We start from the raw sequence: 115,343 nt of genomic DNA, 5'->3' as shown, positions 1-115,343 counted from the left end.
GCACCTTCGAGTTTAATGTTTACAATTTTTAATTTGCGGGTAGTTTCATTATTCTGAACATACTGCATTACTTTATTTAATATAGCTACATCATCGCCTTTAGTAAAAAATACAAATTCCTGAGAAGTAATTTTTGAGTTCAATTTGATTAAATAACGATTACTGAAAATAACTAATTTACGTAATGGATTATAAAAATATTCTAAGGCTTCAATAAGAACCAAAATTAAAAAAGAGCGGTTTAACATGATGGCAATAAATATAAGTGCCGGAACTAAATATTGTAAAAAAGTATAAAAGGAATCTACATTTAACTCAATATTGCCAATAAAAGCTGTTATTACTAAACTTACGGCCAGTACGACAGCAAAACCTCTTGCTTTTTCCGGACGGGGTAGTTTTTTACGTTTGAATTTTAATAATAAATTACCAATACCAAATAAGCCCATCACGGCTAAAAAAGAGAATGTATAAACACCTGCCAGTACAATAATATTGCCTTCAGTGACCACTAATACAGATACGCAAAGCAGCAGGAAACTGATTATAATTCTGTAATTTGATCCTCTTTTATTTTGTTTTAAAAAATAATTAGGTAAAATACGGTCTAATGTCATACGATTTAATAATCCTGAAACACCTACAAATGAAGTCAGAACAGCTCCGCAAAGTACTAAAACGGCATCGATAGAAATCAGATAAGCTAACCAGGAACCTCCTGTTGTATGTCCTAAAAAAGCTAACAGTGACTCTTTGTGTTCGCCTACTTCGGTTAAAGGGATGATACAAATAATTAAAAAAGCCAATGCCGGATTAAAAAAACTAACAATCCCCCACATATTTCGTAATGTTTTCGGGAAAACACCCTGTTGTTGCTCTTCGACAAAATTAGCGGAACTTTCAAACCCTGAAATTCCTAACATAGCCGCTGCAAAACCAAGAAAAAGTGCATGGGGAATACCTTCTGAGGTGAGGGGAAGACTCCAGTTAAAATGTAGTGTATCCAGACCATGATTGATTATAAACCAAGCTGAGGCAAAAACCAGCAAACTTAATGTTACTAAGTGAATTATAAAAATGATTACTGCTACAAATGCCGATTCGCCTATTCCTAAAATAGCCAGATAAGTAAAGGCCAGTAATATGACAATTGTGGCTATGGGTACATTAATAAGTGAAAAAATTCCATGAAGATAATGCATGCCTTCAGAAGCAGAGATAACAGCTGTGGCCATATATGACAAGACTGTTAAAGTAGCGGCAAGAGAGGCCATTTTTTTAGAAGAAGTATTTAAAAGAACATTGTAAGCCCCTCCGTTAAGCGGAATAGCACCAACTACTTCCCCGTATATTTTTCTGAATAAAAAAAGCACTACCGCAACAATTAACAATGAAATCCAGGCGTATTGACCGGCATACATAATTGTTAAAGCCGAAACATATAGACAGGAAGAACTGATATCATTTCCGCAAATAGCAGTTGCTTGTAACTCATTTAACTTTTTGTGAATTGTTTCTTTCATTTTAATGTCGTTTATTCTAGATTTTCTAAAGATAGACATTTGATACAAACAGCCCAATAAAAGTACTCAATCCTTAATCATTGTTTTTTAACATAGGACTGTTAAAAAAATATTTAAGAATTAATTTTAAATGAAGTTTCGTTAAAAGTACTAAGCGAAGACTGTGCTTTCATTTGAATTTTTCGTTGCATGTATCCGGTCCATCCAAAAAGAAATCCTGAAAGCCCAAAAGCCTGCCGGGTCCATTTCCAAATGTTAAAATCATCATTTTGCTTAATAATAAGTCCGTCTTTAAAATGAAATACAGAATGAATATTATTTATTATTTTTCGTTTCTTTTTACCAAAAATATAAACTGCTTTCCATTTTACTTCAGCCGTATGCTCATTGATTTTAATGATTTTATACTCAATGTCCGGCTTTTCATAGCTTTTCTGTATGAGCATTTTCCACATTTTTGGAACTTTGTTTGCTGTTAACTTTCCAAATACCGGATCGTGAAATTTTACAGCAGCCGAATAACACCGATCTATTGCAGAGAGATTTCCCTGAGCAATGGAAGTATACAACTGATGTATTGTTTTTTCTGATGAAATCATTTTTTCCCAACTTATAAAACCTTTAAAGGGGTTTTAAATTCGGTATAAATGTAAGAATATATTTCTTTATATTAATTATCTTAATTAAAAAAAATGAAATTATTCTCTCAGGTATTTAAATATATAATTGGGCAATCTCTTTAAATGTTTCAAATGTATTTCGACTGCCTGACTGAGCTGTAGTGAAGTAGGATTGTTTATTAATGGCGGTAAAATTTCCGGTTTGGCTGCTAAAGCTATTAGAATTTCCTTTGATATTAAAGCGTATCGATTCAATATTTGATTTTTTTAATCTGTTCATTTCGGCAGCTGTAAAGATAAAATAGGAATTAAGAGTATTTACGCTATTTTCAAAAAGACCTTTGTCGGTACAACTTATAAAACTGTTATCACTCAGGTAAACATATACTGTTCCGGAAAGTATAAAATCAGTGTTGGTTGTAGCTGCTGAGAGTTTTAAAATACCGCCGTTCTCTGTTCTGGCTATTTGTACCTGAATTTTATTACTTAAGGCATAATTAGGTGTGATAAAACTCCAAGCGGTAGTAGCTTTATAGTTTTTGGATTTAAGTGTCATTATTTCCTGACTTTCAACTACAAAAGAAATAAATAAAAACAGTAACAGTATTTTTAATCTCATGATATTTTTATTTGTTGTAGGTAAAAGTATCGGTCCAATCAGAGGTTTTTATGGCAGAAACAAGATTGTTGTCATTCATAAAAACTCGTAATTCTTTGTTGGCTACTTTTTTAGTGTATAAAGCTTTAAATCGATAAACAGTAGTTTGGTCATCGGTGTTTTGATATACTTCTGCTAATTGTAAATCTTTAAAAGTACCATACCACTGTCTGAATTTAGTACAGGTTTTAGAAAGTTTTTCAATAGTAATGTTGTTAATGACAGACTGCGTGGCTTCACTGTTGTTAAAGGGTTTGAATTTAGAAGTATTACAAGTCATTAAAACACGTTTTCCTAACTCATAAGCTTTGTTTTTTTGACTGCTGTTAATTTGGGTAGTGGTTAATTTTACAGTTTCAACTTTTTGATGCGCTTTTTTTGATTTACATCCTACTACTGCAATTAGGCTTAAGATTACGATCAGTTTTTTCATTTTAGTTTTTAATTTTTAATAATAAATTTGGGTTTGGGCAATTTTCCATATAAAAATTCAGATCCGATTTACTGCAAACACCAGGATAATCTCCTTTATAAGTTTCCATATTTTTAATAATCTGAAAATGTAAATGGGGAGCATAATCACCATTTTCTGAAGAATTCCCAAGGTTTCCCAGCAGTTCTCCTTTTTTGAACAACATTCCGGTTTTTAAATTTTTTATACTTTCTAACGATAAATGCCCATATAAAGTATAAAAAGTATGATTTTCTAACTTATGTTTTAAGATTATTGTGGGACCATAATCTCCAATGGAATCATTATTTTTAAAACTGTGAACCCAGCCGTCTATTGGGCAAATTACTGCTGTCTCTGCCTGAGTCCATAAATCGACACCAATATGAATGTTGCGCTCTTCAATGGATTCATTTTTAAAATGCTGACTTCTCTGGTATAAGTTCCGCTCTTCAAGATAACCGCCATATGCCACTTTGGAGTTCTGAAGTCTGGCTTGTTGTGCAATGTAATCTTCAACAGCAGCGGCATCGGTTAGATTTACTGCGGCTAAATCAGAATTTGAAACTGATAAATCCAGTAAAAAATAATCTTCTTGTGAATGTACATTGTGTAACAAATGAATGGATTCAATATTTTTTAAAAGATTTTCGATAATGGCTGTTTTTTTTGAAGCTTAAATTAAATAAAAAAAAATCAGCTTAAAAAATTTCAAAGAGATTTATAACTTTTAATTAGGAAAAATGAATGATATTTTTGAAAATTATTCCAAATTTAACTGTAAGGCAAAACAGTTTTTATCTTCTTTGGTAATACTGAAAACAATAACATTATCAGCTACATTTTCATGAATCATTACTTCATCTCGCAGCGAAAGCTCTTTCATGAAATTCATCTCAAAGCTTTTTATTTTTTGTTTTAAGATGATATTTTCATCTACTAAGTCCATACACCATTCCAGATATTTGACATGATTAACATGGTTAACAATGTCTAAATCTGATAAAATAACAGTTTTGCTAAACACCTCTTCTTTTTCAGGATTAATGTCGATTTTAGAAAAACCTTCCTGAGTGGCTTTTACATCTGGAAATAATTCAAAATGGTCGTGTTCGAGAGTAAGTAATTCAGGGCGGCGTTTCTGAGTATTGAAAACAGCCCAGAAAGTCTCACAACCCACTAGTTTTTTACCATTTACATATATTTCTAATGCACGTACAGAACGTGAATTTTCTAAGCTGTTAATCCACGTTTTTACTGTTACCGTATCTTTCCATTTTGGCAAAGCGCTAATTTCTACACGCATTCTGCTCAAAACCCAGGCCTGGTCAAATTCCTGCATATCTGTAAAACTAATCCCTCCAATTTCAGAATGGGTAGCTGCTGTGAGCTGCAATAAATTACATAATTCAGTATATTTTAAGTACCCATTAGGCAAACATTGTGTGAAATTGATTTCATAGTCTTTGCTTAATATAGAAGTAAAATCAGGTGCTATTGGCATGAAAATTATAATTTCAGATTAACGGTTTAATTTAAGATTTTGTTTGAGTTTCAATATAATCAATTACCTGGTGAACCGGTGTTTCAAAATGGAACCATTTTGTATCGTTGTCTCTTTTAAACCAGGTCAGTTGGCGTTTTGCAAAACGTCGGGTATTTTTCTTGATTTCTTCGACGGCAGACTCCAATGAAAATTCTTTGTCAAAATAAGCAAATAACTCCCGATAGCCTACTGTTTGCAGTGCATTTAATTCTTTGTTGGGATACAGTTCTTTGGCTTCTTTTAATAAACCTTCTTGCATCATGAGGTTAACCCGCTGGTTGATACGGTTGTACATCACATTTCTTTCGGCTTCCAGACCAATAAGAACTGGGGTGAAGTTTCTTTTGTTTTTTTTCTGATTTAAGAAAGAAGAATATGGCTTTGATGTACCTATACAAACTTCAACAAAACGCATCATTCGTTGCGGATTGAGTAAGGTTTGCGGATTTTCCAGATTAATTTTTTCAAAATAATCGGCATCATGTTTTTTTAATTGCTGTTGTAAATAAGTGATTCCTAATTTCTCATAATTAGCATTTACTTGCAGGCGTATATCCGGATTGATTTCAGGAAAGTCATCAAAACCTTGTAAAACAGCATTAACATACAAACCGGAACCTCCAACAAGGATTACATAATCGTTGGTTTTAAATAATTCTTCAATAGTAGCAATGGCTTCTTTTTCAAAATCACCAACGGTATAATGTTCAAAAATGCTTTTATTCTGAATAAAATGATGTTTGGCAGCTGCTAATTCTTTTGAATTCGGTACAGCAGTTCCAATGGTCATTTCCTTAAAAAACTGACGGCTGTCACAGGAAACAATTTCGCACTTGTAATAATTAGCTAATTGAATGCTTAAAGCTGTTTTTCCTATAGCTGTTGGTCCTGTTATGGTAATTAGTTTTTTCATTATTTGTTGTCTAAAGCATGTCCGCATTTTGGACAAAAGTTAGCGTCTTTTGGATATTCTTCATTACCACAATCAGGGCAGGGATTTTGATAAACAGTATCATTATTTTCATAATTGTGTCTGGCAATTTCAGCTGTTACAATTCCTGTGGGAACGGCAATAATTCCATATCCCAGAATCATAACTAAAGAAGCCATAAATTGTCCCAAAGGTGTTTGTGGAGAAATATCGCCATAACCTACTGTTGTTAAGGTAACTATTGTCCAGTAGATACTTACCGGGATACTGGTAAAACCACTTTCTTTACCTTCAATCAGATACATAATTGAACCAATGAGAATGGTACTTATCAAAACAAAATAGATGAAAATTACTATTTTATTTCTACTGGCAATAAGTGCTTTTTTTAATTTTATAGATTGGGTGTTGAACTGGGGATTATTTAAAATTTTAAACAATCGCAAAAGCCTTAAAGCTCTGATTACGGTTAAAATATTAGTTCCTACCAGAAAAAGAGATACATACATTGGTAAAATAGCCAGCAAATCAATAATGCCGTAAAAACTAAAAATATAACGAATGGGTCTTTTTATAGAAAAAATCCGAAGCGCATATTCAATTGTGAATAAAATGGTAATAATCCATTCTAAAGTAATCAGGTAAGAATGGTATTTTAAATTGAATCCGGAAACGGTTTCCATCATGACCAGAAATACACTAAACAAAATCAGTCCCAGTAGTATCAAATCAAATAAACGTCCCGCTTTAGTATCGGTCTGGTATATAATTACATAGACTTTTCTTCTGAAAGATGTATATATTGAATTTGTCATTTGATTAAAGTTTAAAAATGGATAATCTTTAAAGCTTTGTTTTTTCGGATATAAGTTTGAATAATACGCTGTATATCGCGGCTGCTTTGCATCGGGATGAGAATGTTTTTTAAAATTTCCGGATTATTAATCTGATAGTTTAAGTCGTAATAGGCATATCCTTTATAAACACCATTTTCCACCAGTACAGCACTTCTTTCATTAACATTTCTGCCTCTGTCGACAATAATCATATTTTTATTGTCAAAACTATTTTTATCAATAAAATTTTGTACTCTCAGATTATAGTCTGAAGGAGAAATTTTACCGGTACAGGCACCATCACATTCATTAGTCGTCACCTGAAAACAATTGGTTTTACTTTCGTATAAACCGGTTAGTTTTTGGCACAACTGATAATTTTCAGTAATGCTGTGTAAGGCATTTTTACCATCAGCAGCATTTAGATAGGAAAGAATTTCTTTTTTTCTGCCATCTGTTTTCTGAAGTTTCAAACGCAAATAACCCGCACTGTCTTTTTCAGAATAAATAGCCCAGGAAAAATGATTTTTGCGGGACATACGATTATAAACCGGTTTATTTATTTTGATTTCCTGTGCTTCTTTTATCAGTGCTATGAGTTCGTTTCCTGTTTCTTCGAAAGTTACCGTGTAAACTTCAGACTGTATTTTTTTTGCGCTTCGGGTGATTCCTGTAAAATGCTGATTGACTCTTTTTTTTATGTTTCGGCTTTTACCAATAAAAATAATTTTACCTTGCTCATTATGAATGTAGTAAACCCCTGTTTTTGAAGGTAAACTTTCTATAATATCTAATAATTTAGGAGCTATCCCTTTTTGGATTTCCGACTTGATTAATCCGGTAATAATTTCTTTTTCTACATCTTTGTCCAAAAGCATTTTAAAGAGCTTAACAGTAGCCATGGCGTCTCCGCTGGCACGGTGTCTGTCGGCCATTGGAATTCCTAATGCACGAACTAATTTTCCTAAGCTGTGGGAAGTTTGTTCCGGCAATAGTTTTTTAGACAATTCAACTGTACAAAGTGTTTTGGTATTGAAATCATAACCCAGACGACGAAATTCAGTTCGAAGGATACGATAGTCAAAATCAGCGTTATGAGCCACTAAAACACAATCCGTTGTGATTTCCACGATTCGTTTGGCAACTTCATGAAATTTTGGAGCCGAACGAAGCATTGCATTGTTAATTCCGGTTAGTTTTACCACAAAAGGCTGGATAGGAATTTCGGGATTGACCAGGCTGATAAATTGATCAACTATTTGATGACCGTCAAATTTATAGATAGCAATTTCAGTAATCCCTTCTTCATTAAACTGTCCTCCGGTAGTTTCTATGTCTAATATTGCGTACAAAATAAGTATTCAGTTTACAGTTTTTAGTATTCAGTTTTAAATCTGAATTCTCAAATGGTTAATCATTAATCAATAATCAATAATCAATTTCTCTCTCCAAATATACTACTTCCTACCCGAATCATCGTACTGCCACAATCGATAGCTAGTTTATAATCGTCGGACATTCCCATTGATAGTACTGAAAGTTTTAACGTGGGAACTGACTGCATTTGAATAGTATCAAATATAGCTTTGAGGTGAATAAATTCCTGTTTTATTTGATCCTGATTATTTGTAAATGTTGCCATTCCCATTAATCCCAAAATACGAATATTTTTCATTTCCTGAAATTCAGTTGAATTTAAAAGAACTTCAAGTTCCTGTTCGTCAAAGCCAAATTTGGTTTCTTCTTCAGCAATGTGTATTTGCAATAAACAATCAATTATGCGATCATTTTTCTGAGCTTGTTTATTGATTTCCTGTAATAATTTCAAGCTATCTACACCATGAATCAGACTTACATATTCTGCCATAAATTTTACTTTATTGGTCTGAACATGGCCTATCATGTGCCATTGAATGTCTTTGGGCATTTGTTCCCATTTTTCAGTCATTTCCTGAACCTTGTTTTCACCAAAAATTCTTTGACCGGCATTATAAGCTTCCATTAAATCCGATACGGGTTTGGTTTTAGAAACGGCTACCAGAGTTACATTTTCTGGTAAAGATGATTTTATTTTTTGCAAATTAGAAGGTATAGACATTTTAAACTTTTTATTTAGTTAAAATTATTAAAGGAACTGTTTAGCAACTTTTTCGGCTTTTTTATTTTCTGAATAATCGTAAAAACCTTCTCCCGATTTCACGCCTAATTTTTTAGCATTAACCATATTGACTAAAAGTGGGCTGGGAGCGTATTTAGGGTTTTTAAAACCTTCGAATATAACATTCATTATTGAAAGACAAACATCAAGACCAATGAAATCTGCCAATTGTAAAGGTCCCATGGGGTGTCCCATGCCTAATTTCATCACTGTGTCAATTTCAGTTACACCTGCTACATTAGTATGTAAAGTTTCGATGGCCTCATTGATCATCGGCATTAAAACCCTGTTGGCAACAAATCCCGGAGCATCATTTATTTCTACCGGATTTTTACCAAGTTTTTGGGCTAAAGTCATCGTGATTTTAGTTACTTCATCACTGGTTTTATTTCCACGAATTACTTCAACTAATGGCATTAAAGGCACAGGGTTCATAAAATGCATCCCAATTACCCGTTCGGGATGTGCTACTTCTGCAGCAATTCGGGTAATTGAAATAGAAGAAGTATTGGTTGCGAAAATGGTGTTATGCGAGCATAATTCATTTAGTTTTCTGAAAACACGAAGTTTTAAATCCAGATTTTCGGTTGCAGCTTCAATGACTAAATCGGCGCCAACTACACCATCTTCAATATCAGTATAGCAAATAATATTGGTAATGGTTTTCATTTTATCTTCGGCAGTAATACTTCCTTTGGAAAGCATTCTGTCTAAATTAGTAAAAATAGTAGTCATTCCTTTTTCCAAAGCAGCTTCGGAAACATCAATTAATTTTACCGTAAAACCATTTTGCGCAAAAGTATGAGCAATTCCGTTGCCCATCGTTCCTGCACCTATTACTGCTACTATTTTCATATTGTAAAAAATGCTGTTTATATTTTAGCCACGAAATCACTAATTAACTTTGTGATTTCGTGGCTAACTTATTATTTTATCTGAAATTATTTCTTAAAACAAGCTATAATTTGATATGCCACTCTCAAAGCTTCTGTTGCCTGATCCAAAGTTACAATTGGGGTAGTGTTATTGTTAATGGCATCCGCAAACGTTTCTAATTCATCTAAGATAGCATTATTTTGCTGTACTTCAGGGTTTGAAAAGTAAATTTGTTTTTTCACGCCTTCAGCATTTTGCAAAATCATATCAAAATCGCCAGGAACTTCGGGAGCATCTTTCATTTTTACCACTTCGCATTTCTTTTCTAAAAAGTCAACCGAGATATAAGCATCTTTTTGGAAAAAACGTGTTTTTCGCATGTTTTTCATCGAAATTCTACTCGAAGTTAAATTAGCAACACAGCCGTTTTCAAATTCGATTCGTGCATTAGCTATATCCGGCGTATCACTGATTACAGAAACCCCACTGGCACTAATATTTTTCACTTTGGATTTTACGACACTTAAAATCACATCAATATCGTGAATCATTAGGTCTAAAACCACTGGAACATCGGTACCACGCGGATTGAATTCAGCCAGACGGTGTGTTTCTATAAACATGGGATTTTCGACCATGCTTTTGGTCGCTATGAAAGCAGGATTAAAGCGTTCTACATGACCTACTTGTCCTTTTACATTATATTCATTTGCTAAAGCAATAATTTCCTCAGCTTCTTCAATAGTATTCGAAATAGGTTTTTCTATAAAAACGTGCTTACCTGATTTTATAGCAGTTCTGGCACATTTGTAATGGGAAAGAGTGGGGGTTACAATATCAATTACATCTACAGCATGAATCAATTTGGCAATAGTATTGAAATTTTTGTATCCAAATTCTTTTGAAATTTTTTGAGCGTATTCCTGATTTTCATCATAAAAACCAACTAATTCGTATTTTTCAGATTGTTGTAATAAACGCAAATGAATTTTTCCCAGATGCCCGGCACCTAAAACTCCAACTTTTAGCATGATAATGTATTTTTAACAAAAGTAGGAAATTCAAATTAAAAATATAGAATAATTGATTTGGATTTTGGGTTTTGGATTTTGGAATTTTTACTGTTATTTTTACCAAAAAATAAACTCCACGCATTGAAAGATACAGCCAAACATCAAGGACTTCGCAATCAGTTAGTAAGCACTTTACAGCACAAAGGAATTACTGATTTAAGAGTACTCGATGCGATAAAAAAAATCCCGAGACACCTTTTTTTGAATTCAAGTTTTGAGGATTATGCCTATCAGGATAAAGCATTTCCCATTGGTGCCGGACAAACCATTTCCCAGCCTTATACCGTAGCTTTTCAGTCGCAGTTACTGGAAATTAAAAAAGAACATAAAATATTAGAAATAGGCACCGGTTCCGGATATCAGACGGCTGTTTTATGCATGATGGGAGCAAAAGTGTATAGTATAGAGAGGCAAAATGAGTTGTTTAAACAAACATCAGCATTGTTGCCGAAGTTAGGAATAAGACCTAAACACCTCACTTTTGGCGATGGGTATAAAGGCTTGCCTACTTATGGTCCTTTTGACGGAATTATTGTGACAGCCGGAGCACCATTTATTCCTAAACCTTTAATGGCTCAGTTAAAAATAGGAGGCAGGTTAGTAATCCCTTTAGGAGAAGAGGTGCAGATTATGACATTGCTGATCCGGAAAAACGAAACTCAGTTTGAAAAACACGAGTTAGGAGAGTTTCGGTTTGTTCCTTTGTTAGAAGATAAAAATTAAGCTTTTAAAATTAATTAAAAGCTTTTTTTATTCTGTCCAGATCACGTTTGGTATCCTGTTCTTTCAAAGATTCGCGTTTGTCATAGTTTTTCTTACCCTTACAAAGTCCGATTTCGAGTTTTGCAAGCCCTTTTTCATTTGTAAACAAACGTAACGGGATAATCGTTAATCCTTTGGCCTGTACACTTCGGGCAAGATTTTTTAATTCCCGTTTATTTAAAAGTAACTTTCGTTCACTTCTTGACTTATGGTTAAATTGGTTTCCGAAAGAATATTCTTCTATGTAAGTATTGATAGCAAAAAGTTCGGTACCGCTAAATTCACAAAAACTTTCTGTAATATTGGCTTTTCCCAAACGTATCGATTTGATTTCAGTTCCTGCCAGAACAATTCCGGCAGTGAATTTTTCGATTATTTCATAATCAAATCGCGCTCTTTTATTAAGTATGTTGACAGTTTTTAGCATAGGATTGCAAATGTAGAACAATTACTAAAATTCCACAATTTTTTAATCAAATTGATATAAATTTGCTTTATGGAAAAACAAACATCAAATGATCCGCTTCACGGGGTTACTTTAAAAACAGTAATGGAAAAATTAGTTGCTTTTTATGGTTTTGATACCTTAGGGGAATTGATAAAAATTAAATGTTTTACGGATAATCCAAGTATAAAATCAAGTCTGACTTTTTTAAGAAAAACCGATTGGGCCAGAAAAAAAGTAGAAGAATTATATATTAAATCATTGCCTAAATTTGATTAAATTGTAATTACAACTTGTAGGAAATCATAACGCCGCCTCTGTAAGGAAGCCATTCACCACTTTTATTATACTTGGTAGCTGATTCATATCTTCCGGGTTGATCGGTGTAATATCCTTTATAAAATCCCTGATGCCAACCGCCGCCAATAAAAGCATCTAAGGTTAATTTATCGCTTAATTTTTTTTGATAACCAATTGTGGCGCCTATACGGTAACCCAAACCTTTTTCATATTTATTAGTTCCCCAGTAATTCCATTTTTGTAATTTATAAGCATCAGGTCCGGTATGGGCACCTAGATACAAGCCCTTATATTTTTCTTTAAAGTAATAGCGGTATTCAGGTGTTAACATAATTGCCTGCATGGGTTTTCCATCAAAAGATTTCCAGAATGACGCAAAAATATCAATACTCAGGGTAGATTTAGCTCCAATGCTGGTTTCAATTCCTACTTGTGGTACTCCCACTAAAGCGGATAATCCGTTAAATTTGATATAAGTCTGACTTTGTATTGTAATCGAAAATAAAAAAATAAAAAGAGAGAAGCTGAGTTTTTTCATAGGTATATTTACCGCCATTTTTTGATGTAAAATGGCGGGTAAGCTGGCAAAAGTATGTTTTTTACTGTAAAGTATTTACTATAATTATGTTAATTTTGATGGGAATACTAAGTAACCGGAACTACAAATATTAATTTTAAAACAGTGTAATACTGAATTTTGAATCGAAAACTTCATTAGCTTCTATTATTTGGATACCTTCTTTTTCAAAAATATTTCCTGTAGTATCGTTTGTATCTGAATAACCATACCAGGGTTCGATACAAATAAACGGAGCGTCTTGCTTAGTCCAGATTCCTAAATGCGGAAATCCATTATAAGCCACTTCAAGTAAAGGATTTTTGTTTTTTAATATAGTTAAACTGCTTGATTTCAGGTTTTTAAATATAAGAGCATCATTTTCGAATAAAGTATAATTTAATGCTACTAAATCATCCTGTTTTTCGATTGTTTCCGTTTTGTCTGAAATTAAATCATTCTCTAAAAGATTATAAACCAAAGCTTCGTCTTTTTCGAAAGCAATGGCATAATTTTCGAAATTTCCTTCTAAAGCAAAAGCCGGGTGTGCACCGATAGAAAAAGGCATTTTAGATTTACTTAGGTTAATTACTTTGTATTCAATATTAAGGCTTTTATTTTCAAGGGTGTAAATAATTCGCAATTCAAATTTAAAAGGATAGACTTTCAATGTTTCAGCTGTTTCCTGAATGGAAAAAACAGCGCGATTTTCTTTCTGTTCAGTTAATTCAAACACTAAATCTCTTGCGAAACCATGTCTGGGTAAATTATATTCAGAATTATCTATTTTAAAAGAATTGTTTTTAAGTGTTCCCACGATAGGAAATAATACGGGTGAATGTTTTCCCCAAAATTCAGGGTTTCCTTCCCAGATGTATTGTTTACTGGTTTCATTAGATTGTAAGGAACATAATTCCGCTCCTTTATGATTTATTTTTGCGGTAAGACCGGCATTAGAAATTGTTGTAATCAAAGCGTATTTTTTTAAAAAATTAAGTTCGTATAAAGATATTTCATAAATTTTAATTAAACCTTAAATTATATTAAAGTAATCTGTAATTTTTTTTATTAATTTGTTTCAAATTGAAAAAAGATGAAAAACATTCGATTGGGAGTTATTTTTCAAATAGCTCTTTTTTTAGGGGGAAGCGCTCTAACAGCCCAGGAAACTACTGCTTTAAAACAAAAATCTAACTATGATTACCACGATGCTTTTGCTCCGTTTTTTTATACTAAAAATGGGACAGCTACACGTTCAGCAAGTGGAAAACCGGGAGTTGCGTATTGGCAAAACCGTGCCGATTATCAATTAACTGCCAGTTTAAATGAAAGTACAAATGAAATTACAGCTACTGATATTATTACGTATACCAATAACAGTACGGACGAAATGTCTTTTTTGTGGCTAAATTTAGATCAGAATTTATTTAAAGAAGATTCCCGCGGTGAGGCAATTGTGCCTGTAACCGGAAGCAGAAACGGAAAACAGGGACAAATTTTTGACGGAGGTCATAAAATTAAATCGGTTAAAATTATTAAAATTGATAACAAGAAGGTAAAGGATTTAGAAGCGAAATATCTTATTACTGATACGCGCATGCAGATTTTTTTACCGGAAACTTTGAAATCAAAAGGAGGGAAAGTTGAGTTCAAAATAGAGTTTTCTTATATTTCTCCAAACGAAGGATCAGACAGAACTGGAGTTCTGGAAACTAAAAACGGAAAAATATTTACTATTGCACAATGGTATCCGCGTATGTGCGTGTATGATGATATTAGAGGCTGGAATACAAATCCTTATCTGGGTGCATCAGAGTTTTATTTAGAATATGGTGATTTTGATATTTCTCTTACCGTTCCTTCAAACCATATTGTGGTTTGTTCCGGAGAATTATTAAATCCAAAAGAAGTGTATTCATCTGAAGGATTCAAACGATTCAATCAGGCTAAAGAAAGTGATCAGACAGTAATGATTCATTCTGTTGAAGATGTAGTAGCGGCTAAAACTCCGGTTTCAACTACTAAAACCTGGCATTATAAATTAAATAATGCTCGTGATGTTTCATGGGCATCTTCGGCAGCTTTTATTTTAGACGGAGCCAAAATTAATTTGCCAAGCGGAAAAAAAGCATTAGCCTTATCTGCTTATCCGGAAGAAAGTGCCGGAAACGAAGCCTGGGGACGTTCTACTGAATATGTCAAACATTCGATAGAGAATTATTCTAAAAGATGGCTGGAATATACTTATCCTGTAGCGACAAATGTAGCCGGAAATGAAGGAGGAATGGAATATCCGGGAATTGTTTTTTGCGGATGGAAAGCGAAAGGGAAAAGCCTGTGGGGCGTTACGGATCATGAGTTTGGACATAACTGGTTTCCAATGGTTGTGGGATCTAATGAGCGTTTATTTGCCTGGATGGATGAAGGATTTAACTCTTTTATTAATACATTAAGTGATGTTGATTTTAATAATGGTGAATATAAAGGCGAAAAAGAAGACATGCATGAACACGCCTCTACCTATACAAGAGCCGATTTAGAAACCATGATGAGTTCACCGGATAATATGAAGGAAGCAAACATAGGTACTTTATGTTATTCAAAACCTAGTGCCGGATTAGTAATGTTAAGAGAGCAAATTTTAGGGGAAGACCGATTTGACAGGGCTTTTAGAACGTATGTAGAACGATGGGCTTTTAAACATCCTACACCGGATGATTTTTTCAGAACAATGGAAAATGTAGGCGGTGAAGATTTAGGCTGGTTCTGGAGAGGATGGTTTCAGTACAACTGGCAATTTGATCAGGGCGTTAATGCTATCAAATACATAAAAAATGATCCTAAAAAAGGTGTTTTAATTACGATTGAGAATTTCGAAAAAATGCCAATGCCGGTTATTATGGACATCAAAACAAAAAGCGGAAAAACAGAGCGTGTTAAACTACCTGTAGAGGTTTGGCAAAAAAATGTCCAATGGACTTTTAAACACCCTTCGACTGAAGAAATAGAAAGCATAACACTGGATCCGGATCATGTATTTCCTGATATTAATGAAACCAATAATAGCTGGACTGCTGATAAGGGAATAATTGAAAAGGATATTATTTTAGATCCTTATTTAGGAAGTTATTCTAATTCCAGAATGCCTATTAAGATTGTAATTACTGAAAAAAATACTCTTTTGAATGTAGAAATTACTGATTATCCGGAATTTTCACTAAGTCCTATTGGTAAAGATTTTTTTGAGTCTAAACGTGCCGGTTTGAAATTTCAGTTTAATGAAGATAAAACAGGATTTGACATGATTGTAAGTGAAACCAGAAAAATTCCTTTTACAAAAGATAAATAATTGTAATCTAATTGTTAACGCTGAACGGCTATTGAAAATACTCAATAGCCGTTTTTGTTTTTTCAAAATTATATCGCCGTAATCTTTGTTTGTAAAGGGTAAAAAAATGTACTTTTATTGTTTTTATTTATTTAATAATCTCAAGAACTTCATTTTGGATAAAAAAATTATAATTGCAATTGACGGGTTTTCTTCCACAGGAAAAAGTACATTAGCAAAACAACTGGCAAAACATTTAGGATATGTATTTATAGACACGGGTGCTATGTACCGTGCAATTGCTTTCTTTTCTATGCAAAAAGGATACATTAATGATGAATTTTTTGATAAAGAAGCTTTAATAAAGAGTTTACCGGCTATTCGTTTGCAGTTTAAATTTAATAGCGGATTAGGTTTTGCCGAAATGCATCTGAATGGTGAAAATGTAGAAAAACAAATCCGAAGCTTTGAAGTTTCCGGTTTTGTGAGCAAAGTAGCTGAGATTACAGAAGTACGAAAAAAACTGGTGGAACAGCAGCAGGAAATGGGTAAGGACAAAGGCATTGTGATGGATGGAAGGGATATAGGAACAGTTGTCTTTCCTGAGGCAGAACTTAAAATATTCATGATGGCAAGTGCCCAAACCCGTGCTCAAAGGCGGTATGATGAACTGATACAAAAAGGAGATTTGGTTACTTTTGAAGAAGTCTTTAATAATGTAGTAGAGCGTGATTATATTGATACACACCGAAATAATTCGCCATTGACAAAAGCAGACGATGCGGTTGAAATTGATAATTCTAACCTAAGCCGTGAAGATCAGTTTGATCTGGTTTTAGAGGTGGTAAATAAGATTATGAAAAAGAAATAATTCTTTAAAATGCGGTTTAAATTTTGAAGTTTATTAAATCAACAGAATTTATTTGCTGGAGGCAGGATGTGCATTTAATTATAAATAACTTTAAGTACAACTACTTTTTTTAAAGAATTTAGTACTTTATCTAATGTAGAATTTTTTTCTGTTTTTTTGGTCGCCACCAGATTAAAAATCCTGTAATGGGGGCGCTGGCAGCAAAAAGACATACTAAAAAAGCAATTATTTTAGTAGGTAAACCATAAATACTTCCCGTATGTACAGGATAAATAATGCGTCTTAATTTGTCTCCTTTTGTAAAGGTTTCATAAGGTTTTGTTTGGATATTTTTAGCTGTATATCTATCAAAATAGGCAATGCTGGATTGATTAGGAATACTTTTTTCTGTATTTTCTTTGGTTACTAAAATACTACTAACCGTGTCGTTTGGCATTCTTATCTGAACGTTCCCCTGGTAAGGATAAATTTCATTTGTTTGATCTATAATGCTTTGATAGAAAAATGTTTTTTGAGACAGTAACTCTGTTTTAGGAGGATTGGTTACTTTTATAGATGGTTTTACAGCAATGCCATCCGTTAGATAATAAAGACTGTTTTCAAACCATTTAAATGACCAGGTTAACCCTGTAAGCGCTATAATGAATAAAAACAGGAAACTATAGAAACCAAGAACAGAGTGAAAATCCCAATTAACTCTCTTGAATGAAGCATTCCATTTGATAGTTAGCCGTTGTTTTAAATTCTTGAGTTTTTTGGGCCACCATAAAAACAAACCACTCAATAGTATAATGATAAAAATTAAGCAGGAACAACCGGTGATGAATTTTCCGGTTTTTCCAAGTAAAAGACTGCGATGTAATTTATTGACAATAGAAAAGAAATGTTTCTTTTGCTCTATACTACTGACAATTTTTCCGGTATAAGGATTTACAGCAAAAAAGATAGTGTTACCCTTGGTATTTTTGCCCATGACAAGAACGGTACGTTCAGGATCATTAAAAGTATAAATACGGTTGATTGTGTCAATAGCGTATTCTTTTTTTAATGTATTTATGGAATAATCTATTGGCTTTTTAAATTTTCCAACAGTTTCCACTTTGTAAAATTCAGGGTGAATGAACGTATCAATTTCTTCTTCAAAAACCAAAATACTTCCTGATAAGGCTACAATAAATACAATAAGCCCGGACGCAAGTCCGAGCCATAAATGTATTTTTCCGATACTTTTCTTGATTCTTTTATTCATTTCAACCTTATTGAATAAGTGTTTTTTTGTACAAATAAAAGAGAATTAAAACGAATAACCTAAGGTTAATAACCAGTTTTTAGGTGCTCCCGGGAATACCCGGATGTAATCGTATCCGCCAACCCAATACGTTTTATTCGCAATATTATTCGCATTCAACTGGATTTTGAATTTATTAATAGTGTAATACAAAGCAGCATTCATCACAGTATAACCCGGAATCGTCTGAGTTGCACTAATACTCAGGTTACGTTGGGTAACAAAATTAGAACCAAAAGCCAGTCCAAAATCTTTCAATGCTCCTTCGGTAAAATTATATCTTGTCCAAATATTTCCCTGGTGTTTAGGTGTGTTCGGTTTTTGTCTGCCAATTTCACTGGCTACCGGACTATCGGTAATACTGGACTCATTGAAAGAGTAAGCTGCCGAAATGCTCCATTGATTAGTAATTCGCCCATTAAGATCAATTTCAATTCCTTTGGATTCCTGTTCACCGATAGCTCTCATTAAATCAATATTGCTGGAATCATTGGCATTGTACAAGCTATTTTTTTCTTTGATTTTATAAAAAGCTAAGGTTACATACAAACTTTCGTTAAACCATGATGATTTTCCACCAAATTCAATCATATTGCTTTCTAAGGGATCAAATGGACCTCCCGCATTTGGATTAGAAATTATCGATGCCGTTTGCGGATTGTATCCTTTTACATAAGTACTGTATAAATTAACATTAGGTGTCAAAGTATAGGTAAGTCCCAGACGTGGTAAAAAAGAATGTTGTTTTACTTTCTTTTCATTGTCTTTAGTATAGTTTTCCCTATCAATATATTCGTCATAGCGTACACCCAATAATGCTTTCAGCGGACCTAGTTTTATCTGATCCTGCAAATAGATTCCATACGTAGAGTAAAAAGTAGGGTCATAAGCTCTGGTGGTGTAAAAATATTTACTCATGTCTTTTAATTGCTGAGAATTGTATGGATTTGATAAATCAAAATGTGCCACATTGGGAACAGGATTTCCATTTGCATCTAGTAAATAAGCACTTTGGTTATTAGGATTATAGGTGTTAATGGCACCTGTATTGGCTGCGTTTCTATAACCTTTTGCTTCTAACTGAGAACCTCCCGCAGGAAGTTTTTCCTGAGCATAATCATAACCTAAAACTAAGTTGTGATCCAGTATTCCGGTTTTAGTTTTATAAACAAAAAAGTTAGAAATATTATCGATATATCGTTTTCTTTTTCTCATAAAAACCTGCATTTCAATTGCGGTTGGGATGGAAACTCCGTCGCCGTCAACTGCATATTTATTAGCTCCGCGATGTTCTAATAAATCTTCGTTGTATCCTGTACGGATATAAGATGCCGAAAAAGAAAGATTGTCACTTAATTGATGGTTTAATGAAGTGGTAAGAATATACGTTTCTTCGTTTAGGTAATCATTTGTAGCGTTTAGCGATTGTCTGATATTGGTAGAGTACAAATCATTTTCATAAGTAGATTGTCCCCGGTCTAAAATACTTTTGGAATTGTTGTAAATTAAATCAAAGTTCACACGCGTTTTGTCATTAGGCAGGAATGAAAAGGAAGGAGCAATAACGATGTTTTTGTCAAATTGTAGGTCTCTGAATGAATTAGCATTTTCGTAACCAATATTCAGACGATACAAAAGCGTTTTGTCTTCATTAAGCGGTCCCGTAAAATCACCTAAAGCTCTTAGGGTGTTAAAACTTCCGGTTGAAAAACTGATGCTATTAGCAGCCTGATCCAATGGTTTTTTGGTAACTCTGTTCACCACACCACCCGGAGAAGCGTTCCCGAAAAGGGCAGAAGAAGGCCCTTTTAAAACCTCTACACGTTCAAGGTAATTGGTTAAGGGCTGTTTCCAGAAACCCGTAGAAGTTCGTAATCCGTTTAATAATTGGGTGTTACTTTGTCCGTTAATTCTAAATCCTCTGATGGAAATATCATCGTAAAAGGTGAATTGTGTTACGCCACTAAAGTTTTTTACCAGTTCTCCCACACGCATCGTTCCCTGATCGGCAATTAATTCTTTTGTAGCATAAGAAACGGATTGTGGCAGGTCTTTTAATGCAATTTCGGTTTTTGCACCAATAAAAGAGCGGGTATTTTTATATGACTTTTCTTTTCTACCGATAATTTCCACCGTTTGTAAAGCATTTATGTTTTCTTTTAAAGTAACATTAATAATTGTATTTTCATTCTCGCTTAAGGTTACTTTTTTTTCCTGACTAATGTATCCTAAAGCTGTAAAAAGTAAGGTATAGGTTCCGGAATTTAAATTTTTAAGTTCGTAATTTCCATTTTTATCAGCATCTGCCTGACGATTGTTTTCTTTAATAATAACAGTCGAATATAAATAATCCGGAGTGTTTTCAGTGTATATTTTTCCTTTTACAGAACCGCTTTGAGCTCTTAATATTGCGGACAGCCCGAATAACAATATGATGCAAATTTTTCTCATGATAAATACGTTAATTTTTTGCAAATTTATTTTTATTTAGAACAAGTACAAATAAAAATAACTGTTATTTTTTATATTTATATTAAAGAGCTGTTATATAGGGCATTGTGATTTTGTTTTTTAGTTGACTTCAGGAAGTGTAAAAAAAAACTGCTAAAAGACTGCTAGCTGAATTCCTGTTTGCTAATTCGTTCTCCATCTTTGATTTCGTTGTTTAGTTTTTTTCTGATGAAACGGTTAATAAATCATTTCAAAAGCATCATTGAAAAATCTGTCAAATAGATCAGGCAGGCTGGGAAAGAACTTTCCCGATAACCCGTTAAAGTGTTTTTAGAGCAAACTTGCTAAGAAGATAGAGAGTTGTTCTGTTTTCAATAGTTTTATATACTAAAAAAGACAGCACTTTAATTTAAAAGGACTGTCTTTTCTAATTTATATGTTAATGTTTTTTTAATAATTATTGTACATGGACCAGTTCCCATGATTTTATATTACAATAACGACCAGCTGCAGATTGAGTTGTAAGTTCTCCAAAAGATACCTCAGAGGCTTGATTCACAGTGAATTCTACAGAATAAACTTTTACGGTTTCAATTCTTTCGTATCCTAAAACTCCGGTTGCTGTATTCAGGTCTTCAACATCGGGAAGTCCATTTCCACTGGAGATAACAAAATATGCACCACCTTCATCTGCAAGGGAATGATTTGTAGCTGTTACAGTAACTTTTAACTGATAAGTTGCCGGCTCTAAACTAATAGTTTGATATATTTTTCCATTAACAATTTCAGGAGCTCCCCAACCGGATTCGAGATTAAAAATATTGCCGTTTTTCTGATCCCATCCACCATATCCGTCGTGGTTTTTTGCTGCATCATTGGTAATCCATGGAGATCCTAAATTACCCCATCTTGAACCGGCTTCTTCTGCTATATAAGGTACTGCAGCATTTTGTAAAATAGGTAAAACAAATGGTTTATGATTAGTGTAGTCCGTGTAAATGGTGTCCAGTGCTAGTGGTGAGTATTTAAAAGCGGTGCGGTATTTTAAGGTTGTACCACTTTTGAAATCAGATATAGCAATTTTAATATTGTTAGTTTTGTTGAAAATCTCAATTTCCTCATCCTGATCATTGGTATAGATTATTTCAGTACCTAAAATTCCGGTAATAAGAGCTATTGGGCTAAACGTAAAATTTAATTGACTGTGTTTTAATTCTGAAGTAACAATTTCTCTGTTTTCAATAGAACTCAGATAAGTATCACCATAAACTTTGGCTCCTCCGCTGGCAAGCTCAGTGTTATTTCCTTCACTGTCAATGGACAGAATTTCGAATATGTGAAGTTTTTCATCAAGATTATTGATTTCTGTTGCAAATAAGTTTTCTTCACCTTCATGTGTTACTGGTACTGTAACAGATTGAGATTTATTGTCCCAATATATTTTTACTTCAGACATATTGGCATCATCAACTTTTCCTTCAATAGAAACCATATTTATTCCCGGTCTTATTTCAAAAGAGGAAATTTCAGTTGCTGTATTTGAACCATTATTTGAAGAATACATAGAGTATTCATCATCACAGGATAAAATGGTTAAAAATAAGCTCAAAATAATTAATTTAATCGCATAACGGTGTTTGAAATTCATAATAATTTGGTTTGGTTAATAATCGGTTAGTTTTGATAAAATTCCCTCATTAATGTGTGTTTTTAATCAAAATTTCAGCAATAAAAGAGGTGTTTTTTTTGAAGTTATAAAATGCAAGTATTGTCAGTATCCTGTTGTGTCCTGTATTAAATACTGTTTATTATCGCTATTTAAATTAATTCATAGCCAGTATTTTAATTTTTTTTTAGCAGGAAATACGCAGTTAAAAAACGGTGTTAGCAGTAGTTTTTATAGTAGTTCGTCTTTACGTAAATTTTTGAAATAGGAATGCCGGTTTATTAAAAAAAGACCATTATTTTTCAGTGTTGATTTTTTGTGATAAAAAATCGTTTTTTATTGATTTTTTTTGCTGAATTAGTATTTTTCTTAAAAAAAATGATTAAAAAATAGAGATAAAGCAAAATTCTTACAAATGAAAAAAACTTTTTTAAAAAGCAGATAAGTTTTTTTTGTAAGAATTAATGTAAATCGAATAAAGTAATTTTTAATATTTAATCGAATTTAAATTTTTATTCTTCGGTGGTTCTTTGAGTGATGATAAGATTGAAATATAAATAGGTACAATTTGTACTAACTTTTAGTCACAAATTTTTCATACTGACAAAGGAAGCTTTGTATTAAGTGGATTAAAATATTTGAATGTGGCTTGCTTGTTTATTGTTGCAGGCTCGGAAAGAACTTTTTCGCTATCGTGTTAAAGTATTTTTAGCTACAAGATTGTCATTTCGAGGGACGAAGCAATCTCATTTAGTAACTCGACAAAGTTGCTCATCGTTGAGGGTAAATTAAGCCTTATTTTCGGATTTGCCAAAACATCCCAAATACAAAACCATTTTTCAATTAAGCCAAATGCCCAAATCTCTTGTAGCAAGTGTTGGTAGCTGGCTTTTTATTTAGTTTTCAGATTAGCATTTTTAACTTTTCTTGCGTAATTTTTCAAACCAGATATTTGTTCTGGAGTTTTATGTTCTAAATTCATAAGTTTCTCTTTGAATTTTTCGGTCAAAAAAAGATAATTATTTGTAACAACAACACCAGTAACTGTTGGTCTATAAGTTTTATAAAAAGTTTTTTGATGACTTATAATAAAATTGTCATTTATGATAATTTCTATAATTTGAGGAATTATATTTTTAAAGTCATCTTTTGAAGAAAAAGTTAAGTCGTCTATAAATGAAGAAAAAGTTAGATTATTTTTTTCTGCTAAAGCTTGTAATTTCATACCAGTTTTAACAAATACAAGATTAGAAATTGTTGGTGAAGTTGGTGCGCCTTGTGGCAATCTTCCTTGATATGTAGTAAGTTTTGTTAAAATCCTTGAGACGGTAGGTGAAAAGTTGTTGTAAATGAACATTTCATATACTTGCTTATTAAATATCGATGGGAAATAATTTGACAAATCAGTTGTAAAATTATACTTTTTACCTCTATGAATTAGAGCATTTTGTACATTATCTTTCCCTTTAACAGCACCAAAAGCATATTCAGGAAGTTTAATTTTAGCAATTATATTTTTTTGAATTCTTGATTGAACTATTTTTAGTTCATTAATGCTTGGATTTAATGTTCTAAAAAGTTGCTTGCCTTTTTTAAATTTGGGATTCTTTTCTTTATCTAATTTAGGTTCGCTTTTTGTATAATAATAATTGTCAGCAGTATTTGACAAATGCAGTAATTCCTCAGCATTTAGCTTTAGAATGAATGCGAGATGTTTTACTGTTTTAATACTCATTTTGGAGAGAAAATAATTTAGGATGTCGGTTAGAATAGATTAAAATGGTCATTAAGTTTTTGGAAAATACGGAATAAATTATATAACCTGTTAGACAATACGAATATATCCGTTGGTTTTTCTTTTATTCTTTTAATCCAGTTAGCAACTAAACTACTAGTTTTAACTTTCTCCGAGAACGAACTACGGTTCTCATTTTGAACTTGATGTTTCACTTTACGCAAAACACTGCTTTTCTTCTTTTTTTTCATTGTAATGTAATTTTAATTAGGCACTATTGCCTGTTACATTTCAATGTACCCGTAATTAAAATTCTAGTCGTAGTTCATTTTCATCCCAAATAAATTCCTGTTACATAAAAAAATATAACTAATTAGCTTCTATACTATTCAGTACTTCACTAGATGTGAGGGTAGTTGAATAATCTCGGAACTGGACCTTAAAAGGTTGTGTAACTTAATACACTTTAAAAAACAATTCTAACAGGGTGTCAAAAAAGCATATCTCAAAGAACATAATAATGCAAATTTATTTTAAAAAAGTAAGAAAGTCAATAATAAAAAAGAGAAAGTTGTTAACAGTTTTTTCCACGTTTGCTGTAAGCTTGCTACCAACTAGTATATAAGCGAAATAAGACTTCGTTAATACACCTCATTTTGGGTAGATTGGCGAAGTTATGTTTCGTTTTATTTATTTCTCAAATATATCAAAATATCTTTACAAAAGTTATTATAAAAACAAAACGAACTAAATAGCCCTGATGGAAGTGGCATCCTCTTGTCTCGTCCTAAAAGACGAGACAAGAGATAGAACGGACAGCAGGAGGGAAGTGCTTATGGAAATCAATAGTTGTGCTTCTAAAACCTTCAAAATCAATATTAAAGTTATTATTTTACTTTTGTGATGATTATCAGCGGGATTTGTTTTGTAGTTTCGTAAAAAAGAATTAATTTTGCGCACCTTTTGGTGAATAAGAGTTTCCTTTAGGTATCAACTAATTATACAAACAACTTCTGTTGTTTGCTATCACATTAAGAAGCTCGAGCGAACACAGAATACAAATTTTTTATCAGAACATATGTCTGAACAAATTAAATCACAAGAAGAGTTTTTAGCAAATTTTAACTGGCACAACTTTGAAGAAGGTATTGATGCAGTAGATGAAAAAAACTTACAAGAGTTTGAAGAACTAGTATCTAAAACTTTCATTTCTACAGATCAGGAAGAAGTAGTTGAAGGAGTTGTAGTTAGAATTACAGATAGAGACGTTATCGTTGATATCAATGCTAAATCTGAAGGTGTTATTTCTTTAAATGAATTCCGTTACAATCCAAACTTAAAAGTAGGTGACAAGGTTGAAGTATTAATCGACATCCGTGAGGATAAAACAGGTCAATTAGTATTGTCTCACCGTAAAGCACGTACTATCAAGTCTTGGGATAGAGTTATTGCTGCTAATGAAACTGGAGAAATCGTTAATGGTTTCGTTAAATGTAGAACTAAAGGTGGTATGATCGTTGACGTTTTTGGAATTGAAGCGTTCTTACCAGGATCTCAAATTGACGTTAAGCCAATTAGAGACTACGATGTTTATGTAAATAAAACTATGGAATTCAAAGTGGTAAAAATCAACCACGAATTCAAAAATGTTGTTGTATCTCACAAAGCGCTTATCGAGGCTGATATTGAAGTACAGAAAAAAGAAATCATCGGTCAATTACAAAAAGGACAAGTATTAGAAGGTGTTGTTAAAAACATTACTTCTTACGGTGTGTTTATTGACTTAGGTGGTGTTGACGGATTAATCCACATTACTGACCTTTCTTGGTCAAGAATCAACCACCCATCTGAAGTTCTTGAATTAGACCAAAAATTAAATGTTGTAATCCTTGATTTCGATGATGAGAAAACAAGAATTCAATTAGGATTGAAACAATTAAACGCTCACCCATGGGATGCATTAGATGCTAACTTAACTGTAGGTGATAAAGTAAAAGGTAAAGTAGTTGTTATTGCTGATTACGGAGCATTTATCGAAGTTGCTGAAGGTGTTGAAGGTTTAATCCACGTTTCTGAAATGTCGTGGTCTACTCATTTACGTTCTGCTCAAGATTTCGTAAAAGTAGGTGATGTTGTTGAGGCTCAAATCTTAACTTTAGACAGAGACGATCGTAAGATGTCATTAGGTATCAAACAATTATCTCAAGATCCATGGACTGATATCACTTCTAAATACCCAGTAGGTTCTAAACATACAGGTATCGTTAGAAACTTTACAAACTTTGGTATTTTCGTAGAATTAGAAGAAGGAATTGATGGATTAATCTATATCTCTGACTTATCCTGGACTAAGAAAATCAAACACCCATCTGAATTTGTAAACGTTGGTGAAAAATTAGACGTAGTTGTATTAGAGTTAGATGTTGAAGGACGTAAATTATCTTTAGGTCACAAACAAACTACTGCTAATCCTTGGGATCAGTATGAGGATTCATTCGCTGTTGGAACTATCCACAACGGAGAAATCTCTGAAATCGTTGACAAAGGAGCTACTGTAGAATTTGGAGATGATATCGTTGCTTTCATTCCTACTCGTCACCTTGAAAAAGAAGACGGTAAGAAATTGAAAAAAGGAGAATCTGCAGATTTCAAAGTAATCGAATTCAACAAAGAATTCAAAAGAGTAGTTGCTTCTCACACAGCTATCTTCCGTGAAGAAGAAGAGAAAAACGTGAAAGCTGCAACTGAAAATACTTCAAATGCTTCTACTAATGCACCAGCTGCAACTTTAGGAGATAACAATGATGTATTAGCTGCTTTGAAAGCTAAAATGGAAAAATCTGAGAAAAAATAATTCTCAAACTTTTTTATAATTTAAAGGTCCCGCAAATTGCGGGACCTTTTTTTTTTTGAAATATTTTTTACTTAATTTTAAAAATATAAAAAGCTATAGTTTATTTTAAAAGCAGTTTTGTCTAAATAAAATGTAGAATGCTTTAATGTATTTTGTCGATTTTTTTTGATATTCTTACTGCTTTATTTCTTACATTCGCTTACTTTACTCCAAATTTAACCTAAAAAGTACTGTATGATAGTAAAACTACTTTCTTTTATAAAAACCAGTTTTATAAAATGTTCTTTTCTTTTTTTGTGCCTTTTATCCACAAACAGTTATTCGCAATGTGCAGGTGAAGATGCCACGGTCACCATTTGTAATATTCAGGATCCCGTTAATAAAAGTATTAATCTTTTTAATCTGTTAGGTGGAAGTCCGATACCGGACGGAACCTGGATAGATAATTCAAAACCGCTTGGAGATAATACCTTTAACGGAATATTGGATGCTCAGTCGCTCAGAAACAGCGGTATTTACAGTTATACCTATGTTCAGGATCCTTCAGGCTGTACGAATAATCAAGCCACAGTTATTGTTACAATTGGACCTTATGCCGGGGTTCCAAGTCCTAATATTACTACTTGTGATGATGTAGAGTCGTTCAATTTATTTCAGGCTTTTGACGGAACACAATTAGCTCCGCAGCAAAATGGTAGGTGGACTGCTAATAATACTCCGGCTACATTGTCAGGAAATATTATTAATCCAAAAGTTTTAGGTACAGGCACTTATTCATATACCTATACGATTCCGGCTTTGGATACATGTCCGGAACAATCAGCTACTGTTTCTGTTTCGGTATTTCGTAAACCAGTATCGGGGAGTCCTACGCATTTAAGAGTATGTAGTACGGATGACTTAACAGTCTATAGTAATTTAAATTTGAATGAACGATTAGCTAATGAAGATGCGGGTGGAAGATGGACAGAGCTGTCGGGAACAAGTGAATTGTCAAATTCTGTTGATAATATAATTGATGTAACACGTATCTATAATACATTAGGTGCAGGTACTTATAGTTTTAGATATACTGTTTTATCTTCAAATCCTATTTGCACGAATTCACAATCGACAGTTCAAATTATAATTGAAGATCCATTGGATTTTACAGGAAGTACTTTAGTGGTGAATTCGGATATTTGTGAAGACGAAATAACATCTGCCACTTATTCAGCAACTTTAACCAAAGGGCCTCAACCTATTCCTGATGGGAATTATAATGTAACTTATTCTATAAACAATGGCAGTACTACAAAAAACATTACAGTTAATGGGAATTTTATAAGCGGAACTTTTGTTTTTGATGTTGATCGTTTAAATCTTCCCGCCGTAGCTAATTATACTTTTACAATTAAAAACATTGTAAAAACATCGTCTTCGGGCATTTGTAATAATATAATTGGAGTTATTTCAGATGTTTTATCCATTTCTCCATTACCACGAATTAATGATGCAACTCTAACAATTAATCCGGTTTGTAGTGGATATGATGCTGAAGTTGAAATTTCAGGAAACACTAATTTAGCCAATGGAAATTACAGAATAGTTTATAGTTTATCCGGCGATAATGTAGCTAGTAATCAGGCTTTAGAATTCACTGCTGTAAATGGAACAGCTTCATTTTCTATACCTGCAAATTTACTTACCAATGTAGGTACTAATATTGTATTTACAATTAATAATATCATTAATTTAACAACTTCTTGTTATAATACAGCCACTTTATCAAAAGGGTTTATAATTAATGCTACGCCTGATGTCTCAGGAATTTCTTTAGATATAAAGAATGAATGTTTAGAAGGCGATACGGTGGTTGAGTTATCCGGTTTAGGAGATGTAACTAATCTTACTTTTGATTATTCGTTAACAGGAGCAAATGTATCTGAAAATCAAACAATTAGTGCAGAAGTTAATTCAGGAAAAGCGAGTTTTATTATACCAATGTCCGTTTTAGTAAATATTGGAACTACAAATTTTACTCTTAATTCTTTAATCGATGATTCAAACGGTTGTAGTGCTATTGTGGTAGATAATAACACTGCTTCATTTACGCTTGACAAGTGTATTGTTTTTATTCCGGATGGTTTTTCGCCAAATGGAGATACTGTGAATGATACTTTTAGAATACCTCAAATTGAATTCTTGTATCCTGATTTTTCATTAGAAATTTTTAACAGATATGGTAATATACTTTTCAAAGGGAATAAAAATAAACCGGCCTGGGATGGTAGAAATTCAGATTACAAAATAGGAATTGATGGTGTAGCTCCAAACGGAGTTTACTTTTATATTCTTCATTTTAATAAAGGAAATAAAAAACCAGCTCAGGGGAGACTATACTTAAACCGATAGTTGATTTTGTTACACTAAAATTAAATTTCTAATGAAAAGAAAAATACTTATTATAAGCTTTTTATTAATCATAATAAAAGCATCAGCCCAACAAGATCCTGAATACACTCATTATATGTACAATATGAATATTGTCAATCCGGCTTATGCAACCGGTACGCAGGCAATGTTAGATTTTGGTGTTTTATATCGTTCGCAATGGGCAGGAATAGAAGGAGCTCCTAAAACCTTCAATTTTTTTGGGCATACTTCTTTAACTAAAAAAGTAGAAATGGGCTTTTCATTAATCTCTGACGATATTGGTGACGGAGCAAAAAAAGAAGATAATTTTTATGCTGATTTTGCCTATGTTTTAGATTTGAATGCTACAGCCAAATTATCTTTAGGATTGAAAGCGGGTTTCACTTCCTTTAAAACTAATTTTAACGGATTTCAATTTGAAAGTGGTGGCTCGTCAACAGATCCCGCTTTTGAAGAAAATATAAATAATGTATTTCCTAACATAGGCGTAGGAGCTTATTACTTTACAGATCATTATTATTTAGGTTTGTCAGCACCAAATCTACTTTCTTCTAAACACATCGAAGAACGTGCCGGAATCAATGCTTTTGGTTCCGAAAAAATTCACATGTTTTTTACCGGAGGTTATGTTTTTGACTTATCCGATACTTTTAAATTGAAGCCGGCATTTATGTCTAAAATTGTGGCCGGTTCAGCAATTTCTTTAGATGTTTCTGCCAATGTATTGTTTAATGAAAAATTTGAATTGGGTGCTTCGTATCGATTTGATGATTCGGTGAGTGCTTTGATGAGTATTAAAGTTTCCCCAACTATCAATGTTGGTTATGCTTACGACTATACGACTTCTAATTTAGGGCAGTTCAATTCCGGGACTCATGAAGTTTTTGTTTTGTTTAATATCGATCTTTTAGGGAAAGGATATGATAAATCACCTAGATTCTTTTAATATGACAGCAATGAAAAGAATATACTTTATTTTAATTGTATTTACATTACAATTTACTCAGGCGCAAACACAGGATTTACAAAGAGCCAAACGCTTATTTGACAGAACATACTATAGCGAGGCTATTCCGGTGTATGAAAGAATTATAGAGAGGAACCGCTCTTTAGAAGTGGTAAAAAACTTAGCCGACAGCTATTATTATACGAGTGATTATGCGAATGCTCAGCGACAGTATCGTTTTTTGATTTCCAGATTTCCCGAAGCAGCTGACGCTGAATATTATTTTAAATATTCGCAGACTTTAAAAGCATCCGGAAATTATGACGAAGCCAATAAAGTATTACGTGATTATTATTTGAGTACCAATAACCAAAAAGCAATTGAGAATCTTGAAAAAGAAAATTTAATTTTAGAAAATATCTCGGCTTTAGGTAATCGGTTTGCTATTAAAAACATGAATATCAATACGCCAAATTCAGAATTTGGTGCTGTTCCTTTAGGAAATAAACTTGTCTTCTCAGCTGTAAAACGAAAGCCTTTTACTTTTGAAAAAGTGTACAAATGGAATAATGAGAGTTACTTAGATATCATGTCGGTTTCACTTAAAAATGTGAATGTTGATTCTATTAAAAAGTTTGCTGTCGAATTAGATTCTCCTTTGCACGAATCGAATGCTGTTTTTACAAAAAACGGAAAAACAGTATATTTTACACGTAATAATTCTAAAGACGGTGCAAGAGTTAAAAACGAAGATAAAGTTTCTGTTCTTCAAATTTTCAGAGCTGAATTGATTGATGGAAAATGGCGAAATATAACCGCTTTACCTTTTAATAGTGATAATTATTCAGTGGAACATCCTGCTTTAAGTCCGGATGAAAAAACCTTGTATTTTGCTTCAGATATGCCGGGTTCTTTAGGTTCTTTCGATATTTACAGTGTAGCTATTTTAGGTTCAGATTATGGAACCCCTAAAAATCTTGGATCCAAAATTAATACGGATAAAAAAGAACAGTTTCCGTTTATTTCAAAGGATAATAAACTCTATTTTTCGTCAAACGGTCATGCAGGATACGGCTTCATGGATATTTTTGTTTCTGCGATGAAAAATAACGAATTCACTACACCTTTAAATATTGGTTTACCGGTAAATTCAGGTTATGATGATTTTTCATTTGTAATTGATTCCGATAAACAACATGGTTATTTTGCTTCGAACCGGAAAGGAGGAAAAGGAGCTGATGATATTTATGAAATTAGTGAAATTCAGCCTTTAGTAGTCGAAAATTGCATGCAGTATATATCAGGAATTATTACCGATACCGATACGAAACTTCCGCTGAATAAAGCTATAGTGAGTTTAAAGGATATAAGTGATAAAGAAATTGAAACAGTGATAACTACTGCCGACGGGCGTTTTTCTTTTTCAGTAGATTGTGAAAAAAGTTATGCTGTACACGCTTCTAAAGTGGATTATACAAAAGCTTCTAAGTTCTTAAAATTGTATAAAGACAGAAAGAAAATCAATGATGCTTCAATGGCTTTAAAATCTCCTGAAGCTGTTAAAAAAGAAGCCGCAATCCAAGCAGAAAAAGCTAAAATTGAAAAAGAAACTGCAGCTAAAAAAGCAGTTTCAGAAGCTGAAATCAGAAAAAAAGAGAAGATTGCCGCTATTGTTACTGCCGAAAAAGATATTGTTAAAGACAAAGAGCGTTTATTGATTAAAACGGATCCCATTTATTTTGATTATGATTTATGGTATATTAGAAAAGAATCAAAACCAATTTTGAATAAAGTAATTGATTTGATGAAAAAATATCCGGAAATGGTAGTCGAAATAGGTTCTCACACCGATAATCGCGGAAATGATAAATACAATTTAGATTTATCAGCCAAAAGGGCTAATTCTACCAGAGATTATTTTTTAAGTCAAGGTATTCCTGCCAAGCGAATTTTTGCAAAAGGCTATGGAGAAACCGTTCAGATTATAAAATGCCAGCCAAGTGAATCCTGCTCCGAAGAACAACACGAATTGAATCGTAGAAGTGAGTTTGTGATTAAGAATTTATAAACAGGATTTAAAAAAGAGAGTAAAATGAGGTTCACAGAACCTCATTTTTTATTTTATATTGTTTTTAATGATTTAAAAATAAGCAGCTTATATTTTTTTTGTTTTTTTTAAAACCAAATCGAATCTATTACCGTAAATGCTTTTATATAACTTTAAAAAAAGTATCATTATGAAAACCAGAAAATTTTTATCAGTAGCATTTTTTGCATTAGTATTTGGAGCCACTTCGTTCGCTCAGAAAACAGTAACGGTTGGTGGAGCTCCAATGTATCCAACTAAAAATATTATTGAAAATGCTGTTAACTCTAAAGATCATACTACATTAGTTGCAGCAGTAAAAGCAGCCGATTTAGTAGAAACTTTACAAGGAAAAGGACCGTTCACCGTTTTTGCCCCAACAAACGCCGCTTTTGATAAATTACCAAAAGGAACAGTGGAAACTTTATTAAAACCGGAAAACAAAAAAATGTTGCAAACCATTTTAACTTATCACGTAGTAGCGGGAAAAATGAATGCATCAGATATTGCAAAAGCAATTAAAGCCGGAAATGGAAAAGCGACTCTGAAAACAGTAAGTGGCGGAACTTTGACAGCCTGGATGAAAGGAAAAAAATTATATGTTACCGATGAAAAAGGAGGAATGTCTCAGGTTACAATTGCTGATGTAAATCAATCTAATGGTGTAATTCATGTTGTAAATGCTGTTTTGTTACCAAAATCATAGTTGTTTGTTAATAGATTAATTGTTAAAAAGAAAAACCCATTTGCCGCGGCAAATGGGTTTTTTGATATTCCGGTATTTTATTTTTATCTCAAACTGGCTCCCAGTTCTGTTTCAAAATTCTTTTGTAATTTGCCCATGATTTTATCAATCTGAGCATCAGTAAGTGTTTTTGAATCATCCTGAAGGATAAAGCTTAAAGCGTATGATTTTTTTCCTTCCGGCAAGTTTTTACCTTCGTAAACATCAAAGAGATTAATATCTTTCAACAGACTTTTTTCTGTTTGTCTGGCAATAGCATAAATACTGTCGTAACTTACACTTTGATCGAGAAGCAAGGCTAAATCTCTTCGCACTTCAGGATATTTAGTGATTTCGCTGTATCTGATTTTGTTTGGAATTGTTTTTAAAACAGTTTCCCAGTTAAAATCAGCATAAAAAACCTCTTGTTTGATTCCAAAGTGTTTTAGGATTGATTTTTTTACAACACCAAATTCTACCAATACATTATGACCGGTACCTATAGCAATTCCTTCTGAGAAAACATCTGATTTTACAGGACTGTTTTGTGTTTTATGAATTCCTAAACGTAATAAAACTGCATCAATATATCCTTTGAATAAAAAGAAATCTGAAGGTTTTTGAGGATTAGTCCAGTTTTCCTGATTTTTGTTACCGGTTAAAAATAAAGTAAGATGTTTTTGTTCTTCATATCCGGAAAGAAATTTATGGTAGGATTTTCCAAATTCAAACAATCTTAAATCGGCATTTTTACGGTTAATATTATAGGCAATAGCTTCTAATCCTGAAAATAATAAGGATTGACGCATAGTAGCTAAATCATTACTTAACGGATTTAACATGGTTACATTATGCTCTTCTTTTAACATCTCAGAAAGCTGAACATACGAAGCTGTGGTCAATGAATTAGCCATCATTTCGTGAAAACCTTGTGAATTCAGTTGGTTCCCGACAATATTCTGAAGTTTGTAGTCCTCGTTTCTTGGTGCGTTAAAAACGGTCGCATTCAGTTTGTTTGAAAAATCAATTTTATTGTAACCGTAAACTCTCAGGATTTCTTCAATAACATCAATTTCTCTTTGAACATCCACGCGGTAAGCAGGGATTGTAAGACCTAATCCGGCATCTGATACACTGTTTACTTTTATGTCTAATGAAACTAAAATTTGTTTGATAGTGTCTTTTGGTATTTTTTGACCAATAATTTTAGTGACTTTATCAAAATTTAAAAAGACGGTGAAATCCTCAATTTTTTTAGTATAAATATCTGTAAGCTCAGAAGTTATGTTTCCACCGGCAACTTCCTGAATCAATAAAGCAGCACGTTTTAAGGCATAAGCTGTTATGGTAGGATCAATTCCTCTTTCAAATCTAAAAGAAGCATCCGTGTTTAACTGATGTCTTTTGGCTGTTTTTCGGATGCTGACCGGATTAAAATAAGCACTTTCTAAGAAAATTGCAGTAGTATTATTGGTAACACCAGAATTTTGCCCGCCAAAAACCCCTGCAATACACATTGGACCTTTATCATCACAAATCATCAGGTCTTCTTCATGTAGGGTTCTTTCAACTTCATCCAGAGTGGTGAATTTTGTACCCGCTTCAACTGTTTTTACATGAATTTTACCATTAATTTTTGCAGCATCAAAAGCGTGTAATGGCTGACCTAAATCATGCAGAACATAATTGGTTACATCAACAATATTATTTTTTGGATTGATTCCAATAGCTTTCAGACGATCCTGCAGCCATGCTGGTGAAGGTTTAACCGTAATTCCTGAAATGGTAACACCACAATAACGTGGGGCTAAAAGCGGAGCATCAACTTTAACATCTATTTTTAAAGTACGCATGTCTACTCTGAAATTACTCACTGATGGTGTGATTAATTCAACGCTAACTCCGTTTTGCAATAATCCGGCTCTCAAATCTCTTGCTGTACCTAAATGGCTCATCGCATCGGCGCGATTTGGCGTTAAGCCAATTTCAAAAACTTCGTCATTTTCTATTTTGAAAACTTTTGCCGCGGGAGTTCCGGGAACCAAATCCGGATCTAAAACCATTATTCCGTCATGACTTTCTCCTAGACCTAATTCGTCTTCAGCGCAAATCATTCCGTGACTTTCCTGTCCGCGGATTTTTCCTTTTTTTATGGTAAATGGATTTCCTTCTTTATCGTATAATACGGTTCCAATAGTAGCTACAGGTACTTTTTGACCGGCGGCTACATTTGCAGCACCACACACAACTTGTATTGGAGTTCCGGTTCCTACATCAACTGTGGTCACTTTTAGTCTGTCAGCATCGGGATGTGGTTCACAAGTAAGTACATGTCCTACTACGATACCTTCTAATCCTCCTTTGACAGATTGATATTTTTCAACAACTTCTACTTCAAGACCTAAATCAGTCAGTAATGCTGCTGTTTCTTCTGAATTCCAATCGGTTTTAATGAATTGTTTTAACCAGTTGTATGATATTTTCATTTCTAAATTTTAATAAGGTTGCAAATATAAACATTGTCAGCCGAGCTTCAAAGTTATTAAAGTCTCTTTTTGTTATTTAAAATGAATGTAATTTTGAATTTTCAAAATTGATTTTTATATAATCTAAAGCAATTCTTCTACATGTTTTTTTATGTTTTCGGCAATTTTAGCAGTAGGTAAATCATTTGCATCATGTCCAAATGGTTCTTCAATTTCCTCGGCTATAAGTTCTAAGCTCGCCAATACATAAAAAATAAAAACAACTACCGGAATGACAAAATACCCCAGATTAAAAACATAACCAAAAGGCAGTGTCATGACATAGAAAAAAATAAATTTTTTAAGAAATACACTGTAAGAATAGGGAATAGGTGTGTTCTTAATTCGTTCACAAGCACCACAAATATCTGTAAAAGACTGAATTTCGCTGTTCAGAATAATCAATTGGTCGCCTGTGATTTTTTGATTTTTATACAGCTCATTAATTCTCATAAACATCATTTTTGCCACCTGATTAGGACGGTGATAATGATGATCTGCAGGCAGGATAATATCTTCTGATAATTGCTTACTTGTTTCTTCATCTTTTAAATGTTTATTCAAAATAGAAGCATAACCGGGAATGATTTTTCTAAAGAAAGCACGGTCTTTTTCATCATCTAAAATAGCATGAAGCTTTAAGGCCAAATTACGGCTGTTGTTGACTAAAGCTCCCCATAATTTACGTCCTTCCCACCAGCGGTCGTAAGCAGTATTGGTTCGGAAAACCAATAAAAGCGAAATAACAAATCCCAGCATGCCGTGCATTATAGAAATGTTTTTTACGCGGCTGTCTTCAGGCAAGTCCCAGTATTCGAGTTCGAGATAAGCTACTGCCGCCGAATAAAATCCGATTAACAGAATTAAAGGAAATAACTTTCGGAAAGTATCAGCTTTGTGAAAACGGAACACAAAAGTAATCCAGTCTTTTGGGTCGTATGAAATCATATCAGTTAATTTAGCGTAAAATTAATTTTTTATTGTGGCATTTTAAATAAATAAACCTCAAAAACGACTTGAAAAAGCTGTATTTGAGGTTTTAATTTGTCGGGTATATATTTTAATAATCCAGTTTTCCGGCTAATTCTTTCAGAGCGATTTCGGATAATTTTGCCTGAAACTGAGCATTGCTGTAACGAACGGTTGCATTGACATAATTCAATTGTGCGGTTCGGAATTCTAATGTTGTAATCGTTCCAATGTGGAATTTGTCCAGCGTGATGTCCAGATTTTTTTTAGCAATTGCCTGATTTGTCTGTTCTAGTTCAATGAGTTCTAAATTGGTTAAATAAGTTTGAAAGGCGGTAGCCAGCTGCGTTTCAATATTTAGATTTTGCTGTTCAATTTGTAATTTCGCATTATCAATCGCCAGATGAGCTATTTTTTCATTCCGATGTTGGGCAAAGCCGTCAAATAAATTCAGTGAAGCACTAAAACCATAATTAAACCCTCTTGCCGAAGATTGGGTGGTAAAACCTAAACTGGATTGTGTTTCAGAAAAATTATAACCAGAGCTGACTCTTATTGTGGGGTATCTGGTTGATTTTACTTGTTTCAATTGCAGTTCGGCAACTCTTTTATTGATGATTTGTGCTTGTAATTGTGGGTTTTGTTTTTGTGCCAACTCACTTAATTCATCCAGTTTTAAAGCTGAATCTACGTTAAAAATATCATTTACTATAAAATCAATTTTGGTATCTCTGGCCAGAATCTGATTTAAGAGTGTTTTAGTATTGGAAAACAATTCTTTTTGTCTGAGCAACATCACTTTGTCAGTATTCAAATCAACTTGTGCATTTAAAACCTCCAGCTTTGAAGCTTTGCCGATGCTAAAACGATTCTCGGCTAAAGCTAATCTCTGATTGGAAATGACAAGAGTTGAATCTAAAGCGGCTAATTGCTGTTGTTGTTGAACTAAATCAAAATAGGTTTCATAAACATCGCCAATTTTAGTTAAAATGCTCAGTTTTAATTTTGATTCCCCCAACTTTTGAAGTTCCTGAAATTGCGCTCTTTTGGCAAACATACTCATGCCGTCAAAAATCGTCCAGCCTAAACTCACGCCGTAATTCAGACTGTTGTTTTTAGCATTATTTAAGCTGTTTTCCGTTCCGTCAATGCGAATTTGGGATAGATTCTGAATGTTGTTGTTATCCACTACATTTGCAGTCAGTGTGGGAAGCATTCCTGCATTACCAATAGTATTATTAGCCTGATCTGCTTTTAAATCATTCGTTGCAATTTTAATTTCGTAGTTGTTTTCTAATGCAATTTTTAAAGCATCTTCAATCGTCAGCATTTGCTGTGCCCGCAGTGATGTTGCTGAAAGAAGTATTAAAATTAGTAACTGATAGCTGTTTTTTAACTTCATATCTTTTTAATGCTTTTTAGTTTCCTGCTCATATTCTTCGATACGATCAAATTCAGGATAATGTTTTCTGGCTCTGGACCACATAAAATAAATAGCCGGAATCACAAAAAGGGTTAATGCTAATGAAAAAATAGTTCCTCCGACAATTACAACTCCCATTCCAATTCTGCTGGTTGAAGCAGCTCCAAGAGACATGGCGATTGGCAAGGCTCCTAAAGCTATGGCTAAACTCGTCATCAAAATTGGACGTAAACGCGCTTCTGAAGCTTCCATAATGGCCTCATATTTAGATTTTCCCTGTTCGCGTAATTGATTAGCAAATTCGACTATCAAAATACCGTTTTTGGTTACTAAACCAATTAACATAATAGTTCCTATCTGGCTGAAAATATTCCAGGTCTGATCAAAAAGCCATAATGAAAATAAAGCTCCGGCAACTGCCATTGGTACGGTAAGTATAATAACTAAAGGATCGATGAAACTCTCAAATTGGGCTGCTAAAATGAGGAAAATTAATAATAGTGCTAATCCAAATGCAAAAGAAGTATTGGAACTGCTTTCTACAAAATCTCTGGATTCACCACCCAAATCGGTTGTAAAGGTATCGTCTAAAACTTTGGCTTTTATCTGATTCATGGCTGCAATACCATCGCCAATACTTTTGCCCGGCGCAAGTCCTGCAGAGACTGTTGCCGACATATACCGATTGTTATGATACAATTGTGGCGGATTGCTTTGTTCTTCCACTTTTACCACATTATCCATCTGAATCAGCTGTCCTTTGTTGTTTTTGACAAACATAGAAGTCAAATCCAATGGTTTGGAACGGTCTTGCTGATCAAACTGACCAATTACCTGATATTGTTTTCCGTTTTTAATAAAATATCCAAAACGCTGACCACTTAATGAAAGCTGCAATGTTTGTGCAATATCAACTATCGAAATACCTAAACTCTCTGCTTTTGCACGATCAATGGCTACATTTAGTTCTGGTTTATTGAATTTTAAATTTACATCGGTAATTGAGAAAACTTCACTGTTGCCTACTTCTTCCATAAATAATGGAATTTTTTCACGAAGTTTCTCAAATGTAGGTGCCTGAATGATATACTGAATAGGTAATCCACCACGCCTGTTTACTGAGATGGTGGGTTGCTGGATAACAGATATTTTAGCGTCCGGATATTTTTTAGTCCATTGCGATAATTTATCAGCAATTTCTTTTTGGGATCTGTCTCTTTCATCCGGTTGCGTTAATGAAAGTCTGATAAAGCCGGAATTGGCAGCCGCACCTCCGGAATTGGGTGCAGTAAGTACCAGACTTACTTTTTTCTCAGGAATAGAATCGTCTACCAGTTGTGAAATCTCCTGCATAAAACGATTGGTATATTCATAAGTTGATCCCTCAGGTGTGGTCATACGCATTACTACAGAGCTTCGGTCATCATAAGGAGCTGTTTCTTTAGGAAGTATGGTGAAAAATAAATAAATCATTCCAAAACAGACAATCAAAATAGGAAAACTAATCCACTTTTTATTCATAAAAGTCGACAATGATTCGGCATAACCGCTGTTTAGTTTCTCAAAATAGGGTTCTGTTTTAAGGTAGAATTTTGATTTTTTCTGTTTGCCGCCTTTCATTAAATAGGCATTCAGCATCGGGGTTAAAGTCAGGGACACAAATGCCGAAATTAAAACAGCAGAACCAATAACGACACCAAATTCACGGAAAAGACGACCCACAAACCCTTCTAAAAAGATTACCGGTAAAAATACCGCTGCCAGTGTTACTGAAATTGAAATTACAGCGTAGAAAATTTCGTTGGAACCTTTTATTGCCGCTTCAATTGGTGACATTCCTTCTTCTACTTTTTTGAAAATATTTTCGGTTACTACAATCCCGTCATCGACTACTAAACCTGTTGCCAAAACAATCGCCAAAAGGGTTAATACATTAATAGAAAATCCCAACAGCCACATAATAAAGAAAGTAGCAATTAAGGAAACAGGGATGTCAATTAAAGGTCTGAAAGCAATTGCCCAGTCTCTGAAAAACAGATAAATAATAATGATTACTAAAAGAATCGAAATTCCTAGTGTTTCAACTACTTCTAATACTGATTTTTTTACAAAAGCAGTATTGTCTAAGGCAATATTGAGTTTGATATCTTTAGGTAAATCCTTTTTTAACGCCTCATATTTTTTATAAAACTCTTTTGAAATATCTAAATAATTAGCGCCCGGCATGGGTACAATAGCCATCCCAATCATTGGAAGTCCTGATGATGTTAATCCGCTTTCAATATTTTCAGGTCCCAGTTCAGCAGTTCCAATGTCACTAAAACGAACAATTTTGTCTCCGTCTGTTCGGATAATGATATTGTTAAATTCTTCGGCTTTGGATAAATTACCAATCGTTTTTACGGTAAGTTCAGTATTTTTTCCGGTCAGTTTTCCTGATGGTAATTCTACATTCTGAGCATTTAAAGCATCACGAACTTCAGAAACAGTACAACCATAAGCGGCTAATTTTACAGGGTCGATCCATAAACGCATCGCATAGCGTTTTTGTCCCCAAATCTGAACGGCACTAACACCCGGAATAGTTTCTAAACGCTGAGAAATTACATTTTCGGCATAATCACTTAATTCCATCTGGTTGCGGCTGTCACTTTGTAAAGTCATAGAAATAATTGACTCGCTATCGGCATCTGCCTTGGAAACTACCGGAGGAGCGTCAATGTCTTTAGGTAGGTTTCGAACTGCCTGCGAAACTTTGTCACGGACATCATTTGCTGCATCTTCTAAGTTTTTATCCAGATTAAATTCGATGGTGATATTGCTGTTTCCCTGATTGCTCGAGGAAGTAATATTCCGAATTCCGTCAATAGCATTTACCGCTTTTTCAAGAGGTTCGGTGATTTGAGATTCAATAATATCCGAATTAGCTCCAGTGTAAGATGTTTTTATGGAAACCTGAGCCGGATCAATGGAAGGGAATTCCCGTACTCCCAAAAAAGTATAACCAAGAAAACCGAACAATATGATTAAAAGATTCAGTACAATGGTTAATACGGGTCTTTTTATACTTGTAGTTGATAAACTCATTTTTTTTGAATTATAAATTATGAGTTATGAAGTATGATTAATGAATTATGAGTTTCAAATGCGAATTGATTTTAAAACTTATAATCTAAATTCATAACTTATAACTTTACTTTCACTTTCACCTTCACCGGCGTACCATCTTTTAAAGACATTACGCCACTTGTAATTAGTGTGTCTCCTGCTTTTAATCCGGAAAGAATTAAAATCTCAGCAGCTGTTCTTGTAGTTGCTTCAACCATCACTTCTTTGGCTTTTCCCATATTTGAAACGTATACTTTTTTCCCTTCCTGAACTGGAATTATGGATTCTGATGGAACTACAATAGCATCTTTGATAATGGCTAAAGGTAATTTTACATCGGCAAAAGTACCGGGAAAAAGTTTTCCGTCGGCATTGTCAGCAATAGCACGAATTTGTAATGTTCGGGTCGCTACTTCTACCTCTGGCTCTACAGCATAAATAGCAGCTTTATACACTTTGTCAGATCCTGAAACTGTAAAATCAATAACAGCATCCGACTGCACCTGAGAGGCATACTTTTCAGGAATAGAAAAAGTAATTTTTAATTTAGCCGTATTGACTAATTTTGCGACTAAAACAGCAGGAGTAATATAAGTTCCTACAGATATAGAACGCAAACCTATTTTTCCTGTAAATGGCGCTCTAACAACAGTTTTCGCTAACTGGGCTTTTATTAATTGGCTTTGTGCTTTTGCAGAAGCATATTCGGCTCTGGCCACATCATATTCTTCCTGACTTATGGCTTCTTTTTCTAATAAAAGTTTGGCTCTTCTTTCATTTTCGGCGGCTAAAGTCTCTTTGGTGGTCGTCTGACTTAGTTGTGCTCTTAATTCAGAATCATTTACTTTAAATAATAATTGCCCTTTGGTTACCTGACTTCCTTCTTTAAAATTGATGCTTTCGACAATTCCTGAAACTTCTGAGCGAATTTCCACCTGCTCATTGGCTTCAATAGAACCGGATAAAGAAAGATTATTATCGAAAGTTTGTGGCTGTATTATAATCCCGTCAACATTCACCGGACCTTTAGTATTTGATTTGTTTTTAGAATTTTCCGAATCATTTTTATTTTCCATAACCCGATAGGTCACAAATGAACCCAATCCTATGATTAATAAAGCGTAGATTAAGTTTTTTATTTTCATATAAAAGATTTGTTTTTAAAGCGCTGTATTCTGTTTTTTTTTGCAAGTTAATTTTTATTTAATTGTGGTAAATAAAAATAGGTAAATTAAATACAATTTAACCGCAATAAATAAGTTGGAGCTGTTGACCAATAGGTGGTTTGACTTGTTTTTTGTACAAAGGTTTATTTGAATTATTAAAAATAAAAATAATACTTTTAAAAGAGGGAGTTTTAACTAATGTAGTTCCAGATGTTTTTTTTCTTCGTCAATTCCAGATAAACAGCTTTTAAGATAGCATGTTCCGGTTTTTGTAACGGAGCATCTTCAGAAAGTATTTTTATAGCATGCGCTCTTGCCAGAGATAAAATTTCCCTGTCTTTAACAATATCGGCTATTTGAAGATTGAGTACGCCGCTTTGCTGGGTTCCCATAAGATTTCCGGGTCCACGCAATTTTAAATCTACTTCTGAAATTTCAAAACCATCATTAGTCCGTACCATTGTTTCCATTCGGGTTTTGCTGTCAGCACTTAGTTTATGACTGGTCATCAAAATACAATAACTCTGATCGGCACCACGTCCTACACGACCACGCAACTGATGCAATTGAGAAAGTCCAAAACGTTCGGCACTTTCAATAATCATTACGGATGCATTAGGTACATTTACACCTACTTCGATAACGGTAGTGGCTACCATAATGTTTGTTTTTCCTTCGGAAAAGCGTTTCATTTCGGCATCTTTATCGGCTGGCTTCATCTTGCCATGAACAATAGAAATGGCATATTGCGGTAATGGAAAATCTCTCGAAATACTTTCGTAGCCATCCATTAAGTCTTTATAATCCATTTTTTCCGATTCCTGAATCAATGGATAGACAATGTAAATTTGGCGACCAATAGCAATTTCGTCCCGGATAAATTTCCAGACTTTTAACCGGTTACTGTCATACCGGTGAACTGTCTGAATTGGTTTTCGCCCCGGAGGCAATTCGTCAATTACAGAAATGTCTAAATCACCATACAAACTCATCGCTAAAGTACGCGGAATAGGAGTAGCGGTCATCACTAAAATGTGTGGCGGAATATTATTTTTCTTCCACAATTTAGAACGCTGTTCTACGCCAAAACGATGTTGCTCATCTATAATTGCCAGACCTAAATTTTGAAATTTTACTTTGTCTTCCAGTAACGCATGAGTTCCTATAAGAATTTGTAAAGTCCCGTTTTCCAGTGCTTCATGAATGATTTTTCTTTCTGAAGTTTTAGTAGAGCCCGTGAGTATTTTTATGTTTATATTCAGTTTATTAGCTAATTCTGAAAGTCCTGCAAAATGTTGATTGGCTAATATTTCTGTGGGTGCCATCAGGCAGGCCTGAAATCCGTTATCCATAGCCAACAGCATGCTCATAAAAGCGACAATGGTTTTTCCTGAACCTACATCGCCTTGTAATAAACGATTCATTTGAGCATTGCTGCCCATATCTGTTCTTATTTCTTTTATCACCCTTTTTTGGGCATTGGTAAGTTCAAATGGAAGATGGTTTTGGTAGAATTCATTGAAAAATTCGCCTACTTTAGTAAACGGATGCCCTTTAATTTTATGTTTCTGAATCAGGTTTTTCATAATTAGCTGGAGCTGAATGAAAAATAATTCTTCAAATTTTAATCGGAATTGGGCTTTCGCCAAAGCTTCGGCACTTTTTGGAAAATGAATATTGAATAAGGCTGCGTTCTTTGGGATTAACTTCAAGTTTTGTATTAAGTAATCAGGTAAAGTTTCTGAAAATAAAGCTTGTGTTTCTAAAAATAATTGCTGCATCATTTTACTAACTGTGCGGTTTGAAATCCCCCTGTTTGTTAGTGTTTCTGTAGAAGGATACACGGGCTGCATAGCCGAACGCAAACTTTGCTGATGTTCACTCCATAATTCAATTTCAGGATGAGCCATGTTGTACATACCGTTGAACGAAGTGCATTTTCCAAAAATGACTATAGCTTCATTTAATTTCAATGATTCGCGAACCCATTTGTGCCCCTGAAACCAGACGAGTTCCATTTGTCCGGTGTCATCTATAAATGTGGCTACGAGACGTTTTCTGCCTTTGGCAAATTCGACAGTTTTAATATTGATTATTTTTCCAATAATCTGAACCTCGGCAATGTTGTTTTGCAATTCATTAATCTTATAATAACGGGTTCTGTCAATGTAGCGATTAGGATAAAAATTAAGTAAATCCGCATATTTATGAATTCCTAATTCCTTACGCAGCAGTTCGCCTCTGCTGGGACCAACGCCTTTTAAATATTCGATAGGAGTAAGCAGGAGATTATTAGAAGACATGAATTGTTTTTAGAATTTAGATTGCAGATTTAACCGAAGATAATTTAGACCAATCTTTAAAATTGAAAGACGAAGATAGTTTTTAATTAGGAATTTAAAAAATGGAGTTTTTTTTAGAATAATTATCTTATTTTGGATTATTGGTGGTGATAACAAAAACAATTAAAACTTCATCGGTAGTATTGATGAGCGAATGAAACCCGATACCACTCATGGCGGTAATACTTCCTTTTTTAAGTGTTTTTTTTCGAATAATACCTTCTTTTTTGGTCATTTCAGTATATTCGCCTTCTCCGTGCATGACAATATAAAGTTCTTCTTCGTTTCGGGACCCGTGGGTATGAAAACCGGCTTCATCGCCTTTGTTAAAAAGTACCATATAGGCGCCGATGCGGTTATTAGTCAGTTCGCCTTCATCAAACATCTGTAATAAATAAACCACTCCGTTTCCTCCGTACATAGGAGCGCGTTTGTCTACTTTTACCACGGTTCTTTCGGGTTTGTTGAATGGAGTGACACTCAGGTCAATGTATTGGGAGACTAATTCAATAATGCGGTTGTTTTCGTTTTCAGAAGATTCAGATGACATTTCTATAAAAAATTAAAAAGGGTTATTTGGGTTCTTTTTTCAAATATAATATTTAAATCTTTGACAGAATTAGCTTCAGAATAAATTAAAGTGAAACAGAAACAAATTTTCTATTCCACAAAATATGTCCTACTTTAGCAAGATATAAATTTGGAGTAAAAATGATTAGCGAAACACAATTTCAAAACGAGTTACAACTATTAATAGCAAATGCGATAAGAGAAGATGTAGGAGATGGAGATCATAGTTCATTAGCCTGTATTCCGGCATCTGCGCAAGGAAAAGCCAAATTGCTGGTTAAGGACGAAGGGATTATTGCAGGAGTTGCATTTGCTGAGATGATTTTTAATTATGTGGATTCTGATTTAAAAATAGAAACTTTTATAGAAGATGGTGCTGCTGTAAAGTTTGGAGATGTTGTATTTTATATTTCAGGAAGTTCTCAGTCCATATTAAAGGCAGAACGTATGGTCTTAAATTCGATGCAACGGATGTCGGCTATTGCTACTAAGACCAGGAATTATGCGCGATTACTGGAAGGAACAAATACTAAAATTCTGGATACCCGTAAAACAACTCCCGGTTTTCGTGTTGCTGAAAAATGGGCAGTAAAGATAGGTGGTGGAGAAAATCACCGTTTTGCATTGTATGATATGATTATGCTGAAAGACAATCACATTGATTTTTCCGGCGGAATTACATTGGCTATAGCTAAAACTAAAGAATATTTAAAAGAAAATAATCGCGATTTAAAAATTATTGTTGAAGCCAGAGATTTAAATGAAGTAAAAGAAATCGTGGCAGCCGGTGGTGTTTACAGAATCCTGTTGGATAACTTTGATTATGACATGACAAGAGAAGCCGTTGCTTTTATAGGTGATTCCTGTTTAACTGAGTCGTCGGGAAATATAAACGAAGATACTATTCGGAATTATGCGGAATGCGGAGTAGATTATATATCCTCCGGAGCGTTGACGCATTCTGTTTACAATATGGATTTGAGTTTAAAAGCAATCGAATAACTGCTTTAAAAAAGAAATGAATGTCAGTAGAAATAGAAGAAAAGCTTCAGAAAATCCCTGTATTACGCAATTTTGTCAATTGGTCTAAAACAGTAAAACTCAATTGGCTGGAAGGATTAGCGTTTTACGATTTATTGGAATTATACATTATTGGACTGACTGAAGGAGCTTTGTCTAATAGAGCGGGAGCTATTGCATTTAGTTTTTTTATGGCATTATTTCCATTTGCTTTATTTATTTTAAATTTGATTCCTTTTATTCCTATTGAAGGATTTCAGGATGATTTTCTGAAGTTTGTTGCTGATGGTGTTCCGCCGAACACTTTTTATGCAATAAAAAATATTATCAATGATATTCTTCATAATAGTCATTCCGGTTTACTGTCATCAGGATTTTTATTATCTGTTTTTTTGATGGCGAATGGGTTAAATGCTATTTTGGGAGGTTTTGAAAATTCGAAACATGTTTTGGTTAAAAGAGGTTTTTTTCATCAGTATTTGGTAGCTGTTGGTTTGTCTTTGCTTTTGGCTGTTTTGTTAATCGTTACTGTTGCTACGATAGTTGTTTTTGAGGTTTTTATTCAGCAGCTTCAAAGCAGGGATTTTTTAAGTGATAAAATTCCGTTGATGGTTATGGGGCGTTATGCTTTTTTGATTTTGATGATTTTAGTAACCTCTTCGATTCTGTTTAAATTTGGTACAAAAAACCAGGAAACGCGGTCTTTTATTTCTATAGGTTCTGTTTTTACAACCATTCTTACTATCCTGACTTCCTATTTTTTTGGAGTTTGGGTAATTCGTTTTGCAAAATACAATGAATTATATGGTTCTATCGGGACTTTATTAATTGTGATGTTTTACATCTGGATTAACTGCATGATTTTATTGCTTGGTTTTGAGCTCAATGAAGTGATTAAAAAGTTGAAAAACAGAAATGAAAAACAGGCAGTAATGGAAAATAAATTATGAAAAAAAATATCACAATATTTTTGTTATTGGTCAGCAGTATTTTTTATTGCCAGAATACAGGTGTTTTAGGAAAATGGAAGACCATAGATGACAAAACAGGAAAACCAATATCTGTAGTTGAAATTTATGAAAAATCAGGGAAAATTTACGGAAAAGTAATTGAAATTTTTGATGCGACTCACAGAAATATTCTTTGTAACGAATGTTCAGGAGAAGATACCGGCAAACCTATTTTAGGAATGGTTGTGATAAAGGGACTGAGTCAGGAAGGGACAGAATATGGCTCAGGTAAAATATTGGATCCTAAAAACGGAAAGTTATACCAATGTTATATAACCCTTGTTAATGCTGATAAATTAAAAGTTCGCGGTTATATTGGGGTTTCGTTATTAGGACGAACGCAGTATTGGCAAAGAGTCAAAAAATAATTTTCATTTCCTCTCTTTCTATTAATTCTACTTACTGTTATATGTATTTTGTTGAAGTAATTTTACCATTGGCTCTGGCCAAAACCTTTACCTATAGTGTTTCTGAGGCTGAATATGATTATATTCAAAAAGGGATGCGAATAGCGGTTCCGTTTGGTAAGAGTAAAATTTACACCGCTTTAGTTATTGATTTACATCAAAATAAGCCGGCATTATATGAAGCAAAAGAAATCCATCAGATTTTAGATGAAAAACCAATTGTTACTGAAAATCAAATCAGACATTGGCAATGGATAGCGGATTATTACATGTGTGCTATCGGTGATGTGTATCGTGGGGCAATGCCGACTGCTTTGTTGTTGGAGAACGAAACTTTAATTACGCAAAAAAGCGGAGTATTTGTTGATGAAAGTCAGCTTACTGATGAAGAATTTTTGATTTATCAGGCTTTGCAACAGCAATCATCGCTCCGGATTCAGGATGTCATTGGAATTTTGAATAAAAAAAGTGTTTTTCCCGTTATTCAGAAATTAATAGACAAAGGAATTTTAATTTTACAGGAGGAGATACAGGAAAGTTATAAACCAAAATTAGTCCGGTACATCAGGCTGCATCCTAAGTATGATTCAGATCAGGGACTGAATAATTTATTAAGTACATTAAAAAATGCCAATAAACAGAAAGAAATAGTACTTGCATATTTTCAGTTAAGTGCCAGTGAAAAGAAACAGCCTGTTGCTGTGAAACAATTAACGGAAGTTTCGGGAGTTTCTTCGGGTATAGTAAAAGCTTTGATTGATAAAGAGGTATTTGAAGACTATCTGATACAGGAAGACCGGGTTAGCTTTACAGGAGAATCTGATTCTAATCAATTGCAATTAAGTGAAGCGCAGCAAAAAGCTTTTGAAGAAGTTAAAGCGAGTTTACTGGAAAAAGAAGTTTGTTTGTTGCACGGTGTCACTTCGAGTGGGAAAACAGAAATTTATATTAAACTCATAGAAGATTATCTGGTTCAGGGAAAACAGGTTTTGTATTTATTGCCTGAAATTGCTCTGACCACACAATTAGTAACGCGATTGCAGGCTCATTTTGGAAATAAAGTAGCTGTTTTTCATTCGAAATACAATAATAATGAGCGTGTAGAAGTCTGGAGTCAGGTGTTGCAGAATTCGGAGAAAGCACAAATTGTAATAGGAGCGAGGTCGGCTTTGTTTTTACCATTCTCTAACTTAGGTTTTGTAATTGTTGATGAAGAGCACGAACAGACTTTTAAGCAAACAGATCCTGCACCCCGATATCATGCCCGTGATGCTTCGATAGTTTTAGCCAGTTTTTTCAAAGCGAAGGTTTTGCTGGGTTCAGCTACGCCCAGTATTGAATCTTATTACAATACGGTGACAGCTAAATATGGTTTGGTTCAAATCAGCAAGCGCTACGGGAATGTGATGATGCCTGAAATTGAATTAGTGGATTTAAAAGACAAATATTTCAGGAAAAGGATGACGGGACATTTTAGTGATGTTATGATTGATGCAATTGCTGTCGCTTTGTCTTTAGGAGAACAGGTAATTTTGTTTCAGAACAGAAGAGGGTATTCACCATTATTAGAATGTATGACGTGTGGTCACGTGCCGCAATGCCGGCAATGTGATGTTAGTCTTACCTATCACAAACATAAAAATCAACTGCGTTGTCATTATTGTGGATACTCGATTGCTAAACCTACAAATTGTCACAGCTGTTCCAGTATTGATTTAACAACTAAAGGTTTTGGAACTGAACAAATTCAGCAGGAACTGATACAATTGTTCCCGGATAGTAAAATAGGCCGGATGGATCAGGATACTACCCGCGGAAAATTTGGTTTCGAAAGAATTATTGATAGTTTTAAGAATCGAGAAATCGACATTATGGTTGGAACGCAAATGCTTGCCAAAGGTCTGGATTTTGATAATGTGAGTTTAGTAGGAATTATGAATGCTGATAATATGTTGTATCATCCTGATTTTAGAGCTTTTGAAAGAAGTTTTCAAACCATGACTCAGGTTGCGGGACGTTCAGGGCGTTCAGAAAAGCAGGGAAAAGTAATTATTCAGACTTATAATCCTAACCATAACACCATTCAGCAGGTTACTAATAATGATTATATCGGGATGTATAAGGAACAGTTGTATGATCGCAGGATATACATGTATCCTCCTTATTTCAGAATTATTAAAATAACTTTGAAACATCGTGATTTTGATAAATTAAAAGAAGGATCGATGTGGTTGTATCAGGTGTTAAATCAAAATTTAAATATTCCTGTTCTTGGACCCGAAGAACCAAGGATTAACAGAATCAGAAATGAATTTATCAGGACAATAATGATTAAAATTCCTCAAAATTTGTCGATTAACAATACAAAAAAAACTATCCAAAAAATATTGAATAGTTTTGATGCTGTGCCGCAATACCGGGTGATAAAAGTGGCGCTAAATGTAGATTTTTATTAAGCGAAAGATAATGCTTTAATTAAATCATCTTTTTTGTTTCTGCTTAACGGAATTTTTGTTGCTCCGATTTCGGCAAACTTACTATTGAATCGTTCTACTTTGTCTATATTAATAATATAGGATTTGTGAACGCGAACAAATTTCTTGCTTGGTAAGTCGTTTTCAAATGATTTCATTGTGGAAAGCACCAGATTGCTGTCGTCCTCAGTAACTACTCTTACATAATCTCCAAAGGCTTCAATCCATTTGATTCTTGAAGTGTAGATTTTTAATTTTTTCAAATTACTTTTGATAAAAATATGCTCACCTTCTTCTTCTTTTGTATCTTGTTTAAGTAAGTGTAAGTCAATCGCTCTTTTTACAGAGGTACTAAAACGATCTAATGCTATAGGTTTTTGCAAATAGTCGGTAGCATCATAATCAAATGCTTTTAAAGCATATTCTGCTTTTGAAGTAATGAAAATAATCTGAGGTTTGGTTTTTAGTCCGTCTAAAAAGTCAAAACCGCTAATGACAGGCATTTCTATATCAAGAAAGATTAAGTCTACTGAATGTATAGACATGCAGCTTTTTGCTTCAATTGCATTTGAAAAATCACCCACAAGATGTAGATTAGGGTGATTATTTACTAACTTTGTGATAATCATTCTTTGTATTGAACTATCATCTACTATGACACAATTAAGTTTCATATTTTTTATATTTTAAGATTTGGCTAAGTAAAAGTATTGTAATTTATTTACAAATGCTAATCTTAATCGGTTTTTTTTGCAGTACAACGAATAAAGTTTATTTTTGTTTTTTTATTCGAATAAAAAGATTACTTTTGCAGCCAATTTAACAAATAAATAAAATTTTTATGAATCATTATGAAACTGTTTTCATTTTAAATCCCGTTTTATCTGATGTTCAGGTAAAGGAAACAGTAAGCAAATTTGAAGATTTTCTTACTAGTAGAGGAGCAGAAATGGTAGCTAAAGAGGATTGGGGTCTGAAAAAAATGGCTTACGAAATCCAAAACAAGAAATCTGGTTTTTACCATTTGTTTGAATTCAAAGTATCAGGAGAAGTTCTTTTGGCATTTGAAACTGAATTCAGACGTGACGAAAGAGTTATGCGTTTCTTAACTGTAAGTCTTGACAAACATGCTATCTCTTGGGCTGAAAGAAGAAGAGCAAAACTTAAATCTCAAAAAGCTTAATTATCATGGCAACATTACAACAATCTGCTTCAGGAAAAAAAGACGGAGATATCAGATATCTTACTCCTTTAAATATAGAAACTAACAAAACTAAAAAGTATTGTCGTTTCAAAAAATCAGGAATCAAATACATCGATTATAAAGATGCTGATTTCTTATTGAAATTTGTTAATGAGCAAGGAAAAATTCTTCCACGTCGTTTAACAGGAACTTCATTGAAATACCAAAGAAAAGTGTCTGTAGCTGTAAAAAGAGCGCGTCACTTAGCTTTAATGCCATACGTGGCCGATTTATTAAAATAATATAAAAACAACAGTTGTTGCCTCGCCACGGCGGGCTAACTTCTATAACATAAGGACAACAACATGGAATTGATTTTAAAACAAGACGTTCAAAATTTAGGTTTTAAAGACGATGTGGTAACTGTAAAAAACGGATACGGTCGTAATTACTTAATCCCTCAAGGATTTGCTCAATTGGCTACTGCTTCTGCAAAGAAAGTATTAGCTGAGAACCTAAAACAAAGAGCGCACAAAGAAGCTAAAATTGTTGCTGATGCTAAAGCGTTAGCTGAAACTTTAAAAGGGCTTGAAATTAAAATTTCTGCAAAAGCAGGTGGTGAAAAATTATTTGGTTCAATCACAAATATTGACATCGTTGCAGCTTTAGAAAAAGCAGGACAGTCTATCGACAGAAAATTCATCACAAGCGGAATCGTTAAACGTACTGGAAAATATTCAGCTACTGTAAGATTGCACAGAGATGTTATCGTTGATTTACCATACGAAATTGTTGCTGAAAAAGCATAATTTCTTAATAATCATATTTAAATCCCGTCTCGTTCTAAAAAACGAGATCGGGATTTTTTTTTGTTTGATGCCATTGCGAGGAACGAAGCAATCGCATCATTTTTGAATTTTTAATTAAACTGGAACGAGATTGCTTCGTTCCTCGAAATGACATGAAATACACAAGACTTACAAAAGAACAGTTTGAAGAACTACATCCGGAATTTACTAATTTTTTAGCGACCCAGTCTATTGATAAAGCAGAATGGGATAAGATTAAAACAGAAAAACCAGAAGTGGCTGAGCAGGAACTGGATGTTTTTTCTGATTTGATTTGGGAAGGTGTTTTGTCTAAAGCAGAATATTTAGAGCATTTTTCTAAAAATCATATTTTCCTTTTTCAATGTTTTGAAACTGAAGTAAAATCAATTGTTTTAAAATCCTTAGTTCCTGAAGTTGATTTTTTAACCAAGGATGGTTTGCAATGGCTGAGTGATAACATGTTCACCGAAACAATTGAAATGAAAGTAGGAAAAAAAGTGTTTACTGATGAACGTAATGCATCCGTTTTTTCGTTGATTCAGCAAGGTGCTTTCCTTAGTGACGGACAATTATTTCAACAAATAAATTCAATTATAGAATCGTAATTTTTAAGATTATTTCTTTTAAATTGGTTATTTTAGTACGCTGTTTACAGAAGCTAAAATGACCAATTTTTTTTATATGGATACGCTAAATACAATTCAGGAATTAAGAGAAGAACTTAATCTTCATAATTATAACTACTATGTTTTAGATAATGCTACAATCTCTGATTATGAGTTTGATATAAAACTAAAAGAACTTCAGGATTTGGAGAATGCATATCCGGAATATTTTGATTCAAATTCTCCAACCCAAAGAGTGGGGGGAGCAATCACTAAAAATTTCCAGACTGTAGTGCATAGGCAGCGAATGTATTCTTTAGATAATTCTTATTCTAAAGAAGATTTAATAGAATGGGAGAAGCGTATTCAGAAAGTTTTAGGTGACGTCGATTTGCAATACACCTGCGAATTGAAATATGACGGAGCTTCTATTAGTATAACTTATGAAAAAGGAAAATTAGTTCGTGCGGTTACCCGTGGTGATGGGTTTCAGGGTGATGATGTGACAAATAACATTAAGACTATTCGTTCTGTACCGCTGACTTTAAAAGGAGATAATTATCCTGAAAATTTTGATATTCGAGGTGAGATTATTTTACCTTTTGCCGGGTTCGAAAAAATGAATCAGGAATTGATAGAAATTGGTGAGATTCCTTATTCTAATCCCAGAAATACGGCTTCCGGAAGTTTAAAATTACAGGACAGTACTGAGGTGGCTAAAAGACCTTTGGAGTGTTTACTCTATTCTGTTGCAGGTGAAAAGCTGTCTTTTTCTTCTCAGTTTGACGGATTGATTGCTGCCCGAAACTGGGGGTTTAAAGTGCCTAAAGAAGCTATTGTTGCTAATAATTTACAGGATGTTTTTGATTTTATAGATTATTGGGATATACACCGACATAATTTACCGTATGAGACTGATGGTGTGGTTGTAAAAGTAAATAGTATACAACATCAGGAAGAATTAGGTTATACGGCTAAGTCCCCGCGTTGGGCAATGGCTTATAAATTTAAATCAGAGCAGGTATTTACCCGGTTAAATTCTATTTCGTATCAGGTAGGGCGAACGGGATCGATTACGCCTGTTGCTAATTTGGAGCCGGTGCAATTAGCAGGAACAATTGTAAAACGTGCTTCGTTACACAATGCTGACCAAATTATAAAACTGGATATCCGAATTGATGATACTGTTTTTGTCGAAAAAGGAGGAGAAATAATCCCTAAGATTATTGCGGTTGATTTGTCTAAGCGTCCTGGAAATTCAGAGCCTACTCAATATATTACCCACTGCCCGGAATGTCATACCGAATTAGTAAGAAACGAAGGTGAAGCGAATCATTATTGTCCTAATTTTTATGGTTGTCCACCGCAGATTATTGGGCGAATTCAGCATTTTATTTCGCGAAAAGCAATGGATATTGAAGGTCTGGGTGGAGAAACAGTTGCGCTTCTTTTTAATAATGGTTTGGTTCATAACTATGCTGATTTGTATGAATTAACAGTTGAGCAAATCTTGCCTTTGGATAGAATGGCACAAAAATCCGCAGAAAATTTGGTCAACGGAGTAAAAAAATCAACTGCCGTTCCTTTTGAAAGTGTACTATATGCCCTTGGAATTCGTTATGTAGGGGAGACAGTGGCCAGAAAATTAGCCAAGCATTATAAAAATATTGATGCGTTAAGTAAAGCCAGTTTAATAGAATTGGTTTTGGTGGACGAAATTGGGGATCGAATAGCACAAAGCGTGGTTGATTTTTTTGAAAATGAAGAAAATAAAATTATCATTGAACGACTTAAAAGTTACGGTGTTCAATTTGAAATTGTTGAAAAAATAAACCTGAATGCGACTAATAAATTAGAAGGAAAGATTTTTGTTGTTTCAGGAGTTTTTACAGTGTTTTCAAGAGAGGAGCTCAAAAAAGCTATTGAAGATAATGGAGGGAAAGTAGGGAGTTCTATTTCGGCTAAAACAAATTATGTGGTTGCAGGAGATAATATGGGACCGGCAAAACTGGATAAAGCTAATAAATTAAATATCCCCATTATTTCAGAAAATGATTTTATGAATATGCTGCAATAGTATAAGATGTTTTGCCAGGATATTTTTTTAGCAGAAGTAAAAATAAGTGTTAAGAATTTAACAAAAAGTTTCAAATCGTCATTATACTTTTTTAGATTTGCCGGCTATAGTGTAACTTAATTAATTAATTTTGTTTGCTAATAAAGATAAGTTATGTTTTTAAATTACTTAAAAGAATTTTCGCTAAGAAAAGCATTAAAAAACAGCTTACTTGATGTAAAAAGTAGCGTGTTTTCGGGTAATATAAAAACAGTAGGATTAGTAGTCGATGCAAGTCATTTTGCAGGTACGGAGTTATTAGTCAAAGATTTAATAGCTAATGGAATTGTAAAAGAAAACATTGATTTGTTACTTTATAAAAGTAAAGCGAATATAGATTTTACAACTTCTGTAACAAAACTGGAAGCCTTTCATTTAAATTGGAAAGGTCAGATTAAAAATGAAGCGGTAAATGATTTTATTACTAAGGAATTTGATTTGTTGATAAATTATTATGATATTGAAAAATCAATTTTACTAATTGTGACAAATGAATCAAAAGCTAAATTTAAAGTTGGTTTTTCAACGATTGACAAGCGTTTGAACAATTTCATGATAGCGACTAATCCGGAAAACAACAAAGTCTTTATTCAGGAATTATTTAAGTATTTAAAAAAATTAAACAAAATATAAACTAAAAACATGCAATCATTAATAGGAACTGGTGTTGCTCTTGTGACTCCTTTCAAAGAAGATTTTTCAATTGACACCGAAGCATTAAAAAGAATTGTACATTTTTCTGTAGACGGTGGAGTGGAATATCTGGTTATTTTAGGAACCACTGCTGAAAATGCAACTTTATCCGGTGACGAAAAAGAATTAGTAATTCAGACAATTATAGAAGCTAATAATGGTCGTTTGCCTTTAGTTTTAGGAGTTGGAGGAAATAACACTATGGAAGTAGTCGGAGAGTTGAAAAAGAGAAATATGTCTCCATTTGCGGCAATTTTATCAGTTTCTCCTTATTATAATAAACCAACACAGGAAGGAATTTATCAGCATTTTAAAGCTGTTGCAGAAGCATCTCCGGTTCCGGTAATTCTCTACAATGTTCCGGGCAGGACTTCAAGTAATATGTTGCCAAAAACAGTTTTGCGTTTAGCAAATGATTTTAAAAATATAGTCGCTATCAAAGAAGCTGCAGGTGATATTGTTCAGGCGATGCAATTGCTAAAAGATAAAGCAAAAGATTTTCATGTGATTTCGGGTGATGATATGACGGCACTGGCAACTGTATTAGCAGGTGGTTCAGGAGTTATTTCTGTTATTGCTCAGGGTTTTCCAAAAGAATTTTCTGAAATGATTCGTTTAGGACTGAATCGCAAGGTGGATGAAGCTTTTAAATCACAGTATTTGTTGTCAGATTGTATTGATATGATTTTTGAACAGGGCAATCCGGCCGGAATTAAACAGGTTTTTCAGGCATTAGGTCTTGCTGATAATACAGTGCGTTTACCATTGGTAAGTGTAGATGAAGATTTGCAAAACAGAATAAATGAATTTGTATCTAAAATAGACAAATAGCCATTTATTGCAAGTATTTTTTTATGCTAAGAAATATTTTGTAGTCGCTAAATTAATAACTAAATTTGCCACCGAAACTTCGGTATGATTTTTTATAGATTTTAAAGAGAAATCTGTATTTAAAAATAAAATTAAAGATGAAAAAAATTGTATCCTTATTGCTTCTTATAGCTCTTTTTAGTTCATGTAATGAGTATCAAAAAGCTTTGAAAAGCGAAAATGTTGCGGTAAAATTTGCAATGGCGGATACGTTATATGCTCAGGGTAAATATTCGAAAGCGATTCGTCTTTTTGAACAAATAGCTCCTGAATACAGAGGTAAACCGCAGGCAGAGAAATTATTTTATATGTATGCGCAGTCTTATTATAAAACGAAGCAGTATTATCTGGCTGCTTATCAGTTTGAAAGTTTTGCTTCAGGTTATCCAAAAAGTGCAAAGATTCAGGAAGCTTCTTTTTTAGGGGCTAAAAGTTATGCTATTTTATCACCGGTTTACAGTTTAGATCAGGCTGATACTTATAAAGCAATTGAAAAGCTGCAATCGTTTATTGATAGATTTCCGAATTCAGAATACCTCGCAGAAGCCAATGGTTTAACGAAATTGTTGTCTGAAAAAATAGAGAAAAAAATATATGAAAATGCAAAATCATATAATACTATTTCCGATTACAAATCAGCGTTAGTAGCATTTGATAATTTTATTGCGGAATATCCGGGAACTAAATTTAAAGAAGATGCTTTATTTTATAAGTTTGACTCCGCTTATAAATTAGGTATTAATAGTGTACCTGCAAAGATGGAAGAAAGGCTGAATGTAGCTAAGGTTTCATATCAAAATTTAGTAAAATTTGATCCTGATACCAAATATAAAGAACAGGCTGGCGAAATGTATGCCCGTGTTGAACAAGAATTACAAAAATATACTAAATAACTAAAAGTCATGGATTTAAAAAAGACGAATGCTCCGGTAAACACAATAACTTATAACAAAACGGTTATTGAACAACCTACCGGAAATGTGTATGAAGCAATTACCATTATGGCTAAAAGAGCAAACCAGATTAATTCTGAAATTAAAAAAGAATTGACTGAAAAATTGGAAGAGTTTGCTACATATAATGACAGTCTTGAAGAAGTTTTTGAAAATAAAGAACAAATCGAGGTTTCTAAATTTTATGAAAAATTACCAAAACCACATGCTTTAGCTGTTCAGGAATGGTTAGATGGTAAAATCTATTACAGAGAATCAAATAAATAAGTTACTATGTCAGTTTTAAGCGGTAAAAGAATTTTGCTAGGTGTTTCTGGCGGAATTGCCGCCTATAAAACAGCGTCTTTAGTACGACTTTTTATAAAAGCAGGTGCACATGTCCAAGTGATCATGACACCTGCTTCTAAGGATTTTGTAACTCCGCTTACCTTATCTACCCTGTCTAAAAACCCTGTTTATTCTACTTTTTTTAATCAGGATGATGAAGATGAAAAATGGAATAATCATGTTGAACTCGGTCTTTGGGCTGATTTGATGGTTATTGCTCCTGCTACAGCAAATACCTTGTCTAAGATGGCAAACGGTGCTTGTGATAATCTGCTTATTGCTACTTATTTATCCGCAAAATGTCCTGTTTATTTTGCTCCTGCAATGGATTTAGATATGTATAAGCACCCGTCTACAATTGCAAGTTTTACCGCTTTAGAACAATTTGGAAATACCATCATTCCTGCCGAAAGTGGTGAGCTGGCCAGTGGCTTATCCGGTGAGGGAAGAATGGCAGAACCGGAAAATATTATTCGTTTTCTTGAAGCTGATTTAGAAAGTAAACTGCCTTTAAAAGGTAAAAAAATATTAATTACAGCCGGTCCTACATATGAGGCTATTGATCCTGTCCGCTTTATAGGTAATCATTCGTCTGGGAAAATGGGTTTTGATATTGCAAAAAGTGCTGCTAATCTTGGAGCTTCAGTTATTTTAGTTACAGGTCCAACTCATTTTACAGTGAATCATTCTTTGATAAATGTTGTAAAAGTTACTTCGGCACAAGAAATGTATGATGCCTGTCATGACTGTTACAATGCAGTTGATGTGGCAATTGCCGCAGCTGCCGTTGCTGATTACAGGCCTAAAAATATTGCTCAACAAAAAATTAAAAAAACCACAGATAATTTTGTTATTGAACTTGAAAAAACAAAAGATATCCTGCTGTCACTGGGTGAAGCTAAAAAACATCAGTTTTTAATTGGCTTTGCATTAGAAACTGAAAATGAAATTGAGAATGCAAAGGCAAAAATCCGGAAAAAAAACTTAGATTTGATTGTTTTAAATTCTTTACAGGATGAAGGTGCCGGTTTTCAGAAAACGACAAACAAAGTTACTTTTATTGATAAAGATTTTAAAACAGAACCGATGGAATTGAAATCCAAAGAAGCGGTTGCCGATGATATTTTAAATAAAGTAATAGCTCATTTTTATGAATAAGATAGTGTTTTTCCTTTTATTAGTTAGCTTTAGTGTTGTTCACGGACAACAATTAAACTGTACCGTAACAGTAAATGCTCAGAAAATGGGAAATCCTAATCAGCAAATTTATAAAACGCTGGAAACCTCTTTAAATGAATTTGTAAACAAAACCGACTGGACAACTGAAACATTCCGACAACAGGAAAAAATCAATTGTTCGATGTATATTACCTTACTTTCACACAGTTCTGATCAATTCTCCGCAACTATTCAGGTGCAGTCTTCCCGTCCGGTTTTTGACTCTTCGTATGAATCTCCGGTGTTGAATATTAATGATAAAGATTTTAGTTTTACCTACACGGAATTTGAAAATTTAGTATTTAATGTCAATTCTTTTCAGTCTAATTTAATTTCGGTAATCTCATTTTATACTTATGTGATTTTGGGAATGGACAGAGATACTTTTGAATTTCAATCAGGTGATTCTAATTATCAGATTGCGCAAACTATTGCTACAGTAGCGCAACAAAGCAGTTATAAGGGCTGGAGCCAATTAGATGGAAATCAAAATCGTTATTATTTAATTAATGATTTGCTTTCGCCAACGTATGTTGAAATTAGAAAAACATTATTCGATTATCATCAGGGCTTAGATGCGATGATTACCGATAAAAAAGCAGCCAAAGAAAAAATAAAAACAGCTTTAGTTTCCTTAAATAAATTATACAATTCTAAGCCAAATGCTTATTTAACCCGAATATTGTTTGATGCTAAATCGGATGAAATTACTTCCGTTTTTTCAGGCGGTCCCAGTATTACAATTACAGATTTAGTTGATAATTTGAACAAACTTTCGCCTTTGAATTCCAGTAAATGGGCCATGTTGAAATATTAGTTATTTTTAATTTTTTAAAATCAACGAACACAACTTCATAATAATTACTACCAATGATTACTGCACTATCAATAAAAAACTATGCTTTAATAGAAAAATTAACTATTGATTTTTCTAAAGGATTTTCAATTATTACAGGTGAAACCGGTGCGGGAAAATCTATTATTTTAGGAGCATTAGGATTAGTGTTAGGAAAACGGGCCGATTTGACTTCGCTTAAAAATAAAGAAGAAAAATGCATTATTGAAGCTCAGTTTGATATTTCTAAATACAATTTAGTTGCTTTTTTTGAAGCCAATGATCTGGATTATGAAAACGAGACAATCATTCGAAGAGAAATTCTTCCTTCGGGAAAATCGCGTGCTTTTATTAATGACAGTCCTGTAAATCTTCAGGAACTTCAGGATTTAGGAGTGTTTTTGATTGATATTCATTCGCAGCAGCAAACCAGAGAATTGACTGATGAAAATGTCCAGTTTGATATCATAGATGCTATTGCTGATAATCAGCAGGTTATTGCGGGTTATCAAATGCTTCTTAAAAATTATAAAGCAGATAAATCTAAACTAAACACGCTGATTAAAAAACAAAGCGAATCTAATAAAGAACAGGAATACCATACTTTTTTATTAAATGAATTACTTGCTGCTCAGTTAAAATCAGGAGAACAGGAAGAATTAGAAACTGTTTTTGAACAGCTTAATAATGTTGAAATCATTAAAGAGTCAATTGATAAGTCTCTGGCTATTGCCAATGAAGAGCAGTTTGGTGTTTTAAGTAATTTGAAGGAAATCAAAAATTCGATTCAAAAAATCGCTGCTTTTTCATCTGAATATCAGGAATTGTTAGAACGAATTACCAGTTTAGCCATTGAATTTGATGATATTTCAGACGAAATGAATCGTCATTCTGAAAAAATAATTTTCGATCCGGAGCTATTAGAGCATACCAATCAGAAGTTACAATTGATTTATAATTTACAAAAAAAGCATCAGGTGCTTACGGTAGATGAATTATTGGACATTCAGGCCAAATTAGAAAATGAGGTTGTAGAATTAGGAAATATAGAAGAGGAAATAGCACTTTTGAATAATCAAATTCAGGAAAAAGGAATCCAATTAGATAATTTAGCAACCACAATTCATGACAACAGAATTGAGGCGATTCCGGTTTTGTCTGATAAAATGATAGCGATTTTAGCCACTTTAGGGATGCCAAATGTGCGTTTTAAAATTGAAGTCATTCAGGGCGAAACTTATTTTGCTAATGGAAAAGACGAATTGCAGTTTCTGTTTTCGGCTAATAAAGGAACTGATTTCGGCTTACTGAAAAAAGTGGCGTCAGGAGGGGAAATGTCCCGAATTATGCTGGCTGTAAAAGCAATTTTGGCACAATATTCAAAATTACCAACTTTAATTTTTGATGAGATTGATACCGGAGTTTCCGGGGAAATTGCTATTAAAATGGGGGAGATCATGAAAGAAATGAGTCAGAAAATGCAAATCTTTGCCATTACTCATTTACCACAAATAGCGGCTAAAGGCGATGCACATTTTAAAGTTTCTAAATCAACAGTAGATGAGGATACGCAATCAGAGTTAAAGTTATTAACGAACCAGGAACGTGTGGTAGAAATTGCTCAAATGCTATCAGGAACCATCGTTTCTGATTCGGCTCTAAATCATGCAAAAGCCTTGTTGAACTAAAAAAATGCCCTATATTTGCCTTCCAAAATGATAGCCTTTCCGGCACATGTCATTGTTTTATCCGCTAAAAAAACAAATAAAAATATAATATTGATACGTTATGATCATAGAACCTAGAATGAGAGGATTTATTTGCCTGACAGCACACCCGGCTGGCGCTGAGCAAAATGTCAAAAATCAAATTGAATATGTTAAATCAAAAGGAGCTATTGATGGCGCTAAAAAAGTATTGGTAATTGGTGCTTCTACTGGTTTTGGTTTGGCTTCAAGAATTTCAAGTGCTTTTGGTTCTGATGCAGCAACTATTGGAGTATTTTTTGAAAAACCACCAGTGGCTGGAAAAACAGCTTCACCAGGCTGGTACAATTCTGCCGCTTTTGAAAAAGAAGCTCACAAGGCTGGTTTGTATGCAAAAAGTATTAATGGGGATGCCTTTTCAAATGAAGTAAAAAGAGAAACTTTAGATTTAATTAAAGCTGATTTAGGTCAGGTTGATTTAGTTATCTATAGTTTGGCTTCTCCGGTACGTACTAATCCAAATACAGGAGTGACACACCGTTCGGTTTTAAAACCTATTGGTAACACTTTTACAAATAAAACAGTAGATTTTCATACCGGGAAAGTTTCTGAAGTTTCTATTGAACCATGCAGTGGTGACGATATTGAAAATACAATTGCTGTTATGGGAGGAGAAGACTGGGCTATGTGGATGGATGCTTTAAAAGCTGAAAATTTATTGGCTCCGGGTGCTGTAACAGTTGCTTATTCTTATATTGGGCCATCAGTAACGGAGGCAGTTTACAGAAAAGGAACAATTGGTCGTGCAAAAGATCATCTGGAAGCTACAGCTTTTGAAATTTCAGATAGCTTAGCGGATATTAATGGAAAAGCTTATGTTTCGGTTAATAAAGCTTTGGTTACTCAGGCAAGTTCAGCTATTCCTGTAATTCCATTGTATATTTCTTTATTGTATAAAATAATGAAAGCTGAAGGAATTCACGAAGGTTGTATTGAGCAAATTCAACGTTTATACCAACAAAGATTATTTACAGGAGGAGAAGTGCCAGTGGATGAAAAAGGCAGGATCCGTATTGATGACTGGGAAATGCGTGATGATGTTCAGGCTCAGGTTGCTCAGTTGTGGGAACAGGCAACTACTGAAAATTTAGCTGAAATAGGAGATTTAGAAGGATACAGAAAAGATTTCTATAATTTATTTGGTTTTGATTTAGCCGGAGTAGATTATAAAGCTGAAGCTGACGAAATGGTTCAGGTGGAAAGTATCGCCTAATTTTATTTCGAAAAATAAAGAACAAATTTTAGTGTAATGCGTCTTATTTTAAGTGTATAAAAACATTTAAAAGTAAGGCGCATTATGGTTTAAAGTCTATCTTTGTTAAAATATTACATTTATATTGTATAATTAATACCGCTTTTAAGAATATGTATTTTTCTTTGATTATTCCCGTGTATAATCGCCCGGATGAAGTAGATGAACTTTTAGAAAGTTTATCAAAATTAAATTACAAAGAAGATTTTGAAATTGTAATTGTCGAAGATGGTTCTGCAATTCGTTGTGAAGATGTTGTTCATCAGTATCAAAACAAATTATCAATTTCGTACTACTATAAAGAAAATTCAGGTCCCGGAGATTCCAGAAATTACGGAATGAAAGTAGCTAAGGGAGATTATTTTATCATTTTTGATTCTGATTGTATTATTCCGGTAGAATACTTAACAGAAGTTGATAAGGCATTAAAAACGCATTATGTAGACTGTTTTGGTGGACCTGATCGGGCTTTGGATAGTTTTTCAGATATTCAAAAAGCTATCAATTTTGCAATGACTTCTTTTCTTACTACCGGCGGAATCAGAGGTGGGTCAGAGAAAATAGATAAATTCCAGCCCCGAAGTTTTAATATGGGAATTTCCCGCAAAGCATTTGAGGCATCTAATGGTTTTGGAAACATTCATCCGGGTGAAGATCCTGATTTGTCAATCAGATTATGGGATTTGGGTTTCGAAACAAAACTTTTTCCTGCGGCTTACGTATATCACAAAAGAAGGATTGACTGGGACAAGTTTTCTGTACAGGTAAATAAATTTGGGAAAGCAAGACCTATTTTAAACAGCTGGTATCCTAAATATAATAAATTGACGTTCTTTTTCCCATCGGTGTTTATTATTGGTCTGGCGCTTTCGGTAGCATTGCTGATTTTTACTTATGATTTACTGGCAAAATTATATTGCGTTTATTTTTTTATTATATTTTTAGTTTCCACTGTTCAAAATAAAAGTATCAAAATTGGATATCTTTCAGTAACTGCAGTCTGGAAACAGTTTTTAGGATATGGAATGGGATTTTTAGAATCTTATATTAAAATAATTATTCTGAAGAAAAAACCAGAAGAAGCTTTTCCTTATTTATTTTTCAAAAATTAATCTATGCAAAAAGTTGTTGGTTTAACAGGAGGAATAGGAAGCGGGAAAACCACTATTGCAAACTATTTGGTATCATTAGGAATTCCTGTGTATATCGCTGATGATGCCGGAAAAAAAGTAATGCAACAACAGGAAATTACTGAAGCCATTGAATCGAAATTTGGGAAAAATATTTTTGAAAATGAGCAATTGAACAGGTCTAAATTAGCAGAAATAGTATTTAATAATCCCGATCAGTTAAAAGAACTAAATGCTATTGTGCATCCGGCTGTAAGGAGAGATTATAAAAGATGGCTTTCAGAACATACTGACTTTCCTTTGTTAGTGTATGAATCTGCTATTTTGTTTGAAAGTGGTAGTTATAAAGATTTTGAATATATTATTACCGTAACAGCACCTTTAGAGTTAAGAATTTCGCGTGTTTTGCAACGTGATAATACTCAAAGAAAGCAAATATTAAAAAGAATGGATGCGCAGTGGACAGATGAGCAACGAATTTCTAAAAGTGATTTTGTGATTGAGAATATTGATATTGACTTAGCTAAGGATGAAATCAATAAAATTCTTAAAATTTTGTAGATTAAGCAATAACTGTGGTAGATGTTAATGTTTGGTTAATACATTATCAACCATAGTGTTAAAATGTTAATTTTGTTTTGATGAATAAATTGTTTTTTAAATTTCTGGTTTTATTAATGAGTTTGTCTCTGATTGGGATAATACTTGTTCAGGTATATTGGTTTAATACATCATTTAAAAATAATGATGAACAGTTCAAATATCATGTTACTCAGGTTATTGATAATGTAGCAGATAAACTTGAAAAGCAGGAAGAATATACTTTTTATGAAAAAATAAATCGGATAAAAGACAGTACAGGTAAAATTCCTGAAAAGAATGATTTGTTTGAAATTTTATTTGTTCAGAGAAACACAAAAACAAATAAAACGATTATTTACAAAAACAGTATTTCATCTGAAAAATATGATTTTAACGGATCATTATTTAATAAAAAGAATGACGGTTTTAAAAGTTTTAGTTCTAAAAGGTTAACTGAAGTATATAACAATAATAATAATGTTGATAATTCAGGATTGAATAAGAGTGTAATGCCGGATTCCAGGGATTACAAAGATGGTACGCTGGATGTTTTGAATAAGGTGCAGTTGCAAATTTCTTATAAAGATTATGCTTCGACATTGTCTATCGAGGAAAGAATTTCAAGAGAAAAATTAAGAGAACTTTTGAAAAAAGAACTGGTTGACCATGGAGTGAACACTAAATTTGAATTTGCAATTTTCAGTAAAGGATCGCCTACAAAAATAAAATCAGAAGGATTTCATTTTGATGAAGATGCTACTTATTCAATTCCTATTCTTGCTGATAACGAAGGGAATGAAAGGTATCAGTTGTCGGTTGCATTTCCTAATAAAAAGAAATTTCTTTTGTCTGAATTAGTAAGTATTACCATTTTGTCAATAGTATTTACATTGATTATTTTAGTTGCTTATTCAAGTGCCCTAAATCAATTAATCCGTCAGCGTCAGATATCTGAGATTAAGACTGATTTTATTAACAATATGACGCATGAGTTTAAAACGCCTATTGCTACCATTAATCTGGCATTAGACGCAATAAAAAACCCTAAAATCATTGAAGATAAGGAAAAGGTTTTCAGGTATTTGCAAATGATCAGGGATGAAAATAAACGCATGCATGCTCAGGTGGAGAATGTATTACGAATTTCAAAATTAGAAAAAAAGGAATTAGATATAGAAAAAGGTTCGAGCAATGTTGAAGAAGTGATTTATGATGCTATTGAGCATGTAAATTTAATTTTGCAGGACAGACAAGGCGAAATTAATAATCATTTTGAAGCAGCCAGAACCACCGTTTTGATTAATGAAGTGCATTTTACAAATGTTATTGTTAATATATTGGAAAATGCAATAAAATATTCGCCGGAGATGCCAAAGATTGATATTTATACGGAGAATATTAAAGATATGATTCTTATTAAAATAAAAGATCAGGGATTAGGAATGAGTAAAACAGCTCAAAAACGGGTGTTTGAAAAATTTTACAGAGAGCATACCGGAGATTTACATAATGTTAAAGGGCACGGTTTAGGCTTAGCTTATGTAAAAAGAATAGTTGAAGATCATAACGGACAAGTTTACGTAGAAAGCGAAAAGGGAAAAGGAAGTACCTTCATTATAAAATTACCTCTAATAAACTAAAATATGGAAAATATAAATAAAAAAATTCTTTTAGTAGAAGACGACTTAAATTTTGGAGCTGTTCTTAAAGATTATTTAATGCTGAATGACTTTGATGTTACTCTGGCAAAAAATGGTATGGAAGGTTTCGAAAAATTTAAAAAAGATTCTTATGATTTATGCATCTTAGATGTAATGATGCCTTATAAAGACGGTTATACATTAGCTAAAGAAATAAGAGAGAAAAATGCCGAAGTGCCAATAATTTTTCTTACTGCCAAATCTATGAAAGAAGATGTTTTGAAAGGATACAAAGCCGGAGCAGATGATTATTTAAATAAACCATTTGATTCTGAAGTTTTGTTAATGAAAATTAAAGCAATTATTCAAAGAAAAGCTTCTGATGTTAAAGCAGAACAAGTTCCTTTTGAATTTACAATTGGTAAGTTTCATTTGAATTCTAAATTACGTTTTTTAAGTTTTAATGGTGAAGAACCTGTAAAACTATCTCCAAAAGAGAATGAATTATTGAAAATGTTAATTCTTCATGAAAATGATTTAATGCCAAGAGAATTAGCGTTAACTAAAATCTGGAGAGATGATAATTATTTTACTTCCAGAAGTATGGACGTTTACATTGCTAAACTGAGAAAGTATCTGAAACTGGATGAGAATGTAGAAATCCTGAACATACACGGAGAAGGTTTCCGATTAGTAATAAAAAAATAGAAGAAGAATTTTCTTTTCATAAAAAAATGCCCCAAATAGTTTGTGTTTTTTGGGGCATTTTTTTTTGTTAAAGCTTGTATATCTTTTTTTCTTTAGTACAAACTTGGGTATTTCGAAGGGTTTGCTTCAGAAATAATGCTGTATACTTTCTCGTAAATGTCTTCTATAGAAGGTTTAGAAAAATAATCCCCATCAGTACCGTAAGAAGGGCGGTGTTCCTTTGCGGATAAAGTTTGCGGTTTACTGTCTAAAAACTTAAAGGCATCCTGATTATCTATAATTTGCTGTAGGATAAAAGCAGAAGCTCCGCCCGGAACATCTTCATCAATAACAAGAAGGCGGTTTGTTTTTTGAACGCTTTTAGCAATATCATGATTAATATCAAACGGGAGTAAAGACTGGATGTCGATGATTTCACAATCAATACCAATTTCAGCGAGTTCTTTTGCAGCTTGTTCTACTAATCTCAGAGTGGAACCATAAGAAACAAGTGTAATGTCAGTTCCCTCTTTAATAGTTTCAACGACTCCGATTGGTGTTTTGAATTCACCATAATTCAAAGGCATTTTTTCTTTCAGTCGGTATCCGTTTAAGCATTCTACAACTAAGGCAGGTTCATCACATTCTAATAAAGTATTGTAAAATCCGGCTGCTTTAGTCATATTTCTTGGAACCAAAACATGAATCCCTCTAATTGCATTTATAATCATTCCCATAGGAGATCCGGAATGCCAGATTCCTTCTAAACGATGTCCACGGGTTCTTATAATTAAAGGTGCTTTTTGTTTTCCTGCTGTTCTGTACTGTAGTGATGCTAAATCGTCACTGAGAATCTGGATAGCATATAATAAATAATCCAGATACTGAATTTCGGCAATAGGACGGAGTCCTCTTAATGCAAGACCTATTCCTTGTCCTATTATGGTGGCTTCCCGAATACCTACATCGGCAACACGGGTTTCTCCGTATTTCTCCTGCATTCCTTCAAGTCCCTGATTAACATCGCCAATATTTCCGGAATCTTCACCAAAAATGAGTACTTCAGGGTATTTAGCAAATAAAGCATCAAAGTTATCCCGGATAACCATTCTTCCGTCAGTATCTTTTCGTGCATTTTCAGGGTAAACCGGAAGAACTTCTTTTACAGAAAACACATTGTTTTTAGATTCTGAGTAAAGGTTATTACTGAAAATAGCCTGAGTTTTTTGGGTGTATTTTTGTATCCAAAGCGATAACTGAGTCCCGCCTGTTTCATTTACTAATAAACGAAGTGCTTTTCTGGCAGTAACTAATATTTCTTTTTTTAGAGGATCTTTTATGTTTTTCAGATTATTAGAAAGTTTTAAGATCTGATCTTTATTTTTGCTTGTTGCGGCAATTTTTTCTAATAATAAAACAGCTTCATTTTTTTCAGCAACAATAGGGGTTATAAAAGAATTCCATGCTGCTTTCTTAGCTTCTAAAACCTCTTTTTTAATAGCGGCATCAATTTCGTTTAACTCTTCTGCAGAAGCAATGTTAATGGCTATCATCCACAAACGCATTTGCCTGATACAGTCAAACTCTTTTTCCCAGCTAAGTCTTGCAGAACTCTTATATCTTTCATGTGAACCGGAACTGGAATGTCCCTGGGGCTGTGTCAGTTCCTGAACGTGAACTAATACAGGTATGTGTTTTTCACGGGCAATTTTGGATGCCTTTTCATAAGTTGTTATTAAATCAGAATAATCCCAGCCTTTAACTGTAAGTATTTCAATTCCGTTACTGTCTTCCTCACGCTGAAAACCGGATAGTATTTCGGAGATATTCTCTTTTGTGGTCTGGTGTTTTGCATGTACCGAAATACCGTATTCGTCATCCCAGATGCTAATCAGCATTGGTACCTGTAACACTCCTGCAGCATTTATGGTTTCAAAAAAGACTCCTTCGGAAGTACTTGCATTTCCTATTGTTCCCCAGGCAATTTCATTTCCTGCGTGAGAAAAGTTTTTTTGATTCGGAATATTGGTAACTTCACGATAAAATTTAGAAGCTTGTGCTAGCCCTAATAAACGGGGCATTTGAGCGGCAGTAGGAGAGATGTCTGAACTTGAATTTTTCTGTTTCGTTAAGTTTTTCCAACTGCCGTCGTCATTGAGGCTATGAGTAACAAAATGACCTCCCATTTGCCTTCCGGCCGACATGGGTTCTTGTTTTATATCTGTATTTCCATATAATCCGGCAAAAAAATTAGCAATTGTCAATTCGCCAATGGCCATCATAAAAGTCTGATCACGATAATAACCCGAGCGAAAATCTCCGTTTTTAAAAAACTTCGCCATTGCTATTTGCGGAACTTCTTTTCCATCTCCAAAAATTCCAAATTTTGCTTTACCTGTCAAAACTTCTCTGCGTCCTAAAAGACTACATTCTCGACTTGTTACTGCAATCTTATAATCATTCAATACTTCGGTCTTGAAATCCTCAAATGTCAATGTCGTATTGTTTTTTTCTTTTATCATAATTGAAAGATTATAATTCATCGTGCAAATTTACTTAAAAACTGGCTATTATCATAATTCAATTATAGAAAAACTATTTGTAATTTGATATTTTTATTCAATACTAATCAGTTATTTTTTAAATATACGTGTTTTTTAACCTTTTTATTTGAGAATAATATAATTACGGCTTTGGTTTAGTTATTTAGAACCATTTCCGATTAAATAGGTTAACCAAAATTTTTGGAGAAAAAGTAATTATAAATCGTATTTTTTCATTGTAATTTTTCTGGCCTATTTCCCATCCGTTAGAAGAATAAACAGGTAGGTAGAGTTCAAAATAATCGGTTACTAAATTGAGACGGATACCGCTGTCAAAAGCAAAAACAGGATTTTTAGTTCTGTTTTTCAATACACCTATATCACCATACACTTCAATCCAGTTCCAAATGGTGTATCCTGCATTTAGGGTGCTAATCCACTGATTGGCAAATGCGGTGTCCAGTTTTGATTTAAAGCCGCCTTCGGCAATAATTAGTTGTTGGCTAAAAAATCCACTACTTTCAGAACGTCCGTAATAACCATAATCAAAAAGATAATCGGTAGGTCTGTCTAAAGCAAAATTAAAAAAATCTGAATTACTCTTATTGTACAAAAAAGTTCCTGCATAAAAACGTAAATTAATCTGGCGGTTGTTTTCAAATAATTTCCGGTATTCAAATTCTGTTGCTATTTTCCCAAATTTATCAGATAACTGGACATCACTTACAAAATTAGAATGCGCAGTAACTTCTGTTTTTGTATTGAAATACTTAGCATTAAATACAGAATAGTTTTCACTCGAATTGTCATTAGAAATGATGGCACTTTTTTCCCGGTTTACCATAACCTGACGTAAATAAATTAATTGTTTCCGGTTGTCTCTGAAATCATTTTCTCTGATTCGTATTTGTATATTTGGATTGAATCTGGTGTAAAACGCATCGGGTGCATAATGAAAATAAGAACCCGATAAAGAGTATTTTACATTGTACAACCTGCTGCTGCGATAATTTTGATTAATGGTAAAAGAGCCTGAACCTGAAAAAGTATTCGTATTAGTGGAATAAGCCGGATTTATATCAAAGATAAAAGGTTTGTCCAAAATAGTTTTATTATGCAGTCTCATTCCGGGTATAAGCCCGTCATAGAGGTTGTATTCTAAAGTGGGTACATACAAAACCTGGTTGTAAAAAGGATCTTCTAAATCCTTCATAAAGACAAATTTTATGGGACGGTTGTTAGGAAAAAAAGGCTTTAATGATTTCCAGTTGTTTCTTAGGTTGTATTCCGGAACTTCATTTTTATAGTTCAGTACAATTTTATTGGCATCATTTCTTTTTATGCTGTAAACACTGTTATTTGTAGCTGGTTCTAACCATTTTTTAAATACAATTTCTCCATTTTTTATACCATAAACAGGAACGGGAACATTATTAACATTCGTTTTATTTTTTAGTGAAAAATAAATACTGTCGTTCGTTTTACTAACCTTATTGAATTTATAGTCAATTAAATCTCTGGAGTGGATTATTGTTTTAAAAAACCAGTCTATTTCTTTAGCTGTTTGTCGTTTCAGGATGTTTTCAAAATCAGATTCTGATGTTTGTTTTGTTTTATTTTCGGTATAAAACATGCGAATGCTACTGCTTACCGCATTGTTTTCACTGTAATTTTCTAAAAAACGCAGGCTTAAACCGGCACGGTATTTACTGGCAATTTGTTCGTTAAATTTTATCAGATAATTTTTAGGTGCTCCTAATTCCTGATCCAGATTTTTTCGGGCCATCAGCATGTAAAAATAGCTGTATTGTTCGTTGAAATCAAGATTTGTGAGGTTGTAGCTTTTTAATAATCTAAAAGTAGCGGCTTTTCCCAGCATTTTTGCATCGGGATAATTTTCTTCAATGTATTTCATCATGATGAATACCTGAATCCCATTGTGTATCCAGCTTTCTTTTCGGTTATTAATAAAAAGACTGTTATTGAGAAAAACGTTGAGATAGGTTTTTAAAAATTTCAATTCATAAGTAAACTCGTCTGTGAAAGGCCGTATTAATGAGGGTAACTGACTGAGTCCGTAAAATGGATTTCTTTCATAATCTGTTTGGGAAACTACAATTTTTTCAAATGGATAATCACCAATGTTGTTTTTCACAAATCGTACGACACAATCAATAGCTTTAGCCTGATCTTCCGGAACTACTTTATCTCCGTCTAGATTGGTGATTACTTCAAAACGTTCGCTTTTAAAATTAGTAAAACTGGATTTGGGTTCTATAAAAAGTTCAAAATCAACTCTGTTTTTTCCGCTCAGTTTATAAACAGCATAATCGTTATTGCTAATTTCTTCGGTTGTATTTAAATCAGTAGTAACAGTAAAACCTTTTGCCAGTTTTAGTTCAAGATCATAATCAGTCACTGTATTAGCAATATCATCCAGATTTTCATTGTTATATACTACAAAATCATGATTCTCATATCGGGCAGGGGTGAGAAACCAGGATTTAAGGTACATATTTCCTAAATCATCATAACCAAATTTTGTAAACTTACTGCTTGGAATTTTTACAGTATATTTTAATCGGAGTTTGATTTTTTGATTGGGAGCAAGTTTATTTAATAATTGTATCACTACAATATCCGGATTTTTTTCGGTGCGTTTCCAGGATAATAGTGTTTTATTGTTGTCGGTAATGGTTATATTCGAAGTCTTTCCGCGTTCTTCTTCTTTTGCCAGATGAAATCCACGGTAAAATTCATCCGAAAAACGTTCAGCTAAAGGAGTTTTTACATCGGCGAAAGCATTATTCCAGTCATTAAGTACAATTTCTGAAATAGTGTCAGTAGAGGAGTTGTAGTAGTCAATTTCCTGTCTGATATCCAGTCTGTGTACTTCAGTATCTATTTCTACCCATAGCCGGTTGCTGTTTTGTGCCGTTACGCTACAAGCACAGGCAAAAAACAAGACATAAGCAAATGAAAATCTGAAAATTATATTCAATGGTTGACAGGGGTTTTAATAGTATTTCAATATACATTTTTTTTAGATTATACAAAATGAATTAAACAAAAAAAGCTGTAAAAAACAGCTCTTTAAAAATTAGGTTTCAATGTGTATTTCTTATAGAAGTTATCTAAAACTTCTACGACTTCATCTTCATGATCTACTATCTTAATTAGTTTTAAATCATCAGGACTTATGGTTTCTTCCTGTTCAATTAACACTGTTTTTATCCAGTCTATCAGACCGGACCAATAGGTACTTCCCACTAAAATAATTGGAAAACGCGCAATTTTTTTGGTTTGAATTAAAGTAATTGCTTCAAACATTTCATCGAGTGTTCCAAAACCTCCGGGCATCACTACAAATCCCTGTGAATATTTGACAAACATTACTTTTCTAACAAAAAAATAATCAAAATTGAGGTTCTTATCATGGTCAATATAAGGATTAAAATGCTGTTCAAAAGGCAGTTCTATATTTAGTCCTACAGAGGTACCGCCTCCCAGGTGTGCTCCTTTGTTACCGGCTTCCATAATTCCGGGACCGCCACCTGTAATAACACCGTAACCGGCTTTACTGATTTTAAAAGCAATTTTTTCGGCCAGATCATAATATTTATTTGCTGCTTTAGTACGAGCTGAGCCAAAAATAGAAACGCAGGGACCAATGCGACCCATGGTTTCATAGCCATTTACAAATTCAGACATGATTTTAAAAATAGCCCAACTGTCATTGGTGCGGATTTCATTCCATGTTTTTTGCTTCAATCTGTCCTGAATTATTTTTTCTTCATCATTGTCAAAATCTTCTAGTCTCATATTGTGTATTCTTTTTGATTGTTATTCTCTGTGAAGCATTTCGTTTTTTTGGATAAAAAAACCAGAAAAAACCGGAACGACCTCTACTAAAATAAGGTTTTTTAGTTATAAATGCTACAATAGGGCATTTAATTTTTCTTCGCTGAAATTTTAAGATGTTAATGGTTTATACAACAGTAGTTTGTGATTACCATCAAGTGTTTGCCATAAAAAAAGCTGTAAAAAAATACAGCTTTATAACAAGATAATAGGTGTTTAATTCAATTTTTCTTTCCAAATATTTTTTTAAAAAGAGTGACTATGCCTAAAACAATAAATCCAATAACTAGTCCGATAATGAATTCTTTTACAAATGAAGGCAGCTGAGGAAATAAATGATGAAAAAAATCAATATTATGTACAAATATTCCTCCCGAAACCAGCAGTAACGCAATCGTTCCAATGATAGCTAAACTTTTGATTACTTTAGGTAAGGCGAGTACTAATATTTTTCCGGTTTTTTTAAGAATACTGTGTTCTCTGTTACCAGCCCATTGTATCAGTTTATAACCCGCTTCATCCATTCTTACTATCAAAGCCACAATGCCGTAAACCCCCACAGTGGCCAGTATAGCAATAACCGAAACTACAAGAATCTGTGTTGAAAGAGATTCTTCGATGACCGTACCCAGTGCGATAATTATAATTTCTACTGATAAAATAAAATCGGTTACAACAGCTGATTTTATTTTGCCTTTTTCCATTGCTAAAATTTCCTCTTCTGTAAGCTTTTCAACTACCGGCTGAGTGGTATGATGTTGCCTGTGAAATAAGAATTCATAAATTTTTTCGGCTCCTTCATAGGCTAAAAAGAGTCCGCCAAAAATTAATATCACTGTAATTGCTACCGGAAAAAAAGCACTGAGCAAAAAGGCTACAGGTAAAATAATGATTTTATTCAGTAATGAGCCTTTTCCTATGGCCCACAATACCGGTAACTCTCTTGACGATACAAATCCGGAAGCTTTTTCAGCATTAACCGCTAAATCATCGCCCAGAATACCGGCTGTTTTTTTTGCGGCTACTTTACTCATTACCGCAACATCATCCATGATTGCTGCTATATCATCTAATAATGCGAAAATACCTGATGCCATATTTGTTTAATTTTTCTGAGCGCTAATCTACTATATCTTTTGTTTTTTACAGAATATTTTATAAAAAAAAAATACAGTAATTTTTTATGTTTTGCAATCTGTTTTTATAGTACTGTCAGCTGAATTATGATAGTACAGCTGTTATTGTGGCTTTTCTTCTGATTTTTTGTTGTCCGGTAGATTCTCAGACTTTGAATTGGGATATCTGTTTGGAGTAATATCCGAATTAAGGTCCTTGTTTTCTACCGTTTTCATCGCCTCTTTCTCAGTAGTAACTCCACGGTTGATATTGGGATTGTCAGGATCTGCATCGTTCAGAATACCTTCATCAGTTGCATCTTCTTCTCTTGCTCTGTCAACCACAGTTTTGTTTCCTTCGGTATCTACATCTATTTCTTTACGCAATTTTGGATCTGTGTTATCAATTTCCTCACTGCTGGTTGTTTTCTTAGTTTCTGTATTTTTATCTTTCATAATACTTTTTTTTAATGTTAGTACTGTGTTGAAATACCGCTATAAAAGTGTCTTTAATGACTGCATTGTCCCAATAATACCCAGATAAGGATAAAAATCAGGATGGTGCTAAAACAGCCCCCGCCTAACTTTTTTGCTCCATAACCTGCTATTAGCGCTTTAAATAATTTATTCATAATAAGCTGTTTTTAATTCGTATCTTTTATAGTAATCAATAGTAATTACTACGAAGTAAGTTCGGAATTAAAATAGCGTTTCATTTTACAAAACAATTGAAAATAGTTTCAAAATTTATGGCGCTTCCGCAAAAGGGTATCGGGTAATATCAGGCATACGAAGTCAGCAGATTCTTCTATTGCAAAAGAAAATGTTTCAATAAAACAGACTGATAGCCAGTAAGAAAAAAAACAGCTTTTTAAACATCAGCAGTATTACTGTTTTTACAAGAAAATTTCAAAATCAGATAGCCTAAAATACCCGCAATTAGTGAAGTAATCAATATTGATAATTTGGCTTCTTCAATGAGCAGCTGATTACTAAAAGACAGCATCGAAATAAAAATAGACATTGTAAATCCTATTCCGGCTAATAAACCTAAACCAACCATATGAATTATTGTACTGTTAGCCGGTAACTGACCCAATCCTAGTTTAGAGCATATAAAGGAAGTGGTAACAATTCCGATAGGTTTACCAAAAATCAGTCCCATCGAAATACCTAAGCCTAATGGTGAAGTTAAGCCTTCAATCATTTCGTTATGAATCGTGATATTTGTATTGGCAAATGCAAAGAGCGGAATGATAAAAAAGTTAACCGGTTTTACAAGTGTGTGTTCCAGTCTCTCTAAGGGTGATGCTATGTTTGTATCGTTTGTAGGCAACGTCATGGCAACCAGTACTCCGGCAATTGTAGCATGAATTCCTGAATGATGTACAAAATACCAGATAAATATACCAGGGATTAAGTACAGATAGGGATTCTTTACATTGAAGCGGTTCATTAAAATAAGTACCACCATTCCAATACCCGCATAGGCTAAATATGTCAGTTCAATTCCGGATGAATAAAAAATGGCAATTACTAAAATAGCGATCAGATCATCCACAATAGCTAAAGCTGCCAAAAATATTTTTAAACTCGCAGGTACTCTTTTGTCTAACAAAGAAATTACAGCTAAAGCAAAAGCAATATCGGTAGCCATAGGAATTCCCCAACCCGAAACAGTCTCCATTCCGGTATTAAAAAACGAATAAATAAAAGCTGGAACCACAGCTCCGCCTATGGCAGCTATGATAGGCAGAATAGCTTTTTTAGGTGAAGAAAGTTCTCCCTCTATAATTTCTCTCTTGATTTCCAGTCCTACCAGCAGAAAGAAAATAGCCATTAATCCATCATTAATCCACATGCTTACGGAATAATTGAGATGTATTGCCTGGTTTTCAAAACCGAGTTTGGTTTCCAGCAGGTTTTGTAACGGATCAGCAAGCGATGAATTTGCAATTATTAATGAAATTATTACGCATAAAAAAAGGAGGAACCCTCCGAAATTACTTGATTGAACAAATTCTTTAAAAGCTTTTAAATTGATCGTTTTCTGCATGTTTTATTGTAGTTGTTAAATATCGCAATTTACCAATATTTGAAGAACCATCCTAAAAAAACATGCGTTAAAGTTATAAAAAAATGTAGCTCAGGGAGAAGCAGATTCTAATTTAGAACAGAAAATAGGCCATAAAGTTTTAGGCTAAAGTGCCTGGATTGTTGGTTTCTCAAAATTAACCCATTGCTGATATCCTTTCTCATTTAAATGAACGCCATCTTTGGTCAGTTCCTTGATTAGTTCGCCGTTTGCATCTGCAAATTCAGCAAACCAATCAATTAGCTTATAATAGCCCTTAGCTTCATTTTTTTTAATAATTGTATTCACTACCAGAATGTCTTCTTTCAGATAAGCTCTCCGAACAGGCAAAAGGGTACGAACATACACCTTGGTAAATGGTGATTTATGATGAATAATTTTTGCGATTTTCAATATGTTTTTTGCAATATATTCAGGTGAAGGAACCACTTTGTCATATTTTAGAGCAGAATTATCTTCTTTATGATGAAGGCTAAAAAGATCATTAATTCCAATTAGGATAAATACGGCTTTTGGTTTAAAATACGTAATTTCATTTAAGCGTTGGAGTACACCATCAGTAACATCTCCGGCAATTCCTCGGTTGCGAATGTGTTTTATTCCAAATTTGGCACTCCAGTCGAGTCCTCCTTCTGTAATACTATTACCAATAAAAACAATGTCGCCCATCTCTAAAGGTTCTTTCTCAAAAAGCGCTATTCTTTTGGGGTAATGCTTTTGTGTCCAGTTGTTATGGTATCGGGAAATAATTTCCTGATGTGGATACAGTTTTGCTTTTTGCTCATCCGTATGTGAAGTCGTTTGTGCTGTCAGCACTTTGCACACTAAAATGAGAGACAGAAGAAAAAATTGTTTTTTTAGCATTTTAGGATAATTTATTTTTTTAAAATGGAAAGTGCTTCAAACGTTAGGTTTGTTTTTTATGAATTTTAGTTCTGTTTCTGTCGCATTTTATTAGTTTTTGAAGTAGGAGGGATTACTAATTATTGAATTTTGGTTTTGGTAAAGGAACAAATTCTTTATCATCATTAGGAATTTTAGGAAAAGCTTCCGGGTTTTGATTCTCCCAATTTTCTTTAGCTTTTTCTAAAATAGCTTTATCCGAATTGACAAAATTCCAGTACATAAAACGTTCTTCTTCAAAAGGTTCTCCTCCAAAAAGGTAAAGTGTCGTTTCTCCATTGGTTTCAAACGCACATAAGGAAGCATTCTGGGCAATTAATAATTGTTTACTGCCATAGTCAGTATTGTCAATTTTTACACTTCCGTTTAAGACATACATTCCCACTTCACCAAAAAGATGGTCTCCAATAGTTATTTTTTGAGCCGATTTCGTTTTTATTTCAATAAAATACAACCGGCTATGCACCAGAACAGGTGATTTAATAGTTTTCAATTCTCCTGCTATGAGTTTGTAGGTAACGCCATTTTCTTCCCAAACAGGGATTTCTTCTTTATCAAAATGACTAAAAGCGGGTTCGCATTGCTCGAGTTCTTTTGGTAAACCAATCCAAATTTGTAAACCGTGTAAAAATTTATCTTTGGTACGCAAATATTCCGGAGTTCGTTCAGAGTGTACCACCCCTTTTCCGGCAGTCATCCAATTGACCTCACCAGGCTTTATTTCTATAGCATTCCCCATGTTGTCACGATGAAAAATGGCTCCGTCAAAGAGATACGTCAAAGTAGAAAGCCCGATGTGGGGATGAGGGGGAACATCTAAATTCTGATGTTCTTCAAGACAGGCGGGACCCATGTGATCTATAAATAAAAAGGGACCTACGGCTCTTTTTTGTCTAAAGGGCAAAAGCCTTCCAACCAAAAAATTACCAATACTTACTGCTTTTTCTTCTATTATTAATCCTACGTTTGATTGCATATCAGGCAAATTTTAATTTAGATATTTTAGTTGCAATGGTGGCGGAATAAGCACCTACACTGCATTTTTTAGTTACTTTCCATTCAGGATAGTAAGGTATGTAAAGTCCTTGTGGGAGAATTATTTTTTAGATAAATCTTTAAGTTGTATGTTTCTGAAATCTACAGGTTGTCCTTCGCTTTGTAAGGCTATAAAACCACTTTTTAACAACTTACCATCCACTTTAACGGCAGGATCAAAACGATTTACCACACCTCCGCCTATCTGCGGTTTCGAATATTCCAGCACCTTTTCACCATTGATAATATGAGTAATCAGTGAATCACCCAGCACAATTATTTCTGCTTTTACCCATTGATCGCCATCATAGGTTTTTGATTTAGAATTGATACAGTGGGTTTCATCAAGCTTGCCGTTATAGACTACGTTAGTACCCGGGGAACACATATTTCCTGTTGGTCTCGGCTTGCCATCACCCAGACCTCCCAACAGTTGAAACTCAACTGAAATAGGCCAATCCTGCTCTTTAGGCATCGTTCTGGGATCCTGAGAATGAAACATAACACCACTATTGCGTAAGGTATAACTTGGCGCCCCTTTTTGGAGTTTGCCTGTAAAACGATATTCTAATTTAAGATGGTAATAAGAATATGGAATCTTGTAATACAAATGCCCAAACTGGTCATTAAAATCGCCGTATTGGTCATAGCGTACTTTTAAAATACCGTCTTCTGCCCTGAAAGTATTACCAAAATTTTCTCCCACTTCATGGTGGTGAATTTTTACAAACCAATCCTTGATATCCTTGCCGTTAAAGAGGCTAATCCATTCGTTGTTTTTTGGTAAGCTTTTAACAGAAGTACAACTGTTTATTGCTAATACCATCAAAACCGAAATTATAACTATTCGCATATGCTATATCTTTAAGTCTATAAAAATAAGTATTTTTAGCTGCAATGCAAATGTTACGATTTATCTTTTGATGGGTATTTAGTTTTATATCACGAACCACACGAAAGGATTGACTACGTCGAATTTCATTTTGTGCGGTAGCATGGGAAGAAACATAAATTAATTGTAATGAACTTTTTTACCAGCCCAACTAGCAAAAAACTTGTCATGCTGACGCAGTAAGCATCTCCGCGAGCTGCGTGTTTACTCATTGTTGCGGGCACAAATACGCATTAATTGTAATGAAGTTTTTACCATTCCAATTATCCACAAACTTGTCATACTGACGCAGGAAGCATCTCCGTAAGATGGTTGTTTGGAGATTTTGTTGTTGTGTTGCGAACGATAGCGTGGCAATCTCACTACAAAGAGCTGAGAAGTTGAGCAACTTAGTGGGATGGCGCCCGTTCCTCGCAATGAACTTATACCTACTTACTTTTGAAAATCATATAAAGCATTTGCAATGCGGCTTAATACTGATTAGACATTACATTTTACAAAAGCAAAGTATTATTTTCGTTATAATTTCTATCATGAAATACAATTCCAGCTTCTAAAGATAGCCGCGTTGCAAACGCTACGATTTATCTTTTGATTGATAATTGGTACTCGCCGCAGGCAAGCACCAGCGTTGCGGACAAACGAGACCCAGTGGGAGCCAGTTTTTAACTTCAACTAACCACAAACTTGTCATGCTGAAGAAGGAAGCATCTCTGTAAGATGCTTTTTACTCATTGTTGCGGGCACGGATTGCAAATCCGCGCGATCGGGGGATGTGGAGAAACCGAGACCCAGTGGGGAATTTGCGATATCTTTGAAATGTATAATATTTACAAACTCTCCACCAAATACTGATTGGTAAAATGTAAATGCTTCTTTGGCATTTCCGTTAAAGTTAATGTGCGGGTTGATTAGTGCCATGGTTTATAGCATTTTTGCAAGTTCAGTTGGAGTGACAGTTTTGAAATCATATTCGTCATTAAGTACTTTTAAATTCTTGATACTAAAAACTGAATTTGAACCACCGGAAACAGCTTGGTCATTTGTGCAAAAATAATCTCCACCAATAGCAATATGAGAAGCTACCGAATCGCCGTCAGCCCATTCTGCCACAGCTTTAGCTATATTTCCGTTTTCTGAATCTGGTGCATCACCAATTCCATGCATTCCTGCTTCGGGATTATATTTAAGCCCCAATCGATTAATTTCATAATCTCCTGCTTTCAATTCAGTAATTCTTGCACCAACCTCAAAAACTTTGTCAAGATATTTTGTTAGCTTTTCATTACTCATTTTGTATTTTAAACTTTCAATATCTTTATTTGTTATTCCTGCAACTCTTGGTAAGTTAATTATATTAAATCCCAATTTAGCAGCATTTGCAAAATGCTCTTTTAGAAATTCGTTGTTTCCAGGATGCGCATTTTCATTAGGACCAATTTTAAAACTCATCTTTATTTGTCCATCCTCGGTTTCGGTAATATCTGTTGTAATTTCTGCTTTATAATCCTTAAAAAATTTTTTTCTATCGATTTTTCGTATGGCTTCTAAGGTAAACACAGTTTCTGAGATGAAAGGTATAATTCTACTATCATTTATAGCTTCTCTTATCTTCCTGTAATCCTGAATAAAAGGATCTTTAGGAAAATTGTCAGGACTTGCGACTTTTCTCCAAGTATTTGAATCGAATGTTACTTTCATATTTATTGTAATTTCTGATTTTAAACGATTGTCATAACGGTTGCAACTAACGCTCCCTTGCAACAAGAGGTTTTGGGATAAATTAAGCCTTATTTTCGGATTTGCCAAAACTTCCCAAATCTCTTTCAGCAATTGTTAGTAATATTTGCTATTAACTAGTGCTATTATAATTAGTATCAATAGAGGTCCAAATATTAATATGTGGTAAACAAGATAAACTTTGCAATAGTATTTCAACCAAATCCATTTTATCTTTGCAGGACTTAATTCAAAATATTTTGGTTTAGTTAATTGAAATCTCAAATAATCTATCGGTAAATGATTTTCATATTTTTTTAGAATTCTATCATATTCAATACTTATTTGTAGAAGTTCGTTTTGTTTAATTAAAGGGTCTGTTGTAAAGTCTTTTGTAAATCTTGTCCTATTGTAGAGTTCAGCAATATCTAAAGAACAACTATGATATCGTTCTGATTTTAAGGCAAAATTTTCAGAACTTTCAAGTTGACTAAAGAGAAGGATTAAAACAGAAAAAGCAGTTGAAATGAAACCAACTTGATTGTCAAATATTTTAACACCTAATAAATTAATATCGTACAAATTGACTACTCCAATAATTATAAGATATGCAGATAAATATCCAATTGATTTCGAAGATAATTTATTTAAGATATGATTTCTATGACTTGCTGAAAATCTTGCACCTTTAGTTGACCATAATTTATAATTTAATTCTTCTTCAAAACTGTTGTTTTTAAGATATGGTGGAATTTTATTTTCGTTCTTAATTTTTATTTTACGTATATTCTTTGCTCTTTTAATAGCTTTCCATTTTTTACAAAAATACTTTATCATTTCTTAGATAGTTGAATTCTACGGTTTCTCTTAGAATTATTGCTGACTTATTTATATTCTTAGTTTTTACTTTTGTTATCGAGCAATTACAACAAATTAATGTTGTATTAGTTCAACTTTTTTTGAGTTTTATTTATTCTCAAATATATTAAAATATTCTTACAAAAGTTATTTTGAAAATGATTTGTCTTAAATAGCCCTGATCGAGCCGGTATCCTCGTGAAGTGAAGCAAAACGAGATAAAGGCAAGAGCAGGAGGGTAGTACTTATGGAAAACATTCGTTCTGCTCCTAAATAAAAAAAAACACCAATCGGTTAGGACTGGTGTTCTAATTATTATATTTCTTGTCAGTCATTACGAGGAACGAAGCAATCTCATTACTAAAAGCAAGTTGAGTAACTTAGTGAGATTGCCACGCTGCGCTCGCAATGAACTATGGCTTACACTTCTGTTTTTTCGCTTTGGTTTCTGAAAACCAATTGGCCGTCAAAAGCATCTAAAAGTATAATGCTGTCGGTAGTGATTTTTCCGGACAGGATTTCCTTAGATAACTGGTTCATAACCTCTCTTTGAATCACACGTTTAACAGGACGGGCACCAAATTGCGGGTCGAATCCTTTGTCAGACAAATACGCAATCGCTTCGGGTGTGGCATCCATCGTAATGCCTTGTTGTGCGAGCATTTTAGTCACAGATTTCAGTTGGAGACCTACAATTTGTGCAATATTGGCATTGGTCAACGGCGTAAACATCACAATTTCGTCAATACGGTTGATGAACTCCGGACGAACCGTTTGCTTCAGCAATCCCAGAACTTCTGTTTTGGCTGCTTCGGTGGCGGCTTCTACACTTCCTTTTAGGTTTTCAAATTTCTCCTGAATAATCTGGCTTCCCATATTAGAAGTCATGATGATAATGGTGTTCTTAAAATCGGCGAGACGTCCTTTGTTGTCTGTTAAACGACCTTCGTCCAAGACTTGCAACAGAATGTTAAACGTATCGGGATGTGCTTTTTCAATCTCATCCAGCAAAATCACCGAATACGGTTTTCTACGCACGGCTTCGGTCAGTTGTCCGCCTTCATCATAACCTACATATCCCGGAGGCGCACCTACTAAACGGCTTACCGAGTGACGTTCCTGATATTCGCTCATATCGATACGGGTCATCGCGTTTTCATCGTCGAATAAATATTCGGCCAGCGCTTTGGCTAATTCGGTTTTACCCACACCGGTGGTTCCCAGAAAAAGGAAGGTACCTACTGGTTTTTTCATATCCTGTAATCCGGCACGGCTGCGACGCACGGCATCACTGATGGCTTCAATGGCTTCTTCCTGACCGACTACTCTGCGATGCAGTTCTTCTTCCAGATGCAGCAGTTTTTCACGCTCACCCTGCAGCATTTTTACCACCGGGATTCCGGTCCATTTCGCCACCACTTCGGCAATGTCTTCACGGGTAACTTCTTCTTTGATTAACGAACTTCCGCCGGACTGATTCTCCTGCAGCTCTTTTGTTAATTGGTCTAATTGCTCCTGAGCTTCTTTGATTTTTCCGTATCTTATTTCGGCAACTTTTCCATAATCACCATCGCGTTCGGCACGTTCGGCTTCGTATTTAAAGTCTTCGATTTCTTTTTTAACCGCCTGAATATTATCTACTACATCTTTTTCAGTTTTCCACTTGGCAAAAATCTTGTTTCTTTCTTCTTTCAGGTTGGCTAATTCCAAACCTAAAATTTTTAGTTTTGCCTCGTCTTTTTCCCGTTTGATGGCTTCGATTTCAATCTCAAGCTGCATGATTTTACGGTCTAAAACATCCAGCTCCTCTGGTTTGGAATTAATCTCCATTCGGATTTTAGAAGCGGCTTCGTCCATTAAGTCGATGGCTTTATCCGGTAAAAAACGATTGGTAATATAACGCTGTGATAATTCTACCGCAGCAATAATGGCTTCGTCTTTAATTTGCACCTGATGGTGAGTTTCGTATTTTTCCTTGATACCACGCAAAATCGAAATGGCACTTTCCGTATCCGGTTCTTCAATTTGTACTTTTTGGAAACGTCTTTCCAGCGCTTTGTCTTTTTCGAAATATTTTTGGTATTCGTCCAAAGTCGTTGCACCAATTGCTCTGAGTTCGCCACGAGCCAAAGCCGGTTTCAGAATATTAGCAGCATCCATGGCACCTTCGCCACCACCGGCACCCACAAGGGTGTGGATTTCGTCAATGAAAAGTACAATATCTCCTTCGGCAGAAGTAACTTCTTTTACCACTGATTTCAAACGTTCTTCAAATTCTCCTTTGTACTTCGCACCGGCAATCAATGCTCCCATATCCAGTGAATAAACGATTTTTTCTTTCAGGTTTTCAGGAACGTCGCCATCTACAATTCTATGTGCTAATCCTTCGGCAATAGCGGTTTTACCTACTCCGGGTTCTCCCACAAGCATCGGGTTGTTTTTAGTTCTTCGGGTTAAAATTTGTAATACTCTCCGAATTTCCTCATCACGACCAATTACCGGATCCAATTTTCCTGATTTGGCTAACTCATTCAGATTTTTTGCGTATTTATTTAACGAATTGTAGGTTTCCTCAGCCGATGCTGAAGTCACTCTTTCGCCTTTTCGCAATTCATCAATAGCCGCTTTAAGTCCTTTTTCGGTTACGCCCTGATCTTTTAATATTTGGGAAACCTTTGATTTAGAGTCAAAAATAGCCAGAATTAAGTGTTCGACAGATACATATTCATCGTTCATTTTTTTAGCTATAGTTTCGGCTTCATTCAATGCTTTATTGGCATCACGGGAAAGCATCACATCGCCGCCCGAAACTTTTGGGAAGCTTTGAATCGTGCTGTCCAGAACCTGCAAAAACAACGGTACATTTACGTTGAGTTTTTTTAAAATAAAAGGTGCTACATTTTCATCGACTTCAAAAATAGCTTTGAAAATGTGTTCGTTTTCAATTTGCTGTTGTCCGTTACTCTGAGCCAGTTGCTGGGAACGTTGTATGGCTTCCTGAGATTTGATTGTAAATTTATTAATGTTCATATTTTTATAGATTTGGTTTAAACTTATACTTAACTTTGCAGAAAGGGACAAATTATATTCCATCTATAAAATTAAGGACAAAAAGGCATTTTAAAGCTGATTTTTATCATTTCTAAACGCCAAAAAGTCAGAAAATCTGTCAAAATATGAGTTTTTTTAAAAATATTTTCGGGAGTGATGAAACTCCAAAACAACAAGAGTCTAAAATAAACTGGGAAAATCTGACTACAATCGATCAGTTAGGAGCGATAATTTTTAATTCAAATGAAAAACCTTCGCTCATCTTTAAACACAGTACACGTTGCAGTATCAGCAGAATGGCGCTGAAACAGTTTGAAAGGGATTTTGATTTACAGGGCGAGGTTACACCTTATTTTCTGGATTTAATCGCTTACCGCGAAGTTTCGAATGAAATAGCAAATCGTTTTAATGTGTATCATGAATCACCACAAATTCTATTGATTAAAGACGGAAAATCGGTTTATGATGCTTCACATTCAGATATTGATGCTACAGTGTTGAAAGGGAAGCTGTAGATTTTTGTTTCAGTCATTGCTACTAATTCACGAATTGATAATTCCTTCTTTAGCCACATAGTACAGATTAAAAGTGTAAAGCCTCGTATTCACGAATTATAGTAACTTAATTCGTGAATTCGGGGTTTTTTTATTTATGATTTATTTCTTTTTAATTATACTCTGAGGATTGTTTACCGCATTACTGATTTTTTCAGGTGCTTTAAAACGGTAGCCTATATAAAATTCAAAAAACTGCTGTTGGTCCTGAATATGAATTCTGGGATCAGTTTTGTAATAAAAGGTATTCAGTCTGCTTGTAACTCCTGTATAAAATCTTTCAGAATTGTATCCTATATTGAGTGATAATTGCGCCTGCAGTGAAAGTCCGTCTACCTTTTCGTCAGCTGTGCCGTCAGTATAGGTTGTTTTGGTATTATTGTAACCAACTCCGCCATAAGCTCCTGCAGCAATTAAAAATTTCTTATTAATCACCCAATTATAGTAATAGCCGGGACCTGCAGCAATGTCAATACTGTTGTCTTCGCTGGGAGTGTTATTTTTTATCCGGGTAAAATAATAACTGATGCCGGGTACAAAACTTCCGGCGCTTTTCTTTTGCCATTCACTTTGTAAAAAGACGGCTCTAAATGAAAAATTTGGATTAAAAATGTATGAAGTGCTTCCGCCAAATTTCCGAACCTGAAAATCTGAAAACAATAAGTTTTCATCAATTCCTATATCGTCTTTATCCACATAAAATCCTTTTGTTTTGCTATAATCAATACTCTGCATCCATTTCCCCAGATAGAGTCGGGTGCTGAAATTATAGAATGTTGTTTTACCATTACTTTCATTGTCTTTATTAAAACGGATAAATTCAGGTGTGTAACCCAGATCAAATTCGATAAATTTATACATAAAGGTAAATGTAGTGCGTACTCTCTGATTTGGAGACAGTGTAAAATCCAGATTACTATTTTTATCTTTAATGTGAAACGAGTTAAAACTGTTACTGAAACCCAGTCTTGTTTTTATATCATCCTCATACAACTGAATGTATTCATTTGCTAAGCTGTCTTTGACAGCATCCGGCTTTGGATTCTGACACCAGCTTAGTGCAGAAAATAACAATAGAAAAAAGAAACAGTGCTTTTTCATAACTTCAGCTCAGTATTAGTTTTTTACTTTAGAACCAAAAGGACAACGCTTAATCAGATAGTTGATAGTGGCATGATAAGCATCGAAACTGGTGCCAAAAGAATTTCTGGATTCTGAATAAAGATTTGTTCCCTGATCATTATAAAAATTTAAGCTAATCTTAGTGTCATAATTAATAATAGTGGTTGCATTATTAGAATTGTAAATACTGCCGGATGATTTAGTCTGTTCTTTGTTTCCTTCTTTTTTCTCTGTTTCCTTACCATTATAGGTAGATACTCCGCTGCCGTATGAAGAAGTCCCTTTGTTTGTAACATTTGCAATTCCGTAAACGATGTTTTCGACACCTAACAGCATGGCCATTTCTGCCGGGCTTTTTGATTTGATGGATGTATAAGGAATTCCGTTTCGGGCTAAAATGCTGTTGGTTGTTACCGGATCCTGAATTTGTAATCCATGAGTGTTTTCTTTAATGGAAAGGTAGCTGTCGTTTTGCAATTGCTCTGCCATAGCATTCGCATTAAGTGCGGAATCATTTGTAATAAATTCAAAAGGTAAAACAGCAATTCTGCCTTTTCTCTCTGTGGCAGTAGAAGCAGAAGCAGATGGAATATCAGTGTTTGTAATTATTTCAGTTCTTCCACTGGCAAATTCAATTTTGCTGATTCCTGATTTTTTCAATTCATATTCCAAAGCTTCTCCCTGATATGTAAATTTAATAGCATTTTCGCTGACAGATACAACTTTTCCAACTTTTTTCTCTCCATTAGTCATAATAACAGTATCTGTTTTATTCTGAGCACTTAAAATAAGCAGGTTAAAAAAGAAGATTAGAAAACACACGGTTTTTTTAAAAGTAAAGGATGCCATAGTTTAAAATTTTAAGAATTTGATATCCTAAAATTAATTCTTACAAACTTATAATCCTACAAAAAAAAACTAAAAAGAGTCGATTTAATAAAATGATAATATAATAATACAATATTTTAATTATAAACGAAAAAAAGCCATGAATTCAGAAATTAAATTATAATTCCTGAATTCATGGCTTATATTGAGGTATGTTTTTTTTAATAAGCGCGGTTCATTTTTCCTTTTATCTCTTTCAGACAGAGGTTGTTGACACTTCCTTCATGAGTATGTCTGGTTTCTTTTGGAGACTGATAGGTGCCGGCTTCTAATTGCTCAGCAACAGCTTTGTATGCATCTCTAAAAGGCATTCCTGCCACTACCATTTCATTTAAAGTATCCACGGTAAACAGGTAATTGTATTTAGGATCGTTTAGGATTTCGTCTTTTACCTGAATGTCTTTAATCGAGAAAATAGCGATATCGAGACAGGCTTGTAAGTTTTGAATTGCCGGAAACAAACCTTCTTTTAGTAATTGTAAATCACGGTGGTACCCACTTGGCAAATTATTGGTAATCAAAGTGATTTCGTATGGTAAAGACTGGATTTTATTGCATTTTCCACGGATTAATTCAAAAACATCGGGGTTTTTCTTGTGTGGCATAATGCTGGAACCTGTAGTTAAATGAGCAGGTAAAGAGATGAAATCAAAATTCTGACTCATGTACAAACAGACATCCATAGAAAATTTGGCCAATGTTGCTGCTACGCTGCTCATCGCAAAAGCGACTGTTTTCTCCGATTTTCCACGGCTCATTTGTGCCGCCACCGAATTGTATTTCAAAGTTTCGAAACCTAATTCTTTGGTGGTAAAGCTTCGGTTGATAGGGAAGGAGCTTCCATAACCGGCAGCCGAACCTAAAGGGTTTTGATCGACCACTTTTAAAGCGGCATTCAGCATCGTAATATCATCAATCAGCGTCTCGGCATAAGCAGAAAACCACATTCCGAATGAGGATGGCATAGCGATTTGTAGATGCGTATAACCGGGCAATAACACATTGTGATGTTTTTCAGCTGATTCCATCAGCAAATCAAATAATGTTTTTACCTGAGTTTTAAGGTCTTTTACAACGTCTTTTAGATATAAATTCACATCTACTAAAACCTGATCGTTACGGGAACGGGCAGTGTGGATTTTTTTTCCGGCATCGCCTAGCTTTATCGTTAACAGATATTCTATTTTTGAATGTACGTCTTCAAAACTGTCTTCGATTTCAAAATCGCCTTTTTCAACATCAGTGATAATTTCATTTAAGGCAAGTACTAATGAATCGGTTTCCTCTTGGGTTAATAAACCAATTTGCCCCAGCATTTTAGCATGAGCAATTGAACCTAAAGCATCATATTTGGCTAAAACCAAATCCAGTTCACGGTCGTTTCCTACAGTGAATTGTTCGATTTGTTTATCTGTTGGTATTCCTTTTTCCCAAAGTTTCATAAGATATTTTTTTTGTTAAAGGGACAAGTCGTGACTTGTCCGTACTTATTATCCTTTTATAATTTTTAGCCCCGATAGTAGCGAAAATCCTTTTTATCCCGTCTTTTGGGATAAAAAGATTGTAGCGAATAGCGGGATTAGCTCCTGAATATTTTAAATTTTGAAGAAATCGCTTAGTATTTTGATATACAATTCAATTCCTTCTTCGATTTCGTGTAAATAAATAAACTCATCTGCCGAATGTGAACGCAGACTGTCTCCGGGACCTAATTTTAAGGATTTACAATTTAAAACCGACTGGTCTGAAAGAGTAGGAGAGCCATAAGTTGTTCTTCCAAGTGCGATACCTGCCTGAACTAATCCGTGAGAAACGGGAATAGAAGAGGCGTTTAAGTGCATCGAACGCGGATTTACTTCGGCATCAACATTAGCTCTTACCGTTTCTAAAATCTGGCTGTTGTTGTAGCAGTCATTTACCCGGATATCTACGACCAAATCACATTCTGACGGGACTACATTGTGCTGTTTTCCGGCATTAATCTGAGTTACGGTCATTTTTACAGGTCCTAATTGCTCCGAAACTTTTTCGAAAGAATAGTTTTTAAACCATTCTACGATAGGCAGTGTTTTATAGATGGCGCTGTCATCGTTTTGATGTGCAGCGTGACTTGGAGTTCCTTTTACTTTTATATCAAGAACCAGTAATCCTTTTTCGGCAACAGCTAATTGCATTAAGGTAGGCTCGCCCACTATAGCGCATTCCAGTTCAGGCAGGTGTTTTAAAACGCTGTTTAAACCATTTTTTCCGCTGCTTTCTTCTTCTGCGGAAGCAACGATAACCACATTATGTGCTAAATTTTCTTTATCATAAAAATAAACAAAGGAAGCCAGTAATGAAACTAAGCAGCCTCCTGCATCATTACTTCCTAAACCGTATAATTTTCCATCTTCAACTATAGCTTTAAAAGGATCATTGGTATAGGCCTGATTAGGGCGTACTGTATCGTGATGTGAGTTTAATAAAAGCGTAGGTTTGTTTTTGTCAAAGTGTTTATTGAATGCCCAAACATTGTTGTTCTCTCTCTTGAAAGGTATTTCGTTCTGGTTAAACCAATTTTCTATTAAAAGTGCTGTTTGTTGTTCTTCACTGGAAAAGGAAGGCGTTTCAATCAGGTTTTTTAATAGTGCAATTGCTTCTTGAGTAAGTGTTTCGATGTTTTTCATTTTGTTTTGTTTTTCCAATAAGAATTTACTTTTGGAGTTTTCTTAGAAGTTTTTCTTCTAATTTTTCAGCGGTTGTTTTTTATTTAAAAAAAACGACTGTTGCTTATAATTGGATGCTGGTGCAAACAGCAGCTGAATCTTTCAGCATTTTATGGTGTCCGATTCGGATTTTTTGTACTCCTTTAGACAAACTGTTGAAACAATTATCTAATTTGGGAATCATCCCGGAATGGATGGCACCTTCTGCTTTTAGTTTGGCATAAAGGTTGGAATTCATTAGTTCAATCACTGAATTTTCATCTTCAACATCTGTAAGAACTCCTGCTTTTTCAAAACAATAATTTAAAGTTACCTCAAATACTTCTGATAAAGCGATAGCTAATTCGCTGGCAATAGTATCTGCATTTGTATTTAACAATTGTCCGTTTTTATCATGAGTGATGGCGCAGAAAACAGGAACAATTCCATTGGTAATTAAGGTTTCTAATAATGGTGTATTTACTTTTTGTACATCACCTACAAATCCGTAATCAATGGTAGGATGATTTCTTTTGGATGACTGGATTAAATTTCCGTCAGCTCCTGAAAATCCCATTGCATTAGTATTATTTGACTGTAACTGTGCAACAACATTTTTATTAATTTCGCCGGCATAAATCATCACTACAACATCAAGCATGGGTTGGTCCGTAATACGGCGTCCATCAACCATCTGAGGAACTAAACCGATACTTTGTGCCATTTTAGTTGCTGATTTTCCACCACCGTGAACTAATAGTTTATTGCCTTCTATTTTAGAAAAATCAGCAAGAAACTGCGTTAACTCTGTTGGATTATCGATGATGTTTCCGCCTATTTTTATGATTGAAAGTTGTTGTTTCATTGTTTTAAAATTTTGAAATACTGAAAAATAACAGCTTTTGGTATTATTTATACACTTTTTTTAATATTTTTTCTAATACTAACTGTGCAGCATACGTTCTGTTATTAGCCTGTTGGATTACAATTGAGTTTTCGCTGTCAATTACTTCATCAGCCACAATTACATTACGTCTTACCGGTAAACAATGCATGAATTTGGCATTATTGGTCAGAGCCATTTTTTCGGCTGTTATAGTCCAGTTAGTGTCAGCATTGGTAATTTGACCGTATTCAATATAATTACTCCAGTTTTTTGCATAAATAAAATCGGCATTTTCAAAAGCTTTATCCTGATCGTATTCAATTTTAGAATCTTTGGTGATTTCAGGATTTAACTCGTATCCTTCGGGATGAGTAATCACAAAATCAGCATCCTGTAACTGCATCATTTCCACAAAAGAATTAGCAACTGCCTGAGGCAAAGCTTTAGGATGTGGTGCCCAGGTTAAAACAACTTTTGGTCTGTGCGGTGTTTTAAATTCCTCCATAGTAATCGCATCTGCCAATGATTGTAAAGGGTGTCCTGTACAGCCTTCCATATTAACAATTGGCACAGTTGCATGTTTTAAGAAACCTGACAGTACAATTTCGGCATTGTCTTTTTCCTTTTCTACTAATCCGGCAAAAGCTCTGATAGCAATAATATCACAATATTGAGAGACTACTTCGGCAGCTTCTTTAATATGCTCAGAAGCGCCCTGACTCATTATAGCTCCATCTTCAAATTCAAGAGTCCAGCCTTCATTAGTAAAATTCATTACCATAACATTCATACCTAAATTCAAGGCTGCTTTCTGAGTACTCAGACGGGTTCTTAAACTAGGATTGAAAAATAACATTCCTAAGGTTCTGTGTTTTCCTAATTTTTTATTTTTAAGAGGATTGGCTTTTATTTTAAGTGCATCCTGAACCCATTGGGATAAGTTGTCAATATTCTGAATTGATATGTAGTTCATAGTATAGAGGGGTATTTGTTTATTTGGTTATTTGCTGATTTGTTTAGTGAATATCCAAATCAGTAAACAACCAAATTAGCTTCTTATATTATTTTAGTAAAAAGTATTTCGTTTTTTAATGCGTTCAATATAAAATTGTCGTTGAGACCATTCACAATCCAGGTTTCAATATTAGCTTCCTTTGCAATGGCTGCTGCTTCTATTTTAGATTGCATTCCGCCTGTTCCGTGAGATGATTTTGCTTCGCCAATTTCTTTTTCTAAAATTCTTAAATCATTCACAATGGCTATGGTTTCAGGATTTGGATTACCAATAGATGCTTTTGTATATATTCCATTTGTGTTTGTTGCAATAATCAGAATATCCACTTCCAGTAAAACAGCTGTTAAGGCAGCCAGTTTATCATTATCACCAAATTTGATTTCGTCAGTAGCAACGGTGTCATTTTCGTTAATAATAGGAATGTAGTTGTTTTTAACTAATACATTAATGGTGTTTACAATGTTTTTCTTAGTCTGCTCTTTTTCAAAATCAGAATAAGATAGCAGACATTGCGAGGTGTGTAATCCTAAATCTTTAAAATTCTCATTGTAAATCCGCATTAAATGAGGTTGCCCAATAGAAGCCAGAGCCTGTTTTATAAAAACATCTTTGTCATTCTTATCTAATTTTACAAATTGCTTGGCAGCAGCAATAGCGCCAGAACTTACAATGATAAATTCATATTCATCATTCAAAGCAGCTATTTGCATTCCAATATCTTCAATCTTTCCTCTGGAAATGTGATTGGTTTCTTTGGTTAATGTATTGCTACCTAATTTTAATAATATTCTTTTTTTTGCCATGGTTTTAGATTTAAAGATTTAAAGATTTAAGAATTTAAAAATTAGATATTCCAATTTTAATCTTTCAATCTTTTCATCTTTGAATTCTTCAATCTTTATCTAATCTGTCCTTCCCCGTAAATATACCATTTATTGGTAACCAAATGCTGTAACCCAATAGGTCCGCGTTGGTGTAATTTATCAGTACTAATGGCTAATTCACCACCTAAACCAAATTGTCCTCCATCGGTAAATCGGGTAGAAGCATTGTGGTATACGGATGAAGCATCAATGTTTTCCATAAATTCCTGTGCAGTAGCTTGGTCTTCGGTAATGATAGAAGCTGAGTGTCCTCCACAGTACTTGTTGATTTTAGCAATCGCTTCCTGGTTAGAATTTACTGTTCCAATGACAATTTTGTAATCTAAAAATTCTTCGTACCAAATCAAATCGTTTTCGATGGCCTGAATCCCGGTTGCTTTTGCAACAGAATTATCACCCAAAACAGTCACTTTAAATTTCTCTAATTCACTTACTAATTGTTTTGCAAATGCTTCCCAATTTGGTAAATTAGTATCAATTAAAACTTTATCTAAAGCGTTGCAAACTGATATGTTTGAGGTTTTTCCATTAATAATAATGTTCATTGCTTTGTTTAAATCGGCATCAGCATTTACATATACAAAATTGTTTCCGCGACCACTTACAATCACTGGACAACTGGCGTGTTTTTTAGTAAATTCAATCAGTTTTTCTCCACCACGTGGTACAATTAAATCGACTCTTTGTGTTGGTTTTTCTAAGAAAGCCTGGGTTTGTACACGGTCGTAATTCAAATATTCAACCCAATCCGTGCTCACGCCATTGCTTTCTAAAGCCTGGTGCCAAAGGCTAACAATCTTTTGATTAGAAAGTAAAGACTCTTTTCCACCTTTCAATAAAATTTTATTTCCTGATTTAAAAGCAATACCACCCGCTTCAACAGTTACATCCGGGCGAGACTCGTAAATAATTAAAATCGTTCCAAAAGCAGCAGTTTTATTGCTGATTCTCATTCCGTTATCATGGGTGAATTCATAACGAATCTGCCCAACAGGATCTTCCTGACTTGCCAATTGTTGAACTGAAAGTATCATTCCGTCTACTTTAGCATCATCTACAAGAAGCCTTTTTTCCATCGCTAAATCTTCACCATTATAATTGGCTAAATCCTGTTGATTGATGGCTTTTAAAGTTTCTCTTTCTTGTTCTAAAAGTGTCGCCATAGTACTTAGTACAGCGTTTCTTTTTTCAATTGGAAGTAAGGTATTCATGTGTTGTAAAATTATTCAAAAACCTTTGTTCAATTTTTAAATTCAACAAAGGTTATGGATTTATATTATTTTAATTCCGCTAGGGATTCCTGTAGAGCAACGATAAAAGTATCAATCGCTTCCTTAGTAATCGTCAGGGGAGGAAGGATTCTCAATAAATTTTTATTATTGGCACCTCCTGTAAAAATATGTTTTTCAATAATCATTTTCTTTCTCAGAGCACTCACGTCAAAATCAAATTCGACTCCTAACATCAATCCTCTTCCTTTTACCTGTTTGATTTCAGGAATTACTTTAATCGCTTCAAGAAAATAAGCTTCTACTTCTTTAGCATTTGCCATTAAGTTTTTAGCTTCCATTACATCCAGCACTGCAATTCCTGCTGCACAAGCTAGGTGGCTTCCGCCAAAAGTGGTTCCTAATAAACCATAACTGGCCTGGAATTTTGGAGAAATTAAAACGCCTCCAATAGGGAAACCGTTCCCCATTCCTTTAGCAGTGGTTACAATGTCTGGGTTGATTCCGTGATGTTGAAAAGCAAAAAACTTTCCACTTCTTCCATAACCTGATTGTACTTCGTCTAAAATCAGAACAACATCATTCGCTGCGCAAGCTTTTTCTAATGCTTGGAAAAATTCGGTTGTTCCCTGGTCTAAACCACCAACCCCCTGAATAGGCTCGATGATAACGGCACAAACATCACCTTTTTGCAATTCAGCTTCAACCAATTCGATTTGGTTCAATGGCAGGAAAGTAACTACTTGTTGTGCATTGATTGGTGCCACAATTTTTTTGTTATCTGTAACCGCAACGGCTGCCGAAGTTCTTCCGTGAAACGAATTATCAAAAGCAATAACTCTTGATTTATTGGTATGAAAAGAAGCTACTTTTAAAGCATTTTCATTGGCTTCAGCCCCAGAGCTACATAAAAACAAGCTGAAATCAGTTAAGCCAGAAGCTTTTCCTAATTTCTCAGCTAATTCCACTTGTAATGGATTCTGAATCGCATTCGAGTAAAAACTCAAATTATCCAACTGTGCTTTTACTTTAGCCACATAATCCGGTTGGGTGTGACCAATAGAAATTACTCCGTGACCAGAGTATAAATCTAAATATTCAATTCCTTTATCATCTGTAATCGTACAATCTAATGCTTTTACAGGGGTAATAGGATATAATGGGTAAACGTCAAATAAGTTCATTTTGTTTTAATTTAAAGATTTAAAAATTGAATGATTTAAAGATTCATTGTTGTATCTGAATGAATTTTAAATGAATAAGATTTACTAATTTTTAAATTATTAAATCCTTCAATCTTTTAATTGTTTTTAGAATCCACAAGGTTTCAAATGCAATCCTGTAGTCTCGTCTAATCCAAACATCAAATTCATGTTTTGAACGGCCTGACCAGAGGCGCCTTTGAGTAAATTATCAATAACAGATGTTATTAAAACCCGGTTTCCTTTTTTCAATAAACTAATAATACATTTGTTGGTTTGAACTACCTGCTTCATGTTGATGTTAGTAGTTGTAACAGTTACAAACGGTTGATCAGCATAAAAAGCTTCGTATTTGGCAACCAAATCTTCTAAACTTTCTTCTGATTTTGTATATAATGTTGCAAAAATCCCTCTTGGAAAATCTCCTCTGTTAGGAACAAAAATCAATTCGTCACTATAAGAAGCCTGCAATTGATTAATGCTTTGATTGATTTCACCCAAATGTTGGTGTTCGAATGCTTTGTAGTGTGAGAAATTGTTGTTTCTCCAACTAAAATGTGATGTAGCAGACAAACTAACTCCAGCTCCTGTACTTCCTGTTGTAGCATTGATATGCACATCTTCAGTCAATAATCCATCAGCTGCTAATGGCAATAAAGCCAATTGGATTGCTGTAGCAAAACAACCTGGATTTGCAATGTATTTGGTATTCTTAATATCGGTTTTGTTTAGTTCAGGCAAGCCGTACACAAATGTTTTTCCGTCGAAATTTTTATCTTTTGTTAAGCGGAAATCATTTCCTAAGTCGATGATTTTGGTGTTGTCAGAGAATTTGTTGTTCTCTAAGAACGAAATTGATTTTCCGTGTCCTAAACACAAGAAAAGTACATCTACGTTAGGATTGATAGTGTCAGTAAAATTCATTTCTATATCACCCATTAAATCCTGGTGTGCAACAGAAAGTGGTTTTCCGGCATTAGTAGTACTGTAAACAAAATCTAATTTGGCATTCGGGTGAAACATCAGGATTCTAATTAATTCTCCTGCTGTGTATCCTGAACCACCTATTATTCCAACTTTAATCATAATATTTTTTTTAGTCTAAAGTCATAAAGTCTAGAGTCATAAGTTTACTGAAGGCTATTTCTAGCTCTTTTTACTTTATGACATTCGACTTTTGGACTTAATTATTCGTAAGTTTCATTATTTACAGATGAAAATATGTTTTGAGCATTACCCAAAATTTTGATAAATCCTTTCGCATCTTCTGATGTCCAGGCATTATTCATTTCACCGTATTGACCGAAACCTGTATTCATTAAATCATTTGGCGATTCGATTCCGTCTAATGAAAAGTGATACGGTTTCAATGAAACTGTTACAGTTCCATTTACTGTTTTTTGAGTATCTTCCAGGAAAGTTTCGATGTTGCGCATTACCGGATCTAAGAACTGTCCTTCATGGAATAACATTCCGTACCAGTTTCCTAGTTGTTCTTTCCAGTATTGTTGCCATTTTCCTAGCGTGTGTTTCTCTAATAAATGGTGTGCTTTGATAATGATTAATGGAGCAGCAGCTTCAAAACCAACTCTTCCTTTAATTCCAATAATCGTATCACCTACGTGAATATCTCTACCAATGGCATAAGCGTTAGCTAATTTTTCAAGAACAACAATGTTGTTTGAAGGTTTGTCAGCAACACCGTTTACAGCTACTAATTCTCCTTTTTTAAATTCTAAAGTAACTTTTTCTTCTCCTTCTTTTTGTAATTGAGAAGGATATGCTTCGCCAGGTAATGGTTGTCCGGAAGTCAATGTTTCCTTTCCTCCAACAGAAGTTCCCCAAAGTCCTTTGTTGATAGAATATTGTGCTTTTTCCCAAGAATAGTGAACTCCGTTTTTAGAAAGGTAATCTACTTCTTCCTGACGGGATAATTTCAAGTCACGGATAGGAGTGATGATTTCAATTTCTGGAGCTAAGGTTTGGAAAATCAAATCAAAACGAATTTGGTCGTTACCGGCACCTGTACTACCATGAGCAATTGCACTGGCACCTACAGATTTTGCATATTTAATAGCTTCAATGGCCTGAAAAACACGTTCAGCACTTACTGAAAGTGGGTATGTATTGTTTTTTAATACGTTACCAAAGATTAAATACTTGATAGCTTTATCGTAATATTTATCTAAGATAGTAAGGTTAGCATGTTTAGCACTTCCTAATTCATACGCTCTGTCTTCGATAGCTTTCAATTCGGCATCATCAAAACCTCCTGTATTAATTAATACGGTGTGAACTTCATATCCTTTTTCATTTTTTAAATATTTAAGGCAATATGAGGTGTCTAAACCTCCACTATAAGCTAATACAACTTTTTTCATTTTTATGTAACTATTATATATGCTATCGGCTTTTGGCTTTTAGCTGATTAGATTTAATTTTTTAAATAATTTGACATATTCGTCTTTGTTTTCTAAAAACAACGCTTGCTTGATTTTTTTCAAACGATTCCAGATCCGGACATTAAATGGATGTTTAGGCGGATCTTTTGGCTTTTCGGCAGGATCGTATAACATTCCTGTACACAAACACATTTTGTAATCTTTACTTTTTAAAATTTCAAAATTAGTACAGGTTTTACAACCGGACCAGAAAGTAGGGTCATTAGTCAACTCAGAAAAAGGAACTGGTTTGTATCCTAAATCAGAATTGATTTTCATTACTGCTAAACCAGTAGTAATACCAAAAACTTTGGCTCCCGGGTATTTTTTTAAAGAATAATCAAATACAAAGGTTTTTATTTTTTTGGCTAAGCCTAAATTTCTAAAATCAGGATGTACAATTAATCCGGAGTGAGCAACAAATTTACCGTGTTGCCAACTTTCGATATAGCAGAAACCTGCAAAATCACCGTTTTTATCTAATGCGATAACGGCATCCCTGTTTTCCATTTTTTTCTGGATGTACTCAGGAGTTCTTTTTGCTATTCCGGTTCCTCTCAATAGGGCAGACGTTTCTATCGTATCGCAAATAATTTGTGCGTACTTAAAATGTTCTTCCTGAGCTATAACAATAGAGATATTCATTTCAAAAGATGAATTTTGGGTTAAAAAAAGTTAAATAATTATATTTTAGTCTTGAACCTTTTTTGAAATTGATTGCAAAATTAACATAATAAAACCAACAAGAAAAAATGTAGGAATATAAAATAAATAAAATTTCACTTTTTGGATATGTTAATCCAACGGATAACGGCTGTAATTTCAATGTGGTACTAATAAAAGAATGAATATAATAAAACAAAAGCATTTTAGATACTATACAAGTATCCGTACTTCGGGCGAAGTAACTGGTTTGTCTATCCGTGACAAGGTAGTAATATGTAGACTTTTGTAATTCATTGCAGCAAAAGTAAGCATATTTTTGAAACTGAACACGATTTTATAATTTATTTTAACATTTAGAAAAGCAGTTTAAATAAATTAAATCGATTATAATTAAATCTTTCCAGGAATTAATTACTGATTTTGTTTTTAGTAAAAATATCCTTCAGCCTCACTTTTAAATCTTCTCCTGCATCATAAATCATTTGCTCATTGCTGGGAAACGGAACTAATTTTCGATTAAAATAAGAATAATAAGCTTCTTCAGTAGCTCTTTTATCACCTTTGTAAGTTGCATAATCATTTCTGAAAACAGATTCAGATGCTAAAGGGAAGCTGTGTAAGACTTGTTTGTTTTTGTAATCAACATAATCCACATTAGCTGTAATCTGGCATGCTTTAAACTGATTAAATTCTTTTATTTGGATGACAATAGTTTTTAAATTATCCACCTTAATCACTTTTCCAAGGCTGTCTTTTAGCTGCTTTCCGTTTTTGTCTAAAAGATCTTTTAGACCATCTTTTATTATTTTTTCTTTAACAAATTCTTTTTCTTTAATTTGTTCCGGTGTGATATTGATTGCTTTGAAATTAACAATAATCTGATAGTCGTATTCTGTCTTATTCTGAAAAGTATTGTGATAAACGATCCATTTATCATTCATTCCGAAAGTGTTGAAATTCAATAAATCATTTTGCAAAGCCACAGGAATAACCATATTAGTCTGATTGCGTAATGCTACATTTACATAATACCTTCCTTTGTTTAATGCTTCCTGCTGAAGTTGTAAAGTATTGTTGTAATTAGGATTGATTTGATTCAGATATTCTAAATCGTCATAAGCTTTTTTGATTTGTTTTTTATCGGAAGATTTTAATAAAGCGACACTATTGGTATATAAAAATTGAGATAAAGCATTTTTACTTTCTGCAATTTGTTTGTTATAATTATCGAATGGAAATTTGGCATTCTTACCTTCTTTTATAAATTTTAACGGAAGTAAAGGTTTTATTTTTTCCTGTCTGTTATCTAACTGAATATAGGTGTTAAAAATTTTCTCCAGATTCGCTGGGTTTTTCTCCTGTTCTAACAGGTTTAAAAGGTTTAAATCCCTTTCTTTTGCTTTTGCGAAAGCTTCTTCGAGCAGGTATACATAATCCTGATTTCCTTTTTTGTCTTTGTTAGAGCGTAAGTTATAAACAGCATTATCAATTGCCTCGTCATAATTTCCGGAAGTCAACAGGTTTCGCGTTTGTTTCACTCCACAGGAAGTAATAAAAAGGATACAGATAAACAGGAGTAATTGTTTTTTCATTTTCAAAATTTTGAACAAATATATTTTTAAAAAATCAATTATTCTATTATTTAAATTCTGAATATGTTGTTTCAATAAAAAAGTCATCAAAATAAGTTTGATGACTTTTTAAGTATAAAATATAACGCTATTTTTCTAATGCCCACCACCTTCGGTTTCGACATAGAAAACACCTTGTTTTTTTAAGATTTTAGGACAGTAAAAACCATAAAAGCCTAAATAAGCAAATCCTAAAAGCGGAACGATATATGAAAAATGCGTCCAGGAAATCCCCATAATTCCTTCCGGGTTACTTAAGTCAAAATCGCATATTCTTCCCTGAATTAAAGGAATTATACCACCTCCAAGAATCATCATAATAAGAAAAGATGAAGCTTTTCCTGTATTTTTTCCTAAACCAGCAATGGCTAAATCAAAAATAGAAGGCCACATTATTGATAAAAACAATCCACCTGAGATAAAAAAGAATTTTGCAATTTCCCTGTCTGGGTATATTAAGCCAATTAACATCATCACTAATCCTGAAACTCCAAAAAGCATTAAAGTTTTGCCGGCATTTTTTCCTCCAATAAAACTAATCAGTATAAAAAGCAATATCCATGCAGGATAAATATAGAAGGCAGAAACATTATGTTCAGCAAAAATATTAGTAAAAATAATGACTCCAAAAGCTAATGCCGGAACAATAAATTTAAGTGCGATGGTAGCTGTTTTAGAAGTATTAAATACATTTACTCCGCCGTTCCAGCGTCCAATCATTAAACTTCCCCAATACAAAGCGATGAATGGAGGAATGGCTTCTTCCAGTATATTTCCAAATTCGGCAGTTTTTAATAAAGCTGGAAGGTTGCTTATTGTTGCTTATTATAGTAACTTCGGTTCCTACATAAATAAAGATAGCAATCATCCCTAAATACAACTGCGGGTAATCTTTTATAGCAAATTTTTTATTTCCGGCTTCTATTTTTACCTCTTCTTCTTTAGCGGGATCTTCTATTTTTGAAAGTAACATAAAAAGCGCTACCGCAATAAACGCCATTCCGAGTATAATAAACGGAAGTTTAATATCTTCTAATGAAAGAGCTGTTTTTTGATTATCTCCCATTCCAAACAGTGCGATACCAAGTAAGATAGCACCGATAGTGGTTCCGAATGAATTAACTCCTCCGGCTAATGTTAATCGGTGGGCGCCGGTTACAGGACTTCCCATTTTTATAGCTAACGGATTAGCTACAATTTGCTGGATTGAAAAACCCAATCCTACAGTAAAAAGTGCTGTTAAAAAAAAAGGAAAACTTTCCATAGTGGCAGCCGGAACAAACAGAAAAGAACCCAATGCCGAAAGTGTTAAACCGGCAGCTAGAGTTTTTTTATAGCCAAATCTTTGTAATACATCTGATTTTAATGATATCAGGAAAAAAATTAAAGAACCCACAAAATAAGCCGCATAAAATGCCCATGCTACTAATTGGGATTGAACTTGTGATAAGGTAAATACTTTTTTAAAGACAGGTATTAAAATGTCATTGGCAGAGCCAACAAATCCCCAAAAAAAGAATACGGTTACCAGAGAAATAAACTGTCCCCATTTTGTTTGTAAATTTTCAGAATCCATAATTTTTCAGGTGTTTTTTTAGTGAAGTGTTTTTTTTAGTGCAGGTAAAAGTATTTTTAAAAAACTGAATAAAAAAATAATAGAAAGCCCAAATTTAGAAGAATGTTGACAGAATGTTATGATTGATTAAATACTCCTGATTTATGAATGATTTGTCCATGTGAATGCTCGTTTTTCAAGGCATTTAAACAAATGTTTTTTTAAATTAATCTTTTTAAAACAGTTATCTTTATGGGCTGTATATCGTTTTTTTTGTAATTTATAAATGTATCAGCACTATGAAATATTTATTTCTGTTATTAATTGTTGTTAGTTCAAATGCTCAGATTAAAAAGGAACAACAGTTAAGTTTAATGCCTTTGCCACAAAAAGTAGTTGTTTTAAATCATACTTTTTTATTAACTAAAGATTTCAAAATAAATATTTCCGGAAACCCAGATTCCAGAATTTTCAAAGCAGCGACTGTTTTTTTAAGAAGACTGGATGAAAGAACGGGCTTATTTTTCAATCAGGGTTTTATATCAAAAAAAGATGAATTTCCGGAAGCACAATTACAAATTAATTGCCTTCAAAAAGGAGAAACCGGAATCCATGATGATGAAAGTTATCATTTATCTGTACAGTCAAATAAGATTCAGATAGAAGCAACGAATGATTTGGGTGCGCTTCATGCTTTAGAAACACTTTCGCAGCTGCTTCAGAATAATGGAACTTCATTTTATTTTCCTTCAGTTGTAATTGAAGATAAACCAAGATTTTCCTGGCGTGGCTTAATGATTGACGGTTCGCGGCATTTTCAGCCTGTTAACGTAATTAAGCGAAATCTGGACGGAATGGCTGCTGTAAAAATGAATGTTTTTCACTGGCACTTAGCTGATGATCAGGGTTGGCGAATTGAAATAAAGAAGCATCCCAAACTTACGGAGTTAGCTTCTAATGGTCGTTTTTATACTCAGGAAGAAATTAAAGAAGTGGTGAAATATGCTGATGAAAAAGGGATTATGGTGGTTCCGGAAATTGATGTTCCCGGGCATGCATCGGCAATATTAACAGCTTATCCCGAAATAGGAAGTCGGTTATCTGGTGAAGAACCCTATGCTGTCGAAATCAGATCAGGAATTCACAATCCTGCTTTAGATCCTTCTAATCCTTTAACTTATCAAATACTAAGTGAAATTTTTGATGAAGTTTGTCCGTTGTTCCCCGGTCCTTACTTTCATATTGGCGGGGATGAAAATAACGGGAAGGAATGGGATGCTAATCACAAAATACAGAAATTTAAAAGAAAAAATCATTTAGAGACCAATCATGATTTGCAAACTTATTTTAATTTGAAATTAGTTCCAATGTTAGAAAAACATGGCAAAAAACTGATGGGGTGGGAGGAGATCATGACTAAAGAGATGCCAAAGAATGCTGTTATTCATTCCTGGAGGGGAGTAAATGAGGGTCTGGAGCCAGGAGCTTCTCTTGTAAAAGCCGTCAAAAATGGCTATAAAACAGTATTGTCTAATGGTTATTATATCGATTTGATGCTGGGTGTAAATAGTCATTATCTGAATGATCCAATGCCTGAAAATGTGGTTTTGACCCAAGAGGAAAAAGCAGGAATTCTGGGAGGTGAAGCCACTATGTGGAGTGAACTTGTAACGCCTTTAACGATAGATTCCAGAATATGGCCTCGTACAGCAGCTATTGCCGAAAGATTGTGGTCTAATGATACCGTGACAAATCTGGAAAGTATGCACAAGCGGTTGAGGCAAATTTCATTTCGGTTAGAAGAAATTGGTTTGACACATATTCGAAATAAACAAGTAATCTTAAGAAACATCAGTAATTATCAGGATACCCAATCTTTAAATGATTTTACGAATATTTGCGAACCTTACAAAATTTACAAACGCAATGGAGGAGGAAAAAAATACATGATGTATTCTCCGTTAACTTTGTTTGCTGATGCCTGTACTGCCGATGCAGCTGATGCTTATGAGTTTAATAAAGCAGTAAAAAACTATTTAGAAAATAAGGAGTTGGTTAATCAAAAAATAGTGACTGATTATTTAAAAAAATGGATAGCTATGGATTTTGATTTAACTCGTTTGAGTGCCAATGCTCCTTTAATTCAGCCTGTTTTACCACTGTCGAATAATTTAAGTAAGGTGAGTGGATTACTTTTACAAGCGATTGAAAATAAAAGGAATATCAGTAAAGCACATTTGAATGAATTGCTGGAACAATTCAATATCAGGAATCCGGCTGATGTGGAACTGGCAGTTTATGATAGTCTGAAAAAGCTGGTGGAGTAAAAAAAACATATAATTTTTGCATTCATAAAAGAAGATTACATAAGGAGTTAGTGGTTCTTAATTTTGGATTAAATTAACAATTACACCGCTTTAGTACTCAACATTTTTGAGTACTTTTGTCGCACTTTTATAAAACGCAATCCTTTTAAAATGGATAAAAAAATCTACTCTTTTTTATTTTCTACCCGCTTAATGGCTTTTCTTTTTATTGCTTTTGCAGTAGCAATGGCAACAGGAACTTTCATCGAAAGTAAATACAATACGGATACAGCCCGAATCTGGGTTTATAATACCTGGTGGTTTGAGGGAATTATGGTGTTTTTTATGATAAACTTCATCGGAAATATCAAACGTTACCAATTATTAAAAAAAGAAAAATGGGCTACTTTATTGTTGCATTTGGCTTTTATTTTAATTCTGTTAGGTGCTTTTATCACACGTTATATCAGTTATGAAGGTGTGATGCCCATTCGTGAAGGCGCTGCCGAAAACCAATTTTACTCTGAAAAAACTTTTTTATCTGTTTTTGTTGATGGAGAATATAAGGGCGAGATGAAACGACGCGTTTTTGAAAAACGTTTATTACTTTCCCCGGTAACGGATAATAATTTCTCTGTTTCAGGACAATTTGCCGATACTCCCTTTGAAGTAAAATACAAAAACTTTATTATGGGAGCAAAAGAGTATATAAAACCTGATGCTAAAGGAACTTTATACATGAAATTAGTGGAAGCCGGTGATGGCGGACGTGAAGAACATTTTCTGAAAGAAGGCGAAGTGCAGAATATTCATAACGTACTTTTTGCTTTGAATAAACCTACTGATGGTGCGATTAACATTAATTTTGACGGAAAAGAATATACTATAGAAACACCATTTGAAGGAAACTTTATGCGTATGGCTGATAAGTTTCAGGGAGCGGTAACTAAAGATAATGTTCAGCCATTGATGATGCGTTCGTTATACAGCATTGGTGATATCAGAATCGTTTTTCCGGATCCTGCTGTTAGAGGAACTATTGAGTATGAATCCAATAATGACTTTAAAGCTAAAAATCACGAAGATGCTCTGGTTGTAACCGTAAATGCCGAAGGACAGGAAAAAGAAATTACGCTGCTGGGTTCTAAAGGGAAAACTGGAGAACCAAAAACAGTAAAAATTGGAAACATTGAATATTCTTTATTCTACGGCAGTAAAGCTTATATTTTACCATTTAAAATTCAATTGAATGATTTTATAGCTGAAAAATATCCCGGAACAGAGAAAAGTTATTCTTCGTTTGAAAGTAAGGTAACCGTTCAGGATTCAGCAGAAAAATCCTTTGATGCCCGAATTTATATGAATCACGTTTTAGACCATAAGGGCTATCGTTTTTTTCAATCAGGTTTTGATCCGGATGAAAAAGGAACCATATTATCAGTAAATCATGATTTTTGGGGAACGAACATTACCTATGCGGGTTATTTTTTGTTGTTTTTTTCATTGATGGCAATTATGTTTACCAAGCATTCCCGTTTTGCTGATTTGAAACGAAAATTAGATGTGGTTAAAACTAAGAAAGAAAAGCTCATTACCATTTTGGTCTTATTTTTAAGTCTTAATGGTTTTGCACAAATGCAGGATCACGACCATGATCATGAAGGGCACGACCACAATCATGAACATACCGAACAGGAAGCCGGGCATAATCACGCATATACAGAACAGGCGGGAACAATGCCGGCAAGAGTGGCTCCGACGGAAAAACAAATAGATTCCTTACTTACAAAATATAAAGTTTCTGAAAAGCATGCCGCTCAGTTTGGTCGATTAATCATTCAGGATGCAGGCGGAAGAATGAAACCGATTAATACTTTTTCATCAGAATTGTTGCGAAAAGTAAGCCATGCTAACGAATACAAAGGCATGAACTCTGATCAGGTATTTTTGTCCATGTCACAGTATGCACAATTATGGATTGAAGTCCCGCTGATTTACATTAAAAGCGGCAATGACAGTATTCGTAAAATTATTGGTGTTGATGCTAAGGCAAAATACGCTCCTTTTATTGCCTTTTTTGACGGGCAGGGTAATTACAAATTATCTCCTTATTTAGAAGCAGCATATCAGGCCGCAAATCCCAATCAGTTTGAAAAAGACTTTGTAGAAACCGATAAGAAAGTCAACCTGATGGAATCAGCTTTAAGCGGAACTATTTTGAAAATTTTCCCGATTCCGAATGATGCTAATAACAAATGGATTTCTGTTAACGATTTAGCAACAGCGGGCTTAAAAGGAATGGATTCTACGTACACTAAAAGCGTTTTACCCTTATACTTTGGTTCTTTGACGAATGCTGCTGTCTCAGGAGATTATAAAAATTCAGATGATTTGCTGGAAAGTATTCATGGTTTTCAAAGAAAATATGGTGAAAAAGTATTGCCTTCAGAAGACAAAGTCAGTATGGAGATTTTGTATAACAAATACGATGTTTTCCAAAAATTACCATATTGGTATTTAACAGCGGCTATTTTAATGCTTCTGTTCACTATCTTAAAAATATTCAAAGAAAGAAAAGTACTGAATTACTTAGTTAACGGAATGCATATTTTCATTGGATTATTATTTTCATTGCATACCTTAGGGTTAATTGCGCGCTGGTACATTTCAGGACATGCGCCATGGAGTAATGCTTATGAATCGATTGTTTATGTTTCCTGGGCAACGATGTTCTTTGGTTTGGCTTTCGATATCAAATCAAAGCTGACTGTTGCTTCATCGGCTTTTGTAACTGCAATGATTTTAATGGCAGCCTACATGAACTGGATTGATCCGGAAATTGCTAATCTGCAACCGGTGTTGAATTCCTATTGGTTAATGATTCACGTTGCGGTAATTGTAGCGAGTTATGGCCCGTTTGCATTAGGATTTATACTTGGGTTTGTATCGTTGGTATTAATCTTTTTTACCAATGAAAAGAACAAAACCAAGATGGATTTAAATATTAAGGAAATCACTTATATCAACGAAATGGCATTAACCATCGGATTGATTATGTTGACTATTGGGAACTTCCTGGGTGGACAATGGGCTAATGAAAGCTGGGGACGTTACTGGGGCTGGGATCCAAAAGAGACTTGGGCTTTAATCAGTATTATGGTATATGCTTTTGTAATTCATGCTCGTTTTGTACCGGCATTAAGAGGGAAATGGGTTTTTAATTTAATGAGTATGTTTGCTTTTATTTCCATTTTGTTTACGTATTACGGAGTTAATTTCCACTTGGTCGGATTGCATTCGTATGCCAGTGGGGAAGCACATTCACTAAACTGGATTTATTATTCGCTGGGAGGAATTGCTCTAATTGGAGCGATCACATACCCCACATACCGAAAGTATTATAAAAAGTAATTAATAATATTTATATAAACAAAAAAGGTTCAACAGCACGTTGAACCTTTTTTTGTAAAATATAAAATCACCCCTCCTTAATAATCTCCCTAACCGCCTGCTCGTAATTCCGGATACTTTTGGCTTTTTTTATTTTCTTATGCACTTTGTGTGGATTCGAGAAAATAACTGAAAAGTACTCCCATAAGTGGTGCATTTTTAGTAAAATGTGAGTGGCTCCAGATAAAGATTCGCTATATCCCGCGTATAAAGTATCGTGAAAATCATTAAATAATTCCATTTTGTTCGATGGATATTCGGAGCTGTTGTTTTTAATCATAGAAGGTAAAAAAGGATCGGCAATTAATCCGCGACCAATCATCCAGTGATCAATCGATGGAAAGCGTTCCTGCATTTTGTGAAATTGAGCTACCGAAGTGATATCGCCGTTGTAGTACAGTTTTAGTTTAGTATTATCTACACATTGCTGGAAACCGTCTAAATTGACTCCGCCGTTGTACAATTGTTTTCCTATGCGGGCGTGAATTGCTATGTTTTTAATGGGATATTTTTCTAATAGCGGTAAAACATCCAGAATTTCTTCGGCATTATCATAACCCAAGCGCATTTTCATCGAAACAAGGATATCTGATTCGGCATGTACTCTTTTAAGAATATCATCAATTTTTTCACTCTGGCAAATCAGTCCGGAACCCATTCCGGATTTGGTTACCATTGGATACGGACAGCCTAAATTCCAATTCAATTCTTTGTATCCTAATTCCTGAACATATTTGGAAACAAACAAAAATTCGTCCGCATCATTAGTAATCACTTGCGGAATCACTTCTAATCCTTCATTATTTTCAGGAAGCAAGTCCCGTTGATAAGATGATTTGATAATGAGTTTTCCGTTCAAACGAATGTAGGGAGAATAAAAAGTATCAATTCCTCCAAAGTATTTGTTTTGGGCATTTCTAAAACGAAAATCGGTAAATCCCTGAAGAGGCGAGGAAAGAAGAGTATAGCTCATGAAAAATTATAATTGTGCAAATATAATCAATGCAAACTAGAACTGTATGAAACAAAAAAAGACTTTCGTGAGAAAGCCTTTTTAATATTTTAAATTTCGAATTGAATTATACTTTTCCTAAAGTATACAATTGTTCCATTGTAGGTGTTAAGCTTCCGCCTGCAGGTTCCAGAGTAATCCCGAAAGCTTCTGCATCACCGGTATTGTTAACAGCAAAAAAGCGTTGGTCGTTTTTATCAAAATTATCCAGTAATCCAATGCTTGTTGGCGTAAGCGGATTTAATTTTAAAGCCCAAACCTGATATACCATTCCTTTAGGCGGTTCCGGTAAGCCCGTTGCGTCTACATAAACCACTTGTGTTTCTTTGTTCCAATACACTTTAGCGGAAGATTCCGGAGCTACAGTCTGACCACCCAGTGTAACTACAGTATTGTTAACATCTTTTATAACTGCTAAGTTTTTCTCTACAGCTGCTTTTTTTACAGCTAGTTCATTTCGTTCTTTTTCAATTTTTGCTTTTTCAATAGAAGTATTCACTACCTGATTATTGGTTTCTTCTAATTGGTTGTATTGGAACACAATTCCAGCCAATAACACGATTGCAGCAGCCCAGCCAATGTATTGTGACCAATTTTTCTTAGGAGTCATTGGGATTACTTCGCTGGCGTTTAAGTTTAATTTTTCTTTAATCTTAGCGTAATTTTCAGCTGATTGAAATGGTGAGAAGCTGGATGATAGTGCCACAACTGATTTTTCAATTGCTATAATTTCAGCGTTGATTTCGGGGTGTTTTTTAGCCATTGCTGCTACTTCTTCACTTTCTGCTTCTGATAATAAACCATAAACATAAAGTTCTAATATCCCTGATTCTATATATTCTTTCGTTTCCATTGTACTATACTTTCAAATAGTTTCTTAAATCATTAATACAGTTTCTGTTGTGTGTTTTTACTGTTCCCAGAGGAATCTCCAGTTCTTCCGCTGCTTCTTGTTGAGTATAGCCTTTAAAAAATAATAAATCTATTATCTGGATACATTTGGGTTTTAACCTTTTAATAAATTCCTGCATTCCTATTCCGTCAACCTTACTGTTCAGTTTGTTACTGTCTTCTAATAGATTTACGAAATTATCAGAGGAAAGGTTTTTTTGACTGTTGTTAAAGTTTTTAGAGCGTAATTTATCAATTGAAGTATTACGGGCAATATTGAGAATCCAGGTATAAAAACGACCTTTACTTTCGTTATAAGTATCCAGATTTTTCCAGATTTTTACAAATACTTCCTGAAGCACATCTTCTGCTTCCTCTGTGTTTTTAATAAGAACACTTATTACAGAAAAAAGACTTTTCGCATACATATCATACAGATGTGTAAAAGCCTTTTCGTCCTTCCTGTAGATTAAAACTAATAATTCGTCCTGGCTCATAGTTTTGATTTTTTTTGCAATACAAACTTATGAAACTTATTTAGAAATGTATGATTTTTATGCAATTAAAGAATGAGAATTATTTTTTGATTCCGTTTTTTATTTTATATACAGGAATATTAAGTTTTATTTAACCAATGTTTAATTGAAATTACTCTTTGAAAATAATAGGTGTATGTAGAATTTAACTAATTTTATAAAAAAAATAAATGATATGAAAAACCTATTATTTGCGGTTTCTACTGCCTTTATCCTTTTTAGCGGAATGACTCAGGCACAGCATAAAAAAACAAAAGCAGCCATGGATACACAAAGTATTTATCAGTTTAAAACAGAAGATTTATCAGGAAACACTTTTGATTTTTCTTCTTTAAAAGGAAAAAAGGTACTGATTGTAAATACAGCTTCAAAATGTGGTTTTACCCCACAGTATGAGCAATTAGAAGCCATCTATAAGCAATACAAAGACAAGGGTTTCACAGTAATTGGTTTTCCGGCTAATAATTTTAACGGACAAGAGCCTGGAACTAACGAAGAAATTGAAACTTTTTGCAAGTTAAATTACGGAGTTACGTTCCCAATGATGGATAAAATTTCTGTAAAAGGAGCTGATATGAGTCCGATTTATCAATTTTTAACCCAAAAAGAGAAAAATGGCATAAAAGATTCAGAAGTAAAATGGAATTTCCAAAAGTACCTGATTGATGAAAAAGGCCATTTGGTGGAAGTGTATTATTCTAAAACAAAACCGGATGCTCCGGAAATTGTAAACTGGATTAAACAATAAATAAAATTTATATTCTTTTAAAAGCGATTTCTAAATCAATTTAGAAATCGCTTTTTTGTATATAAGATTTATATTTAAATGTAATTATTTTATGTTTTTAGTATAAATATTTGGCTTTAAAATAAGGTCATCTTTGTATCTTTGACTCTTTGAAATAAAAACAATGATTTACCCCAAAATACCTTTAGCGCAAAGCATCATCCAAATTTGTTTAGCCAAAGGAGTTACCGATATCGTAATTTCTCCCGGATCCAGAAATGCTCCGTTAACCATTGGTTTTGCCTCTAATCCTGATTTTAAATGTTACAGTATTGCTGATGAACGCTGTGCAGTATTTTTTGCGTTGGGAATAGCCCAGCAAATCCGGCGACCTGTGGCTGTAGTATGTACTTCAGGTTCGGCATTGCTGAATTATTATCCGGCTGTTGCCGAAGCTTTTTACAGTCAGATTCCTTTGATTGTCATTTCGGCTGACAGACCACAAAACAAAATTGATATTGGCGATGGACAAACCATTCGTCAGGAAAATGTTTTTGCTAATCATTCTTTGTATAATGCTAATTTAACAGAAGAAGCTTCAAAAGTTAATGACCATAAAATCAACGATGCCATTGATACAGCTTTCTATAAAAAAGGGCCTGTTCATATTAATGCACCTTTTGAAGAGCCTTTGTATGAAACCGTTTCGGAGCTTTCAGTTGATGTAATGACTCATAATTTTGCCAGTTTGAATCCCATAACTCCTTTAGAAGATTTAACAGCTTTTGCGGATATTTGGAATCAGTCCACTAAGAAGTTAGTATTGGTAGGAGTAAATGATCCTAATTTAATTTCGGATTCCACTTTGGAAACTTTAGCGAAAGATGAATCGGTTGTGGTAATGACAGAAAGAACTTCTAATTTACACCATCCTGATTTTATTTCGAATATTGACACCATAATCACCCCATTCACGGATGCTGATTTTGAAGATTTCTGCCCGGAAATTCTAATCACTTTTGGCGGAATGATTGTTTCCAAACGCATCAAAGCTTTTTTACGAAAGTATAACCCCAAACAACATTGGCACATCGATTCGTTACGGGCTTACGATACTTTTGGTATTTTAACAAAGCATTTTGAGGTGAATCCCAATACTTTTTTTGAAACTTTTTTACCTCATACTAAAAGTGTTAAAAGTGATTATTTTGCGAAAATGAATCATATAAAAAACATTAGAAAAGAAAAGCAGTCGCTCTTTTTAAAAAACACTCCTTTTTCAGATTTTCTGGCTTTTGACACTATTATTAAAAGTTTACCAAAGGATAGCCAATTGCAAATCAGTAACAGTTCGGCCATTCGATACGCACAATTAATGGAAATTGATACTTCGATTGAAGTATTTTGTAATCGCGGTACGAGCGGAATTGACGGAAGCACTTCTACCGCTATTGGTGCGGCTGTAGCCAATAATAAGCCAACGGTTTTTATTAGCGGCGATGTGAGTTTTTTATATGACAGTAATGCGCTTTGGAACAATTATATTCCTGATAATTTCAAAATTATTCTTATCAATAATGGTGGTGGAGGTATTTTCAGAATTTTACCAGGGCATCAGCAAACAGCCGTTTTTAATACTTTTTTTGAAACAACACATCATTTAACGGCCGAACATTTGGCTAAAATGTATGGTTTTAAATACATCATAGCTACTGATAAAATAAGCTTAAAAGAAGGTTTACAGCAATTCTATCCTCAAAATAACCAGCCCGTAATCTTAGAAGTTTTTACTCCAACACTTGAAAATGATGTTGTTTTAAAACAGTTTTTTAAAGAGTTAGTTTAATAAAGCAGAATTGATTTTAATGAATGCTTTTTTGTGGTAAATAATTGTATTTACTATGAAAAAGCATTTTTTTATTTCTGTTTAGAAAATAGGTGATTTTTTAAAATGGAATTTAGTCTCTATTTTACAGGATAGTACAGGTTAGTTAATTTATTTTAAGTAGCTATTTTAGTAAAATTTTACTTATCTTAATGTTTAATTGCCTAAGTGTTTTCATACTTATGGCGTAGAGAATTAAAAGAAGTATTATTTTGTATTAATATAAATTCTGAGTTTGATATGGCTAAAGCTGTTCTTAGCAATAAAAATTGCTTTTTAATTTATTTCTTTTGGTTGGTTACTTCATTGAGTTTTTTGCAGGCACAGGATAAAAAGACAATTGCAGATGTTGAAAAAATCTATCTTCATACCGATCGCACAAGATATTTTGTTGGTGAAGATTTATGGTATAAAGCGTATAATGTGCGTGCTTATAATAATATTCTTTTTGATAACAGTAACATTTTATATGTAGAATTAATTTCACCGAATTCTAAAATAATTGCCCGAAATAAGACCAATCTGGAAATGGGGCTCGGGAATGGCGATTTTCAATTGCAGGATTCTCTTGGTGTTAAACCAGGAGTTTATCAATTGCGTGCGTATACGAATTGGAACCGAAATTTTGGAGAAGATTTTATTTTTAAAAAAAATATCGAAATAATTGACGTTTTTGAAAGTCATTCTAATGCCAGTAAAAAGCAAAATGCAGCAATTGAAAATAAAATCATAAAAACGTTTAAAGGAAATAATTTTAAACTTGAATTTTTTCCCGAAGGTGGTTCACTCATCGAAAACGTAGCTAGCCTCAAGCAAGGTTATATAATAAGTTTCAGAGCAATGAAAGGGCGAAATATTCTAAGTATTACTACAAACGAAGCTACTTTGGCACAAAATCCGAATCCGCTGCTTATGGTGGTTTGCAAATCAAAAGGGATTTCCTATTTAGAAACTGAGTTTACAATAAAACAAACCGTATTTTCTTTTGAACTTCCCAGAGATAAAGCACCAGATGGTATCAGCCAGATTACAGTTTACGACAGTAATGCTAAACCGCAAAGTGAACGCTTGATTTATATTGAAAAAGACCATGATTTAGAGGTGCAATTAGTTACCGATAAAGAGAGTTACACTCCTAAAGAAAAAGCTATAATTAATATCTCATCAAAAACAAAGGCAGGTGTGGCTAAACCGGCAAGTTTTTCGTTGAGTGTTACGGATATGAATGGGGAAACAGAGGATAAGTATAGCGGGAGTAATATTAGTTCTTATTTTCTGATGGAATCCGATATTAGGGGAAAAGTACATCATCCGGGCGATTATTTTGATGCAAATAATCCAAAACGCCTGGAACATCTGGACAATTTATTGTTAACTCAGGGCTGGAGAGATTTTGTATGGAAGACGATGCCTCAATCCATGGATTCCATTAGTTACAAAGCAGAAAAAGGAATCACTATTTCGGGTAGGGTTAAACAACTTTTAGGCGAAAAACCATTGATAAATATTAATTTAACATTGGCTTTAATCAATAAAAAGCACATGAACATTTTTAATACAGTAACAGATGCTAATGGAGGATTTAAATTTGAAAATATGATGTTTTCAGGAAAAACCAATATGTTTTTAAATTCCAGAAATGAAAAAGGAAAGTTTAGAGGGGAAATAATAGTGAATCCTATTGAACAAACACCGGTTGCAGTTTCATTTCAAAAAGAAGCGATAAATTGGACTGATCCTGTGCAGAAAGTAGTTGACCATGTTTTTAAGAAAAATGTAGCTTTTGGGATACAGCCCGAAAACATTTTGGATGAAGTTAAAATCACAGCAAAGAAAGAAAAACACCACGTTCAGTCTTCATGGCATTCCTGATTTTTCGTATGTAGTTGATGAAAAATCACCGGTAACAAATGACATCTATAATTTTATTCAGTTTGTAATTCCCGGAGTCATCACAACGGGTAATTCGGTTCGATTTATGCGTTTTGACGAACCTGCCCTTTTTATATTAGATGGTTTTCCTGTGATTAATCAATCAGATATTGATATTATCCAGCCCAGCGATATTGAAAAAATTGAAGCTTTAAAAGGACCAGGTACAGTGGTTTATGGTTCAGAAGGCGCTAATGGAGTTATAGCTATTTACCTCAAAAAAGGAGTGAAACCTGTTGAAAAAGGAGGTTTTAATAATATTAAAAAGGAAATAGACGGTTTTTATACGGAACGTGTTTTTTATATTCCTGATCCGGAAAATCCTGACTTAGAGTTGGATGATAAAGCAGCGGTAAGAAATACCATTTATTGGAATCCGTATGTACACCCAAACGAAACAGGAACCGTAACTGTAAATTTTGAGAATACAAAAGTAGAGACGAAAGTAAAAGTTGTTTTAGAAGGAATTACAGCTACCGGAATTCCGGTAGTTAAAAAAACTTATTATAACATTAAAAAGCCAGAGAATTTAAATTAGTTTCTTCTACTTTTTTTAATTGTTGCAATTAATCTTAATAAGTATTAGACCGTTGAAAAGAGTAAGATTTAATTTTTTTGCTCCTCTTAACGGTTTTTTTGTAGTTAAATTATTAATTTATTTTAAATTAACATTTATTTTGTAATTATTGGCTTAATAATTGATTGTGTTTTATTAAGAATATTCATTGTTTAACAATAATTTGAATTATCATATGATTGAAGTCTTCTTTAAAAAATGTCATATTTTTAGTATTTTATGTTTCGGTTTAATCTCTGTTTTTTTGCAGGCTCAGCAGAAAAAATCTCTTTCTGATATTGAAAAAATCTATCTTCATACCGATCGAACAACTTATTTTATAGGTGAAGATTTATGGTACAAAGCTTATAATGTAAGAGCTTCAAATAACTTACTTTTTGATAACAGCAACATTTTAT

93 protein-coding genes and 1 pseudogene (1 of these 94 running past the window's edge) are annotated in these 115,343 nt (G+C 33.8%); 37 read left to right on the top strand and 57 right to left on the bottom strand.

Going from position 1 to position 115,343, the window contains the following annotated elements; translation table 11 throughout:
• The 12 genes from ACSV4D_RS14630 to ACSV4D_RS14575 all read right to left on the bottom strand — a co-directional run.
• Window positions 1-1,523 carry the 5' portion of an APC family permease gene (locus ACSV4D_RS14630; protein ID WP_408078979.1) on the bottom strand. Its footprint begins 220 nt before the window's first position, so the window shows 1,523 of its 1,743 coding nt (coding positions 1-1,523); it begins with the start codon at window positions 1,521-1,523; the stop codon falls past the left edge of the window.
• 113 nt (window positions 1,524-1,636) lie between these two features.
• A complete protein-coding gene (locus ACSV4D_RS14625; RefSeq protein ID WP_408078981.1) occupies window positions 1,637-2,122 on the bottom strand; it encodes a nuclear transport factor 2 family protein in 486 nt (161 codons plus the stop codon).
• Between the two features lie 115 nt (window positions 2,123-2,237).
• Entirely contained in the window at window positions 2,238-2,762 is a 525-nt protein-coding gene (locus ACSV4D_RS14620) for a hypothetical protein (RefSeq protein WP_439228832.1), read from the bottom strand.
• A 7-nt stretch (window positions 2,763-2,769) separates the two neighbouring features.
• Window positions 2,770-3,234: a hypothetical protein gene (locus ACSV4D_RS14615; RefSeq protein WP_439228831.1), complete on the bottom strand. Its 465-nt coding sequence runs from the start codon at window positions 3,232-3,234 to the stop codon at window positions 2,770-2,772.
• A 1-nt stretch (window position 3,235) separates the two neighbouring features.
• Window positions 3,236-3,871 carry a peptidoglycan DD-metalloendopeptidase family protein gene (locus tag ACSV4D_RS14610; RefSeq protein WP_439228830.1) on the bottom strand — a complete coding sequence of 212 codons (636 nt, stop codon included), beginning with the start codon at window positions 3,869-3,871 and terminating at the stop codon, window positions 3,236-3,238.
• Window positions 3,872-4,015: 144 nt separating this feature from the next.
• Entirely contained in the window at window positions 4,016-4,756 is a 741-nt protein-coding gene (locus ACSV4D_RS14605; protein WP_408078989.1) for an acyl-[acyl-carrier-protein] thioesterase, read from the bottom strand.
• Between the two features lie 31 nt (window positions 4,757-4,787).
• A complete protein-coding gene (gene miaA, locus ACSV4D_RS14600) occupies window positions 4,788-5,711 on the bottom strand; it encodes a tRNA (adenosine(37)-N6)-dimethylallyltransferase MiaA (RefSeq protein ID WP_439228829.1) in 924 nt (307 codons plus the stop codon).
• The gene (locus ACSV4D_RS14595; protein WP_408078993.1) at window positions 5,711-6,544 is read right to left on the bottom strand and encodes an ion transporter; all 834 of its coding nucleotides are present in this window, start codon (window positions 6,542-6,544) and stop codon (window positions 5,711-5,713) included. Before ACSV4D_RS14595 ends, miaA begins: the two co-directional genes overlap by 1 nt.
• Before the next feature lie 11 nt (window positions 6,545-6,555).
• Window positions 6,556-7,917 carry an exonuclease domain-containing protein gene (locus ACSV4D_RS14590; RefSeq protein WP_439228828.1) on the bottom strand — a complete coding sequence of 454 codons (1,362 nt, stop codon included), beginning with the start codon at window positions 7,915-7,917 and terminating at the stop codon, window positions 6,556-6,558.
• Window positions 7,918-8,000: 83 nt separating this feature from the next.
• Window positions 8,001-8,663 (bottom strand): YggS family pyridoxal phosphate-dependent enzyme, encoded by a 663-nt coding sequence (locus ACSV4D_RS14585; protein WP_439228827.1) that lies wholly within the window; start codon window positions 8,661-8,663, stop codon window positions 8,001-8,003.
• Window positions 8,664-8,690: 27 nt separating this feature from the next.
• Window positions 8,691-9,578 (bottom strand): 3-hydroxyacyl-CoA dehydrogenase family protein, encoded by an 888-nt coding sequence (locus ACSV4D_RS14580; protein ID WP_439228826.1) that lies wholly within the window; start codon window positions 9,576-9,578, stop codon window positions 8,691-8,693.
• Window positions 9,579-9,664: 86 nt separating this feature from the next.
• Window positions 9,665-10,630 carry a Gfo/Idh/MocA family protein gene (locus ACSV4D_RS14575; RefSeq protein WP_408079001.1) on the bottom strand — a complete coding sequence of 322 codons (966 nt, stop codon included), beginning with the start codon at window positions 10,628-10,630 and terminating at the stop codon, window positions 9,665-9,667.
• A 123-nt stretch (window positions 10,631-10,753) separates the two neighbouring features.
• Between ACSV4D_RS14575 and ACSV4D_RS14570 the strand changes: the two genes are divergently transcribed.
• Window positions 10,754-11,395 carry a protein-L-isoaspartate(D-aspartate) O-methyltransferase gene (locus tag ACSV4D_RS14570; RefSeq protein ID WP_439228825.1) on the top strand — a complete coding sequence of 214 codons (642 nt, stop codon included), beginning with the start codon at window positions 10,754-10,756 and terminating at the stop codon, window positions 11,393-11,395.
• A 10-nt stretch (window positions 11,396-11,405) separates the two neighbouring features.
• Here ACSV4D_RS14570 and smpB read toward each other — a convergent pair whose 3' ends face one another.
• Window positions 11,406-11,861 (bottom strand): SsrA-binding protein SmpB, encoded by a 456-nt coding sequence (gene smpB, locus ACSV4D_RS14565; RefSeq protein ID WP_408079005.1) that lies wholly within the window; start codon window positions 11,859-11,861, stop codon window positions 11,406-11,408.
• Between the two features lie 69 nt (window positions 11,862-11,930).
• Between smpB and ACSV4D_RS14560 the strand changes: the two genes are divergently transcribed.
• On the top strand, window positions 11,931-12,158 hold the full coding sequence (locus tag ACSV4D_RS14560; RefSeq protein WP_439228824.1) for a VF530 family DNA-binding protein: 228 nt from the start codon (window positions 11,931-11,933) through the stop codon (window positions 12,156-12,158).
• Window positions 12,159-12,165: 7 nt separating this feature from the next.
• Here ACSV4D_RS14560 and ACSV4D_RS14555 read toward each other — a convergent pair whose 3' ends face one another.
• Both ACSV4D_RS14555 and ACSV4D_RS14550 read right to left on the bottom strand, forming a co-directional pair.
• Complete coding sequence (locus ACSV4D_RS14555) at window positions 12,166-12,735, bottom strand: DUF3575 domain-containing protein (RefSeq protein ID WP_439228823.1); 570 nt, start codon at window positions 12,733-12,735, stop codon at window positions 12,166-12,168.
• Between the two features lie 118 nt (window positions 12,736-12,853).
• The gene (locus tag ACSV4D_RS14550) at window positions 12,854-13,708 is read right to left on the bottom strand and encodes an aldose 1-epimerase family protein (protein WP_439228822.1); all 855 of its coding nucleotides are present in this window, start codon (window positions 13,706-13,708) and stop codon (window positions 12,854-12,856) included.
• Between the two features lie 120 nt (window positions 13,709-13,828).
• Here ACSV4D_RS14550 and ACSV4D_RS14545 point away from each other — a divergent pair, with 120 nt between their 5' ends.
• Together ACSV4D_RS14545 and cmk are read left to right on the top strand one after the other, a co-directional pair.
• Window positions 13,829-16,084 (top strand): M1 family metallopeptidase, encoded by a 2,256-nt coding sequence (locus ACSV4D_RS14545; protein WP_439228821.1) that lies wholly within the window; start codon window positions 13,829-13,831, stop codon window positions 16,082-16,084.
• A 154-nt stretch (window positions 16,085-16,238) separates the two neighbouring features.
• Window positions 16,239-16,934, top strand: a complete 696-nt coding sequence (gene cmk, locus ACSV4D_RS14540) for a (d)CMP kinase (RefSeq protein ID WP_439228820.1) — start codon at window positions 16,239-16,241, stop codon at window positions 16,932-16,934.
• A 130-nt stretch (window positions 16,935-17,064) separates the two neighbouring features.
• Here cmk and ACSV4D_RS14535 read toward each other — a convergent pair whose 3' ends face one another.
• The 4 genes from ACSV4D_RS14535 to ACSV4D_RS14520 all read right to left on the bottom strand — a co-directional run bounded on the left by ACSV4D_RS14535 (window position 17,065) and on the right by ACSV4D_RS14520 (window position 24,074).
• Window positions 17,065-18,183, bottom strand: coding sequence for a PepSY-associated TM helix domain-containing protein (locus tag ACSV4D_RS14535; protein ID WP_439228819.1), 1,119 nt, complete (start codon window positions 18,181-18,183; stop codon window positions 17,065-17,067).
• Window positions 18,184-18,228: 45 nt separating this feature from the next.
• Entirely contained in the window at window positions 18,229-20,673 is a 2,445-nt protein-coding gene (locus ACSV4D_RS14530) for a TonB-dependent siderophore receptor (RefSeq protein ID WP_439228818.1), read from the bottom strand.
• 457 nt (window positions 20,674-21,130) lie between these two features.
• A complete protein-coding gene (locus tag ACSV4D_RS14525) occupies window positions 21,131-22,321 on the bottom strand; it encodes a DUF4998 domain-containing protein (RefSeq protein WP_439228817.1) in 1,191 nt (396 codons plus the stop codon).
• Between the two features lie 910 nt (window positions 22,322-23,231).
• Window positions 23,232-24,074 (bottom strand): reverse transcriptase family protein, encoded by an 843-nt coding sequence (locus ACSV4D_RS14520; protein WP_439228816.1) that lies wholly within the window; start codon window positions 24,072-24,074, stop codon window positions 23,232-23,234.
• A 1,078-nt stretch (window positions 24,075-25,152) separates the two neighbouring features.
• On the opposite strand from ACSV4D_RS14520, the gene rpsA reads away from it, so the two are divergent.
• The 5 genes from rpsA (at window position 25,153) to ACSV4D_RS14495 (ending at window position 33,081) form a co-directional block, all read left to right on the top strand.
• The gene (rpsA, locus tag ACSV4D_RS14515) at window positions 25,153-26,928 is read left to right on the top strand and encodes a 30S ribosomal protein S1 (protein ID WP_408079025.1); all 1,776 of its coding nucleotides are present in this window, start codon (window positions 25,153-25,155) and stop codon (window positions 26,926-26,928) included.
• 234 nt (window positions 26,929-27,162) lie between these two features.
• Complete coding sequence (locus ACSV4D_RS14510; RefSeq protein ID WP_439228815.1) at window positions 27,163-29,322, top strand: gliding motility-associated C-terminal domain-containing protein; 2,160 nt, start codon at window positions 27,163-27,165, stop codon at window positions 29,320-29,322.
• 31 nt (window positions 29,323-29,353) lie between these two features.
• Window positions 29,354-30,289, top strand: coding sequence for a PorP/SprF family type IX secretion system membrane protein (locus ACSV4D_RS14505; protein ID WP_439228814.1), 936 nt, complete (start codon window positions 29,354-29,356; stop codon window positions 30,287-30,289).
• 10 nt (window positions 30,290-30,299) lie between these two features.
• A complete protein-coding gene (locus ACSV4D_RS14500) occupies window positions 30,300-32,357 on the top strand; it encodes an OmpA family protein (RefSeq protein ID WP_439228813.1) in 2,058 nt (685 codons plus the stop codon).
• Window positions 32,358-32,526: 169 nt separating this feature from the next.
• Window positions 32,527-33,081 carry a fasciclin domain-containing protein gene (locus ACSV4D_RS14495; RefSeq protein WP_408079033.1) on the top strand — a complete coding sequence of 185 codons (555 nt, stop codon included), beginning with the start codon at window positions 32,527-32,529 and terminating at the stop codon, window positions 33,079-33,081.
• Window positions 33,082-33,164: 83 nt separating this feature from the next.
• On the opposite strand, the gene pheT is transcribed toward ACSV4D_RS14495, so the two are convergent.
• From pheT to ACSV4D_RS14460, 7 genes are all read right to left on the bottom strand, one after another.
• The gene (pheT, locus tag ACSV4D_RS14490) at window positions 33,165-35,585 is read right to left on the bottom strand and encodes a phenylalanine--tRNA ligase subunit beta (protein ID WP_408079035.1); all 2,421 of its coding nucleotides are present in this window, start codon (window positions 35,583-35,585) and stop codon (window positions 33,165-33,167) included.
• A gap of 123 nt (window positions 35,586-35,708) precedes the next feature.
• The gene (locus tag ACSV4D_RS14485; protein ID WP_439228812.1) at window positions 35,709-36,572 is read right to left on the bottom strand and encodes a bestrophin family protein; all 864 of its coding nucleotides are present in this window, start codon (window positions 36,570-36,572) and stop codon (window positions 35,709-35,711) included.
• A 112-nt stretch (window positions 36,573-36,684) separates the two neighbouring features.
• Window positions 36,685-37,995: a TolC family protein gene (locus tag ACSV4D_RS14480; RefSeq protein WP_439228811.1), complete on the bottom strand. Its 1,311-nt coding sequence runs from the start codon at window positions 37,993-37,995 to the stop codon at window positions 36,685-36,687.
• A 6-nt stretch (window positions 37,996-38,001) separates the two neighbouring features.
• Window positions 38,002-41,103 (bottom strand): efflux RND transporter permease subunit, encoded by a 3,102-nt coding sequence (locus tag ACSV4D_RS14475; protein WP_439228810.1) that lies wholly within the window; start codon window positions 41,101-41,103, stop codon window positions 38,002-38,004.
• A 98-nt stretch (window positions 41,104-41,201) separates the two neighbouring features.
• On the bottom strand, window positions 41,202-42,269 hold the full coding sequence (locus ACSV4D_RS14470; RefSeq protein ID WP_439228809.1) for an efflux RND transporter periplasmic adaptor subunit: 1,068 nt from the start codon (window positions 42,267-42,269) through the stop codon (window positions 41,202-41,204).
• A gap of 212 nt (window positions 42,270-42,481) precedes the next feature.
• Complete coding sequence (recG, locus tag ACSV4D_RS14465) at window positions 42,482-44,593, bottom strand: ATP-dependent DNA helicase RecG (RefSeq protein ID WP_439228808.1); 2,112 nt, start codon at window positions 44,591-44,593, stop codon at window positions 42,482-42,484.
• Between the two features lie 127 nt (window positions 44,594-44,720).
• Window positions 44,721-45,182 (bottom strand): cupin domain-containing protein, encoded by a 462-nt coding sequence (locus ACSV4D_RS14460; protein WP_439228807.1) that lies wholly within the window; start codon window positions 45,180-45,182, stop codon window positions 44,721-44,723.
• A 161-nt stretch (window positions 45,183-45,343) separates the two neighbouring features.
• On the opposite strand from ACSV4D_RS14460, the gene nadC reads away from it, so the two are divergent.
• From nadC to priA, 4 genes are read left to right on the top strand one after another with little or no spacing between them, the layout of a single operon-like run.
• Complete coding sequence (nadC, locus tag ACSV4D_RS14455; RefSeq protein ID WP_439228806.1) at window positions 45,344-46,204, top strand: carboxylating nicotinate-nucleotide diphosphorylase; 861 nt, start codon at window positions 45,344-45,346, stop codon at window positions 46,202-46,204.
• A 20-nt stretch (window positions 46,205-46,224) separates the two neighbouring features.
• The gene (locus ACSV4D_RS14450; protein ID WP_408079051.1) at window positions 46,225-47,172 is read left to right on the top strand and encodes a YihY/virulence factor BrkB family protein; all 948 of its coding nucleotides are present in this window, start codon (window positions 46,225-46,227) and stop codon (window positions 47,170-47,172) included.
• Window positions 47,169-47,600: a DUF2147 domain-containing protein gene (locus tag ACSV4D_RS14445; protein WP_439228805.1), complete on the top strand. Its 432-nt coding sequence runs from the start codon at window positions 47,169-47,171 to the stop codon at window positions 47,598-47,600. Before ACSV4D_RS14450 ends, ACSV4D_RS14445 begins: the two co-directional genes overlap by 4 nt.
• A gap of 41 nt (window positions 47,601-47,641) precedes the next feature.
• The gene (gene priA / locus ACSV4D_RS14440; protein WP_439228804.1) at window positions 47,642-50,095 is read left to right on the top strand and encodes a replication restart helicase PriA; all 2,454 of its coding nucleotides are present in this window, start codon (window positions 47,642-47,644) and stop codon (window positions 50,093-50,095) included.
• On the opposite strand, the gene ACSV4D_RS14435 is transcribed toward priA, so the two are convergent.
• Window positions 50,092-50,787: a LytR/AlgR family response regulator transcription factor gene (locus ACSV4D_RS14435; RefSeq protein WP_408079057.1), complete on the bottom strand. Its 696-nt coding sequence runs from the start codon at window positions 50,785-50,787 to the stop codon at window positions 50,092-50,094. The two genes, priA and ACSV4D_RS14435, sit on opposite strands and share 4 nt — an antisense overlap.
• 167 nt (window positions 50,788-50,954) lie before the next feature.
• Between ACSV4D_RS14435 and rpsF the strand changes: the two genes are divergently transcribed.
• The 17 genes from rpsF to ACSV4D_RS14350 all read left to right on the top strand — a co-directional run bounded on the left by rpsF (window position 50,955) and on the right by ACSV4D_RS14350 (window position 66,821).
• Window positions 50,955-51,296, top strand: coding sequence for a 30S ribosomal protein S6 (gene rpsF / locus ACSV4D_RS14430; protein WP_071185910.1), 342 nt, complete (start codon window positions 50,955-50,957; stop codon window positions 51,294-51,296).
• 5 nt (window positions 51,297-51,301) lie between these two features.
• The gene (gene rpsR / locus ACSV4D_RS14425; RefSeq protein ID WP_007138295.1) at window positions 51,302-51,598 is read left to right on the top strand and encodes a 30S ribosomal protein S18; all 297 of its coding nucleotides are present in this window, start codon (window positions 51,302-51,304) and stop codon (window positions 51,596-51,598) included.
• Between the two features lie 63 nt (window positions 51,599-51,661).
• Window positions 51,662-52,105 carry a 50S ribosomal protein L9 gene (gene rplI, locus ACSV4D_RS14420; RefSeq protein WP_408079060.1) on the top strand — a complete coding sequence of 148 codons (444 nt, stop codon included), beginning with the start codon at window positions 51,662-51,664 and terminating at the stop codon, window positions 52,103-52,105.
• 152 nt (window positions 52,106-52,257) lie between these two features.
• Complete coding sequence (locus ACSV4D_RS14415; RefSeq protein ID WP_408079062.1) at window positions 52,258-52,731, top strand: DUF6495 family protein; 474 nt, start codon at window positions 52,258-52,260, stop codon at window positions 52,729-52,731.
• A gap of 76 nt (window positions 52,732-52,807) precedes the next feature.
• On the top strand, window positions 52,808-54,808 hold the full coding sequence (gene ligA, locus ACSV4D_RS14410; RefSeq protein WP_439228803.1) for an NAD-dependent DNA ligase LigA: 2,001 nt from the start codon (window positions 52,808-52,810) through the stop codon (window positions 54,806-54,808).
• 153 nt (window positions 54,809-54,961) lie between these two features.
• Window positions 54,962-55,480, top strand: coding sequence for a DUF6913 domain-containing protein (locus tag ACSV4D_RS14405; protein ID WP_439228802.1), 519 nt, complete (start codon window positions 54,962-54,964; stop codon window positions 55,478-55,480).
• A 9-nt stretch (window positions 55,481-55,489) separates the two neighbouring features.
• On the top strand, window positions 55,490-56,371 hold the full coding sequence (gene dapA, locus ACSV4D_RS14400; RefSeq protein ID WP_439228801.1) for a 4-hydroxy-tetrahydrodipicolinate synthase: 882 nt from the start codon (window positions 55,490-55,492) through the stop codon (window positions 56,369-56,371).
• Window positions 56,372-56,508: 137 nt separating this feature from the next.
• The gene (locus tag ACSV4D_RS14395) at window positions 56,509-57,303 is read left to right on the top strand and encodes an outer membrane protein assembly factor BamD (protein WP_439228800.1); all 795 of its coding nucleotides are present in this window, start codon (window positions 56,509-56,511) and stop codon (window positions 57,301-57,303) included.
• A gap of 9 nt (window positions 57,304-57,312) precedes the next feature.
• Window positions 57,313-57,630: a DNA-directed RNA polymerase subunit omega gene (locus tag ACSV4D_RS14390; RefSeq protein ID WP_073243113.1), complete on the top strand. Its 318-nt coding sequence runs from the start codon at window positions 57,313-57,315 to the stop codon at window positions 57,628-57,630.
• A 6-nt stretch (window positions 57,631-57,636) separates the two neighbouring features.
• Window positions 57,637-58,848, top strand: coding sequence for a bifunctional phosphopantothenoylcysteine decarboxylase/phosphopantothenate--cysteine ligase CoaBC (gene coaBC / locus ACSV4D_RS14385; protein ID WP_439228799.1), 1,212 nt, complete (start codon window positions 57,637-57,639; stop codon window positions 58,846-58,848).
• Window positions 58,841-59,725 (top strand): DUF4835 family protein, encoded by an 885-nt coding sequence (locus ACSV4D_RS14380; RefSeq protein ID WP_439228798.1) that lies wholly within the window; start codon window positions 58,841-58,843, stop codon window positions 59,723-59,725. The genes coaBC and ACSV4D_RS14380 overlap by 8 nt, the downstream gene beginning before the upstream one ends.
• A gap of 53 nt (window positions 59,726-59,778) precedes the next feature.
• A complete protein-coding gene (gene recN / locus ACSV4D_RS14375) occupies window positions 59,779-61,431 on the top strand; it encodes a DNA repair protein RecN (protein WP_439228797.1) in 1,653 nt (550 codons plus the stop codon).
• Window positions 61,432-61,531: 100 nt separating this feature from the next.
• The gene (gene fabV / locus ACSV4D_RS14370) at window positions 61,532-62,722 is read left to right on the top strand and encodes an enoyl-ACP reductase FabV (protein WP_408079079.1); all 1,191 of its coding nucleotides are present in this window, start codon (window positions 61,532-61,534) and stop codon (window positions 62,720-62,722) included.
• 152 nt (window positions 62,723-62,874) lie between these two features.
• Window positions 62,875-63,873 carry a glycosyltransferase gene (locus tag ACSV4D_RS14365; RefSeq protein ID WP_439228796.1) on the top strand — a complete coding sequence of 333 codons (999 nt, stop codon included), beginning with the start codon at window positions 62,875-62,877 and terminating at the stop codon, window positions 63,871-63,873.
• Between the two features lie 3 nt (window positions 63,874-63,876).
• Window positions 63,877-64,452: a dephospho-CoA kinase gene (coaE, locus tag ACSV4D_RS14360; protein WP_439228795.1), complete on the top strand. Its 576-nt coding sequence runs from the start codon at window positions 63,877-63,879 to the stop codon at window positions 64,450-64,452.
• An 80-nt stretch (window positions 64,453-64,532) separates the two neighbouring features.
• Window positions 64,533-66,113, top strand: coding sequence for a sensor histidine kinase (locus ACSV4D_RS14355; protein ID WP_408079085.1), 1,581 nt, complete (start codon window positions 64,533-64,535; stop codon window positions 66,111-66,113).
• A 3-nt stretch (window positions 66,114-66,116) separates the two neighbouring features.
• Complete coding sequence (locus tag ACSV4D_RS14350; protein ID WP_408079087.1) at window positions 66,117-66,821, top strand: response regulator transcription factor; 705 nt, start codon at window positions 66,117-66,119, stop codon at window positions 66,819-66,821.
• 92 nt (window positions 66,822-66,913) lie between these two features.
• Here ACSV4D_RS14350 and ACSV4D_RS14345 read toward each other — a convergent pair whose 3' ends face one another.
• From ACSV4D_RS14345 to clpB, 13 genes are all read right to left on the bottom strand, one after another.
• A complete protein-coding gene (locus tag ACSV4D_RS14345; RefSeq protein WP_439228794.1) occupies window positions 66,914-69,322 on the bottom strand; it encodes an alpha-ketoacid dehydrogenase subunit alpha/beta in 2,409 nt (802 codons plus the stop codon).
• Between the two features lie 184 nt (window positions 69,323-69,506).
• Entirely contained in the window at window positions 69,507-72,344 is a 2,838-nt protein-coding gene (locus tag ACSV4D_RS14340; RefSeq protein WP_439228793.1) for an aminopeptidase, read from the bottom strand.
• 92 nt (window positions 72,345-72,436) lie between these two features.
• A complete protein-coding gene (locus tag ACSV4D_RS14335) occupies window positions 72,437-73,165 on the bottom strand; it encodes a TIGR00730 family Rossman fold protein (protein ID WP_408079093.1) in 729 nt (242 codons plus the stop codon).
• 260 nt (window positions 73,166-73,425) lie between these two features.
• On the bottom strand, window positions 73,426-74,301 hold the full coding sequence (locus ACSV4D_RS14330) for a DUF808 domain-containing protein (RefSeq protein ID WP_439228792.1): 876 nt from the start codon (window positions 74,299-74,301) through the stop codon (window positions 73,426-73,428).
• Window positions 74,302-74,442: 141 nt separating this feature from the next.
• Window positions 74,443-74,775 (bottom strand): hypothetical protein, encoded by a 333-nt coding sequence (locus tag ACSV4D_RS14325; protein ID WP_439228791.1) that lies wholly within the window; start codon window positions 74,773-74,775, stop codon window positions 74,443-74,445.
• A gap of 415 nt (window positions 74,776-75,190) precedes the next feature.
• Window positions 75,191-76,375 carry a Na+/H+ antiporter NhaA gene (gene nhaA / locus ACSV4D_RS14320; RefSeq protein WP_439228790.1) on the bottom strand — a complete coding sequence of 395 codons (1,185 nt, stop codon included), beginning with the start codon at window positions 76,373-76,375 and terminating at the stop codon, window positions 75,191-75,193.
• Window positions 76,376-76,519: 144 nt separating this feature from the next.
• Complete coding sequence (locus tag ACSV4D_RS14315) at window positions 76,520-77,278, bottom strand: GDSL-type esterase/lipase family protein (RefSeq protein ID WP_439228789.1); 759 nt, start codon at window positions 77,276-77,278, stop codon at window positions 76,520-76,522.
• A 115-nt stretch (window positions 77,279-77,393) separates the two neighbouring features.
• On the bottom strand, window positions 77,394-78,293 hold the full coding sequence (locus ACSV4D_RS14310; RefSeq protein WP_439228788.1) for a pirin family protein: 900 nt from the start codon (window positions 78,291-78,293) through the stop codon (window positions 77,394-77,396).
• A 120-nt stretch (window positions 78,294-78,413) separates the two neighbouring features.
• Window positions 78,414-79,205, bottom strand: coding sequence for a 3-keto-disaccharide hydrolase (locus tag ACSV4D_RS14305; protein WP_439228787.1), 792 nt, complete (start codon window positions 79,203-79,205; stop codon window positions 78,414-78,416).
• A gap of 729 nt (window positions 79,206-79,934) precedes the next feature.
• Entirely contained in the window at window positions 79,935-80,165 is a 231-nt protein-coding gene (locus ACSV4D_RS14300; protein ID WP_439228786.1) for a hypothetical protein, read from the bottom strand.
• Between the two features lie 3 nt (window positions 80,166-80,168).
• A complete protein-coding gene (locus tag ACSV4D_RS14295; protein ID WP_439228785.1) occupies window positions 80,169-80,945 on the bottom strand; it encodes a hypothetical protein in 777 nt (258 codons plus the stop codon).
• 135 nt (window positions 80,946-81,080) lie between these two features.
• Window positions 81,081-81,800, bottom strand: coding sequence for an SLATT domain-containing protein (locus ACSV4D_RS14290; RefSeq protein ID WP_439228784.1), 720 nt, complete (start codon window positions 81,798-81,800; stop codon window positions 81,081-81,083).
• A gap of 441 nt (window positions 81,801-82,241) precedes the next feature.
• Window positions 82,242-84,851 (bottom strand): ATP-dependent chaperone ClpB, encoded by a 2,610-nt coding sequence (gene clpB / locus ACSV4D_RS14285; protein ID WP_439228783.1) that lies wholly within the window; start codon window positions 84,849-84,851, stop codon window positions 82,242-82,244.
• A 146-nt stretch (window positions 84,852-84,997) separates the two neighbouring features.
• Between clpB and ytxJ the strand changes: the two genes are divergently transcribed.
• Window positions 84,998-85,387 (top strand): bacillithiol system redox-active protein YtxJ, encoded by a 390-nt coding sequence (gene ytxJ, locus ACSV4D_RS14280; RefSeq protein ID WP_408079114.1) that lies wholly within the window; start codon window positions 84,998-85,000, stop codon window positions 85,385-85,387.
• Between the two features lie 141 nt (window positions 85,388-85,528).
• Here the strand turns inward: ytxJ and ACSV4D_RS14275 are convergent, their stop codons facing one another.
• The 14 genes and pseudogenes from ACSV4D_RS14275 to ACSV4D_RS14210 all read right to left on the bottom strand — a co-directional run bounded on the left by ACSV4D_RS14275 (window position 85,529) and on the right by ACSV4D_RS14210 (window position 101,650).
• The gene (locus ACSV4D_RS14275) at window positions 85,529-86,527 is read right to left on the bottom strand and encodes a DUF4421 domain-containing protein (RefSeq protein ID WP_439228782.1); all 999 of its coding nucleotides are present in this window, start codon (window positions 86,525-86,527) and stop codon (window positions 85,529-85,531) included.
• Window positions 86,528-86,542: 15 nt separating this feature from the next.
• Complete coding sequence (locus ACSV4D_RS14270) at window positions 86,543-87,397, bottom strand: hypothetical protein (RefSeq protein ID WP_439228781.1); 855 nt, start codon at window positions 87,395-87,397, stop codon at window positions 86,543-86,545.
• A gap of 200 nt (window positions 87,398-87,597) precedes the next feature.
• Window positions 87,598-88,878 carry an argininosuccinate lyase gene (gene argH, locus ACSV4D_RS14265; RefSeq protein WP_439228780.1) on the bottom strand — a complete coding sequence of 427 codons (1,281 nt, stop codon included), beginning with the start codon at window positions 88,876-88,878 and terminating at the stop codon, window positions 87,598-87,600.
• A 153-nt stretch (window positions 88,879-89,031) separates the two neighbouring features.
• Entirely contained in the window at window positions 89,032-90,102 is a 1,071-nt protein-coding gene (locus ACSV4D_RS14260; RefSeq protein ID WP_408079121.1) for a M20 family metallo-hydrolase, read from the bottom strand.
• 103 nt (window positions 90,103-90,205) lie between these two features.
• Window positions 90,206-90,985, bottom strand: a complete 780-nt coding sequence (gene argB / locus ACSV4D_RS14255) for an acetylglutamate kinase (protein WP_439228779.1) — start codon at window positions 90,983-90,985, stop codon at window positions 90,206-90,208.
• A 43-nt stretch (window positions 90,986-91,028) separates the two neighbouring features.
• Window positions 91,029-91,979 carry an N-acetylornithine carbamoyltransferase gene (locus tag ACSV4D_RS14250; protein WP_408079125.1) on the bottom strand — a complete coding sequence of 317 codons (951 nt, stop codon included), beginning with the start codon at window positions 91,977-91,979 and terminating at the stop codon, window positions 91,029-91,031.
• 83 nt (window positions 91,980-92,062) lie between these two features.
• Entirely contained in the window at window positions 92,063-92,824 is a 762-nt protein-coding gene (gene proB, locus ACSV4D_RS14245) for a glutamate 5-kinase (protein ID WP_439228778.1), read from the bottom strand.
• A 95-nt stretch (window positions 92,825-92,919) separates the two neighbouring features.
• On the bottom strand, window positions 92,920-94,116 hold the full coding sequence (locus tag ACSV4D_RS14240) for a glutamate-5-semialdehyde dehydrogenase (protein WP_408079129.1): 1,197 nt from the start codon (window positions 94,114-94,116) through the stop codon (window positions 92,920-92,922).
• A gap of 65 nt (window positions 94,117-94,181) precedes the next feature.
• On the bottom strand, window positions 94,182-95,318 hold the full coding sequence (locus tag ACSV4D_RS14235; protein ID WP_408079131.1) for an aspartate aminotransferase family protein: 1,137 nt from the start codon (window positions 95,316-95,318) through the stop codon (window positions 94,182-94,184).
• A gap of 126 nt (window positions 95,319-95,444) precedes the next feature.
• On the bottom strand, window positions 95,445-96,422 hold the full coding sequence (gene argC, locus ACSV4D_RS14230) for an N-acetyl-gamma-glutamyl-phosphate reductase (protein ID WP_408079133.1): 978 nt from the start codon (window positions 96,420-96,422) through the stop codon (window positions 95,445-95,447).
• Window positions 96,423-96,523: 101 nt separating this feature from the next.
• On the bottom strand, window positions 96,524-97,717 hold the full coding sequence (locus ACSV4D_RS14225) for an argininosuccinate synthase (RefSeq protein WP_408079135.1): 1,194 nt from the start codon (window positions 97,715-97,717) through the stop codon (window positions 96,524-96,526).
• A gap of 39 nt (window positions 97,718-97,756) precedes the next feature.
• Window positions 97,757-98,422 (bottom strand): GNAT family N-acetyltransferase, encoded by a 666-nt coding sequence (locus tag ACSV4D_RS14220; protein WP_408079137.1) that lies wholly within the window; start codon window positions 98,420-98,422, stop codon window positions 97,757-97,759.
• Window positions 98,423-98,850: 428 nt separating this feature from the next.
• Window positions 98,851-100,035 (bottom strand): hypothetical protein, encoded by a 1,185-nt coding sequence (locus ACSV4D_RS14215; protein ID WP_439228777.1) that lies wholly within the window; start codon window positions 100,033-100,035, stop codon window positions 98,851-98,853.
• Between the two features lie 135 nt (window positions 100,036-100,170).
• Window positions 100,171-101,650 (bottom strand): annotated as a pseudogene (locus ACSV4D_RS14210) (MFS transporter).
• Between the two features lie 278 nt (window positions 101,651-101,928).
• Here ACSV4D_RS14210 and ACSV4D_RS14205 point away from each other — a divergent pair.
• Window positions 101,929-103,956 carry a beta-N-acetylhexosaminidase gene (locus ACSV4D_RS14205; RefSeq protein ID WP_439228776.1) on the top strand — a complete coding sequence of 676 codons (2,028 nt, stop codon included), beginning with the start codon at window positions 101,929-101,931 and terminating at the stop codon, window positions 103,954-103,956.
• A 150-nt stretch (window positions 103,957-104,106) separates the two neighbouring features.
• Entirely contained in the window at window positions 104,107-107,346 is a 3,240-nt protein-coding gene (ccsA, locus tag ACSV4D_RS14200) for a cytochrome c biogenesis protein CcsA (protein ID WP_439228775.1), read from the top strand.
• A 67-nt stretch (window positions 107,347-107,413) separates the two neighbouring features.
• Here ccsA and ACSV4D_RS14195 read toward each other — a convergent pair whose 3' ends face one another.
• The 3 genes from ACSV4D_RS14195 to ACSV4D_RS14185 form a co-directional block, all read right to left on the bottom strand.
• Window positions 107,414-108,358, bottom strand: coding sequence for a tRNA dihydrouridine synthase (locus tag ACSV4D_RS14195; protein ID WP_439228774.1), 945 nt, complete (start codon window positions 108,356-108,358; stop codon window positions 107,414-107,416).
• Between the two features lie 106 nt (window positions 108,359-108,464).
• Complete coding sequence (locus ACSV4D_RS14190; RefSeq protein ID WP_439228773.1) at window positions 108,465-109,250, bottom strand: anti-sigma factor; 786 nt, start codon at window positions 109,248-109,250, stop codon at window positions 108,465-108,467.
• Between the two features lie 4 nt (window positions 109,251-109,254).
• A complete protein-coding gene (locus tag ACSV4D_RS14185) occupies window positions 109,255-109,785 on the bottom strand; it encodes an RNA polymerase sigma factor (RefSeq protein WP_408079153.1) in 531 nt (176 codons plus the stop codon).
• A 214-nt stretch (window positions 109,786-109,999) separates the two neighbouring features.
• On the opposite strand from ACSV4D_RS14185, the gene ACSV4D_RS14180 reads away from it, so the two are divergent.
• From ACSV4D_RS14180 to ACSV4D_RS14165, 4 genes are all read left to right on the top strand, one after another.
• Complete coding sequence (locus ACSV4D_RS14180) at window positions 110,000-110,572, top strand: glutathione peroxidase (RefSeq protein WP_439228772.1); 573 nt, start codon at window positions 110,000-110,002, stop codon at window positions 110,570-110,572.
• Window positions 110,573-110,735: 163 nt separating this feature from the next.
• Complete coding sequence (gene menD / locus ACSV4D_RS14175; protein WP_439228771.1) at window positions 110,736-112,397, top strand: 2-succinyl-5-enolpyruvyl-6-hydroxy-3-cyclohexene-1-carboxylic-acid synthase; 1,662 nt, start codon at window positions 110,736-110,738, stop codon at window positions 112,395-112,397.
• A gap of 279 nt (window positions 112,398-112,676) precedes the next feature.
• Window positions 112,677-114,308 carry a hypothetical protein gene (locus ACSV4D_RS14170; protein ID WP_439228770.1) on the top strand — a complete coding sequence of 544 codons (1,632 nt, stop codon included), beginning with the start codon at window positions 112,677-112,679 and terminating at the stop codon, window positions 114,306-114,308.
• Complete coding sequence (locus ACSV4D_RS14165; protein WP_439228769.1) at window positions 114,247-114,906, top strand: TonB-dependent receptor; 660 nt, start codon at window positions 114,247-114,249, stop codon at window positions 114,904-114,906. The genes ACSV4D_RS14170 and ACSV4D_RS14165 overlap by 62 nt, the downstream gene beginning before the upstream one ends.
• Window positions 114,907-115,343 lie beyond the last annotated feature (437 nt).

The sequence above is a fragment of the Flavobacterium sp. ARAG 55.4 genome, from assembly GCF_051846875.1.
Lineage (GTDB): Bacteria > Bacteroidota > Bacteroidia > Flavobacteriales > Flavobacteriaceae > Flavobacterium > Flavobacterium plantiphilum.
The sequence above is the reverse complement of the archived record's forward strand: the minus strand, read 5'-3'. Positions and strand labels throughout refer to the sequence as shown.

What these genes read in the sequence shown, in the direction of transcription:
- ACSV4D_RS14625 (WP_408078981.1), bottom strand. Translation starts at nt 2,122, where the DNA reads ATGATTTCATCAGAAAAAACAATACATCAGTTGTATACTTCCATTGCT.
- ACSV4D_RS14620 (WP_439228832.1), bottom strand. Translation starts at nt 2,762, where the DNA reads ATGAGATTAAAAATACTGTTACTGTTTTTATTTATTTCTTTTGTAGTT.
- ACSV4D_RS14615 (WP_439228831.1), bottom strand. Translation starts at nt 3,234, where the DNA reads ATGAAAAAACTGATCGTAATCTTAAGCCTAATTGCAGTAGTAGGATGT.
- ACSV4D_RS14605 (WP_408078989.1), bottom strand. Translation starts at nt 4,756, where the DNA reads ATGCCAATAGCACCTGATTTTACTTCTATATTAAGCAAAGACTATGAA.
- miaA (WP_439228829.1), bottom strand. Translation starts at nt 5,711, where the DNA reads ATGAAAAAACTAATTACCATAACAGGACCAACAGCTATAGGAAAAACA.
- ACSV4D_RS14595 (WP_408078993.1), bottom strand. Translation starts at nt 6,544, where the DNA reads ATGACAAATTCAATATATACATCTTTCAGAAGAAAAGTCTATGTAATT.
- ACSV4D_RS14585 (WP_439228827.1), bottom strand. Translation starts at nt 8,663, where the DNA reads ATGTCTATACCTTCTAATTTGCAAAAAATAAAATCATCTTTACCAGAA.
- ACSV4D_RS14580 (WP_439228826.1), bottom strand. Translation starts at nt 9,578, where the DNA reads ATGAAAATAGTAGCAGTAATAGGTGCAGGAACGATGGGCAACGGAATT.
- ACSV4D_RS14575 (WP_408079001.1), bottom strand. Translation starts at nt 10,630, where the DNA reads ATGCTAAAAGTTGGAGTTTTAGGTGCCGGGCATCTGGGAAAAATTCAT.
- smpB (WP_408079005.1), bottom strand. Translation starts at nt 11,861, where the DNA reads ATGCTAAAAACTGTCAACATACTTAATAAAAGAGCGCGATTTGATTAT.
- ACSV4D_RS14560 (WP_439228824.1), top strand. Translation starts at nt 11,931, where the DNA reads ATGGAAAAACAAACATCAAATGATCCGCTTCACGGGGTTACTTTAAAA.
- ACSV4D_RS14555 (WP_439228823.1), bottom strand. Translation starts at nt 12,735, where the DNA reads ATGGCGGTAAATATACCTATGAAAAAACTCAGCTTCTCTCTTTTTATT.
- ACSV4D_RS14545 (WP_439228821.1), top strand. Translation starts at nt 13,829, where the DNA reads ATGAAAAACATTCGATTGGGAGTTATTTTTCAAATAGCTCTTTTTTTA.
- ACSV4D_RS14535 (WP_439228819.1), bottom strand. Translation starts at nt 18,183, where the DNA reads ATGAATAAAAGAATCAAGAAAAGTATCGGAAAAATACATTTATGGCTC.
- ACSV4D_RS14530 (WP_439228818.1), bottom strand. Translation starts at nt 20,673, where the DNA reads ATGAGAAAAATTTGCATCATATTGTTATTCGGGCTGTCCGCAATATTA.
- ACSV4D_RS14525 (WP_439228817.1), bottom strand. Translation starts at nt 22,321, where the DNA reads ATGAATTTCAAACACCGTTATGCGATTAAATTAATTATTTTGAGCTTA.
- ACSV4D_RS14520 (WP_439228816.1), bottom strand. Translation starts at nt 24,074, where the DNA reads ATGAGTATTAAAACAGTAAAACATCTCGCATTCATTCTAAAGCTAAAT.
- rpsA (WP_408079025.1), top strand. Translation starts at nt 25,153, where the DNA reads ATGTCTGAACAAATTAAATCACAAGAAGAGTTTTTAGCAAATTTTAAC.
- ACSV4D_RS14510 (WP_439228815.1), top strand. Translation starts at nt 27,163, where the DNA reads ATGATAGTAAAACTACTTTCTTTTATAAAAACCAGTTTTATAAAATGT.
- ACSV4D_RS14505 (WP_439228814.1), top strand. Translation starts at nt 29,354, where the DNA reads ATGAAAAGAAAAATACTTATTATAAGCTTTTTATTAATCATAATAAAA.
- ACSV4D_RS14500 (WP_439228813.1), top strand. Translation starts at nt 30,300, where the DNA reads ATGAAAAGAATATACTTTATTTTAATTGTATTTACATTACAATTTACT.
- ACSV4D_RS14495 (WP_408079033.1), top strand. Translation starts at nt 32,527, where the DNA reads ATGAAAACCAGAAAATTTTTATCAGTAGCATTTTTTGCATTAGTATTT.
- pheT (WP_408079035.1), bottom strand. Translation starts at nt 35,585, where the DNA reads ATGAAAATATCATACAACTGGTTAAAACAATTCATTAAAACCGATTGG.
- ACSV4D_RS14485 (WP_439228812.1), bottom strand. Translation starts at nt 36,572, where the DNA reads ATGATTTCATACGACCCAAAAGACTGGATTACTTTTGTGTTCCGTTTT.
- ACSV4D_RS14480 (WP_439228811.1), bottom strand. Translation starts at nt 37,995, where the DNA reads ATGAAGTTAAAAAACAGCTATCAGTTACTAATTTTAATACTTCTTTCA.
- ACSV4D_RS14475 (WP_439228810.1), bottom strand. Translation starts at nt 41,103, where the DNA reads ATGAGTTTATCAACTACAAGTATAAAAAGACCCGTATTAACCATTGTA.
- ACSV4D_RS14470 (WP_439228809.1), bottom strand. Translation starts at nt 42,269, where the DNA reads ATGAAAATAAAAAACTTAATCTACGCTTTATTAATCATAGGATTGGGT.
- recG (WP_439228808.1), bottom strand. Translation starts at nt 44,593, where the DNA reads ATGTCTTCTAATAATCTCCTGCTTACTCCTATCGAATATTTAAAAGGC.
- ACSV4D_RS14460 (WP_439228807.1), bottom strand. Translation starts at nt 45,182, where the DNA reads ATGTCATCTGAATCTTCTGAAAACGAAAACAACCGCATTATTGAATTA.
- nadC (WP_439228806.1), top strand. Translation starts at nt 45,344, where the DNA reads ATGATTAGCGAAACACAATTTCAAAACGAGTTACAACTATTAATAGCA.
- ACSV4D_RS14450 (WP_408079051.1), top strand. Translation starts at nt 46,225, where the DNA reads ATGTCAGTAGAAATAGAAGAAAAGCTTCAGAAAATCCCTGTATTACGC.
- ACSV4D_RS14445 (WP_439228805.1), top strand. Translation starts at nt 47,169, where the DNA reads ATGAAAAAAAATATCACAATATTTTTGTTATTGGTCAGCAGTATTTTT.
- priA (WP_439228804.1), top strand. Translation starts at nt 47,642, where the DNA reads ATGTATTTTGTTGAAGTAATTTTACCATTGGCTCTGGCCAAAACCTTT.
- ACSV4D_RS14435 (WP_408079057.1), bottom strand. Translation starts at nt 50,787, where the DNA reads ATGAAACTTAATTGTGTCATAGTAGATGATAGTTCAATACAAAGAATG.
- rpsF (WP_071185910.1), top strand. Translation starts at nt 50,955, where the DNA reads ATGAATCATTATGAAACTGTTTTCATTTTAAATCCCGTTTTATCTGAT.
- rpsR (WP_007138295.1), top strand. Translation starts at nt 51,302, where the DNA reads ATGGCAACATTACAACAATCTGCTTCAGGAAAAAAAGACGGAGATATC.
- rplI (WP_408079060.1), top strand. Translation starts at nt 51,662, where the DNA reads ATGGAATTGATTTTAAAACAAGACGTTCAAAATTTAGGTTTTAAAGAC.
- ACSV4D_RS14415 (WP_408079062.1), top strand. Translation starts at nt 52,258, where the DNA reads ATGAAATACACAAGACTTACAAAAGAACAGTTTGAAGAACTACATCCG.
- ligA (WP_439228803.1), top strand. Translation starts at nt 52,808, where the DNA reads ATGGATACGCTAAATACAATTCAGGAATTAAGAGAAGAACTTAATCTT.
- ACSV4D_RS14405 (WP_439228802.1), top strand. Translation starts at nt 54,962, where the DNA reads ATGTTTTTAAATTACTTAAAAGAATTTTCGCTAAGAAAAGCATTAAAA.
- dapA (WP_439228801.1), top strand. Translation starts at nt 55,490, where the DNA reads ATGCAATCATTAATAGGAACTGGTGTTGCTCTTGTGACTCCTTTCAAA.
- ACSV4D_RS14395 (WP_439228800.1), top strand. Translation starts at nt 56,509, where the DNA reads ATGAAAAAAATTGTATCCTTATTGCTTCTTATAGCTCTTTTTAGTTCA.
- ACSV4D_RS14390 (WP_073243113.1), top strand. Translation starts at nt 57,313, where the DNA reads ATGGATTTAAAAAAGACGAATGCTCCGGTAAACACAATAACTTATAAC.
- coaBC (WP_439228799.1), top strand. Translation starts at nt 57,637, where the DNA reads ATGTCAGTTTTAAGCGGTAAAAGAATTTTGCTAGGTGTTTCTGGCGGA.
- ACSV4D_RS14380 (WP_439228798.1), top strand. Translation starts at nt 58,841, where the DNA reads ATGAATAAGATAGTGTTTTTCCTTTTATTAGTTAGCTTTAGTGTTGTT.
- recN (WP_439228797.1), top strand. Translation starts at nt 59,779, where the DNA reads ATGATTACTGCACTATCAATAAAAAACTATGCTTTAATAGAAAAATTA.
- fabV (WP_408079079.1), top strand. Translation starts at nt 61,532, where the DNA reads ATGATCATAGAACCTAGAATGAGAGGATTTATTTGCCTGACAGCACAC.
- ACSV4D_RS14365 (WP_439228796.1), top strand. Translation starts at nt 62,875, where the DNA reads ATGTATTTTTCTTTGATTATTCCCGTGTATAATCGCCCGGATGAAGTA.
- coaE (WP_439228795.1), top strand. Translation starts at nt 63,877, where the DNA reads ATGCAAAAAGTTGTTGGTTTAACAGGAGGAATAGGAAGCGGGAAAACC.
- ACSV4D_RS14355 (WP_408079085.1), top strand. Translation starts at nt 64,533, where the DNA reads ATGAATAAATTGTTTTTTAAATTTCTGGTTTTATTAATGAGTTTGTCT.
- ACSV4D_RS14350 (WP_408079087.1), top strand. Translation starts at nt 66,117, where the DNA reads ATGGAAAATATAAATAAAAAAATTCTTTTAGTAGAAGACGACTTAAAT.
- ACSV4D_RS14345 (WP_439228794.1), bottom strand. Translation starts at nt 69,322, where the DNA reads ATGATAAAAGAAAAAAACAATACGACATTGACATTTGAGGATTTCAAG.
- ACSV4D_RS14335 (WP_408079093.1), bottom strand. Translation starts at nt 73,165, where the DNA reads ATGAGACTAGAAGATTTTGACAATGATGAAGAAAAAATAATTCAGGAC.
- ACSV4D_RS14330 (WP_439228792.1), bottom strand. Translation starts at nt 74,301, where the DNA reads ATGGCATCAGGTATTTTCGCATTATTAGATGATATAGCAGCAATCATG.
- ACSV4D_RS14325 (WP_439228791.1), bottom strand. Translation starts at nt 74,775, where the DNA reads ATGAAAGATAAAAATACAGAAACTAAGAAAACAACCAGCAGTGAGGAA.
- nhaA (WP_439228790.1), bottom strand. Translation starts at nt 76,375, where the DNA reads ATGCAGAAAACGATCAATTTAAAAGCTTTTAAAGAATTTGTTCAATCA.
- ACSV4D_RS14315 (WP_439228789.1), bottom strand. Translation starts at nt 77,278, where the DNA reads ATGCTAAAAAAACAATTTTTTCTTCTGTCTCTCATTTTAGTGTGCAAA.
- ACSV4D_RS14310 (WP_439228788.1), bottom strand. Translation starts at nt 78,293, where the DNA reads ATGCAATCAAACGTAGGATTAATAATAGAAGAAAAAGCAGTAAGTATT.
- ACSV4D_RS14305 (WP_439228787.1), bottom strand. Translation starts at nt 79,205, where the DNA reads ATGCGAATAGTTATAATTTCGGTTTTGATGGTATTAGCAATAAACAGT.
- ACSV4D_RS14300 (WP_439228786.1), bottom strand. Translation starts at nt 80,165, where the DNA reads ATGGCACTAATCAACCCGCACATTAACTTTAACGGAAATGCCAAAGAA.
- ACSV4D_RS14295 (WP_439228785.1), bottom strand. Translation starts at nt 80,945, where the DNA reads ATGAAAGTAACATTCGATTCAAATACTTGGAGAAAAGTCGCAAGTCCT.
- ACSV4D_RS14290 (WP_439228784.1), bottom strand. Translation starts at nt 81,800, where the DNA reads ATGATAAAGTATTTTTGTAAAAAATGGAAAGCTATTAAAAGAGCAAAG.
- clpB (WP_439228783.1), bottom strand. Translation starts at nt 84,851, where the DNA reads ATGAACATTAATAAATTTACAATCAAATCTCAGGAAGCCATACAACGT.
- ytxJ (WP_408079114.1), top strand. Translation starts at nt 84,998, where the DNA reads ATGAGTTTTTTTAAAAATATTTTCGGGAGTGATGAAACTCCAAAACAA.
- ACSV4D_RS14275 (WP_439228782.1), bottom strand. Translation starts at nt 86,527, where the DNA reads ATGAAAAAGCACTGTTTCTTTTTTCTATTGTTATTTTCTGCACTAAGC.
- ACSV4D_RS14270 (WP_439228781.1), bottom strand. Translation starts at nt 87,397, where the DNA reads ATGGCATCCTTTACTTTTAAAAAAACCGTGTGTTTTCTAATCTTCTTT.
- argH (WP_439228780.1), bottom strand. Translation starts at nt 88,878, where the DNA reads ATGAAACTTTGGGAAAAAGGAATACCAACAGATAAACAAATCGAACAA.
- ACSV4D_RS14260 (WP_408079121.1), bottom strand. Translation starts at nt 90,102, where the DNA reads ATGAAAAACATCGAAACACTTACTCAAGAAGCAATTGCACTATTAAAA.
- argB (WP_439228779.1), bottom strand. Translation starts at nt 90,985, where the DNA reads ATGAAACAACAACTTTCAATCATAAAAATAGGCGGAAACATCATCGAT.
- ACSV4D_RS14250 (WP_408079125.1), bottom strand. Translation starts at nt 91,979, where the DNA reads ATGAACTACATATCAATTCAGAATATTGACAACTTATCCCAATGGGTT.
- proB (WP_439228778.1), bottom strand. Translation starts at nt 92,824, where the DNA reads ATGGCAAAAAAAAGAATATTATTAAAATTAGGTAGCAATACATTAACC.
- ACSV4D_RS14240 (WP_408079129.1), bottom strand. Translation starts at nt 94,116, where the DNA reads ATGAATACCTTACTTCCAATTGAAAAAAGAAACGCTGTACTAAGTACT.
- ACSV4D_RS14235 (WP_408079131.1), bottom strand. Translation starts at nt 95,318, where the DNA reads ATGAACTTATTTGACGTTTACCCATTATATCCTATTACCCCTGTAAAA.
- argC (WP_408079133.1), bottom strand. Translation starts at nt 96,422, where the DNA reads ATGATTAAAGTTGGAATAATAGGTGGTTCAGGATACACAGCAGGAGAA.
- ACSV4D_RS14225 (WP_408079135.1), bottom strand. Translation starts at nt 97,717, where the DNA reads ATGAAAAAAGTTGTATTAGCTTATAGTGGAGGTTTAGACACCTCATAT.
- ACSV4D_RS14220 (WP_408079137.1), bottom strand. Translation starts at nt 98,422, where the DNA reads ATGAATATCTCTATTGTTATAGCTCAGGAAGAACATTTTAAGTACGCA.
- ACSV4D_RS14215 (WP_439228777.1), bottom strand. Translation starts at nt 100,035, where the DNA reads ATGAAAAAACAATTACTCCTGTTTATCTGTATCCTTTTTATTACTTCC.
- ACSV4D_RS14205 (WP_439228776.1), top strand. Translation starts at nt 101,929, where the DNA reads ATGAAATATTTATTTCTGTTATTAATTGTTGTTAGTTCAAATGCTCAG.
- ccsA (WP_439228775.1), top strand. Translation starts at nt 104,107, where the DNA reads ATGGATAAAAAAATCTACTCTTTTTTATTTTCTACCCGCTTAATGGCT.
- ACSV4D_RS14195 (WP_439228774.1), bottom strand. Translation starts at nt 108,358, where the DNA reads ATGAGCTATACTCTTCTTTCCTCGCCTCTTCAGGGATTTACCGATTTT.
- ACSV4D_RS14190 (WP_439228773.1), bottom strand. Translation starts at nt 109,250, where the DNA reads ATGGAAACGAAAGAATATATAGAATCAGGGATATTAGAACTTTATGTT.
- ACSV4D_RS14185 (WP_408079153.1), bottom strand. Translation starts at nt 109,785, where the DNA reads ATGAGCCAGGACGAATTATTAGTTTTAATCTACAGGAAGGACGAAAAG.
- ACSV4D_RS14180 (WP_439228772.1), top strand. Translation starts at nt 110,000, where the DNA reads ATGAAAAACCTATTATTTGCGGTTTCTACTGCCTTTATCCTTTTTAGC.
- menD (WP_439228771.1), top strand. Translation starts at nt 110,736, where the DNA reads ATGATTTACCCCAAAATACCTTTAGCGCAAAGCATCATCCAAATTTGT.
- ACSV4D_RS14170 (WP_439228770.1), top strand. Translation starts at nt 112,677, where the DNA reads ATGGCTAAAGCTGTTCTTAGCAATAAAAATTGCTTTTTAATTTATTTC.
- ACSV4D_RS14165 (WP_439228769.1), top strand. Translation starts at nt 114,247, where the DNA reads ATGAAGTTAAAATCACAGCAAAGAAAGAAAAACACCACGTTCAGTCTT.